Source organism: Streptomyces sp. NPDC037203 (genome assembly GCF_055605065.1).
In genome coordinates this window covers 56,349-167,358 of record NZ_JBVJUC010000010.1, presented here as the reverse complement: position 1 = coordinate 167,358, position 111,010 = coordinate 56,349, and the positions used below count along the sequence as shown (strand labels likewise).

The following is a 111,010-nucleotide window of genomic DNA, read 5'->3' as shown; positions in this document are numbered from 1 at the left end:
GAGCGCGTCGCCCTGGATGCCGAGGGCCTCCTGGAGCTCGTCCTCCCGCTGGGCCATGTTGTCGCGGACGTCGAGCGCGAAGCCGACCGCGCGGTCCTTCAGGCGCTGCCCGGTCTCCAGGGCCCTGTTGGCCGCGGTGGCGGCCAGGCTCTCGGGAGTCAGCTGCCTCAGCTTGCGGTTGACCTTGGTGGTGGCCCAGACGCCGGCGGCGACACCGGTGGTGAACCAGAAGGTACGGCGGAACATGGCTCGCTCTCAGTCCCTCTTCCCGCGGAGGTTGCGCTTGCGTCGTGCGGCGGGGACCGTGCGGCCCACGATCACGGTACGCCGGTCCGATGTAGCGGGCACGTCCCCCTCCTTGCGGCCGCCGAGCGCCCTGCGGACGCCGTAGCCGAAGGCCGCGACCTTGACCAGCGGGCCGCCGAAGGTGGAGGCGACGGTGGTGGACAGGGCGGAGGCGTTGGAGGTGACCTCCTGGACGTCGCTCGCGATCGCGTCGACCCGGTCGATCTGGGTCTGCGCGGAGCGCACCGCCTGGGAGGCGTCCGCGAGCAGCGGGACGGCCTGGTCGGTCACGTCCGCCACGAGCTTGGTGGTCGCCTTGAGCGTCTGGGCCACCCTCGCGAGAGCCACCGCGAGGAAGGAGACCAGGATCGCCCAGAAGACGGCCACCAGGATTCCGGCCACCTCGCCACCGGACACTGTGCGCACCCGCTCCCTGAAACGTGCCTGAGCATCGGAAAAGTCGTGCCCCGAGCCTATCGCGCCGGGGCGGACGCTCCGTACCGGATTACCGGCGGGAACGGTGGAGTCACGGGAAGCGATTGTACGGACTGAACACGGTTCAGTACGCTCCGTGTCCCATGCGAGGTCCTCAGTGCCCAGAACCTTTCGCCGATGGCGAGCCACCCCTTGAACTGACCGGATTCGTCGGACGGACGGCGCAGGCGGCGGCTCTCGCCGCGGCGCTGCGCTCGGCCCGCCTGGTGACGGTGACCGGGGCCGGCGGAGTGGGCAAGTCCCGGCTGGCTGCGCGCGTCGTCGCCGGCTGGGACACGGCGCACGGCTGGGTGGAGCTGGCGTCCGTGCACGACGGGGAGTTCGTGGAGTACGCGGTGGCCGAGGCCCTCGGGCTGACCGATCACACCACCCGGCCGCCGCGCGAGACGCTGCCGGAGCAACTGGCCGCGCGCCCGGTGCTGCTGGTCCTCGACGGGTTCGAGCATCTGGTGGCGGCCACCGCCGAGCTGGTCGCGCAACTGCTGCGCGGACTGCCGGAGTTGCGGGTGCTGGCGGTGGGCCGGCGCCCGCTGGGCCTCGCGGGCGAGCGGCTGTTCCCGCTGGCGCCGCTCGGCGCGGACGAGGCGGTCGAGCTGCTCGTCGAGCGGGCCGGGGAGCAGGGGATCACGGTGGCCGACGGCCCCGAGGTGCGCGAGCTGTGCCGCCGGCTGGACGGCATCCCGCTGGCGCTGGAGCTGGCGGCGGCGCGGCTGCGGGCCTTGTCCCCCGCGCAGTTGCTGGACCGCCTCGACGACCGGTTCCGGCTGCTGACCGGCGGCGGGCGCGGCGCGCCGCCCCGGCACCAGACGCTGCGCACGGCGATCGGCTGGAGCCATGAACTGTGCACCGGCCCCGAGCGGCTGCTGTGGGCGCGGCTGACGGTGTTCGCGGGGAGCTTCGACCTGGAGGCGGTCGAATACGTGTGCAGCGGGGACGGGCTGCCCGAGGCGGACATCCTGGACGTGCTCTCGGAGCTGCTGGCCCAGTCGGTGATCGCCCGCGAGGAGACCGAGGCGGGGGTGCGCTACCGGATGCTGGACACCGTGCGGGCCTACGGCGCCGGCTGGCTGGAGGCGACCGGGGACGCGGCGCGGCTGCGGCGGCGGCACCGGGACTGGTACCTGGGCCTGGCGACCTGGTGCGAGCTGGAGTGGTTCTCGCCCCGGCAGCGGGAGGTGGCCGCGCGGGTGGCGGTGGAGCTGCCCAGCCTGCGGGCCGCGCTGGAGTTCTGCCTCACCGAGCCCGCGGGGGCGCATCTGGGGCAGTACCTGGCGGGGTCGCTGTGGTTCTGCTGGGTGGGCTGCGGGCGACTGGCGGAGGGGCGGCGCTGGCTGGAGCGGAGCGTGGCGCTGGAGTCGGGTTACGAGCGGTCCCGGCTGAAGGCGCTGTGGGTGCTCGGCTATGTGGCGGTGCTCCAGGGCGACAGCGGGCCGGCGCTCCGGGTGCTGCGCGGGTGCCGGGAGCGGGCGCGGCGGTCGGGGGAGGCGCTGGCGCTGGCGTACGCGGAGCACCGCACCGGATGTCTGGCGCTGGTCACGGACGATCTGCCGCGTGCAGAAACGCTGCTGCGCTCGGCGCTGACGCGCTACCGGGAGCTCGGCGAGCTGAACAGCAATGTGCTGATGGGGCGCGTCGAGCTGGCGATGGCGCGCGCCTTCCAGGGGGACCTGCCGGAGGCCGTCGGACTGTGCGAGGACGTGCGCCGGGTCTGCGAGGAGCGCGGGGAGCGCTGGGCGCGGTCGTACGCGCTGTACGTCCTGGCGTACGCGGCCTGCCGGGAGGACGCCCCGGAGCGGGCGCGGGAGCTGCTGGCCGAGTGCCTGCGCCACGCCCACGCCTTCGACGATCTGCTCGGCTCGGTCCTGGCCCTGGAACTGCTCGCGCTGGTGACGGCGACCGAGGGCGAGCACGCCGAGGCGGCCGTCCTCCAGGGCGCCGCCGCCCGGCTGTGGCCCTCGGTGGGGCTGCCCCTGTTCGGTTCGGCGCACTACAACGCGCCGCACGCGCAGTGCGAGTCGGCCGCCCGCGGCGCGCTGGGCGATGCCCGTTACGAGGAGTGCGTACGGCGCGGGGGGCGCCTGGACCGGGAGGCGGCGGTGCGCCGGGCGCTGGGCGGGCCGGGGGTCCGGGCCGCGGCCGCGGTGCCGGCGCCACGCGGGGCGGGGCGGCGGGCCGCTGTGCGGGCAGGCGGGGGCCACGAGGCGGGAAAGGGCAGGTAGGTCCGGCAGGTCCGGCGGGAGGGGTGCGCGGCGCGGCCTGGACGCGGCGCGCGCCCGGAAAACGCGGACCCGCCGCCCCCTGCCCTCGCGGGCGGGAGACGGCGGGCCGGAGTGCGGTGCTGCGCCGGGGCTGGGGTCAGCGGGCGTAGTACTCGACGACGAGCTGCTCGTCGCAGATCACCGGGATCTCCTTGCGGTTCGGCTCGCGGTCCAGGCGGAACGCCAGGGCCTTGAGGTTCACCTGGAGGTAGCGCGGGGTCTCGCCGTCCGCGGCGAAGCCACCCTCACGGGCGATCTGGAACAGCGTCTTGTCCTTGGAGCGGTCGCGGACCTGCACGACGTCGTCCGGACGGACACGGAAGGACGGCTTGTCGACCTTCTGGCCGTTGACCTGGATGTGGCCGTGGACGACCATCTGGCGGGCCTGGTAGATCGTGCGGGCGAGGCCCGAACGCAGGACCAGCGCGTCGAGGCGGCGCTCCAGCTCGATGATCAGGGCCTCACCGGTCTTGCCCTGAACCTTGGAGGCACGCTCGTAGGCGCGGACGAGCTGGCGCTCGGACACGTCGTACTGCGCGCGCAGGCGCTGCTTCTCCAGCAGACGGACCTTGTAGTCCGAGTTCTGCTTGCGGCCGCGGCCGTGCTCGCCCGGCGGGTAGGGGCGGGCCTCGAAGTACTTGACGGCCTTCGGGGTCAGCGCGATACCGAGGGCACGCGACTTCTTGACCTTGGGGCGGGACTGGTTCGCCACTGTCTCAATCTCGTTTCGTAGTGTTCGGCTTGCCAGATGTTTCGGGAGGTCGCATCCGCAGCCGGGAAGACCCGCCGGTCCGCTGGGGACCCGCTGGGCAGCCGCTTCCCTGGTCTGGGCACATACGTGCAGCACGCGAGTGGCCCACCGACCGCTCCGGGGGTCCGGGTGGTGGTGGGCTGCCCGCGACACCGTTCGACGGTGCGCGACGCTCCTGGAGTCCGTCCCGGAGGACGGGGTCTCCGGCCCGCTGTCCCGCTCTGACGGCACGGGACTGGGCACTTCGCAGCAGTCTACAGGCTGCTCAGGACCGTCTGCGACCGAGGTGCTTGCGGGTCCAGTCGACCGCGTCCGCGTAGCGCGCCTCGGCGCCGTGCCGGGTCGGCGCGTAGTACTCGCGGTCCTTGATCGCGTCCGGGGCGTACTGCTGCTCGGCGATGCCCTCGGGCAGGTCGTGCGGGTACACATAGCCCTGCGCGTGGCCGAGTTTGGCGGCGCCCTTGTAGTGGCCGTCGCGCAGATGCGGCGGGACGGCGCCGGCCAGGCCCTTGCGGACGTCGGCCAGGGCGGCGCCTATCGCGGTCGTCGCGGAGTTGGACTTGGGGGCCAGCGCGAGGGCGATGGTGGCGTGGCTGAGGGTGAGGGCCGCCTCGGGGAAGCCGATCATGGCGACGGCCTGGGCGGCGGCGACCGCGATGGGCAGCGCGTTCGGGTCGGCCAGGCCGATGTCCTCGCTGGCGGAGATCATCAGCCGCCGGGCGATGAACCGGGGGTCCTCGCCGGCCTCGATCATGCGGGCGAGGTAGTGGAGGGCGGCGTCCACGTCGGAGCCGCGGATGGACTTGATGAGGGCGCTGGCGACGTCGTAGTGCTGGTCGCCGTCGCGGTCGTACTTCACCGCCGCCCGGTCCACGGTCTGCTCCAGGGTGGCCAGGGAGATCTCGCTCTCGCCTTGGTCGAGGGCGGCCCCGGCGGCGGCCTCCAGGGCGGTCAGGGCGCGCCGGGCGTCGCCGCCCGCGATGCGCAGCAGGTGCTCCTCGGTGTCCTCGGGGAGGGTGACCGCGCCCTTCAGGCCGCGCTCGGCGGTCAGGGCGCGGCGGAGCAGGCCGCGGATGTCGTCGTCGGTGAGGGGTTCGAGGGTGAGCAGCAGGGAGCGGGACAGCAGCGGGGAGATCACCGAGAAGTAGGGGTTCTCGGTGGTGGCCGCGATCAGGGTCACCCAGCGGTTCTCGACCGCGGGGAGCAGGGAGTCCTGCTGGGCCTTGCTGAAGCGGTGGATCTCGTCCAGGAAGAGGACGGTCTCGGTGCCGAAGCCGCCGGTGGCGCGGCGGGCGCCGTCGATGACCGCGCGCACCTCCTTGACGCCCGCGGTGATCGCGGAGAGTTCCACGAAGCGCTTGTTGGTGGCCTTGGAGACCACGTACGCAAGGGTGGTCTTGCCGGTGCCGGGAGGGCCCCACAGGATCACAGAGGACGGTCCGGCGGGACCGCCGGAGCCCTCGCCGACCAGGCGGCGCAGCGGCGAGCCGGGCTTGAGCAGGTGCTGCTGGCCCACGACCTCGTCGAGGGTGCGCGGGCGCATGCGCACCGCCAGGGGACTGGCCGCCGGGTCCTTCTCCTGGCGTTCTTCGGCTGCGGCGGTGAAGAGGTCGGGTTCCACGCTGAAACCCTAAGACACGGCACTGACAATGCGGCCCGACCCCTTGCCGGGACCGGGCCGAAGGCAGGGGTGCGGGCGGGTCAGGCCCAGAGGGCGCTGCCCCAGCGGGTCAGGATCAGCATGGCGATGATGCCGCAGTGGGTGACCGGCAGCACCCAGGTGAACTCGCCGAAGAAGGACCGCAGCCAGCGCGGGGCGGGCAGGAAGGCGTTGCGGACGTTGAACGAGGTGACGTACCAGAACATGGTGATCGTGGCGACCCAGGCCAGCGAGCACCACAGGCACAGGGCGTTGATCCGGTACAGGGACTGGAACTGGAGCCAGGTGACGAAGCAGACGCCGAAGAGGGTGCCGAAGTTGAAGGTCAGCCAGTACCAGCGCGGGAAGCGGGCGTGGGCCAGCAGGCTCATGCCGACACAGATCACGATGCCGTAGCAGACGAGTCCGAGCATCGGGTTGGGGAAGCCGAAGGCGGCGGCCTGCTTGCTCTCCATCACGCTGCCGCAGGAGACCACCGGGTTCATGCTGCAACCGGGGGTGTAGCTCTTGCCCGCGACCTTGTATTCGAGGATCTTGAACTTGTCGAGCGTGATCACCCAGGCGGCCAGCAGTCCGGCCGCGCCGGTGATGACCAGAAGCAGGGCGAAGGCGCGGCTGCCGCCCACCGTGCGGCCGTCGGCGGCGCGGTCGGGGCCGGACACCGCGGAGACGTCGTTGACTGTCGTCTTGCTCATCACGCCGATTCCGTCACTTGAGAGTTGGACCATCTTCGGGCACCGGCCATTGTGCCGCACCCCCGTATGTGTCCACCGTTCGATGGACATAAGAAAGTCCGCCCGGCGATCACGGACCGCACGGTTTTGGCCGGAACATCAAGGCCATGACAGCACACGCGAACGAATTCGCGGTGAACGTACGGGGCCGCGCGAGCGGTGCGGGGGCGTGAGCACGGCGGGCGGCCTGGACCTCGGCCTCCGGCACGACATCCGGCGCGGCGAGGTGTTCGGCCTGCTCGGACCCGATGGCGCGGGCAAGGGCACCGCGGTGGGGGTCCTCCAGGGCAACCGGCCACGGGGCGCGGGCGAGGCCCCCGGTGCCCGGCGCGGCCCCGGCGACCGGCGGCCCCGCCGGGCGGTCACGGGCCGGAATCGTCCGGCAGGACGAATCGGCACCCGCCGAGTTGACGGCCGCCGAGACCAGCGCGCCCGTGACCTCCGCCGTCCGGTCCGCCGATGTCCGCGGGACCAATGAGCGGGGCGCTGGAGAAGACCCCAGCGCCCCGCTCACCGACTGTCGGCGGCTAGCCGAGCCGCGACTCCAGTTCCGCCACGATCTCGTTGACGCCGATCGCGGTCTGCTCGCCGGACTCCATGTCCTTGAGCTGGACGACGCCCTCGGCGAGGTCGCGCTCGCCGGCGACGAGGGTGTAGCGCGCGCCCGAGCGGTTGGCGTTCTTCATCGCGCCCTTGAGCCCCTTGCCGCCGAACGCGAAGTCCGCCGCGATGCCCACCTTGCGCAACTCGGTGACCTTGGCGAACAGGAGGCGGCGGGCCTCCTCGCCGAGCGGGACGGCGTACACCGAGGTGGTGGACGGGAGGTCCAGCCGCACGCCCTCGGCCTCCAGCGCGAGGACCGTGCGGTCGACGCCGAGGGCCCAGCCGACGGAGGGCAGCGCGGGGCCGCCGATCATCTCGGACAGGCCGTCGTACCGGCCGCCGCCGCCCACCGCGGACTGCGAGCCGAGGCCGTCGTGCACGAACTCGAAGGTGGTGCGGGTGTAGTAGTCCAGGCCGCGGACCAGCTTCGGGTCGTCCTCGAAGGCCACGCCCGCCGCCGTGATCAGCTCGCGCACCTCCTCGTGGTACGCCTTGCAGGCGTCGCACAGGTAGTCGCGCAGCAGCGGGGCGCCGGTGAGCTGCTTCTGGACCGACTCGCGCTTGTCGTCCAGGACGCGCAGCGGGTTGATCTCGGCGCGCCGCAGCGTGTCCTCGTCGAGGTCGAGGCCGCGCAGGAAGTCCTGGAGCGCGGTCCGGTACACCGGCCTGCACTCCTTGTCGCCCAGGCTGTTGAGCAGGATGCGGAAATCGCGCAGGCCCAGCGAGCGGTACGCCTGGTCGGCCAGGATGATCAGCTCGGCGTCCAGCGCCGGGTCCTCCGCGCCGATCGCCTCGGCGCCGACCTGGGAGAAGTGGCGGTAACGGCCCTTCTGCGGGCGCTCGTAGCGGTAGTACGAGCCGGAGTACCAGAGCTTGACCGGGAGGTTGCCGGTCTTGTGCAGGTTGGCCTCCAGGGCCGCGCGCAGCACGGAGGCCGTGCCCTCGGGGCGCAGGGCGAGCTTGTCGCCGCCCTTGGTCTCGAAGGCGTACATCTCCTTGGTGACGATGTCGGTGGACTCGCCCACACCGCGCGCGAACAGCTCGACGTTCTCGAAGCCGGGGGTCTCGATGTAGCCGTAGCCGGAGCTGCGCAGTGGGGCGGCGATCGCCTCGCGGACCGCCAGGTACGTCGCGGAGTCCGGCGGGATCAGGTCGTAGGTGCCCTTGGGGGCCTGGAAGGTGCTCACGGAAAGCTCTCGTCACATTCCTCGTCGGGGAGCCGCGGGGGCTCCCTGGCCGGCGGCCACTTCCCGCAGATAGGGGTTGGTGGCGCGCTCGTGGCCGATGGTCGTCTGGGGGCCGTGGCCGGACAGGACCACGGTGGAGTCGTCGAGCGGCAGGCACACCCGTGCCAGCGACCCGAGCATGTCCGCCATGGAGCCGCCCGGCAGGTCGGTGCGTCCGATGGAGCCGGCGAACAGCAGATCCCCGGAGAAGAACACCGACGGGACGTCGGCGCTCTCGGGCATCCGGAAGGTCACCGACCCCTTGGTATGGCCCGGCGCGTGCGCGACGGAGAACTCCAGGCCGGCCAGGTCCAGCTTCGCCCCGTCGGCCAGCTCCCGGACGTCGTCGGGCTCGCCCACGGTCAGCTCGCCCATGAGGGGCATGCCGATGGAGCGGCCGAGCGCCTTCTCCGGGTCGCTCATCATGTAGCGGTCCTCGGGGTGGATCCAGGCGGGCACGTCATGGGCGCCGCACACGGGGACGACCGAGGCCACATGGTCGATGTGGCCATGGGTGAGGACGACGGCGACGGGCTTGAGCCGATGCTTCTTCAGCGCTTCCTCGACTCCCTCGGCGGCCTGATGGCCGGGGTCGATGATCACGCACTCCTCACCGGCGGCGGGGGCGACGAGGTAGCAGTTCGTCCCCCAGGCCCCCGCGGGGAACCCGGCAATCAGCACGATCGTCCTTCGTTTCATCGGTGGGCAGGCGGTGACAAGGCGGCCGTGGCCGCACTCAGAGCCTACCGGCGCTGCCGTTTCCTCAGCGAACCCATATACGGTACGGGGCTACACGCAGTGGTCGGCCCACGAGGACGCACGCGTACCGCTCGACACACGACACGCATGAGGAGAGAACCCGGTGGTCAGCCAGGAGCAGCGGCGGCGTCAGCTCGCCCGGGAGAAGTTCTTGCGGCAGCAGCAGCGACGCACCGAGTCGCGGCGCAAGGCCCGCGTGCGCAACTCCGCGATCGCGTCGGTAGTGGGCGTGGTCGTGATCGGCAGTGTGGTGCTCTACACGACCCATGCGCTGGGCGGCGACGGCAAGAAGACCGACGCCGGTGCCAAGACGACGCCGAGCGCGTCCGCCAAGCCGAGCAAGGCGCCGGACCCGTGCCGCAAGCCGGCGGCGGGCTCGGTGAAGAAGCTCAGCTGGAAGAAGGAGCCGGCGATGACGATCGACACGTCGGCGAAGTACACGATGAACCTCGCCACGACGTGCGGCGACATCCCGATCACGCTGAAGACGTCGGCCGCCCCGCACACCGTCAACTCCTTCGACTTCCTCGCGGGCAAGGGCTTCTTCGACCACACCAAGTGCCACCGCCTGACCACGCAGGGCATCTACGTGCTCCAGTGCGGCGACCCGCAGGGCACCGGCATGGGCGGTCCCGGCTACACGCTGCCGGACGAGAACCTGAAGGACGCCGACCTGAAGAAGAACACCTACCCGGCGGGCACGGTGGCGATGGCCAACACCGGCCAGAAGCACACCGGCGGCAGCCAGTTCTTCCTGGTCTACAAGGACAGCCCGCTGCCGCCCCAGTACACGCCGTTCGGCACGATCTCCGCGTCCGGCATGAAGGTGCTGAACAAGATCGCGGCGGCGGGCGAGAGCACCGGCCAGGGCGACGGGGCCCCGAACGCGACCGTGGTGATCGACAAGGCGACGGTCACCAAGTCCTGAGGCCGGCCAGGGCCGTCGGGCGGAATTTCGGTCGCGCTGGATGCGGACAGGGAACCCGCTGGTCGCCTATGTTGGCCGTGACGAAACTGTGGTGGATGTCCGGGGGCGCTGAGGCACCCCGCAGGCATCATGTGGAGGAGGCGCTGTGAGCAGCGACCCGTGGGGCCGCGTCGACGAGACGGGGACCGTGTACGTGCGTACGGCCGACGGCGAGCAGGTCGTCGGATCCTGGGCGGCAGGCTCCCCTGAGGAGGCGCTGGCCTACTTCGAGCGCAAGTACGAGGGCCTGGTTGTCGAGATCGGCCTCCTCGAGAAGCGAGTGCGGACCACCGACCTGTCGGCGAAGGACGCCCAGGCCGCCATCGACCACCTGCGCGAGCAGGTGGACGCGCACCACGCGGTCGGCGATCTGGACGCGCTGCGCGGCCGGCTGGACAAGCTCGTGGAGACGGTCGAAGCGCGCCGCGAGGAGCGCAAGGTCCAGCGGGCCAAGCAGTCCGACGAGGCCCGCAAGGCCAAGGAGGACCTGGTCGCCGAGGCGGAGCGGCTGGCGCAGTCCGACCAGTGGCGGGCCGCGGGTGAGCGGCTGCGGGCGCTGGTGGACACCTGGAAGGGCCTGCCGCGGCTGGACCGCAAGTCCGACGACGAGCTGTGGCACCGCTTCTCGCACGCCCGGTCGGCGTTCTCCAAGCGCCGCAAGGCGCACTTCGCGCAGCTGGACGCGCAGCGCGAGGACGCCCGCCGGATCAAGGAGCGGCTGGTCGCCGAGGCCGAGTCGCTGTCCGGCTCCACGGACTGGGGTCCGACGGCGGCCCGCTACCGCGATCTGATGGCGGAGTGGAAGGCCGCGGGGCGCGCCCAGCGCGAGCACGAGGACGACCTGTGGAACCGCTTCCGCGGCGCCCAGGACGTGTTCTTCGCGGCCCGCAGCTCGGTGTTCGCCGAGCGGGACGCGGAGCAGGCGGAGAACCTGAAGCTCAAGGAGGAGCTGGCCGAGGAGGCCGAGAAGCTGCTGCCGATCGGCGAGCTGAAGGCCACCCGTGCCGCCTTCCGTTCGATCAACGAGCGCTGGGAGGCCATCGGCCACGTCCCGCGGGACGCGCGGCCGAAGGTCGAGGGCCGGATGCACGCGGTCGAGCGGGCGATCCAGGAGGCCGAGGAGGCCGAGTGGCGCCGGACGAACCCGGAGGCGCGGGCGCGCGCCGAGGGTCTGACCGGCCAGCTCCAGGCCGCCGTGGACAAGCTCCGGGCGCAGATCGAGCAGGCCCGCTCCCAGGGCAACAACGCGAAGGCCGACAAGCTCCAGAAGGAACTGGAGGGCCGCCAGGCGCTCCTGGACCAGGCCCTGAAGGGCCTCCAGGAATTCGGCGGCTGATTCCCCGCAGCCAGTCGCAAAGGGCCCCGTACACGCGTACGGGGCCCTTTGCGGTGCTTACGGCACGGTGGCCGCGATGCTTACGACCGGGTGCGTCCCGAGGTCACCCGGTACACGTCGTACACGCCCTCCACGCCGCGCACGGCCTTCAGGACGTGGCCGAGGTGCTTGGGGTCGCCCATCTCGAAGGTGAACCGGGAGGTGGCGACGCGGTCGCGAGAGGTCTGGACGGCGGCCGACAGGATGTTGACGTGCTGGTCGGACAGCACGCGGGTGACGTCCGACAGCAGCCGGGAGCGGTCCAGGGCCTCGACCTGGATGGCGACCAGGAAGACCGAGGACTGGGTGGGCGCCCACTCCACGTCGAGGATGCGCTCGGGCTCGCGGGAGAGCGACTCCACGTTGAGGCAGTCGCTGCGGTGCACGGAGACGCCGCTGCCGCGGGTGACGAAGCCGATGATCGGGTCGCCGGGCACGGGCGTGCAGCAGCGGGCCAGCTTGACCCACACGTCGTCGACGCCCTTGACCACGACGCCGGGGTCGGCGCTGGAGCGGCGCTTGCGCCGGCCGCGGGACGGCGGGACCGACTCGTCGATCTCCTCGGTGGCGGCCTCCTCGCCACCGAGGGCCTGCACCAGCTTCTGCACGATGTTCTGCGCGGAGACATGGCCCTCGCCTATCGCCGCGTAAAGGGCGGAGATGTCCGAGTAGCGCATCTCGTGTGCGAGCGTGATCAGCGAGTCGCCGTTGAGGATGCGCTGGATCGGCAGATTCTGCTTGCGCATGGCCCGCACGATGGCGTCCTTGCCCTGCTCGATCGCCTCGTCCCGGCGCTCCTTGGAGAACCAGGCGCGGATCTTGTTGCGCGCCCGTGGCGACTTGACGAACCCGAGCCAGTCGCGGGAGGGCGCGGCGCCGGGCGCCTTGGAGGTGAACACCTCGACCAGGTCGCCGTTGTCCAGGGTGGACTCCAGCGGTACGAGGCGGCCGTTGACCCGCGCTCCTATGGTGCGGTGGCCCACCTCGGTGTGCACCGCGTACGCGAAGTCCACCGGGGTGGCGCCGGCCGGGAGCGCTATGACGTCGCCCTTGGGCGTGAAGACGAAGACCTCGTTGCGCGACAGGTCGAAGCGCAGGGACTCCAGGAACTCGCCGGGGTCCTCGGTCTCCTTCTGCCAGTCGAGCAACTGCCGCAGCCACGCCATGTCGTTGATGGCGTCCTTGTCCTTGCCGGCCGTCCTGGGCGCGTCGGTGCGCACCTTGGAGGCGCCGGCGACGGCCTCCTGCTTGTACTTCCAGTGCGCGGCGATGCCGTACTCGGCCCGGCGGTGCATGTCGAAGGTGCGGATCTGGAGCTCGACGGGCTTGCCGTTGGGACCGATCACCGTGGTGTGCAGCGACTGGTACATGTTGAACTTGGGCATCGCGATGTAGTCCTTGAACCGGCCGGGGACCGGGTTCCATCGCGCGTGCACGGTGCCGAGGGCGGCGTAGCAGTCGCGGACCGTGTCGACCAGGACGCGGATGCCCACCAGGTCGTAGATCTCCGCGAAGTCGCGGCCGCGGACGATCATCTTCTGGTAGACGCTGTAGTAGTGCTTCGGGCGGCCGGTGACGGTCGCCTTGATGCGGGCGGCACGCAGGTCGGCCTGGACCTCGTCGGTCACTATGGCGAGGTACTCGTCGCGCTTGGGCGCCCGTTCGGCCACCAGCCGGACGATCTCGTCGTACATCTTGGGGTAGAGGATCGCGAAGGCGAGGTCCTCCAGTTCCCACTTGATGGTGTTCATGCCCAGGCGGTGGGCGAGCGGCGCGTAGATCTCCAGGGTCTCGCGCGCCTTCTTCTCCTGCTTCTCGCGCTTGAGATAGCGCATGGTGCGCATGTTGTGCAGGCGGTCGGCGAGCTTGATGACCAGGACGCGGGGGTCCTTGGCCATGGCGACGACCATCTTGCGCACGGTCTCGGCCTGCGCGGCCTCGCCGAACTTGACCTTGTCGAGCTTGGTGACGCCGTCGACGAGGAGGGCGACGACGTCGCCGAAGTCGCGGCGCAGATCCTCCAGGCCGTACTCGGTGTCCTCGACCGTGTCGTGCAGCAGGCCCGCCATCAGCGTGGCCGGGTCCATGCCCAGCTCGGCGAGGATGGTGGTGACCGCGAGCGGGTGCGTGATGTACGGGTCGCCGCTCTTGCGCTTCTGGCCGCGGTGCCAGCGCTCGGCGACCTGGTAGGCGCGCTCGATCTGGCGGAGGGTGGAGTTCTCGATCTTCGGATCGTTGCTGCGCACTATCCGCAGCAGCGGCTCCAGGACCGGGTTGTACGGGTTCGCGCGCTGGACGCCGAGACGGGCGAGGCGGGCGCGGACGCGGTTGGAGGAGCCGGAGCGGGCGGGCTGCACGGCGGGCGGGCGCACCACGGGGGGCTGGGCGGGGCGCTCGGCGGGGGTCGCCGGTTTGGGACGCGCGGACTCCGCGGACTTCTCGACGGGCGCGGACGGGGCGTGCTCGACCGCCCCGCGGGTGTCGTTCTTGGCGGACGACACGTTCGGCGCGGGCTTGGCCGCGGACGCCGAGGCGGGCTCGGGCTTCGCGGCGGTCAGTGGCTGGGCCTCGTCTGGCAAGAGGGCTCCTCGTGCGCGTTCCGGGTCCCCCGGTCAGGCTCCGGAGACCCCATGGTAGCGATCCCGCCGCCGCGGATCGCCCGCAGGCGGAACGCAGGGACCGACTACCCCTTTAACGCCAGGAGTGCACAGGGGATTCCGGGAGGTGTCCGGGCGGTGATGTCCGGGGGCGGGGCCGGCTTCCGGGAAGGGCGGGAGAACGCCGTACGGCCGCCCCGGCGGGGTGCCGGGGCGGCCGTACGGCGTCTGCGGGCGGGGACTCGCTCAGACCTGGAGGAGGGCCTCCAGGGGGGCTCCGGCGAGAGTCGGCTCCAGGCGGGTGCGGGCGCCGAGGAAGCCCAGCTCCATCAGGACCGCGAGGCCCGCGATCTCCGCGCCGGCGCGCTGGATGAGGTGGATCGCCGCCTCGGCGGTGCCACCGGTGGCCAGCACGTCGTCGACGATCAGGACGCGGTCACCGCTGGTGAGGTCCTCGGCGTGCACCTCGATCTCGGCCGAGCCGTACTCCAGGTCGTAGGCCTGGCGCAGGGTGGCGCCGGGCAGCTTGCCGGCCTTGCGGACCGGGATGAAGCCCAGGCCCGCGCGGACGGCGACCGGGGCGCCGAGGATGAAGCCGCGGGCCTCCAGGCCGACGATCTTGGTGGCGCCGGTGCTCGTGGCGATGCCGGCGAGCGTGTCGGTGAGGGCGGTGAACGCGGCGGGGTCCGCGAGCAGCGGGGTGATGTCCTTGAACATCACGCCCGGCTCCGGGTAGTCCGCGACGTCGCGGATGCGGCTGAGCAGCAGCTCCTGGATGTCGGTCATCGGCGCTTGCCCGTCTGCCGGCCGCGGCCCCGGCCGCGGGAGGAGGGCTGGCTGCGCGGGCCGACCACGGCGGGTGCCGCGTCGTCGGCGTCGCCGCCCGCCGTGGCGGGGCCGGCCTCCGAAGCGGCCTGGGCGCGCTTGGCCATGATCCGCTTGGTGAGCGCCTTCATCGCGGGCTCGCGCTCCTTGAGGTCGGCGACGAGCGGGGTGGCGATGAAGATCGAGGAGTACGCACCGGCCGCGAGGCCGACGAACAGCGACAGGGAGATGTCGTTGAGGTCTCCGGCGCCGAGGAAGCCGCCGCCGATGAACAGCAGGCCGGCGACCGGCAACAGGGCGACGACCGTGGTGTTGATGGAGCGGACCAGGGTGCCGTTGATCGACCGGTTGGCAATCTCGCTGTAGGTGAAGCGGGTCTGCTTGGTGATGTCCTTCGTCTGCTCCTTGAGGCTGTCGAAGACGACGACCGTGTCGTAGAGCGAGTAACCGAGGATGGTCAGCAGACCGATGATGGTGCCGGGCGAGACCTCGAAGCCGACCAGGGCGTAGATACCGGTCGTGATGGTGATGTCGTGGATCAGGGCGACCAGGGCCGCGACGGCCATGCGCCATTCGAAGGCGATGGCCAGGTAGATCACGACGAGCACCATGAAGATCGCCAGGCCCTCCCAGGCCTTGTCGGCGATCTCCTGGCCCCAGCTCGGGCCGACCAGGTCGGCTGCGAGCTTCTCGGGGTCGAGCTTCAGGTCCTTGGCCAGGCTCTGCTTGACCTGGTCGGACTTGGCGGTGTCCAGTCCGGCGACCTGGATGCGCAGGCTGCCGTTGCCGAGCTTCTGCACGACGGCCTCGTGGCCCGAGGCGTCCTTGGCGTACGTCTCCGCCTGGGCGACCGAGACGTTCATGCTGGTCGGCGTGGTGAAGACGGCACCGCCCTGGAAGTCGATGCTCATGTTCAGGCCGCGCACCGCCAGGCCGAGGATGGCCGTGATGGTGATCAGGATGGAGACGCCGTACCAGATCTTGCGCTTGCCGATGAAGTCGTAGCTGATCTCGCCGCGGTGCAGCCGGGCGCCGATGTTGCCGAGTTTCGACATCGCTCACGCCTCCTTCGGGTCGACAGGGCCGGCCGGACCGGCGGGACGGCGGGTGCGGCGCAGCGGCGGATTGACGCCGAGACTCTCCGGGTCGAGTCCGGACCACTTGCTGCCGCCTGCGAAGAATGTGCGGCGGGCGAGCAGCGTCATCAGCGGCTTGGTGAACAGGAAGACCACGACCACGTCGAGCAGGGTGGTCAGGCCCAGCGTGAACGCGAAGCCCTGGACCTTGCCGACGGTCACGATGAACAGGACGGCGGCGGCGAGGAAGGACACGAAGTCGGAGACGAGGACGGTGCGCCGGGCACGCGGCCAGGCACGCTCGACGGCGGGGCGCAGCGAGCGGCCCTCGCGGATCTCGTCCCGGATGCGTTCGAAGTAGACGATGAACGAGTCGGCTGTGATGCCGATGGCGACGATGGCGCCGCAGACGGCCGGCAGGTTCAGCGCGAAGTGGATGGTCGGGCCCAGCAGCGACATGATCACGTAGGTGAGGATCGCGGAGACCATCAGGGACGCCACGGCGATGAGCGACAGCCCGCGGTAGTAGAACACCAGGTAGATGATCACGAGGGCGAGGCCGATCGCGCCGGCGAGCAGACCGGCGTGCAGCTGCTGGCCGCCGAGCGCGGCGGTCACCGTGGTGACGCTGGACTCCTTGAACGACAGCGGGAGCGCGCCGTACGACAGCATGTTGGCGAGGCTCTGGGCGTCCTGCTGGTTGAAGCTGCCCGAGATCTCGGCCTGGCCGCCGGTGATGGCGGTCTGGACGTACGGGTGGGAGACGACCTGGTCGTCGAGGACGATCGCGAACTCGTTCTGGGGGGTGGTCTTCTGCGTCAGCTGGCCGGTGATGTCGGCGAACTTCTTGGCACCCTTGGAGTCGAAGGTCATCTGGACCTGCCAGCCGCTCGCGCCCTGGGTGTCGAAGACGGCCTGCGCCTTCTTCACCTCCTGGCCGTCGACGGCGACGGGGCCGAGCAGGAACTTGCTCCAGATCTTGCCGTCCTTGCCGCAGGCGACGGTCGACTCACCGGGCTTGGCGCCCTGGCCCGCGCTGTTCTGCGCGGAGGGCTTGGTGCAGTCGAGGGCCGCGTAGCGCGCCTGAAGGTCGGAGGAGCCCTTGTTCCCGGAGGGGGACGGCGAGGGCGAGGTGCCGGGGGTCGCGGAACCGGTCGCGGACGGCGACGGGGAGGTCTTCTTCAGCGCGTCGGTGACGGCGCGGCCCTGAGTGGTCGCGGACGCCGAGGGGCTGCTTGACCCGGTGGCCTTCTGCGAGCCCTTGGACGCGCTCGGCGAGGGGCTGGTGGAGGCGCCCGGAGACGGGCTGCCGCCCTTGGTGGCGCTCGGGCTGGGCTGCCCGGTGGCGCCCTGGGCCTCCCGCTGAAGGACGGGGCGGAAGTACAGCTTGGCGGTGGTGCCGACCTGCTGCTGTGCTTCCTTGGAGTTCGTGCCCCGCGGAATGTTGACGATGATGTTGCGATCGCCCTGGGTCTGGACTTCCGCCTCCGACACGCCAAGACCGTTGACACGGCGGTTCATGATGTCGACCGCGGTGTCCATGTTGGTCTTGTTTATCGCGTTCGGCTGGCCCGGCTGGTTGACCGCCGTCAGCGTGATGCTGGTGCCGCCGGCAAGGTCGATACCGAGACGGGGGGTGGTGTGCCCTGAGGCGAACATTCCGCCGGTGAGCGCCACGATGGCGATCAGGATCAGGGCCAGTGAGCGCCCTGGTTTGCCCTGGGCGCTCGAGCTCCGGCCCTTCTTAGGTGCTGCCACCTTCTCGTACTCCCTCTCGGGCCGCCCCGCGCCCGGTCGGCGCTCGGCGGCCATGACATGGTGTCGGGCTCCCCGTGCGGGAAACAGACGCGCCCGGTGGTGCGCGGGGCGTGATTATGCCGTCTCGCGCGCCACCGGGGCGTGACTACTTCGCGTCGGAGTCGCCGCCGGTCTTCTTCGGCTGGTCCTCCGTCGTCGCCTCGGCGGCCCCGGACTCGCCGGCGGTGTCCTCGTCGGCGTCCTTCTTACCGAGGTCGATCTTGTCGTCGGAGGCGGCGGCAGCGGCGGCAGATCCGTCGGTCTCGTCGGTCTCGGTGAGGGAGGAGGCGTCGTCCGGGACGATGTCGGCGTCGGACTTCAGGTCGTGCTCGATGCCGTGCACGATGCGGTTGTACTCGTCGTCGGTGAGGACGGCGCCGATCGCGTTCTTCGCGAAGAGGAGGTCCACGCCGGGAGCGGCGTCGAGGAGGACGGTGTCCTCGTTGATCTCCTTGACCGTCGCGTACATTCCCCCGATCGTGCGGACACCGGATCCGGGCTGCATCTCATTGCGCATCTGCGCGGCCTGCTGCTGCTTCTTCTTGGCAGAGCGCGTCATCAGGAACATGGCCGCGATGAGCACGATGAACGGGAGAAGGGTATACGGGTTCACGGGACGGGATTTCCTTCGCGCGACCGCGACGGAGGGCGGCCTTTTCGGGGATGGGGGTGTGTCGGCGCCGCCCACAAGGGCGGCATCGGCGGAGTCTAAGCGAGTCCGCGCACATGGAACAACGCCCAGCATGGCACCTGGGTTCCGCACCGGGCCACTGCCTGGGCGCGGGGGCGCCCGGCGCCGGTGGCGTCACGTCCCGAACAGGTCCTGTTGTCCGTTTCCCGGCGCGGCGGAGCCGGGCGGGGTGAGACCGAGGTGTGTCCAGGCGGCGGGCGTGGCGACGCGGCCGCGCGGGGTGCGGGCCAGCAGTCCCTCGCGGACCAGGAAGGGTTCCGCGACCTCCTCGACGGTCTCGCGCTCCTCCCCCACCGCGACGGCCAGGGTGGACAGGCCGACGGGTCCGCCGGCGAAAAGCTTCAGCAAAGCCTCCAGGACGGCGCGGTCCAGCCGGTCCAGGCCCCGCGCGTCCACCTCGTAGACGGCGAGGGCAGCCGCGGCGATCTCCCTGGTGATCACGCCGTCCGCCTTGACCTGCGCGTAGTCGCGGACGCGGCGCAGCAGGCGGTTGGCGATGCGGGGGGTGCCGCGGGAGCGGCCCGCGATCTCGGCGGCGCCCTCGGTGTCGATGCCGACGTCCAGGAGCTGCGCGGAGCGGTGTACGACGCGCTCCAGTTCGCGGGGCTCGTAGAACTCCATGTGCGCGGTGAAGCCGAAGCGGTCGCGCAGCGGGGGCGGCAGCAGGCCGGCGCGGGTGGTGGCGCCGACCAGGGTGAAGGGGGGCAGTTCGAGGGGGATGGCGGTGGCGCCGGGGCCCTTGCCGACGATGACGTCGACGCGGAAGTCCTCCATCGCCATGTAGAGCATCTCCTCGGCGGGCCGGGACATGCGGTGGATCTCGTCCAGGAAGAGGACCTCGCCCTCCTGGAGGGAGGAGAGGATCGCGGCGAGGTCGCCGGCGTGCTGGATGGCGGGGCCGGAGGTGATGCGGATGGGGGCGCCCATCTCGGCCGCGATGATCATCGACAGGGTGGTCTTGCCGAGGCCGGGCGCGCCGGAGAGCAGTACGTGGTCGGCGGTGGCGCCGCGCGCGCGGGCCGCCCGCAGCACCAGGTCGAGCTGTTCGCGGACCTTCTCCTGGCCGATGAACTCGCCGAGGTCCTTGGGGCGCAGGGCGGCCTCGACGGCTTGGTCCTCGCGGTCGGCGGCGGAGCCCACCAGCCGCTCGGCGTCGGGTGTGTCGGCCGTGTCGTCCCAGTTCATGTGGTGTGCCTCAACAGGGGTGGGGGTCAGCGAGCGCGATTCAGGGTCTGCAGGGCGGCCTTCAGGAGGGGGCCGACCTGCGGGGTGCCGCCCGCCGCCTCGGCCTGCGGGGCCACTGCGGTCACGGCTTCGTCGGCCTCGCGGGTGGCGTAGCCGAGGCCGATGAGGGCCGCGTGCAGCTGATCGCGCCAGCCCTGGGTGACCGGGGCGCCGACGGCGGGGGCGGTGCCGGAGGGAGCGCCGAGGCGGTCCTTGAGTTCGAGGAGCAGTTTCTGGGCGCCCCTCTTGCCGATGCCGGGGACCGCGGTGAGCGCCTTCTCGTCCGCGCCGGCGACGGCGCGGCGCAGGGCGTCCGGGGTGTGCACGGCGAGCATGGCCTGGGCGAGCCGGGGGCCGACGCCGCTGGCCGTCTGGAGCAGTTCGAAGACCTGGCGCGTGTCGTCGTCGGCGAAGCCGTACAGGGTCAGCGAGTCCTCGCGGACGACCAGCGAGGTGTGCAGCCGGGCGGGCTGTCCGACGCGGAGCGTGGCCAGGGTGTCCGGGGTGCACCGGACGGCCATGCCGACGCCGCCGACCTCCACCACCGCGGTGTCGGGGGTGAGCGCGGTGACCGTGCCGCTGACGGAGGCGATCATGCCGTACGGCCTTTCGTCGTGTGGGTGGTGTTGCCGGGCCAGGTTATGCGGTGGCACTGACAGCCCGAGTGGTACGCCCCGATGATCACGGGAACGGGTGGGCGGTCATGGTCGATCACGTACGGCTTTCGCTGCTCGGGCGCGGCCCTCTTCTCGCGTTCACCGGCCCTTTGGCGGGTGTGCGGTGTGCAGGGCGACGGCCTGCTGGAGCCGGTTCTGGGCGGGGGCGCGCCAGATGTGGCAGATGGCGAGCGCGAGGGCGTCGGCGGCGTCGGCTGGCCTGGGGGGCGCGGCGAGCCGGAGCAGCCGGGTGACCATGGCGCCGACCTGCGCCTTGTCGGCGCGGCCCGAGCCGGTGACGGCGGCCTTGACCTCGCTGGGGGTGTGCAGCGCGACGGGGATCCCGCGGCGGGCGGCACACAGCATGGCGACGGCGCTGGCCTGGGCGGTGCCCATCACGGTGCGCACATTGTGCTGGCTGAAGACGCGCTCCACGGCGACGAACTCGGGCCGGTGTTCGTCCAGCCACTGCTCGATGCCCCGCTCGACGGCGAGCAGCCGGTGGCTGAGCTCGGCGTCGGCGGGGGTGCGCACGACACCGACGCCGACCATGGTGAGCGGGCGCCCGGCGACCCCCTCCACCACTCCGACCCCGCACCGGGTCAGCCCCGGATCCACCCCCAGTACCCGCACCGGGTCCCCCCTCGCTACGACTGTTCGATCACCTGTTTGTGCAGGCTATCGGGTGCCCGTGGCAACGCGACGGGCCGGCGGGGTGTGTCCCGCCGGCCCGTTCGCGATGCTCCACGCCTCAGGCGTCGACCTTCTCCATGACCTCGTCGCTCACGTCGAAGTTGGCGAAGACGTTCTGCACGTCGTCGCTGTCCTCCAGGGCGTCGATCAGCTTGAAGATCTTCTTGGCGCCCTCTTCGTCCAGCTCGACCTGCATGGTCGGGACGAAGTTGGCCTCGGCGGAGTCGTAGTCGATACCGGCCTCCTGGAGGGCGGTGCGGACCGCGACCAGGTCGGTGGCCTCGCTGAGCACCTCGAAGGACTCGCCGAGGTCGTTGACCTCCTCGGCACCGGCGTCCAGGACCGCGGCGAGCACGTCGTCCTCGGTCAGTTCGCCCTTGGGGACGATGATGACGCCCTTGCGGTTGAAGAGGTACGACACGGAGCCCGGATCGGCCATGTTGCCGCCGTTGCGGGTCATGGCCACGCGCACGTCGGAGGCGGCGCGGTTGCGGTTGTCGGTGAGGCACTCGATGAGCACCGCGACACCGTTCGGACCGTAACCCTCGTACATGATCGTCTCGTAGTCGGCGCCACCGGCTTCGAGACCGCCACCGCGCTTGATCGCGGAGTCGATGTTCTTGTTCGGAACCGACTGCTTCTTGGCCTTCTGGACGGCGTCGTAGAGCGTCGGGTTACCGTCGAGGTCCACGCCGCCCATGCGCGCGGCGACCTCGATGTTCTTGATCAGCTTCGCGAAGAGCTTGCCGCGCTTGGCGTCGATCACGGCCTTCTTGTGCTTCGTCGTAGCCCATTTAGAGTGGCCGGACATCTGCCTGTCTCCTTCGCGTTACCCATCTATGAACGAACGCCTGAGATCCTACAAGGACTCCGTGGTGGCGTTGGCGCGCACCATGTCCACGAACAGGGCGTGCACACGGTGGTCGCCCGTCAGCTCCGGGTGGAAGGACGTGGCGAGCGCGTTGCCCTGGCGGACGGCGACGATGTGACCGCCGTGCTCGGCGAGCACCTCGGCTCCCGCGCCCACGGACTCCACCCAGGGGGCGCGGATGAAGACGCCCTCCACAGGATCGCCCGCGACGCCGCGCACGTCGACCGCGGCCTCGAAGGACTCGTTCTGGCGTCCGAAGGCGTTACGGCGCACGATCATGTCGATGCCGCCGATGGTCTCCTGGCCCGAGCGCGGGTCGAGGATCTTGTCGGCCAGCATGATCATGCCCGCGCAGGTGCCGTAGACGGGCATGCCGGCGCGCACCCGCGCGCGCAGGGGCTCCATCACGCCGAACAGCACGGCCAGCTTGGAGATGGTGGTGGACTCGCCGCCGGGCAGGACGAGCGCGTCGACCTCGGCGAGTTCCTCGGGGCGCCGCACCGGCCTGGCCACGGCGTCCGCCGCGGCCAGGGCGATGAGGTGCTCCCGTACGTCGCCCTGGAGCGCCAGGACACCGATGACAGGAATGTTCATGGGATTCGGATACCTGTGGTCCCGTGCTTACCAGCCGCGGTTCGCGTAGCGCTCGGTCTCGGGGAGGGTGTCGCAGTTGATGCCGACCATGGCCTCGCCGAGGTTGCGCGACGCGTCCGCGATGATCTTCGGGTCGTCGTAGAAGGTGGTGGCCTTCACGATGGCGGCGGCGCGCTTGGCCGGGTCGCCGGACTTGAAGATGCCGGAGCCGACGAACACGCCCTCGGCACCGAGCTGGCGCATCAGGGCCGCGTCGGCCGGGGTGGCCACGCCGCCGGCGGAGAACAGCACCACGGGCAGCTTGCCCAGCTCGGCGACCTCCTTGACCAGCTCGTAGGGGGCGCGCAGCTCCTTGGCGGCGGCGTACAGCTCGTTGTTGTCGCAGCCGCGCAGCTTGGCGATCTCGCCCTTGATCTGGCGCAGGTGGCGCACGGCCTCCACGACGTTGCCGGTGCCGGCCTCGCCCTTGGAGCGGATCATCGCGGCACCCTCGGCGATGCGGCGCAGGGCCTCGCCCAGGTTGGTGGCGCCGCACACGAACGGGGTGGTGAACGCCCACTTGTCGGAGTGGTTGACCTCGTCGGCCGGGGTGAGGACCTCGGACTCGTCGATGTAGTCCACGCCGAGGGACTGGAGGACCTGGGCCTCGACGAAGTGGCCGATGCGGGACTTGGCCATGACCGGGATGGAGACGGCGTCGATGATGCCCTCGATCATGTCCGGGTCGGACATCCGGGCCACCCCGCCGTCCTTGCGGATGTCGGCCGGGACCCGCTCCAGGGCCATGACGGCGACGGCGCCCGCGTCCTCGGCGATCTTCGCCTGCTCCGGGGTGACGACGTCCATGATGACGCCGCCCTTGAGCTGCTCGGCCATGCCGCGCTTCACGCGGGCGGTACCGGTCTCGGGAGCCTGGTTCTCGGTGGTGGACACGGGCGACCTCACTGAAGTGAAAGAGGGTTCTCTGCTGCACCGAGGAAACGCGAGCGGACCAGGCCACAGCAAGGGCCAATGGAAAGCCGGTGGCTCGTTTTCGCTGGGAATGCCAGGTGAGGAGCGGTCAGGCGACCCGTTCCACCAGGGCGGCGGGCGGCTCGTCGTCCATCTCGAAGGCCAGCGGGAAGGGGGCGTGGCCGGCCAGCCGGAACCAGCGGACCTTGCGGTGCCCGCGCAGCCGGCGGGCGGCGCCCACGGCGTCGTTGTGGAAGCGGCGGGCCATCGGGACCCGGCGCACGGCCTCGGCCAGCTCATGGGCCGCGTCCTCGCCGCCGGGCGCCTCGCGCAGCGCCTCCACCTGGGCCGGTTCCCCGAACACCGCGCGCAGCGCCTGGCTCAGCTCGCTCTCGGCCACCTCCCGCTGCTCCTCCTCGGCCTGCCGGGCGGCGTGCGCGGCCTCGTACAGCACGATCGAGGCGGCCGGGTCGAGCACGCCGGAGGTGGCGAGTTCCTGGGCGACGGAGGCGCGGCGCAGCAGCTGGGCGTCGAGTGCGGCGCGGGCCGCGTCCATCCGTACGTGCAGCCGGTCCAGGCGGCCTGCGGTCCAGCTCAAGTAGACGCCGATCGCGAGGAGGGCGACGAGGATCCAGATGAGGGTTGCGGTCACGCGGGAAGGCTATCGGCAGCCCGCCGGCCCCCGGACGCGCGCCCGGAAGGCGCCTGCTTCACCCGCGCGCTTCACCCGCGCACAAGGCTTCGGCCCCGGACGGGGTCCGAGCCGGGGTCCGGGACCCTCAGTCCCGCGCCAGTCCGAACCGCGCCCGCAGCCCCGTCGACCGCTCGTCCGCCGCGACCGCCGTGGTGCCGTCCGTGACCGTCTCGTAGACGGAGAGGATGTCCGCGCCGACCGTGGACCAGTCGAAGCGCCGCACATGGGCGCTGCCGCGGGCGCGCAGCGCGGCCCGGCGCTCCTCGTCGGCGAGCAGCCGTACGGCGGCGTCGGCGAGCGCGTCGGCGTCCTCGTTGGCGAAGATCTCGCCCGCCCGGCCCTCGTCGAGGACCTGCACGAAGGCGTCGAGGTCGGAGGCGAGCACGGGGGCGCCCGCCGACATGGCCTCGACCAGGATGATGCCGAAGCTCTCGCCGCCGGTGTTGGGCGCCACGTACACGTCCACGCTGCGCAGCAGGCGGGCCTTGTCCTCGTCGCTGACCATGCCGAGGAACTCCACCCGCGAACGCAGCGGCGCCGGCAGTTCCTCGACGGCCGCCTCCTCGTCGCCGCGGCCCGCGACCAGCAGCCGTGCGCCGGGGCGGGCGGCCAGGATCTTCGGCAGGGCCCGCATCAGCACGGGCAGACCCTTGCGGGGCTCGTCGATACGGCCGATGAAGCCGATCGTCTCCCCCTGCCACTCGGGTTTCGGCTCGGCCTTCGCGAAGAAGTCGACGTCGACCCCGTTGGGGATCACCACCGCGTCCCCGCCCAGGTGCTCCACCAGGGTGCGCCGGGCGTACTCGCTCACCGCGATCCGGGCGCTGATCTTCTCCAGGGCGGCCTGGAGGATGGAGTACGCGGCGATCATCGCCCGCGAGCGCGGGTTGGAGGTGTGGAAGGTGGCCACGATCGGGCCCTGCGCCGCCCAGCAGGTGAGCAGGCCCAGCGAGGGCGAGGTCGGCTCGTGGATGTGCACCACGTCGAAGGCGCCGTCGTGCAGCCAGCGCCTGACCCGCGCGGCCGACAGGAAGCCGAAGTTCAGCCGGGCCACCGAGCCGTTGTACGGCACCGGGACCGCGCGGCCCGCCGAGACGACGTACGGCGGCAGCGGGGTGTCGTCGTCGGCCGGGGCCAGCACCGAGACCTCATGGCCGAGGCGGATGAAGTACTCGGCGAGGTCGCGGATGTGGAACTGGACGCCACCGGGCACGTCCCAGGAGTACGGGCAGACGATCCCGATTCTCACGCGGGTCCCTTCGCGGGGTCGAGGTCGGCGAGCCACAGCCGCTGGAGCATGTGCCAGTCCTCCGGGTGCTCGGCGATCCCGGTGGCGAAGGCGTCGGCCAGGGCCTGGGTCATGACGGACGTCTTCTCGGCACGGGTGCCCGACGCGGGCACCCCGAGCGGGGGATGGACCCGGCCCCGCATGACCGGCGAGTCGTCGTACCAGAGGGTGACCGGCAGCAGCAGGGCGCCGGTGTGCTGGGCGAGCAGGGCGGGGCCGGCGGGCATCCGGGCCTGCTCGCCGAAGAAGTCGACCTCGACACCGGAGGCGGACAGGTCCCGGTCCGCGACCAGGCAGACCAGGCCGCCGTCGCGCAGCCTGCGGGCCAGGGTGCCGAAGGCGGAGCCGCCGCTGTGCGGCAGCACCTCCATGCCGAGGCCCTCGCGGTAGGCGACGAAGCGGTCGTAGAGCGTCTCGGGCTTGAGGCGTTCGGCGACCGTGGTGAACGGGGTGCCCAGCGCCGTGGTCACCCAGGCGCCGGCCAGGTCCCAGTTGGCCAGGTGCGGCAGGGCGAGGATCACGCCCTTGCCGGAGTCGAGGCCCTCGGTCAGGTGGTGGACGTCCTTGGGATCGAAGCCCGCCTTGATCCGCTCCGGGCTCCAGGCGGGCAACCGGAAGGACTCCATCCAGTAGCGCAGGTAGGAGCGCATGCCCTGGCGGGAGAGCTCCGCGAGCCGCTCGGGGGTGGCACCGGGCACCACGCGCGCGTAGTTCGCCTCCAGGCGCAGCACACCCTTGCCGCGCTTCTTCCAGGCGAGGTCGGCGACGGAGCGCCCGAGGCGGGCGGCGACGGGCTCCGGGAGCTTCTTGACGGTGCTCCAGCCCGCGCCGTACAGCCCGTCGCTGAGCCGGTCGGCGAGGCTCACTGCGCCGCTCCGCTCGCGTCCTGCCGCGCGGCCGCCTCGGCCTCCGCGGACTCCCGGCGCACGGTGACGACCCGCTGGACCAGGGTGACCAGGCTGCCCGCGGCCACGATCCACAGGGCGATGGGCAGCAGCCACTGGATGCCCGGCACGCCGAACTTGTGCAGACCCGCGAAACCGGCCGCGACCAGCGAGATCACCAGCCGCTCGGCGCGCTCGACCAGCCCGTTGACGGCGACCGGCAGCCCGATCGACTCGCCGCGCGCCTTGGTGTACGACACCACCTGGCCGCTGGCCAGGCAGAAGATCGAGACCGCGCACATCATGTTGTCGTCGCCCCGCCCCGCGTACCAGAGCGCGAAGCCGCCGAAGATCGCGCCGTCGGCGACCCGGTCCAGAGTGGAGTCCAGGAAGGCGCCCCAGCGGCTGGAACGGCCCAGCTGGCGGGCCATGTTGCCGTCGACCAGGTCGGAGAAGACGAACAGGGTGATCACGACCGTGCCCCAGAAGAACTCGCCTCGGGGGTAGAAGACCAGCGCGCCCGCGACCACGCCCGCCGTGCCGAGCAGCGTGACCGTGTCGGGGCTCACCCCCCGCCGGATGAGAAACGCGGCGAACGGTGTGAGGACACGCGTGAAGAATGCACGCGCGTACTTGTTCAGCATGGCCTTCCCGACGGTCGGTGTCGCCGCGGCCCTGATGGCCGTCGGCTGGCCCATCGTAGCCACGCGCGCGTGCGCGTGGCGGGCGGGCACCCGCGGCCCGTGCGCCGAGGTGGTGCGCCGGGCTCGCGCGCAGCGGCCCGGAAGCGGTCCGTACCACCCCGCGCGGGGCGCCGACCTCAGCGGAACGCGGGCCCGGCGGTCAGAGCGGCCCGTACCACCCCGCGCGGGGCGTCGGCCGGGAGAATCGCCGGGCCCCCGCGCGGGAAACGGGCGGCGGCCACCGCGGGACCGCGTGGCCGGCGGGATCGGAGCCGTCGTATGGACGCGGCGTGACGGGAGTGGAAAGCTCGAATAACCGCGGGCGTCGCCGAAGCCGCCGCAGCACGCGGTTCGCGTGTCCGCGCCCCGATGACCTCACCGTGCACGGGAGGCAGGATCATGGGCGACAAGACTCATGCACACCCCGGAGCCGCCGGCAGGGCTCTGACGGCCGACCAACCCGCGTCCATACGGAACGTGATGCTGGTCGGCCCCTCCGGATCCGGCAAGACGACCCTGGTGGAGGCCCTCGCGCTGACCGCCGGGGCGGTGAACCGGGCGGGCCGCGTGGAAGACGGCGGCTCCGTCTCCGACTACGACGAGATCGAGCACCGCCAGCAGCGCTCCGTCCAGCTCTCCCTGGTGCCGGTCGCCTGGGACGGCATCAAGATCAACATCCTGGATACCCCCGGCTACGCCGACTTCGTCGGGGAACTGCGGGCCGGTCTGCGCGCCGCGGACGCGGCCCTCTTCGTCGTCTCGGCCGCGGACGGCGTGGACGGCTCCACCCGCATGGTGTGGGAGGAGTGCGCGGCCGTCGGGATGCCCCGCGCGATCGTGATCACCCACCTGGAGGCGGCCCGCGCCGACTTCGAGGAGACGACCCGGCTCTGCGCCGAGGCCTTCGGCGGCGACGACCCCGACGCCGTACTCCCCCTGTACCTGCCGCTGCGCGGCCCCGAGGGGCCCGACGGACATGCGCCCGTCACCGGCCTGGTGGGACTGCTCACCCGCAAGCTGTTCGACTACTCGACCGGTGAGCGCAAGGAGTCCGAACCCGGCCCCGAGCAGCTGCCGGACCTGGACGAGGCCCGCGGCCGGCTCATCGAGGGGATCATCGCCGAGAGCGAGGACGAGACCCTCATGGACCGCTACCTCGGCGGCGAGCAGGTCGAGCTGAAGACCCTCGTCCAGGACCTGGAACGGGCCGTGGCCCGCGGCAGCTTCTTCCCGGTGCTGGCCGCCGCCCCCGCCGCCGACGGCGCCCGCCAGGGCCTCGGCACCGTGGAACTGCTCGACCTGGTCACCGGCGGCTTCCCGACGCCCTTCGAGCACCCCGTGCCCGGCGTGACCACCATCGACGGCGAACCCCGCGAACTCAAACCGTGCGACACCGACGGACCACTGGCCGCCGAGGTCGTCAAGACCGCCTCCGACCCCTACGTCGGCCGCCTCTCCCTGGTCCGCGTCTTCTCCGGCACCCTGCGCCCCGACCAGCCGGTGCACGTCTCCGGACACGGCCTGACCGACCGGGGCCACGAGGACCACGACGTCGACGAGAAGGTCGGCGCCCTGTCCATGCCCTTCGGCAAGCAGCAGCGGCCGGTCGACCGGGCCGTCGCCGGCGACCTGGTGTGCGTCGCCAAACTCGCCCGCGCCGAGACCGGGGACACCCTCTCCGCCAAGGACGACCCGCTGCTGATGGAGCCCTGGCGGATGCCGGACCCGCTGCTCCCCGTCGCCATCCAGGCGCACAGCAAGGCCGACGAGGACAAGCTCTCGCAAGGGCTGTCCCGGCTGGTCGCCGAGGACCCGACGATGCGCCTGGAGCAGAACCAGGACACCCACCAGGTGGTGCTGTGGTGCCTGGGCGAGGCGCACGCGGACGTCGCGCTGGAACGGCTGCGCAGCCGCTACGGCGTCCAGGTCGACGTCGTACCGCACAAGGTCTCCCTCCGCGAGACGTTCGCCGGCAAGGCCACCGGACGCGGCCGGCACGTCAAGCAGTCCGGTGGCCACGGCCAGTACGCCATCTGCGAGATCGAGGTCGAACCGCTGCCCGGCGGCTCGGGCATCGAGTTCGTGGACAAGGTGGTCGGCGGGGCGGTGCCGCGCCAGTTCATCCCCTCCGTGGAGAAGGGCGTGCGCGCCCAGGCCGCCAAGGGCGTCGCCGCCGGCCACCCGCTCGTCGATATACGGGTCACCCTGCTCGACGGCAAGGCGCACTCGGTGGACTCCTCCGACGCCGCCTTCCAGACCGCGGGCGCGCTCGCCCTGCGCGAGGCCGCCGCCGACGCGAGGATCCATCTGCTGGAGCCCGTCGCCGAGGTCGGCGTCCTGGTCCCCGACGACTACGTGGGCGCCGTGATGAGCGACCTCTCCGGCCGCCGCGGCCGGCTGCTCGGCACCGAACAGGTGGGCGCCGGCCGCACCCTGATCCGGGCCGAAGTCCCCGAGTTCGAGATCGGCCGCTACGCCGTCGACCTCCGCTCGCTCTCCCACGGCACGGCCCGCTTCGACCGGACGTACGCGCGGCACGAGCCGATGCCCGCGCAGATCGCCGAACGCATCCGCGAACAGGGCGGGGACGACGGGTAGTTCACCGATTCGGGACGGACGGCTTCCGCCGTCCGCCCCCCGTCCGCCGGGCCCGGCGGATACGCTGATCACCCAGGGCACGTCCCGCGCCGGCCGTCCGGTTCCGGTACGACGACGGGCCCGACAGGTGTGCGGGGCAGGGAAGTCGGGAAGGCCGCAGAAGCGACACCGGCGGCGATGGGGGCGGGAATGTCGTTTGGAACGGAGTGGGACGGGCCCCAGGTGCCCGTCTCCGGCGACGGTCAGCAGGCGGCGACGGCCGCGCTGGCCTCCGCGGCCTACCGGGACGGCCCGGTCGACAAGATCAAGGACGCCGACAACGAATGGCACCAGTCCACCGTCAAGGGCGGCAGGATCCGGCTGTTCCGGCCCAATCTCGGTGAGGCGTTCTCCCGCGCCGTCGTGGACCGCATGCTCGGGCCCGGCCGCAAGCCGCTCATCCAGTCCTTCGGCTCCGAACCCCAGTTCGTGGTCGAGCACTGCCTGGCGGCCAACAACATCCGCCGCGAGCGCGACAACCGGCTGACCCTCGTGACGGTCCTGTGCGGTCTGATCTTCCTGCCGGGACTGATCGGCTGGCTGCTCGTCTTCCAGCTGCGCGCCTTCGTCGCCAGACGGGACGACAAACGGGCCGGCACCCTGGCCACCACCCTGCTCCTCGGCGTGGGCCTGCTGGCCGCGCTGTTCCTGTGGAAGATGCCGTTCGGCGGCTTCTGGGGATGGTATGCACGGGCGGCCGTGGTGCTGCCCGTCATCGGCTGGTACCTGGCCAAGCGGATCTGCGAGCGCACCGCCCACGACCTGCGCGCCCGCTGGGACGGCCTGCTGTCGGGCAGCAGCGTCGGCATCAAGGTGCCCGAGGCGGTGCCGCGCGGCCCGAACCAGAGCGCCGCCGACGCGCTGCGCGAATCCCTGGCCCGGCTCAGCGCCGAGCAGCAGTCCAACTCGGTCTTCTACGCGGGCCCCAAGGGCATACTCGGCATGGGCACCCGCTGGGGCTCCTGGCAGCTCGCCGAGGAACTGGTCTCCGCCGACCCCGGCCGCGAGATCCACCCGTTCCGCAGCTGGGACGTCATCCGCGCGATCCACGACCAGCTGGCGCTGCTGGAGCGCGGCCCGCTGAACACCGGGGGCTTCCCCAAGCCGTCGGTCAAGCACTGGATCGTCACCCCGATCCCCGAGGGCGCGGCGGCGGTCTCCCGCCCCGAGGGCACCGACGTGGAGGCATTCCAGGTCAAGCCGCACGCCATACAGGAGATCTGCAACAAGCAGCAGTTCGGCAAGGGCGACCGGCACTACCTGGGCGTGCAGTGGACGCTGTGGGACGGCCAGCTGGTGATCACCATGATGATCACGGTCACCGTGCTGCACGAAACGCTGCGCATCGAGGTCACCGGCCACGCCCTCGGCCCGGTCAACGGGCTGTTCTGGGGCAAGCCGGAGGCCCCGACCAAGGAAGTCGCCAAGACCCTCAAGCCCTGGGAGACCCGCAAGATCAACCTGCCGTTGATGACCACCGACGAGGTCGTACGGCTCGCCGTGCGCGCCCCGCTGACCTGGTACCCGCCGCTGCTCAACTGGCTCGGCGGCTCCCTGGGCCTGCCCGAGCCGTTCGGACTGCGGCACGCCTGGGCGGACCAGCCGTGGAAGCACCGCTTCATGGCCGACGACGCGCTGCGCGCGGCCACCCCGGTACTGCGGGTCGTGCACGCGGCCGCGATCAAGGTCCTCAAGGAACACGGCGTCGACACGGAGAAGTTCGGCAACCGCTCCTCGGTGCTCAGCGGACTGGTCCAGGACCCGTCCCCGCGCAAGGCCGACCTGTACGACGCGTAACGCGTCCGACACCCGAGGAGGGCGCCCCCCTGAGCAAGGGGGGCGCCCTCTTGTACGCGGCGTCCCGGTCTACGCGGGCCAGGCGTCCGCCAGCATCTTGCGGGTGTCGGCGAGGAGCTGCGGGAGGACCTTGGTGTGGCCCACCACCGGCATGAAATTGGTGTCGCCACCCCAGCGGGGCACCACGTGCTGGTGCAGATGGGCGGCGATGCCGGCGCCCGCCACCGCGCCCTGGTTCATGCCGATGTTGAAGCCGTGCGCCCCGGAGGCGGTGCGCAGGGCGGTCATCGCCTGCTTGGTCAGCTCCGCCAGCTCTGCGGTCTCCGGACCGGTGAGGTCCGTGTAGTCGGCCACGTGCCGGTAGGGCACGGTCATCAGGTGGCCGCCGTTGTACGGGTACAGGTTCAGGACGGCGTAGACGTGCTCGCCACGGCGGATGATCAGGCCGTCCTCGTCGGACTTGGCCGGGATCGAGCAGAAGGGACAGCCGTCTCCGGCATCCGGGCCGCTCGGCTTGTTCTCGCCCTGGATGTAGGCCATCCGATGAGGCGTCCACAGGCGCTGGAACGCGTCCTGCGTCCCCACGCCGATCTGCTGCTCCGGCTCACTGGTCATGCCATGCAGCATATGGCGTAAGGCATCGGGACAGGCCAGGGCCCCCGGAGACGGACGTCCGCCGGGGGCCCTTCCCGGCCAGGGTCAGACCTGGGCCCGCTCCGACACGATCTTGGCGATCTTGGCGATGGCCTCGTCGACCGGGATGCCGTTCTCCTGGGAACCGTCGCGGTAGCGGAAGGACACCGAGCCGTTCGACATGTCCTCGTCGCCCGCGATGACCATGAAGGGCACCTTCTGCTTCTGCGCGTTGCGGATCTTCTTCTGCATCCGGTCCGAGGAGGAGTCCACCTCGACGCGCAGACCCTGCTTGCGGGCCGCCGCGGCGAACTTCTCCAGGTACTCGACGTGGGCGTCGCCGATCGGGATGCCCAGCGCCTGCACCGGCGCCAGCCACGCCGGGAAGGCGCCCGCGTAGTGCTCCAGGAGGACCGCGAAGAAGCGCTCGATGGAGCCGAACAGCGCGCGGTGGATCATGACCGGGCGCTGCTTGGAGCCGTCGGAGCCGGTGAACTCCAGGTTGAACCGCTCGGGCAGGTTGAAGTCGAGCTGGATGGTCGACATCTGCCAGGTGCGGCCGATGGCGTCCTTGGCCTGCACGGAGATCTTCGGGCCGTAGAACGCGGCGCCGCCCGGATCCGGTACCAGGGGCAGGCCCTGCTTCTCGGCGACCTGCCGCAGGGTCTCCGTGGCCTCCTCCCACGCCTCGTCCGAACCGACGAACTTCGTCTCGTCCTTGGTCGACAGCTCCAGGTAGAAGTCGGTCAGACCGTAGTCCCGCAGCAGACCGAGGACGAAGGTGAGGGTCTTGTCCAGCTCCTCGGACATCTGCTCACGGGTGCAGTAGATGTGCGCGTCGTCCTGCGTGAAGCCGCGGGCGCGGGTGAGGCCGTGCACGACGCCCGACTTCTCGTACCGGTACACGGTCCCGAACTCGAAGAGGCGCAGCGGCAGCTCACGGTACGACCGGCCGCGCGCGTCGAAGATCAGGTTGTGCATCGGGCAGTTCATGGGCTTGAGGTAGTAGTCCACGCCCTCGTCGAGCTGCATGGGCGGGTACATGCCGTCGGCGTACCAGTCCAGGTGGCCCGAGGTCTCGAAGAGTTTCCCCTTCGTCGCGTGCGGGGTGTAGACGAACTCGTAGCCCTCTTCCTCGTGGCGGCGCCGCGAGTAGTCCTCCATGGTGCGGCGGATGATGCCGCCCTTGGGATGGAAGACGGCGAGGCCGGAGCCGATCTGCTCGGGGATGGAGAAGAGGTCCAGCTCGGCGCCGAGCTTGCGGTGGTCGCGCTTCTCGGCTTCGGCGAGGAACTCCAGGTACGCCTTCAGCTCGTCCTTGGACGGCCAGGCGGTGCCGTAGATGCGCTGGAGCATGGGGTTCTTCTCGCTGCCGCGCCAGTAGGCGGCCGCGTTGCGCATCAGCTTGAACGCCGGGATGAGGCGGGTGGAGGGCAGGTGGGGACCGCGGCAGAGGTCCTTCCAGCACAGCTCGCCGGTCTTGGCGTCCAGGTTGTCGTAGATCGTCAGCTCGCCGGCGCCGACCTCGACGTCCGCGCCGTCGTCGTGCGACGCGGAGCCCTTGAGGCCGATCAGCTCCAGCTTGTACGGCTCGTCGACCAGCTCCGCACGGGCGGCCTCGTCGGTGACGACGCGGCGGGCGAACTTCTGCCCGCGCTTCTGGATCTCCTGCATCTTCTTCTCGATGGCCTTGAGATCCTCGGGCGTGAACGGCTTCTCGACATCGAAGTCGTAGTAGAAACCGTCCTTGACCGGCGGGCCGATGCCCAGCTTGGCCTCGGGGAACAGCTCCTGCACGGCCTGCGCCATGACGTGCGCGGTGGAGTGGCGCAGGATGTTCAGGCCGTCCTCGGAGGTGATCTCGACGGCCTCGACCTCGTCGCCGTCGGACAGTTCGTGCGCGAGGTCCTTCAGCTCGCCGCCCACACGCGCGGCGATGATCGAGCGCTCGCCCGCGAAGAGGTCGGCGGCCGTAGTGCCCGTCGTCACCACGCGTTCTTCCCGCTCGGAATCGCGTTGGATGATCACACGGACGTCTGACACCGGTCTCTCCTGACTGAAGGTGGGTGCGGCGCCATACCAGGAGCGCGCGCACAGGCGATCGTACCGACCCGAGGGCACCGACCGCGAAACGGTCACGGTCGGTCCCCGCGCCCTCACGCCTCCCCGCAGGCCTCCTCGAAGAAGTCCAGGTTCTCCTGGAGGGACTTCATCAGCCGGTCCCGCTCGGCGTCGTCCACCTGCACGGGCACGACCCCGGAGGCGCCGGTGAGCCTGCGGAAGCCGCCGCGCCGCTCCAGCCGGCCGTGCACCCGCACCGGGAGGCCGACGAGGTGGGCGTGGCCCGCGATGCGGTAGTCCTCCTCGTCCAGGGTGACGCGGACGTGCGGCACCTCGGCGCCGGCGAGGACGCGCAGCCGTACGGTGCCCTCGCCGCGCGGGCCCGAGCGGCGCAGGCGCACCACCGCGCCGGTGATCCGCACGGGCACGGAGGGCTCGGCGTGCAGATAGCGGGCCGCGGCCTCGCGCAGCACGGGCAGGTCGCCGGGGGAGAACTCGACGGGTTCGGCACCGGGGGCGCAGCCCTCGGGGACTCCGGCGGCGGGTGCCCAGGCGACGGCGACCCCGGCCCCCTCGGTGCCCCGGACCAGCGTCCCGATCGCCTCGGTGAGTTCGCGGCTGACGCCGGCCTCGACGGCGCCGTCGAAGGCGTCCATGCCGCCGGTGGCGCGCCGGTAGTCGATGGCCTCGCGGGCGGCGTACAGCGCCTGGTGGAGGCGGACGGCGAGGGGGCGGGCGACGGCCACGGGGGCGAAGGCGGTCAGCCGGCCGTCGTCCGCGGTGGGGCCGACGAGGACGTCGTCGAGGAGGGCGGTGGCGACGCGGCGGTGGCGGGCGCCGTGGTAGCCGGCGCGGGCGTGGGTGGCGAGCGCGGCGGCGAGCAGCAACCGGCGTCCGGCGTCGCGCAGTTGTTCGTCGTGGCCCCAGGAGGCGGCGCCGGCCGGGCTGTCCGGGGCGTCGCGCCACCAGCGGATCTCGTCGCTGGGCACGGCGAGGCAGATCAGCACCTCGCGGGCGGCGGGGGTGTCGCTGCGGGCAAGGGCGTCCAGGGCTTCGGCGAGGAGGTCGTCGCTGTCGGGGAAGTCGCGGCTCTCGGGGACCAGGAGGCTGGTGCCGGTGCCCGGTCCCGGCGGGGTCCAGCGGCCGTAGCGTCCGGTGGCGCCGCCGCGCCGCTGCCAGCCGTGCCGGTGCAGCAGGGCGGCGAGCACGGTGGGGTCGACGTCGGCGGGGCGGGGTGTGCGGTGCCAGGGGAGGGCGCCGGGGTCCGGTCGCGGCACCGGCTCCTCGTGGGGACGGATCCTCATGGTCTGCCTCCCGTCCCGACGCGGGTCATGATCTCGCACAGCGCCCGGTCGTCGAAGATGCGTGTGGTCGGTATGCGCACGGTGGTCCGGTGCCGGCCGGTGAGGGGGTGGCCGGCCAGGTTGACCCAGTAGCAGCAGTGCCGCAGGTCGAGGCGGTCGTGGCCGGCGCGCAGCCAGTCCTCCTGGGCGCGCGGGACCAGCATCACGACGAGGATCTTGTGCACCGAGACGGGGGTGCGGGCGAGCTTGCGCAGATGGTCGTTGTCGAGGGTGAAGGAGAAGGTGCGGCCCGGCGGGTGGGGCGGTATCTGGTACGTGGCCTTCAGCTGGACCTTGATGGTGACCTCGTCGTCGACGGTGTGGCCGGGCGCGCTGTGGCTGACGTGCCAGTCGATGCCGTTGTCCGGGAAGGGCTGGGACAGCGAGCAGCCGGCCGCGGCGGCGACCGCGTGCAGATAGCCGACCTGCAGTGTCTCCATGCAGGCGGTGGTGGCGAGCGAGCCGCGGACGGTGCCCGTGCGCTCGGGCAGCAGCCCGCTCCGCTCGGGCTGCACAGTGACCATGGCGAACAGCCTTCCAAGCCAAGAGTTTCCCCGCTGCGGGCTGCTGAACTGCAAAGACCCGTACTCCTGTTGTCTCCTGCCGGCGTACGGCGCAAACGGCGCGGGTATCACCAAACGGGCAGAAGACGGGACGTCATCTGCCGTGGGTGAACGAGGAGTTGGGTTGGGATGACGTACTGGTACGAAGGGCCGTTGGCCGCCTTCGACACGGAGACCACGGGTGTGGACGTCGAGACCGACCGGATCGTGTCGGCCGCGGTCGTGGTCCAGGACGCGCCGGAGACCCTGCCCCGCGTCGCGCGCTGGCTGGTGAATCCGGGGGTGCCGGTGCCGGCGGAGGCGACGGCGGTGCACGGACTGACGGAGGAGCACCTCCAGCGCAACGGGCGCTGGCCGGCGCCGGTGGTGTTCGAGATAGCCGAGCAGCTGGCGGAGCACGCGGCACGGGGGCGTCCGCTGGTGGTGATGAACGCGCCGTTCGATCTGACGCTGCTGGACCGGGAGTTGCGCCGGCACCGGGCGTCCTCGCTGGAGCGCTGGTTCCCTTCGGTGCCGCTGCGGGTGCTGGACCCGCGGGTGCTGGACAAGCATCTGGACCGCTACCGCAAGGGGCGCCGCACGCTGACGGACCTGTGCGCGCAGTACGGGGTGGAGCTGGCGGGGGCGCACGACGCGGCGGCGGACGCGCTGGCCGCGCTGGAGGTGGTCCGGGCGCTGGGCCGCCGCTTCGCCACCCGCCTCGAACGCCTCTCCCCCGCCGAGCTGCACGCCCTCCAGGCCGACTGGCATGCCGCCCAGGCCCGCGGCCTCCAGTCCTGGTTCGCCCGCAACGGCTCGGACGAGACGGTCAGCACGGAGTGGCCACTGCGACCGGAACTGCCGGCCGCGGCGTAGGGGGCGGGGCGCAGGGACGGCTGGAGATATGGCTCTCTCGATGCGCGAGCGGTCGGCCCGCCGGCCGGAGCGTGTGCTGGTCGCGGGAGCGGTGCACCCCCGTGGCGGCCCGGTCGGGGCCGCCGATCTCGCTGCGGGTGGCGTCGTCCCGCTCGCCGTCCGGCTGCAGGCGTTCGCCGCCCACGGCCATATTCCGGGGGACGCGGTGGCCGTCCAGGGTGGCGGTGACGCGGGCCGGACTCTCGCCATGACGCCCCCCGACCATCAAAAGAGCCGGTCCGCTGTTGCGGACCGGCTCTTTCCCGGTGGGCGATACTGGGTTCGAACCAGTGACCTCTTCGGTGTGAACGAAGCGCTCTCCCACTGAGCTAATCGCCCGGGAACGCACTGAACAATACAGGTCCCGACGCCGATCCTTCAAACCGCTCCCAGGCGGCGCAGCAGTCCGCGCCGGCCGGCCCGCATCATCAGGCGGTGGTTGGCGCGGAAGACCGGGCGGCAGGGCACGGCGAGACGCCGGAGCAGGGGCTTGCGGACGTCGACTTCCTGCTCGTAGACGGCGAGCGTCCCGGTGTCCCCGGCGGTGACCGTCCAGCGCGCCCAGCCCTCGATGTCGCCGCTCATGGCGATCTCCAGGACCCCCGCGGCCGGATCACGGCGCCGCTCGTGCGCGGTGAAGGTCATGGCGTACGGCAGGGCCGAGCGGATGGTGAGGATGCCGGTGGTGTCGTCGAGCCGGGTCACCGAGCGCACCTGGGGCCACCAGTGGGGGTAGTCCTCGGGCCGTTCCAGCACGGCGTAGACGGCGGCCGGCGCTGCGGGCAGCCGCCACGGGCTGTGGAAGCGGTAGTGGTTCCAGTCCATGCGCCGAGTCTGCCCGCAGCCGGGCGGCCATCCGTGCCGCGGGCTGATCCGGACTCAGATTTGGTACCGCAGGCGGGCGTTGACGCAGGCGGAATTTCCCGCTCCCGGCGCGGTGGCCGGGAAAATCCCCGGCATTCCGGAAAACCCAGGGTACTTTCGGCCGGTTGCGTGGGAGCGGAACTTCTCCCGCCGGGTGACGGTTCGTCATGGATCGCGAATACGACGACGGCCCATCCGCACTTTCGCGGATGGGCCGTCGGTCCGGGGTGGGCGATACTGGGTTCGAACCAGTGACCTCTTCGGTGTGAACGAAGCGCTCTCCCACTGAGCTAATCGCCCGGGCGCAGGAAGAACATTACCCCATGTCAGCCGGTGCCTTCGACCAGCACCGGGCCGGCGGGCGGGCGGCGCGGCGCCGGCGGCTCACCGGCCCTTGATCTTCCAGGGCGGCACGAGGCCGAACCGCCAGAGATAGATCGTGCCCAGCACCACGATGATCACGGCTCCGGTCACGGTCAGCGCGATGTTGCGGCGGCGCACCTCGGGTTCGAGGGCACGCTGTGCGGCCTCGGTGACCTTGCGTTTGGTCCAGCGGAGCACGACCTGCGCCCAGACGAACTCGGTCGCCCAGATCGCCATGCCGGCGAAGATCACCACCCAGCCGGGTCCGGGCAGCGGGAGCATGGCGACGCCGGCGGCCACGACCGCGAGGCCGATCACGAAGACGCCGGCCTGCCAGCCGCGGTGCAGCAGCCTGCGCGCCTTGACGAATTCCGGCGCGCGGGACCCGAGGCCGGGTTCGTCACTCCCCGTATTCATAGCGACAACGCTACCCGAGTGATTCGGCTCACCGGAATGGTCGTAGATCCGGTACGAGTTCTCCGCCGTAAGAGTGTCGTAAACACACGCAAAACCCTCAGAGGGGTTTACAACGGCACCGTAGGTGGCATGTCGATTTCGCCGACGTGCGAATCCCCGAGCGCACACTGAGCGAAAGGCCCTGGCGCTTATGAACACCACGGTCAGCTGCGAGCTGCACCTGCGCCTCGTTGTGTCGAGCGAGTCCTCCCTGCCTGTCCCCGCAGGCCTGCGGTACGACACGGCCGACCCCTACGCCGTGCACGCCACCTTCCACACCGGAGCCGAGGAGACCGTCGAGTGGGTGTTCGCCCGCGACCTCCTCGCCGAGGGGCTGCACCGGCCCACCGGAACCGGAGACGTCCGCGTCTGGCCGTCCCGCAGCCATGGTCAGGGCGTTGTCTGCATCGCCCTCAGCTCCCCTGAGGGGGAGGCCCTGCTCGAGGCGCCCGCGCGGGCCCTGGAGTCCTTCCTGAAGCGAACCGACGCCGCCGTGCCGCCCGGCACGGAGCACCGGCACTTCGATCTGGATCAAGAGCTCTCGCACATCCTGGCGGAAAGCTAGCCCGCCGCCCTTCCAAGCAGCCCGGCGCCGTCCACTCGGGGAGACGGCTCGGGCCAGGCCAACCGCATACGGCACGGGCCGGCGCCGTCACCGTGAGCGCTCACGGAACGGCGTCGGTCCGTCCCCGCGCGGCTCCACGTGCCGCTCCGGCGCGCCCGAGGCGGGTGTGCGGCGGATCGCGGGAACCCCTGGGCCCGCTGCGGCGTTCCACGGGCAGTCGGGGCCGGACAGGGCCCGTGCGGCGGGCGCGTTGTCGCTACCATCGGCCAGCATCGGCGGGCGCCTGCCCGACCCCCAGGCCAGGGAGAGCGATTACGTGCTGATCACCCATGACACCCGGTGCGCCCTCGACACCGTGGTGGATCTGGTGAACACCGCGCCGGAGGACGAGACGGCGCCGGACGGGCTGCCCGATGTCCCCGCCCTCGCGGAGTTCGTACGGAACCACGAGATCAGCGATGTCGGCGTGGTCTCGTCGGCCGACCTCTCGGCCGTGCGGGCGGTCCGGGCGCGGTTCGCGGCGATCTTCGAGGCCCCGGACGCCGGGAGCGCCGCCGGGCTGATCAACGAGTTGGTCGCGGCCGCGAGCACCACCCCGCGGCTGACCGACCACGACGGCTACGACTGGCATGTCCACTACTTCGCTCCCGGCGCGTCCGTGGCCGACCACCTCGCCGCCGACTGCGGCATGGCCCTGGCCTTCTTCGTGGTGGCCGGCGAGGAGGAGCGGCTGCGCCGCTGCGAGGCCCCGGACTGCCGCCGCGCCTTCGTGGACCTGTCCCGCAACCGGTCCCGCCGCTACTGCGACAGCCGCACCTGCGGCAACCGCCTGCATGTGGCCGCGTACCGGGCGCGCCGCAAGGAAGCGACCGGCTGAGCCGTCCACCCGAGCAGGCGGGGCCGGGCCGGATCGGTGCCCGCTGCCCGGAGCGCGGGAGCGGCGGCGGTCCTCGGGCGACGTCGGTCCCGGCGGGTGGCGCCGGGACGGACGTGTACGGCTCACAGCAACAGCAGATCGTGCAGCGCAGCCATGAGGATCAGACACCCGATCACCGCAAGGAAGATCATCAGCGGTGGCTGGGAGAGGGCGAAGAGGCACCCGCGCGGCTCGTCCTTCGGCGGCGCGGCCTCGCTCTGTGTCGTGTCCAGCATCTCGCGGCCGATGATGGCGTACGCAGCGGCCGGTAAGCGATCAGGACTCACGATCTTGCGGGAGTTCGCCGAATCCCGTGATCTTGCTTCCGGCTCGCTTCGGCTGGTGAACGATTCCGGACGTCCTCGGACCCACTGTGACGCTCCGGCGAGTTATGTGACTGTCATATGCCGTGCTTCTTGAGGATCGCCTCGATGTCGCTGAAGTCGTCCCCGGACGCCGGGGTGGTGCCCTGTCCCTGCCCCTGCCTGCGCGAGGTGCCCTGCCCCTGGCGCAGGGCCGGCGTGGAGGACGTGGGTGCCGCGGTGCCCGTGCGTATCGACTCGGCGTCGGCCGCCGCCCCGCCTCGCGCTCCCGCCCTGCGGCGCTCGACCGCGCGGGTGCCGGCGAACAGCAGCCAGGCCGCCGCCAGCGCGCCGAAGCCCGCCCAGGCGGTGGGGCTGAAGGCGGTGTGCGCGAGCCAGCCCACGGCGCCCGTCAGCACGAGGCCGACCGGCACCAGGGCGTAGGCCGCGATGCGGGCCGCCGACAGGAAGCGTCTGCGGTAGGCCGTGACCACCGCGATACCCAGGCCCGCCGCGGACACGGCGGAGCAGACGGTCTCGGCAATCATCCGGTCCTCCAGGCGGGCTCGGTCGGGTGGCGGGTCGGTGTGCGGCGGAAGCGGACACGCGGGCATGGCCGACGTGCGGTGCTTCGTCCCTTCCATCCTGCACCGCCCGGCCCGTGCGGGGCCACGGTCCGGGGCACAGATCAGGGTGATCTCCGGGTCGCCTCCTCCTTCGGTGCCGGTGGCCTTTGGCCCCGCTGGCCTTCGGTGCCGGTGGCGGGCCGCCGCGGGGTCGGCCGTGCCGAGGTCCGGATTGGGGCGGGGGTGGGCGGCCTGGAAGACTGGGGGTATGAGCGACTCCTCCCCTGTGCGCACCGACGCCGTCGTCCTCGACGTCTGGTGCGAACTCCAGTGCCCCGACTGCCGTACCGCCCTCGACGACGTGCGCGCTCTGCGGGCCCGTTACGGCGACCGGCTGGACGTGCGGCTGCGGCACTTCCCGCTGGAGCGGCACAAGCACGCCTTCGCCGCCGCACAGGCCGCCGAGGAGGCGCTGGCGCAGGGTGCCGGCTGGCCGTACGTGGAGGCCGTCCTGGAGCGGGTCGGGAGGCTGGACCGCGAGGGAGAGCCCCTCCTGGTCGAGGTGGCCCGTGAACTCGGCCTGGACGCCGAGGAGTTCGACACCGCGCTGATCGACGGACGGCACATCCTGATCGTCGACGCCGACCAGGCCGAGGGCAAGGCGATCGGCGTGACCGGCACCCCGACGTACGTCATCGGCGGCGAGCGGCTGGACGGCGGCAAGAGCCAGGAGGGGCTGCGCGAGCGGATCGAGGAGATCGCGGACCGGCTGCTGGCCGAGCAGGACGCCTGACGACACCGCCGAGCCGCGAACCCGCGGGGCGGTGAGGCCGCCGAGCGTGAGGCCCCGAGCCCCGAGCAGCCGCCCCGCGGCGGGTGCCGTTCCTCGTCAGCCTCTCGGGGGCCGGTGCCTTTGGGAGCCGTCGGTTGCGATCGGGAGGCTGCGCAGGGTCAGTCCAGCCGGCGGGGGCAGCGGTCTGCCGGCCGTCTCGGTGCGGAACGACTGGAGCAGGTAGGCCACCAGGCGCCGGGACGCCGCACCGTCATCCGGTAGGGCGGTCACCAGACCGCAGTGTGCCAGCAGGAGCACGGCGAAGTCGGACGGGTGGAAATCGGCCCGCAGCGCGCCCGACGCCTGAGCCCTGCGTACCAGGGTCGTGAAGTCCCGCTCGGCTCGTTGCCGGGACTGCGCGTGTTCCGACGCGGTCTCCGGGAAGGCCGCGGCGAACGCGGCCGGGAACCCGCGCTCCTCCCGTTGCAGAGCGCAGACCGTCTCGATCAGATGCTGGAAGCCTTGCCACGGGTCAGAGGCGGCCAGAGCCTCGGTGAGCGCCCGCGCGCAAGTCTCCATCTGCTGCGCGAACGCGCCTCTCACCAGGGCGTCTCGGGTCGGGAAATGCCGGTACAGCGTCGCCACGCCGACCCCGGCCCGTCGGGCCACGGTCGCCATCGGGGCGTCGATTCCGTGCTCCGCGAAGATCGCACGGGCGGCGACGAGGAGGCGCTCCCGGTTGCGCCGGGCGTCCGCCCGCACCTCGCCCCGAGGTGTGATCCGAGAGGATTCCGCCGTCACTGTCTCTCGCTTCCGGTCCAAACGGACGATTGCGTCCGCTTACGAGTCTACGGTCGACGCCAGATCCCGGTACGGCTCCCGGCGGCGAAGGCAGAACGATGAAGGACCGCATGATGAAGGCAGTGCTCTACGACCGCTATGGCGGCCCCGATGTGCTCTACACGGGCCGCGTGCCACGGCCCGAGCCGGCCCCCGGCGAGGTCCTTGTGCGGGTGCGCGCGTTCAGCGTCAACGGCGGCGAACTGGCAGCCCGTGCCGGCCGTCTCCGCCTGCTGAGCGGCCGGGCATTCCCCAAGCGCGTCGGCTTGGACTTCACCGGCGAGATCGCCGCACCGGGTGCCGGAGTCACACGGTTCGCGGCCGGCGACCGCGTATGGGGGGTCTTGGGCCGCACCGCCGGGTTCGGCAGCGCCGCCGAGTACGTGACCGTGCCCGCCGAGCGGGTCGGCCGACTCCCCGACGGCCTTGACCTGGTGGACGCCGCCGCGCTGCCGGTGGCGACCACGGCCATCACCGCGCTGCGGGACAAAGCGGGGCTGCGTCCCGGTGAACGACTCCTCGTGCGGGGCGCGGCGGGCGGTGTCGGCAACGCCGCCGTCCAGCTCGGACGGGCGTACGGCGCCGAGGTCACGGCCCTGGCCCGTGCGGCCAACCTCGACTTCGTCCGTGGGCTCGGCGCGCACAAGGCCGTCGACCACCGGACCGTGCAGCCGGCGGAACTGGGCCGCTTCGACGTGGTCCTGGACACCGCGGGGACCGATCTGCGGGCCTTCCGGCGCCTGCTGAATCCGGGCGGGCGCATGGTCACCATCGCCTTCGACCTGAAACGGCCTGCGGCGTCGCTCGGCTACCTCGCGGCCAGCACGGTCCACGGACGGGGCCGGGTGCGCTTCTTCAGCGGCAATCCCACGCGGGCGGACTTCGACGACCTCGCCCGCCATGTGGTCGAGGGCAAGCTGCGCCCTGCGGTGGACACGGTCTTCCCCCTGGAGGAGACAGCAGCGGCACACCGGGCGCTGGAGGCGGGCGGCGTCCAGGGCAAGTACGTCGTCAGGGTCGCGTAGGACGTCCGTGGAGATGCGGCCGTCACGCCGCCCCGGCCCCGCCTACAGCAGCGGCTTCGCCAAGGAGTAGGTCACCGTTTCGTAGCCGAGTGACGCGTACAGCCGTTCCGCCGGGGTGTTGCCCGTGAACACGTTGAGGCCGAGGAGTGGCCGGCCGGCGGCCAGGGCCTGGTGTTCCGCGAGGAGCATCAGGGCCCGGCCGTACCCCCGGCCCCGCTCGGACGTCTCGGTCTCGACGTCGTACACGAACGCGGTGTCCTCCCGCAGGGCCAGCCACAGCGTGCCGACCGGGATTCCCGCGCGCTCCAGGACGCTGAAGACCATGTCCCCGGTCACGAACCCATGCGGCAGCAGCCGGGCCCGGTCGGCGCGGGCCTTGGCGCGGGCGGTCTCCTCGGCGACGCCCCGCTCGGCCCAGGTACGCACGTACCGCTCGTGTTCGCGGGCCTGCCATGCCGCGAACTCCGCCTCGGTCATGGGACGTTCGCAAAGGTCCGGCGGCAGCGCGGGCGGGGCGGCGGCGAGGCGTTTCTCCATGCCCCGGTTGCGCACCGTGTAGCCGAGGGCGTCGAACAGCCGCAGCGCGGCGTCCGCCGCGGCCGCCGGTACGACCGTCTCGATCTGCCGGCAGCCCCAGCCGCGCGCCACCTCCTCCGCGGCGAGCGCGGCGATCGTGCCCCGGCCGCGGCGGCGGTCGGCCTCGGCGATCCGCAGCTCGTCGATGCGGGCCACCGTGTCGCCGAGGGCCGGCGAGGTGCCGATGCGGATCTCGCCGGCGGGACGGCTGTTGACACACACCTGGTAGCGGCGCGAGCGCGTACCGTCGGGGTGCTCCTGAAGCGGCTCGGCCGGCCGCAGGGTCGTGGTCATCACGAGTGTTCTACCCGCCCCGCGGCACCGCCATCGCCGTGCTCACCGCAGTGCGGGCGTCACCGCGGGTCGGGGTCCCCGGCCGCCCGCTCCTCGAAGATCCGCATCGCCTTGGCGGTCTCCGGCCCCGGCACGGCGGCGAGTTCGCGGTCGTCCACCCGGTGCACCGCCTGGATGTCGCGCAGGGTGGAGGTCAGGAAGATCTCGTCGGCGCGGTCCAGCACGTCGAGCGGCAGGTCGGTCTCCTGGGCGCCGGTCCATTCGACGGCCAGGGCGCGGGTGATGCCGGGGAGGCAGCCGGAGGCGACCGGCGGGGTGTGGATCTCGCCGTTGAGGACGACGAAGACGTTCGAGCCGGTGCCCTCGCACAGGTGGCCGGAGGTGTTGGCGAACAGGGCCTCGGAGGCACCCTGTTCGTGGGCGCGGGCGAGGGCGACGACGTTCTCGGCGTACGAGGTGGTCTTCAGACCGGTGAGCGCGCCGCGCTCGTTGCGGGTCCAGGGGACGGTGATCACGGCCGTGCTGTCGGGGCGGCGGGTGGTCTCGCCGAGGGCGACCACGAGGGTCGGGCCGTGCGCGCCGCGGTCGGAGCCGAGGGGGCCGTGCCCGCCGGTGTAGGTGATCCGCAGCCGGCCGAGCGGCATCGGGTTGGCCGCGAGCACGGCGGCGCACGCCTCGCGGATCTCGTCCTGGTCGGGGTCGGGCAGCCCGAGGCCCCGCGCCGAGCGGGTCAGCCGGTCGAGGTGCCGGGTGAGCGCGAACGTGCGCCCGTCGGTCGCCTTCACCGTCTCGAAGACGCCGTCGCCGACGGTCAGCCCGTGGTCGAAGACGGAGACGCGGGCGGCATCCGCGTCCCGGAGCCCGCCGTCCAGCCAGATCTTCATGCGCATGCCTCTCCACTCGCCTCGTACGACCCCGACGCTACCGCGAGCAGCCGGGACGCCTTCAGTTCGGTCTCCCGCCACTCCCCCTCCGGGTCCGACCCCCAGGTGATGCCGGCGCCGGAACCGAAGCGCAGGACGCCCTCGGCGCGGTCGATCCAGAAGGTACGGATACCCACGGCCAGCTCGGCTGTGCCCCGGTCGGCGTCCACCCAGCCGATGCCCCCGCAGTAGGGGCCGCGCTCCACCGGTTCCAGGGCCTCGATGATCCGCAGGGCACTGGACTTGGGCGCGCCGGTGACGGAGCCGGGCGGGAAGGCGGCGCCGAGCAGCTCGGGCCAGCCGGCACCGGTGCGCAGTTCGCCGCGGACGGTGGAGACGAGGTGGACGAGACCGGGGTGCTTCTCCACCACGCACAGGTCGGGGACGGTGACGGTGCCGGTGGCGCAGACACGCCCGATGTCGTTGCGGACCAGGTCCACGATCATCACGTTCTCGGCGTAGTCCTTCTCCAGCAGGTCCGCCTCGGTGCGGCCGGTGCCCTTGATGGGCCCGGACTCCACGGTGCGCCCGGCGCGGCGCAGGAACAGCTCCGGGGAGGCGGTGGCGATCTCCACGCCGTGCGCGGGCAGCCGAATCGTTCCTGCGTACGGCGCCGGGTTGCCGCGGGCCAGCAGGGCGGTCAGGGCGTCCACGTCGGCGTCGGGGGCGATCGGCGCGCTGAGCACCCGGCAGAGGTTGGCCTGGTAGACCTCGCCGGCCGCTATGTGGGCGCGGATGCGGCGGACGGCCGCGGTGTAGGCGGCGCGGTCCAGGGAGCTGGTCCAGTCCCCCACCGCGGGGCCGTGCCAGGCGCCGGGCGCCGGGGCGGGCACCGGGGCGTGCCGTACGTCCGCGAAGCGTGCGCAGGTCAGCCGGCCCTCGAAGTCCGCGCAGACGGCCCAGAAGCCGGTGGAGTCCAGGGCGGCGGGATCGCTGGTGACGTCGAGGAGGCCGGTGGCGAGACGGTCGCCGAAGCGGGCCAGCGGGGAGAGGCCGGGAGCATGGTGGAGCACGTGCCCGAGTCTAGGTGGGTGTCGGGGAGGTGGCTCCGGGATGTCCCGGAGGGGGCCCTGACCACCGGGTCCGCCGGGTGCACCGCAGCACGCTGCGCAAACGCGTTTTTGTACTGGCCCGGTAATCCGCTAGAGTTCAACACGTCGCCGGGACGCGGAAGCGGACCGAAACGACAAGCGGACGTAGCTCAGTTGGTAGAGCGCAACCTTGCCAAGGTTGAGGTCGCGAGTTCGAGCCTCGTCGTCCGCTCGAAGGAAGAAGGGGTCGTCCCGATCCCCTACACTCCTGGTGGAGTGGCCGAGAGGCGAGGCAACGGCCTGCAAAGCCGTCTACACGGGTTCAAATCCCGTCTCCACCTCCAAGGACGATTAGCTCAGCGGGAGAGCGCTTCCCTGACACGGAAGAGGTCACTGGTTCAATCCCAGTATCGTCCACTGGATCCCCGGTCCGTCCGGAGATCCCTCGGGTCTCTCGAAGATCCACCCCGCGCGATTAGCTCAGCGGGAGAGCGCTTCCCTGACACGGAAGAGGTCACTGGTTCAATCCCAGTATCGCGCACTGACCGTGGTCCCCGGATCACCGTCCGCGGACGATTAGCTCAGCGGGAGAGCGCTTCCCTGACACGGAAGAGGTCACTGGTTCAATCCCAGTATCGTCCACACACCGAGAAGCCCCCGGCCGTTTCCACGGCCGGGGGCTTCTGCGTGTCCTCAGCTGGAGAACAGCATGTGCGTGAAGCTCCGGTGGTGGCGATCGTGGTGGCCGTGATGACCGTGGTGCCCGTGCTCGTGGTGACCGCCGCCGTGGCCGCCGTACGGGGCGCCCCAGGCGGGCGCGGACGGGGCCGGGTATCCCTGCGGGGCGGCGGGCGGAACCGGCGGGGCGGGCTTGGACCACTGGGACTCCAGCTGGGTCAGCGCCTCCAGCTCGCCGTAGTCGAGGAAGATGCCGCGGCACCCGACGCACTGCTCGATCTGGACGCCGCTGCGGTTGTACGTCTGCATGGGTGCGTGGCACTTCGGACACTGCATCGTCGGCTCAACTCCTCGCCGGTCGGTACTGCTTGGTGTTTCCCCTGCACAGACTCCGTTTCACCGCGCGTGGTTGCACCGTCTTCCACCAAAATCGCCGAGGTCACCGGGCGGGCATGCGGGCGCAGGCGTCGGCGACCGCCTGTTCGATCTCGTCCAGCGGGCGGTCCGCCGCGAGCGCCTTGGTGAGCGCCAGGGCGGCCGTCTGCACGGTGAGGGCGCGGGCCGGGACGTCCAGGGCGGGCCAGGGGTCGCCGGTCACGGGGACGGCCGGCCCCCCGGCGTGCCGGTAGGCGGCGAGGAAGCGGGTCCACTCCTCGGGCGGGAGGAGCCCGCAGGCGAACCAGGCGGCGGGGCGGGCGAGGTCCCAGGCGGGGACGCCGGGTCCCAGGTCGTCCACGTCGATCAGCCGCCAGGGGCCGTCGGGGGCGGGGTGCCGGACGAGCTGGCCGAGGTGGAGGTCGCCGTGGCAGAGGACGGCGGGCCCTGGCATCGGGGCCTCGGCACGGGCCCAGGCGGGGAGAGCGGCCCAGGCGGCGAGGACGGGGCGGGCGGCGGGGTGGGGGCGGGCGGCCAGGGCGGCGCGGAGCCGGGTGACGGCGCGGGCGGCCTTGGCGGGGCCGCGCATCGGGGGGAGCGCCGGGTGGGGGGTGCTGTGGTGCAGCCGGGCGAGGAGGGTGGCGACGGCTTCCCAGGGGGCGGCGGTGGGGGCGGTGGGGTCCACGGGGGTGCCGTACGGCCAGGTGGTGACCAGGCGGTCGCGCAGTTCCTCCGCGGTGGGGGTGAGCGGGGGCAGCAGGATGCCGGGGAGCCCGGCGGCCGTTTCGAGACGGCGGGCCAGGTGGCCGGGATCGGTGCCGGGGGCGTGGGCCTTGACGACGGTGTCCCCGAGACGCAGGACGGTGGCGTCGGGGCGGTCGGCGAGGGTGGTGGGGGCGCCGGTGCCGGTGGCGCGGACGTGTGCCGTGAGCACGGGGAGGATGGTCACGGGGCCTCGGGGGGTCGGGGGCGGGGTGAGGGATACGACGGCGGGGTGGGGGGTGCTGGTTGCGGTGCGGGGTGCCGGGCTGGGCGGGGCCGGGAATCGCTCACCGTTAGCGGCCGGGTGCCGCCCCCGAACGAGGCAGCCGCAGGAAACGGCGATGCCGGCGCAGCTCCCCAGCTGCGCCGGCATATGTGCCGTCCGCCGCACCCCCGTCCCCACGGGGTTTCATGGGTGGATGTCCCGCCCGAACCGCTCTTTCGGGCCCGGAGCGCCGCTCAGCGCCCCAGCATCGCACCCACGGACGACGCCTGTGTGGCCACCGTCTCCCAGCCGTCGAAGACGAGCAGGAGCAGGGCCGCCAGGGGAAGGGCCATGAGCGTCGCCACCAAGGGGTGGCGGCGGCCCGCGCGGCGGGGTGCGAACGCGGGGCGTCGCGGTGCCGGGTGGGCCATGGTCCCTCTCCTGACCGTCTCGTGTTGTCCTACAGCGGCGGGTGTCCGACCTCGGGGGACGAGCGCTGCACCCGCCGCTTGACCTCAAATCTAGGCGCGGGGCGCGAACCGGGCGTCATGCCCTCGTACCGATTGCCGGGCCTCCCGGAGGATGAGCCCCCGGCCGCGGTCTACTCCCCTGGGTGGAGAGCCGGTCCCGGCTCTCGGGGTCATCCCTGAGGGGTCGCCCGCCGTGTCGGGCATGTCGGACGCGCGCAGCGTCCCCGAACGCGTGACTTCGATCACTCGGGACGGTCGGGGGGCGGGGGCCGGGCGCGGTGCGGGCAGCGGTCGGCGACGGGCGGAGCGGGGCGCGGGCGGCGGGTCGCCGAGCGGGAGGGGAGGGAGGTGGCCGCTGGTCACGGCGGGAGCAACGTCCTTGCGGACACGCTCGGTTGATGCTGACGGCCGATCAAGAGCGCCCCGAACGCCGGGGTGCTGACCGGGTCTCACCTCACCAGCGTGGCGCGCACAATCCGTCGTGCCGAGAGGGCGCGGCCTCTGCGCGCACGCGGCTCGGGAAACGTAAGCTGTGCCACGTCAGAGGGACCGGGCAGCGGGGATGAACATGGCGATGATGCGCCTGAGGCGCGAGGACCCGCGCGTCGTCGGCTCGTTCAGGCTTCACCGACGGCTCGGCGCGGGCGGGATGGGCGTGGTCTACCTCGGCTCCGACAAGAAGGGCCAGCGGGTCGCCCTGAAGGTGATCCGGCCCGATCTCGCCGAGGACCAGGAGTTCCGCTCGCGTTTCGCGCGCGAGGTCTCCGCGGCCCGTCGTATCCGGGGTGGTTGCACGGCCCGGCTGGTGGCCGCCGACCTGGAGGCCGAGCGCCCCTGGTTCGCCACCCAGTACGTTCCCGGACCCTCGCTGCACGACCGGGTCGCCGACGAGGGCGCGCTGCTCGCGGCCGACGCGGCGGCGATCGGCGCGGCGCTGTCCGAGGGCCTGGTCGCGGTGCACGAGGCCGGGGTGGTCCACCGGGACCTGAAGCCCTCCAACATCCTGCTGTCCCCCAAGGGGCCGCGGATCATCGACTTCGGCATCGCCTGGTCAACCGGCGCCTCCACGCTCACCCATGTGGGCACCGCGGTGGGCTCCCCCGGCTTCCTCGCCCCCGAACAGGTGCGCGGCGCGGCCGTCACCCCGGCCACCGACGTCTTCTCGCTGGGCGCGACCCTCGCCTACGCCTCCACCGGCGACTCCCCCTTCGGGCACGGCAGTTCGGAGGTGATGCTGTACCGGGTGGTGCACGAGGAGCCGCATCTTCAGGGCGTGCCCGACGCGCTCGCCCCGCTGATCCGGGCCTGCCTCGCCAAGGACCCCGAGGACCGGCCCAGCACGCTCCAACTGTCGCTGCGGCTCAAGGAGATCGCGGCCCGCGAGGCCCAGGGCCTGACCGAGGTACGGCCGCCCTCCCCGCGTGCGGCGGAGGCGGACCGGCCCACCGGGCGGCTCGTCGACACCTACCCGGAACCGCAGCGCGCCGCGCGCCGCCCGGCCCCCGGTACTCCGCCGCGCGGTGCCGCGCCCCGCAGCGGGGTGCCCGCGCGGGGCGGCGCACGCGGTGCCGGCACCGCCGCGCGGCCGGGTTCGCCGCGCCCCCCGGAGCAGCGGGGCGGCGGCCCCCGTGCCACCGGCGGAGCCCGGCCCGGCACCCGTGGTGGTGCCCGGCGCCCGGCCCCGCGCACCACGAAGACCGGGCTGCGTCCCGCCAACCCCCGGCTGCTGCGTCAGCGCCTCACCGTCTTCTTCGTGGTCACCCTGCTCGTGGCCCTCGGCATCGCCCTGGCCCAGGGTTGCCAGGGCCCGGCTCGGGGCCTGGGCGGCGGGTCCGGGGGCGTGTCCGGCCCGAGTGGCGTGACGGACGTACGGCGGTCGTGGCCGGTGCCGGCCGAGCGCGCGGGGGCGGCCGAGGCGGCACGGTCGTACGACGCCCCGTACGGGTCCTCCCCGACGCGGCCCGGCGCCGGAGCGTAGGAGCGTCCCGCTCAGGCGTGCGGTCGTCCCGTCGCCACCGCGTAGAAGGCGACCGCGGCCGCCGCGCCCACGTTGAGCGAGTCGACGCCGTGGGACATCGGGATGCGGACCCATTCGTCGGCGGCGACCAGCGCTTGCCTGGACAGGCCGCTGCCCTCGGCGCCCAGCATCAGCGCGACCCTGTCCATGGTGTGCGGGGCGGCCTCGTCCAGGCTGCGGGCCTTCTCGTCCGGGGTGAGGGCGAGCAGGGTGAAGCCGGCCTCGCGGACCTGTTCCAGGCCCTTCGGCCAGTCTTCCAGGCGGGCGTACGGCACCGAGAACACCGCGCCCATCGACACCTTGACGCTGCGCCGGTACAGCGGGTCGGCGCAGTCGGGCGAGAGCAGGACCGCGTCCATGCCGAGGGCGGCGGCGGAGCGGAAGATGGCGCCGATGTTGGTGTGGTCGTTGACCGACTCCATGACCACCACGCGGCGGGCCGAGCCGAGCAGCGCGGCGGCGGTCGGCAGCGGCTTGCGCCCCATGGAGGCAAGGGCGCCGCGGTGCACGTGGTAGCCGGTGACGCGCTCGGCGAGTTCCGGGCTCACGGCGTAGACGGGGACGGGCAGCTCGTCGATGACGTCGCGCATGACGTCGATCCACTTGGCCGAGAGCAGCATGGAGCGCATCGCGTAGCCGGCTTCCCTGGCCCGGCGGATGACCTTCTCGCCCTCGGCGATGAACAGTCCCTCGGCGGGCTCGCGCTTGCGGCGCAGCTCGACGTCGGTCAGGTCCGTGTAGTCCGACAGGCGCGGGTCGTCGGGGTCCTCGACGGTGATGAGATCGGCCACGGGGTGTTACTGCCTTGTCCTGGTGGGGTGCCAACGGCTGGGTAGGGGGTGCGTCACCCGAGGTTACGCGTGCTCGCGGGGGCCGGTCGGCGACCGAGGGGTGTCCGGTCAGCCGACCGGGGCGGGGCCCTGCGTCACGACCTCGCCGATCACGATGACCGCCGGGGGCTTCACATCCTCGGCGCGGACGGTCTCGGCGACCGTGGCGAGGGTCGCGTCGACCCGGCGCTGTGCGGCCGTCGTGCCCTCCTGCACCAGGGCGACGGGGGTCTTCGGGGACTTGCCGTGGGCGACGAGCGTCTCGGCGATCTTCCCGATCTTGTCGACGCCCATCAGGATCACCAGCGTGCCGGTGAGCCTGGCCAGGGCGGGCCAGTCGACCAGCGACCGCGCGTCGTCGGGGGCGACATGGCCGCTGACGACCGTGAACTCGTGGGCGACGCCCCGGTGGGTGACCGGGATGCCGGCCGCGCCCGGCACCGAGATGGAGCTGGAGATGCCCGGTACGACGGTGCACGGGATGCCGGCCTCGGCGAGCGCCTGGACCTCCTCCATGCCCCGGCCGAAGACGAAGGGGTCGCCGCCCTTGAGCCGTACGACCGACTTGCCCTGCCTGGCGTGTTCGATCAGCGCGTGGTTGATGGCCTCCTGGGCCATGTAGCGGCCGTACGGGATCTTCGCCGCGTCGATCACCTCGACGTGCGGCGGGAGTTCGGCGAGCAGGTCGCGCGGGCCGAGCCGGTCGGCGATCACGACGTCTGCCTCGGCGAGCAGCCGGCGCCCGCGGACCGTGATCAGGTCGGGGTCGCCGGGGCCGCCGCCGACCAGGGCGACGCCGGGGGCGCGGGTGCGGTGGTGGGGGGCGACGAGGGTGCCGTCGCGCAGACCCTCGACGACCGCGTCGCGGATGGCGGCGGTGTGCCGGGGGTCCCGGCCGCGGGCGTCCGTGGTGAGGACGGCGACGGTCACGCCCTCGCTGGTGCCGGTGGCGGGGGTCCAGGCGGTGGCCTGGTCGGCGTCGTCGGAGCGGACGCACCAGACGCGGTGCCGCTCGGCCTCGGCGGAGGCGGCGGCGTTGGCGGCGGGGTCGCTGGTGGCGATGAGGGCGTACCAGGCGTCGGCGAGGTCGCCGTCCTCGTACCGCCGCCGGTGCCAGGTCAACTCGCCGGCGTCCGCCATCGCCTCGACCGAGGGGGTCGCCTCGGGGGAGACGAGGACGATGTCCGCGCCGGCCGCGATCAGGGCGGGCAGGCGGCGCTGGGCGACCTGTCCGCCGCCGAGGACGACCACGCGGCGGCCGGACAGGCGCAGGCCTACGGGGTAGGCGGGGTGTTCGGCCATGGCTCCTCCGGGGGCGTTGTGTGGCCCTGACGTGCGGATTTTACGGTCCCGGAGGGCGCGGACGGGACGGGTGTCCGGGGGGTGGGCAGGCAGGGCCCGGTGGACGGGTGTCCGGGGGCGGGCGGGCGCGGCCCGGTGGGTGGGCACAGCCACCCGCCGGGCCGCGTTCCGGGACCGCGGTGCGGGGCGCCTACTTCTCGGTGACCCCCGCCGAGTCGAACGTGGCCACCTCGTGCATCGCTCTGGCCGCGCTCTGCACCAGCGGCAGGGCGAGCAGGGCGCCGGTGCCCTCGCCGAGCCGGAGGTCGAGGTCGATCAGGGGGCGCAGGCCGAGCTTGTTGAGGGCCGCGACATGGCCCGGCTCGGCGCTGCGGTGGCCGGCGATGCAGGCCGCGAGGACCTCGGGGGCGATGGCGCGGGCCACCAGGGCCGCGGCGCCCGCGCTCACGCCGTCCAGGACGACCGGCGTCCGCAGGGACGCGCCGCCGAGCAGCAGACCGACCATCGCCGCGTGCTCGAAGCCGCCGAGGGCCGCGAGGACGCCGATGGGGTCGGCCGGGTCCGGCTGGTGGAGTTCCAGGGCGCGCCGGACCACCTCGGTCTTGCGGGCCAGCGTCTCGTCGTTGATGCCGGTGCCGCGGCCGGTGACCTCGGCCGGGTCGGTGGCGGTGAAGACGGAGATCAGCGCGGCGGAGGCGGTGGTGTTGGCGATGCCCATCTCACCGGTGAGCAGCGCCTTGTTGCCGGCCGCGACCAGATCGCGGGCGGTCTCGATGCCGACCTCGATGGCGGCCTTGGCCTCCTCGCGGGTCATCGCGGGCCCGGCGGTCATGTCGGAGGTGCCGCCGCGGATCTTGCGGGGCAGCAAGCCGGGGGTGGCGGGCAGCTCGGCGGCGACACCGACGTCCACAACGCACACCTCGGCGCCGACCTGGGCCGCGAAGGCGTTGCAGACCGCGCCCCCGCCCAGGAAGTTGGCCACCATCTGGCCGGTGACCTCCTGGGGCCAGGGGGTGACGCCCTGGGCGTGCACGCCGTGGTCGCCCGCGAAGATGGCGACGGCGGCGGGCTCCGGGATCGGCGGCGGGCACTGCCGGGACAGGCCCGACAGCTGCGCGGAGATGATCTCCAGCATGCCGAGCGCTCCGGCCGGCTTGGTCATGCGCTTCTGGCGCTCCCAGGCCTCACCGAGGGCCTTGGCGTCGAGCGGTCGGATCTGGGCGACGGTCTCGGCAAGCAGGTCGTGGGGTTCCTCTCCGGGCAGCGCACGGCGGCCGTACGTCTCTTCGTGCACCACCCAGGACAGGGGGCGTCGCTTGGACCAGCCGGCCTGCATCAGCTCGGGCTCGTCCGGGAATTCGTCGACGTACCCGACGCACAGGTAGGCGATGACCTCCAGGTGCTCGGGCAGGCCGAGCGCGCGCACCATCTCGCGCTCGTCGAAGAAGCTGACCCAGCCTACGCCGAGGCCCTCGGCGCGCGCGGCGAGCCAGAGGTTCTCCACGGCGAGCGCGGCGGAGTACGGCGCCATCTGGGGCTGGGTGTAGCGGCCCAGGGTGTGCCGGCCGCCGCGGGTGGGGTCGGCGGTGACGACGATGTTCACCGGGGTGTCGAGGATGGCCTCGATCTTCAGTTCCTTGAACTGCTTCGCCCGGCCCTTGGGCAGCGACTTCGCGTACGCCTCCCGCTGGTGCATGGCCAGTTCGTGCATGGTGCGCCGGGTGTCGGCGGACCGGATGACGACGAAGTCCCAGGGCTGCGAGTGGCCGACGGAGGGCGCGGTGTGCGCGGCCTCCAGGACGCGGAGCAGCACCTCGTGCGGGATGGGGTCGGCCCGGAAGCCGTTGCGGATGTCGCGGCGCTCGCGCATCACCTTCAGGACGGCCTCGCGCTCGGCGTCGTCGTAGCCGGGGGCGGCGGGGCCGGGGGCCTGCGGCGCGGGCGCCGGTGCCGCCTCGGCCGGGGTCTCCCCCTGCTCGGCGGCGGGTTCCGGAGCCTCGGTGTGCGCTACGGCCTCGGCCTCGGCCTCGCGCGGCGCGGGCACGGTGGCCTGCGGCACGGCGCCCTGCGCGGGCAGGGTGAGGGGGTGCGGCGGGGTCGGCGCGGGCTGCGGCGCGCCCGGCGTCTGCTCCTCCACCGGCACGAACTCCCCGAGCGGCTGCTCGGGAGCGGGCTCCAGGGGAACGGCGGGCGCGGGCACGGTGGCGTCCACCGGCTCGGGGGCCTGCTGCGCCGGGGCTTCGGCGGGCGTCGGCGCCTCGGCCTGCGGCTGTGCGGGGTCGGCGGGGGCCTGCGGCGGTACGGGGGCTGCGGCAGGGGCCGGCTCGGCGGCCTGCGGCTGCACCGGGGCGACCGCGGGGGCCGGTTCGGCGGCCTGCGGCTGCGCGGCCTCCGCGGTGACGACGTCCGTCTGCGGGTCGGTGGCCACGGCGGCGACCGGCGCCGGGGTGGCGTCGGCGGGCTGCTGGGGTGCGGGTACGGCGGGGTCGCCCGCCGGGACGGGCTCGGCGAGCGGCAGCGCCTGAGCCGCCGGCTGCGCCTGTGCCTCGGCCGGGGGCGCCGACTGCGCGGGCTGCTGCGGCTGCGGGACGCCGGGCACGACCGGGACGGCCTGCGCCTCCTGGCCCACGGGCGCCACCGGCTGCGGGTCCTGGACCTGCTGCGCGTCCGGCGCGGGGGCGGCGGGAGCCTCGGCCACGTCGACCGGGACGGCCTGCTCGACCGGGACGGCCACGGGCTCGGCGGACTCGACCGGCTGGTCGGCCTCGGCGGCGACGGGCTGGACGGCGACGGGCTCGACCGTCTCGGCGGCCGGTGCGACCTCGACGGCCTCGACCGCGGCCGGCGCGGCCTGCTGGGCGGCCTCGACGACGGGGGCCACGGCGTCGATGGTCTGCTGAACGTCCGGCGCGGGGGCGGCGACGACGGCCTCGACCGGCTGGGGCGCCTGGGCGGCCTCCGCTACGGGCTCGGCGGCGACCGGCTCGGCGGCGACCGGCTCGGCGGCCGGTACGGCCTTGACGGCGACCGGTTCGGCCGGCTGAGCGGCCTCGGCGACCGGCATGTCGGCACCGGGAGCCTCGGCCTGCGCGGGCGCAGCGGCTGCCGGCATCCCTTCCAGGGGCGGCGCCGCCTCGACGGCCTGCGCCTGCTGCACCGGCTGGGCCTGCTGCACGGGCGCGAGCGCTTCCGCGGCCTCGGCGACCTGGACATCCGGTGCCGGCACAGGCTCCGCAGCGACCGGCACGGCCTCCTCGGCTGCCGCCACCGGCGCGCCTTCGGGCACCGTCTGCGGGGAAACCTCGGGGTCCTGCGCAGTCCCCGGCGCCTGCTCGGGGGCGGGCACCTGGACCGCGGTCTGCTGCGCGAGGCCGTCAGCGGCGGGCTCACCGGCGGCGGCTTCCGGGGTACCGGCGACCGCCGGACCAACCGTTTCCGCACCCGGCACCTGCTCCGCGACCGGCCCGGCATCCGGAGTCCCGGTGGCGACCGGCGCGCTCTCCGCCGTACCCGGCACCTGGACCGCGACCGGCGCACCCGGCGCGGTCTGCGGCGCCTCCGGTACCGGTCCGGCGGCCGGCGCCACCACGGCCGTACCCGCCGGGGCCGCGCCCCAGGGGGCCGCGCTCTGCGGGCCCATCTCCCTGAGCGGCTGGGCGTCGAGGTACTCGGGGCCGCGGTCGGCGAGGGAGCGGACCGGTCCCGCGGAGGCGCTGGGGATGGGCGGGCCGAGGTGCAGCGGGCGGCGCGGCGCCGGCGTCTCCTGCGCGGACGGCAGGCGTACGCCGTTGAGGTCCAGGGAGCCCGTGTCGCGGCCGGAGGCCTCGTGCACGGCCTCGACCACCGGCTCCGGGGCGGGCGGCGGCACTTCGTTGCCCCACGCGCCCTGCGCGCCCGGCAGCAGCAGGTCTTCGTCCTCGGCGGGGGCCTCGGAGAGGTAGGTGTACGCGCCGTGCGCGGTGACGCCCGGCTGCTCCACCATGCCTGCGCTCTCCGGCTGCCCCTCGTCCGGGACCTGGCCGGTGTCGGTCATGCGTACCCCTCGCCCAATCGGTTAGTGCTCCTACGACCAGCTCACCCGGAACGGCACACCGACCGCCCCGTAGTGAAGAACGAGCGTGCGTGCCCAGCGGCACGAACGACCCGCCGGAAAAGGCGACAAAGCCATTCAGTGGCATTGTCCCGGTCGTTGCGTCGTCGCGACAGCATGATCCGCGACAGGCCGCTGTGGACTACGCCACGTTGCGCGTCCACGGGTTCGCCGTACCACACCCACCCCAAAACGGGTGTGCGTTCCGGACATTGGCGAACGAATTTCCGGGCCACCGGTGGGGTACAACGATCGGCCAGCCTACCGCGCGCGGTACGACTACCGGATCACGGGGCGATCGGACAGTATGCCGCTGAGCAGGAACGCGACGTTCCGCTCGGTCTCCCGCCAGGCGCGGGTGTCGAGTTCGACGGACTGGAGCAGGGCGCACTCGACGCGGTATCCGTGCTCGGTCAGGTCGCGGCCGACGAGTTCGGCCGCGTCGCGGGTCGCGGCGTGGGTGACGATGCGCTGCGGGCGCCGGTCGGCGACCGCCGAGACCACGGCCGCTCCCCCGCCGCCGACCCGGACCACATCGGGTTCGGGCAGGTCCTCCAGGACGTGCGGGGCGCTGCCGTGCACCACCTGGAGCTGGACGCCGTAGCGGCGGGCGGCACCGTCGGTGCGGGCGCAGGCGGCCGGGTCGTGGTCGACGGCGATGACGGCGGCACCGGCGCGCGCGGCCTCGGTGGCGAACGCGCCAAAGCCGCAGCCGATGTCCCAGACGAGGTCGCCGGCCCGCGGCCCGAGGCGGGCGAGTTGGGCGGCGCGCAGCAGCTCGGTCTCGCCCTCGCCGAGGGGAGTGCCGTCGCCGTACGCCTCGTCGGGCTGGACCCAGCCGCGCGGGCCGGCGCCCGGATCGCGGCCGGCGATCCAGCCGCCGTCCTCCGCGGCGTTCGCGGGGCCCCCGATGACGATGACGACGTTGGGGTCGCGCCAGGTGTGGTCGGCGGCCTTGTCGGAGGTGACGATGGAGACCTGTTCGCGTTCGGTGCCCAGCTCCTCGCAGACCACGAAGGTGCGGTGGACGCCCGCGAGGAGGAGGCCGAGTTCGGCGGGGCCCGCGCCCGGCGAGGTGAGGACGGCCACCTTGGCGTGGGCGCGGCAGACGTTCACGGCCCGGCGCAGGGTGCGCGGGTGGGCGACGACGACCTGGGCGTCGTCCCAGGGCATGCCGGCCCGCGCGAAGGCGGCGGCGACGGAGGAGACGCCGGGGACGACCTCCACCTCCAGGCCGAACTCGGGTGCGCGCAGGGTGCGTACGACGCCGAAGAAGCCGGGGTCGCCGTCGGCGAGCACGACCGCGGTGCCGCGGTGGCCGGCGATGCGGCGGGCGGCGAGCGCGACGCTGCCGAGGCGGATGCGTTCGGCGGCGGGCGGGATCTCGGGCAGTGCCAGGTGGTGGGCCGCGCCTGCCACGAGGGTGGCGGCGCCGAGGGCGGAGCGTGCCGCGTCGGTCAGCGGCGAGCCGTCCCAGCCGATCACCGTGACCCGGTCGGCCATCGTCGTCCATCTCCAGGTTTTCGCAGGTCGTCAGGGGTGCGGGGCCCGTGGGCGGGCTCCGTGAGGGTATCCGGTCGCGCGGCGTCGCGGGGGACGGGCCGGCGGCGGGGTCAGTTCCAGTCCGCGTACGAGGTGAAGCCGCCGGTGTCGGCGAGCTGCTCGTCGGCGCCTTCCAGGTCCTCCGGGAGCAGGCTCCACACGATGAAGTCGGTGCGCAGATCGGCCCAGCCGCCGTCCTCGGTGCGCACATGGGCTATGCACGCGTTGCGCAGCACGCCCTCGCTGATGCAGCCGATCTTCTGGGCGACCTGCTGGGAGGCGGTGTTGTCGGCGGCGGTGCGCAGCTCGACGCGCTCGAAGCGCTGGTCGCCGAAGAGCCAGCGGGCGGTGGCGAGCGCCGCTTCGGAGGCGTACCCCTCGCCGCGGGCCCAGGGGGCGATGATGTACGACAACTCGGTGGCGCGGACGTGCCAGTTGGTCTTGGTCAGCTGGACGATGCCGACCAGGCGCTGGGTGAGGAACTCGGTGACGGCGAGGTCGAGTCCGCGGCCGGCGGCGCGTTCGGCGGGCGCGTACTCGGTGATCCAGCGCCGGGCGCCGGCCTCGGTGAACGGCTGGGGCACGTCGGTCCAGGCGGCGACCTGCTCGTCGTTCATCATCTCGGCCAGGGCGGGCACGTCGTCCTCGTCGAGGGGGCGCAGCACCAACCGCTCCGTGCTGATGGAGATGTTGGGGAAGGTGCTCGTCATGCGCCGCTCCGTAACCTTCGGGAAGAACTCGGGTGCCAGCAGCCGCCGTGGCACGGTCCTGCTGAACTGCCCAGCATGCAGCATGAAACCACTGAACCGCACGACGGGGTCCACACCCGGTGAGGGAGTGGACCCCGTGGGTCGCGACGCGGTGCGTGCCGGTGGCCGGGATCAGAAGGACGGGATGACCGAGCCCTGGTACTTGTCCTCGATGAACTTCTTGACCTGGGGCGAGGTGAGGAGCTTGGCGAGCTTCTTGACCCGCGGGTCGTTCTCGTTGCCCTTCTTCACCGCGAGGAAGTTGCCGTAGGGGTTGTTCTTCGCGGACTCCAGGACGAGGGCGTCCTTGGCGGGCTTGAGGCCCGCGGAGATGGCGTAGTTGCCGTTGACGACCGCCGCGTCCACGTCGTCCAGGGAGCGCGGGGTCTGGGCCGCCTCGACCTCCTTGAACTGGAGGTGCCTGGGGTTCTTGGCGATGTCCTCTGGGGTGGCCTCGTTGCCGGCGCCGGACTTGAGGGTGATGAGCCCGTTGTCCGCGAGCAGCTTCAGCGCGCGGCCCTCGTTGACGGCGTCGTTGGGGACGGCGACGGTCGCACCGCTCTTGAGGTCGCCCGCCTTCTTGACCTTGTGGGAGTACAGGCCGAGGGGCTCCAGGTGCACCGTGACGACGGGCACGATGTGGGTGCCGCGCTTCTTGTTGAAGTCGTCCAGGTAGGGCTGGTTCTGGAAGTAGTTGGCGTCCACCGAGCCGTCCTCGGTCGCCGTGTTCGGCGTGATGTAGTCGGTGAACTCCTTGACCTGGAGGTCGAGCCCGGCCTTCTTCGCGAGGTTCTTCTCGACGAAGTTCAGGATCTCGGCGTGCGGGACCGGGCTGGCGGCGACGACCAGCGGGCCGCTGTAGTCGTGGGAGGCGGAGGAGTTGCCGGAGCCGCAGGCGGTCAGCCCGAAGGTGAGGGCTCCGGCGGCGAGGACGGCGGTGGTGAGCTTGGCGGTGTTACGCACGAAAAGTGCCTTTCCTTATGGTGGTGCGACCCCGCATCAGGGGGTGCGGCGCGAAGCGCCTCGTTGAGGGGTGGTGGTCGGGTGACGGGTGGGCGGGGAGTCTGGGCGGCCGTCCGGGAGAAACGTTCCCTCGCGGCTTGACCGGTGCTTACGCGACCTGGCCGTGCCTACGCGGCCTTGGTGACCTCGGCCGTGTCCGGCTTCTTGTCGTCCTTGGCCTTCAGCAGCCGCAGCCGAGGCGCGGGGCCCGAGCGGCCGCCGCGGCGGTGCAGGGCGCGGGCCGCGAAGTCGCCGGCGAACTGGATCAGGGAGATGACGACGGCGAGGATCGCGACGGTGATCCACATCAGCTCGGTCTCGAAGCGCTGGTAGCCGTAGCGGACGGCGAGGTCGCCGAGGCCGCCGCCGCCGACCGTGCCGGCCATGGCGGAGTAGCCGATGAGGGCGATGACCGTGGTGGTGGTGCTGGCGATCAGGGAGGGCAGGGACTCGGGGACGAGCACCTTGCGGACGATGGTCCAGGTGTTGCCGCCCATGGACTGCACGGCTTCCACGAGCCCGCCGTCCACCTCGCGCACGGCCGTCTCGACGAGGCGGGCGAAGAACGGGATGCCGCCGATGGCGAGCGGCACGACCGCGGCGGCGGTGCCGATCGTGGTCCCGGTGACCCAGCGGGTGAAGCTCATCAGGGCGACCATCAGGATGATGAACGGCAGCGAGCGGCCGACGTTCACGATCTGGCCGATCACCTTGTTGGCGACGACGTTCTGGAGCAGGCCCCCGCGGTCCGTGAGGACGAGGAGGAGGCCGAGCGGGAGGCCCACGACGACGGCGATCAGGGTGGACCAGAGCACCATGTCGAACGTCTGGGAACACGCGTCCGACAACAGCGGCTGCATCTCGGACCAGGTCACTTGGCACCTTCCTTGACCAGTACGGGCTCCTGGCCCACGACGTCGATCTGCAGTCCCTGCTCGCGCAGGAAGCCGATGGGCACCACGTTGTCCTCGTAGCGGCCGGGCAGCTCGATGCGCATCCGGCCGATCTGGAGGCCGCCGACGGTGTCGATCGCGGCACCGAGGATCGAGATGTCGATGTTGTAGGTGCGGGAGAGCTGGGAGATGACCGGCTGGGTCGCGGCCTCGCCGTGGAAGGTGACGTCGAGGACGGTGCGCTCCGTGCCGGTGCGCTCGCCGCTCACCGGGAACAGTGCGGCGGCCAGCTGGGAGCCGGGGGTCGCCAGCAGCTCGCTGACCGTGCCGGACTCCACGATCCGGCCCCGCTCCATCAGGGCGGCCGAGTCGCAGATCGACTTGACCACGTCCATCTCATGGGTGATGAGCAGGACGGTGAGGCCGAGCTGCCGGTTCAGGTCGCGCAGCAGCTGGAGGATGGAGCGGGTGGTCTCCGGGTCCAGGGCGCTGGTGGCCTCGTCGGAGAGCAGCACCTTGGGGTCGCCGGCCAGGGCGCGGGCGATGCCGACGCGCTGCTTCTGGCCGCCGGAGAGCTGGGCGGGGTAGCTCCTGGCCTTGTCGGCGAGGCCGACCAGGTCGAGCAGTTCGAGCGCCTTGCGGGAGCGTTCCTTCCCGGACGTGCCGAGGATCTCCAGCGGCAGCTCGACGTTGTCCTGCACGGTCCGCGAGGACAGCAGGTTGAAGTGCTGGAAGACCATGCCGATCCGGCTGCGGGCCTGGCGCAGTTCCCGGCCCGCGCGCGGTCCGCGTCCGGCCAGGGCGGTGAGGTCCTGTCCGGCCACGGTCACGGTGCCGGAGGTGGGACGCTCCAGCAGGTTGACGCAGCGGATGAGCGAGGACTTGCCGGCGCCGGACTGGCCGATGACGCCGTAGACCTCGCCTTCGCGGACGTGGAGATCGACGCCGTCGAGGGCGGTGACCTCGCGGCCGCGGGAGCGGTAGACCTTGGTGAGGCCCGATGTGGTGATCACAGGATTTCCGTCACTGTCGAGTGCGCGGGCGCGGGTGTGCCCGGACACGGGTGCGTTGCGTGCGTTCATGGGGTACGCGGCACGGTTCTCGGGGTGGCGGTGCGGCGGGGAGAACGTCGTGTGCGCGCGGCGGCCCTCGGTCACACGCGCCCCGGACGGGGCGCGGGACGGGTCGCGGCTCTCGCTTCGGGGCGCGAGGCTCAGGTGGTGCGGGGGCCCTCTAGAAGGCGCACATTCGACACGGACACAGACAAACAGCACCGGGCGTCATGGGCGCCCCGGTCGCAGGGATGCGGCTGCTCGTCGTGGTCATGCGGCCCAGTAAAGCAGAAGCTCGCCGGGGATCGGTGGCCGCTGTCCGCATAATGGACAGCGGCGGACACCTCGGGGCGGGTCCGGCCGCCGCCGGGGGCCTCCGCTCCCCCGCCGGTGACCAGTGCGCGCAAGGCCGCGCGGCCGTCCCCGACGAGACCGGCGTCCCCTCCTTCGCCCCCGCGGGCTGTGGCCAACGCCACGGTCCGCGTGCCGGACCCCGCGGCGTACGGCGGGGTCGGGGGCGTTGGTCCGATTCCGCCGTAATAAGGTCACCGCATGCTCACTGTCCTGACGCTGGTGACCGGGGTCGCCGCGCTGCTGCTCGCCGCGTGGTGCGGCTGGGCCGCCTACCGTGACCAGCCGACGAAGGACTGGCACCTCATCGGCATGGCCGTGGTGTCGCTGCTGGCCGCGATCCAGCTGGTGATCGGGATCGTGCAGCTGGCGCGGGGCGAGAAGCCGGCGCAGGGGACCACGATCTTCGTGGCGTATCTGCTGGGCGCGTTCGCGTGCGTGCCGGCCGCGGGGTTCATGTCGCTGGCCGAGCGGACCCGGTGGGGTTCGGTGACGGCCGCGGCGGGCGGAGTGGTGCTGGCCGTGCTTCAGGTCCGGCTCTTTGACATCTGGGGAGGCTGAGGATGACGACCGTCGAGGAGAAGCCGGCCCGGTTGATCAGCGGGCCGGGCATGCTGCTGGTGTGGTTCTACGGCGTGATGGTCGTCGGGGCGGTGTCGCGTTCCGCGTTCCAGATCGCGACGGACTTCGGGCGGGCGCCGCTCGCCTATTCGCTCTCCGCGGTGGCGGGACTGGTGTACGCGTTCATCACGTACACGCTCGTGCGGGGCGGGGAGACGGCGCGGCGGGCGGCATTGGTCTGCTGCGGGGTCGAGTTGGCGGGTGTGCTGCTCGTCGGCACGTGGACGGTGGTCGACAGCTCCGCGTTCCCCGACGCCACGGTGTGGTCCGACTACGGGATGGGGTACGTGTTCATTCCCGTGCTGCTTCCTCTGTCCGCGCTGTACTGGTTGCGGAAGGCGCGGTCGCAGGGAGCTGGTTGAGGCGCGGCGGAGCCGCACCCCGGTACGGCGCCCCTTCGGGGTGCGCTGGTCACGCCGTGGCCACATACGTGGCCGCCTGCTTCTCCAGCACGATCAGCTCGACCCCGTCCGTGCCCCGCACCCGGCCCACCGGCTCGTAACCGACGCGGCGGTAGAGGCGGAGGTTGCCCTCGCTGCGGTGGCCGGTCTGGAGGCGGAAGCGGGTGGCACCGCGCTGCCCGGCCAGCTCGGCCTCGGCGGCGCGCAGCAGGCGGGCGCCGATGCCGTGGCCCTGGAGGCGGGGGTGCACGCACAGGCGGGTGATGGCGGCGGAGCCGTCCTCCGCGATCCTGCCGCGTACGGCGCCCACCACCTCGTCGCCGAGCCGGGCGACGAAGACGCACTCGACGCCGATCTCCCGGCGGATGGCGTCGAGGCTCTCGACGAGCGGGTCGATGCGGTAGTTGCCGTACAGCTGCGCCTCGCTCTGGAAGCACAGGTACTGGAGGCGGAAGACATCCTCCGCGTCCTCGTCGGTCGCCACCGAGATGGTCACGCTCATGCCCATGTGCGCATGCCTCCCGCTCACCTGATCACTGACATCCCCACACTCCTATCCCCGCGTCCGGCGGGAGGCAACCTTCGTCGTGCGGGGACGCCCTGTGACATAGCCAACTCCCCGCGGTCCGTCGGCGTACCGGGGCGTTCCGGGAGATCGCGGGGAGGCTCGGGGCGGCGGGAGGCGCGGGTCAGCGCAGGAAGTCGGCGCGGGCGAGGACGCCGGTGTCGGCGTTGTCGGTGAAGACGCCGTCGATGCCGGTCGCGAAGTACGCCTTGAAGGCGCCGAACGGGTCGCCGTAGCCGTCGGCCGCGCTGCCCTTGCGGAACTCGGCGGGCAGGAAGGGGTTTTCGTTGCGCATCGTGTAGGGGTGCAGGATCAGGCCGACCCGGTGCGCGTCGGAGACCAGGGTGGAGGGCCTGCCGAGGGAGCCGTCCGCCTTCCTGGGGATGACGAGGTCCAGGGTGGGGCCGATGCCCTGGGCGTAACCGGCGATCTCCCGCAGGCCCTTGGGGGTGATCAGGTCGGCGACGGTGCGGGGGTCGCCCGCCGCCACGAAGTCCCAGGGGCGGCTGTCGGCCGTGGACAGCAGCACCACGAGCGGGTTGTCGACGAGCTGGTTCAGCCGCTGGATGCTGGTGGGCTCGAACGACTGGAGGATCACCGGGGAGTTGCGGGTGTCCTTGCCGTACTTGTGCAGCAGCTTGGCCACCCGCTCCTCCAGGGAGAGGCCCCGTTCGCGGAAGTAGGTGGGGTGCTTGGTCTCGGGGTAGATCCAGACCTGCTTGCCGCGCTTGCGGGTCTGCTCGTCCTGCCACTTCAGGACTTCCTCGAAGGTGGGGATCTCCCAGCGGCCGTTGTAGAGCGTGTTGTGCGGCCGGTTGTCCGGGATGCGCTCGATCGCACGCAGCGTCTTCAGCTCGGCGAGGGTGAAGTCCTCGGTGAACCAGCCGGTGGTGGGGACGCCGTCGAGCACTTTGGTGGTTTTGCGGCCGGCGAACTCGGGGTGGTCCGCGACATCGGTGGTGCCGCCGATCTCCGGTTCGTGCCGGCAGACCAGATGGCCGTCCTTGGTGGGGCACAGGTCGCCGGCCTCCACGATGTCGGCGCCGAGGTCGAGGGCCAGCTCGTAGGAGCCGAAGGTGTGCTCGGGGCGGTAGCCGCTGGCGCCGCGGTGGCCGACGATGGTCGGCACCGGCAGGCCCTTGAGCCCGCGCGCGGTGCGCTTGGCCGCCGGGGCCTCGGCGGCCCTGGCGGTGCCGGCCAGTCCGAGGACGGCGCCGCCCGCGCCCAGCATCGCGGCGCCGAGGAGCGCCCGCCGTCCCGTGACCTGCGGCTGCGTCTCGTCCGTACGCTCGGTTCCCATGGCGGCCTCCTGCCGTCGTCTGTCTTCTTCGCTCATCAGTCCGATGCTCATCAGTCCGGGAGGATCGTAGGGGCGCGCATATGACAGGGAGGCGGCTTCGCGTCGAACTCGCGGGTGCCTGTGTATGGCCCGTGCGTGCGGGCAGGTGACGGGGTGTCGCCCAGGGGGACGAAGCGAGCGATGTCCGTCACATCGGCACCGGCGCACCACCCGCCGTCCGCCGGGCGTCACCGCAGGTAAACCCGCGTCAACACTTCGTAAGACCTCGGTGAACCGCTCGTTCCCGATGTGCGTTCGCCGCGAGGCCGCGAGTAATGTCCTCACCTGCACAGACTCATATCGCTCCCCTGACATCGGAGGACCCGTTGTCCCGCTTCCGCCTCATCAAGGCAGTGCTCGGACCGATCATGCGCCTGATGTTCCGCCCACAGGTGGAGGGCGCGGAGCACATTCCGGGGGACGGCCCGGTGATTCTGGCCGGAAACCACCTCACCTTCATCGACTCGATCGTGCTGCCGGTCGTCACGAAGCGTCAGGTGCTGTTCATCGGCAAGGACGAGTACGTCACCGGCAAGGGCGTCAAGGGCCGGCTCATGGCGTGGTTCTTCACCGGGGTCGGCATGATCCCGGTGGACCGGGACGGCGCGAACGGCGGAGTCGCGGCGCTCATGACGGGGCGGCGGGTCCTGGAGGAGGGGAAGGTCTTCGGGATCTACCCGGAGGGCACCCGCTCCCCCGACGGCCGTCTGTACCGGGGGCGCACGGGCATCGCCCGGCTGACCCTGATGACCGGCGCGCCGGTGGTGCCGTTCGCCATGATCGGCACCGACAAGCTCCAGCCCGGCGGCAAGGGCATGCCGCGGCCCGGCAAGGTCACCGTCCGGTTCGGCCCGGCGATGGAGTTCTCCCGCTACGACGGCATGGACCGCGACCGCTATGTGCTGCGCGCCGTCACCGACTCCGTGATGACCGAGGTCATGCGGCTGTCGGGGCAGGAGTACGTCGACATGTACGCCACCAAGGCGAAGGCCGCCTGAGCCTGAGGCGGCAGATGGACGCGGGCCGTTCCGGTTGCACTGGGGCGGCCCGCGTTCGTCCGTCTGCCGGTGTGAATCTGCCCCGGCGACAGCGGCATTCGGCCTACGCCCCCGAGCGCGTGATCCACCGGACATGTCTGATGCAGACATGGATACACCTTCGCGGCGAACCCTCCTCCGTGTCCCGATCGCAGCCGTCGGCGCGGGTTTCCTGGCGGCTTGCGGCTCCGGTTCAGGACCCGAGAGCCGCTCCGGCCCGCACCACGCGGACACCGGTCCCCTCGGGGCGGGCGTCGTGGGGAACTTCGTACCGGCGGGGCCCAAGGGGTACGTCAACCCGTCGGACCCGGAGGTCCTCGCCACCGAGCGCAAGCGGGGGGCGGGGCGGGTGCGCACGTACCGGTTCACCGCAGCGGAGGCCGAACTGGACCTGGGCGGGCGCTCGGTGCGCACCTGGGCGTACAACGACACGGTGCCGGGGCCGCTGGTCCGGGTGACCGCGGGCGACATCCTGGACCTGACGCTCGCCAACCGGCTGCCGACCACCACCACCCTGCACTCCCACGGGGTGCGGCTGCGCTGCGACATGGACGGCGTCCCCGATCTGACGCAGCGGCCGATCCCGGCCGGTACGGACTTCCGCTACCGCTTCAGCGTGAAGCACCCCGGCACGTATCTGCTCCACTCCCACGTCGGGATGCAGCCCGACCGCGCGCTGTACGCGCCGCTGGTCGTGGACGACCCCAAGGAGACGCTCGGCTACGACAAGGAGTGGATCGTCGTCCTGGACGACTGGCTCGACGGCGTGGACGGCTCCACCCCCGACAGCGTGCTCGAACAGCTCAAGCCGGGCGGCTCCGGGATGGCCGGCATGGGCATGGGCCCGGAGCACCCGCACGCGAACGGGAGCGCCTCCCCCGGTGCGAGCAGGTCGGCCAAGGCGAAGTCGGCGCCGTCCGCGAGGGCCGGCGGCGGCCCCGACCGGGTGCTGCGCGACTCGCACAGCCGGATGCTGGACGGCGATGGCGGCAGCGTCGACTATCCGTACTACCTCGCCAACGGGCGCCTGCCGCACCAGCCCCAGGAGTTCCGCTGCCGTCCCGGCGACCGCATCCGGGTCCGCTTCGTCAACGCCGGTTCGGAGACGGCCTTCCGGGTCTCGCTCGGCGGCCACACCATGACGGTCACGCACACCGACGGCTACCCCGTGCGGCACAAGGACACCGACGCCCTGCTCATCGGCATGTCCGAGCGGTACGACGTGCTGGTGACCGCCAAGGACGGCTGCTTCCCGCTGGTCGCGCTGGCCGAGGGCAAGAAGGGCAACGCGCTCGCCGTCCTGCGCACCGACAAGGGCAGAAACCTTCCGGCACCGGATGTCCGCCCCAGGGAGCTGGACGGCGAGTGCGTGCCCGCGCGGCGGCTGGTGCCGGCCGACTCGGTGGCCCTTCCGGAGCGGGAACCGGACCGCCAGATGCGTATCAAGATCACCGGCAGCATGGCGAAGTTCGACTGGGGCTTCGACCACAAGCCGTACGACGTCCGGCAGCGGCACGAGATCCACGCCGGGGAGCGGGTGCGGCTCACGCTCATCAACGCGACGGACATGTGGCACCCGATGCACCTGCACGGCCACACCTTCGCCATGACGGGGCTGGACGCGGTGGGGGCGCGCAAGGACACCGCGCTGGTGCTGCCGCACCGCAAACTGGTGGTGGAATTCGACGCGGACAACCCCGGTCTGTGGATGGTGCACTGCCACAACCAGTACCACTCGGAGAGCGGGATGATGACGATCCTCGGCTACAAGCGGTGAGGGGGCGCCGAGCGAGCCGGGCTCACTCGGCGTTCTCCAGCTTCTGCCCCTTCAGCAGGAACCACGCCGCGACCGCCGTGCCCAGCAGGACCGCCGCGCCCGCGCCCGAGGCCAGGTGGAGGCCGTGGACGAAGGCGTCGCGGGCCGCGTCCAGCATGGGGCCGGCCGTCCGGGAGGGCAGGTGGTCCGCGGCCTCCACCGCCGCGCCCAGCGAGTCGTGGGCGCCCGGCGGGGTGCCGGCCGGGCCCTGGAAGCCGCCGTAGACGGCGGTCACGATGGAGCCGAGGAGGGCGATGCCCAGGGCGGCGCCCAGCTCGTAGGCCGTCTCGGAGACCGCGGAGGCGGCGCCCGCCTGGTCCCTGGGGACGCTGGAGAGGATGACGTCGGCGGTGACCGTGAAGGACAGGCCCGCGCCGACGCCCACCACCAGCAGGGCGGCGCCGAGCACCGGGTAGCCCGTGTTCTGGCCGAGCGAGGTCAGCGCGGCCAGGGACAGGCCGACCGCGGCAAGGCCGGCCGAGACCGCCGAGCGGACCGAGAAGCGCCGGGCGGCGCTGCCCGCGAGCAGTCCGGCCACCACCGCGCCGACGGCGGCGGGCAGTTCGGCGAGGCCCGCCTCGAACGGGCGCCTGGACTGGACGAGTTGGAGGTACTGAGAGAGGAAGAAGACCAGGCCGGACATGCCGAGCACGGTCAGCAGGTCGGCGAGGACCGCGCCGCTGAAGCCGCGGTGCCGGAACAGCCGCATGTCCAGCAGCGGGATCGGCATGGTCAGCTGGCGGCGCACGAAGCCGTACAGCGCGCCCGCGCCCAGCAGACCGGCGGCGAGCGTGGGCCAGGAGAAGCCGTGGGTGGCCGCCTCCTTGACGGCGTAGACGACGCCGATCATGCCGACGAGCGACAGCAGCACACTGGCGAGGTCCCAGGGGCCCGGCTCGGGGTTGCGGGACTCGGGCAGGGTGCGGATGCCGACCAGGACGAGGACCGCCATCACCGGCAGGTTGATCAGGAAGACCGAGCCCCACCAGAAGTGCTCCAGCAGGAAGCCGCCGGCGATGGGACCGACCGCCGTACCCGCCGAGGCCGTCGCGCCCCAGATGCCGACGGCGAGGCTGCGCTCGCGCGGGTCGTGGAAGAGGTTGCGGATCAGGGCGAGGGTGGCCGGCATCAGGGTCGCGCCCGCGACGCCGAGCAGCGCCCGCGCCAGGATCATCAACTCCGGTGTCGTGGCGTAGGCGTTGAGCACGGAGACCGCGCCGAACGCGGTGGCGCCGCAGAGCAGGATCCGCTTGCGGCCGATCCGGTCGCCGAGGCTGCCCATGGAGACCAGCAGGCCCGCGATGACGAAGGAGTAGACGTCACCGATCCACAGCAGCTGGGTGCCCGAGGGGTGCAGGTCCTCGCTGATGTAGGGGGTGGCCAGGCCGAGGACGGTGGCGTCGACGGCCACCAGCAGCACGGCCAGGACGAGGACGCAGAGCGCGAGCCAGCGGCCCGGACGCTTCTCCACCTCCGCCACGCTTGCCGGCTGCACGGTGCTGGTCATGGTTCCTCTCTCCGTAGCGCGCCGCCGAGCAGCAGCTCGGCGACCATGGTCGGGAAGTCACGGGCGGCCACGCGGCCGTCCAGGGTGGCCCAGGCGCAGGAGGCGGTCAGGCCGTACAGCGCCTCGGTGAGCCAGACGGGGCTGAGATCGATGCGGAACTCGCCGGCCTGCTGCCCGCGCTGGAACAGCGCGCCGATCCGGCCGTCGAGGCGCTGCCAGCCGTCGTTCTGCCGGTCGCCCTCCCACAGCTGGCTCTCGCCGTACAAGAAGGCGAGCAGTCCCGCGGCCGGCTGGATCTCGCGGACCAGCCTGCGTACGGCGTCGGTCGCGGACCCCCCCTCCGGGCGGGCCCGGTCCAGCGCCGCCTCGCACTCCGCGATGCCGAGCGCCTCCAGCGCCCGTACGAGCGCGTCGCGTCCGGCGAAGTGCCGGTGCAGGGTGGCCCGGCTGATCCCGGCGGCCCTGGCGACCTCGTCCATGGTCGCGGTGGACTTACGGGTCAGCAGGGCGGCTGCGGCGCGCAGCACATGGTCTCGATCCAGGGCCATGAGACAAGGATAACCCAAGTGAGACATGAATGTCTCACTGCAGGCGAGCGTGACTCATCGCCGCTGGTCAGCGGTGCCAGCGGGGGTCCTCAGCGAGGCGTTCCGGTCAGTGCCAGGGCAGCTCTCCGCGCCGCTCCCAGTAGGCGGCCGGCTCCTCCGTGAGCGTGGCGAGGCGGGTCATCCGGTCCGCGTCCAGTTCGACGGCGGGGGCGTGCAGGTTGGAGGCGAGCTGGGCGAGGGTCGCGGCGCCGGAGAGGACGACGCCCACCCAGGGCCGGCGCAGGATCCAGGCGAGGGCGACGGCGTCGCAGCCCAGCCCTTCCTCGGCGGCGATCGCCTTGAGGATCTCGGGGGCGTTCGGGCCGGCGAGGCGCCCGTTGGCCATGCCCTCCTTGACGATCACGGTCAGCCCGGCGTCATGGGCCTCGGCGAGGGCGGGGGCGGCGGAGTGCTCCAGGATGTTGTACGTCGACTGGACGGTACGGAACAGGGGCGCGCCGTCGACCGTCACCTCCAGGGCGGCACGGACGGTGTCCGCCTGCCGGGGGCCGCTGGTGGAGAAGCCGATGGTCACTCCCTGGGCGGCGGCCTCCGCGAGCCTCGCGTGGAGTTCCTTGTCGGTGAGGGCCGGACTGTCCGGGGTGAGCGAGTGGATCTGGTAGAGGTCGAGCCGGTCGCCGAGCAGCGCCTCGGTCTCGGCGCGCTGGCGCTCGTAGGTCGCCAGGGTGTGGTCCTTGACCTCGTGCCGCTCGGCGTCGGTGGACCAGTCGGCGGTGTAGGTGTAGCCCCACTTGCTGCCGATGACGACGTCGTCGACGCCGGGGCGCTCCGCCAGCCACTCGGCGAGGAACTCCTCCGAACGGCCGTAGGAGCGGGCGGCGTCGAAGTAGCGGACGCCCTGGGCGTAGGCGGCGTCGAGGAGTTCGTGGGTGCGGGTGCGCAGGGCGTCGACGCTGCGGTCGGCACCGAGGTCCTCGTCGCGGCCGAGGTTGATGTAGCCGGGGCGGCCGACGGCGGCGAGACCGAGGCCGATGTGGCAGGTCGGGGTGGTGGCGGTCGCCAGGCGGGCGAAGGGCATCGCGGGCTCCGTTGGGTCGGCTCCGGTTCGGCTCCGGTTCACGACCAACGTATCCCGCGAGGCCCGTCGGTTCGGCCGGGTACGCGGGTGGCGCGGCTGTCGCGCGGCGGGTGGGGCGTGGTCGCTCGCGCGGTTCCCCGCGCCCCTAACGGGGCTTTTTCTCCTCCGCCCACTGGTGCTGCCGGGCCACGTCCGCCTTGACCTCGGCGAGCTGGACCGCGACCGCGCTGGGAGCCGTGCCGCCGCGGGCGTTGCGGGAGGCGAGGGCGCCGGGGACGTTCAGGACGGTGCGGACCTCGGGGGTGAGGTGGGCGGAGATCTTGGCGAACTGCTCGTCCGTCAGCTCGTCCAGCTCCTTGCCCTCGGCCTCGGCGGCCTTGACGCACTCCCCCGCGACCTCGTGCGCCACCCGGAAGGGGACGCCCTGGCGGACCAGCCACTCGGCGATGTCCGTGGCGAGGGAGAAACCGGCCGGGGCCAGCTCCTCCATCCGCTCGCGGTGGACGGTGAGGGTGGCCATCATCCCGGTGAACGCGGGCAGCAGGATCTCCAGTTGGTCGCAGGAGTCGAAGACCGGCTCCTTGTCCTCCTGGAGGTCGCGGTTGTAGGCGAGGGGCAGGGCCTTGAGCGTGGCGAGCAGACCGGTCAGATTGCCGATCAGGCGGCCGGACTTGCCGCGGGCCAGCTCCGCGATGTCCGGGTTCTTCTTCTGCGGCATGATCGAGGAACCGGTGGAGAACGCGTCGTGGAGGGTGACGAAGGAGAACTCCTTCGTGTTCCAGATGATGATCTCCTCGGCGATCCGGGAGAGATTCACGCCGATCATCGCGGTGATGAAGGCGAACTCCGCGACGAAGTCCCGCGAGGCCGTGCCGTCGATGGAGTTGGCGGCGCTGCCGTGCTCGAAGCCGAGGTCCGCGGCCACCGCCTCCGGGTCCAAGCCCAGCGAGGAGCCGGCGAGGGCGCCCGAGCCGTACGGCGACACGGCCGTGCGCTCGTCCCACTGGCGCAGCCGCTCGGCGTCACGGGACAGGGACTGGACGTGGGCGAGGACATGGTGGGCGAACAGCACCGGCTGGGCGTGCTGGAGGTGAGTGCGGCCGGGCATCGCCACGTCCGGGTGGGCCTCGGCCAGGCCGATCAGGGCGTCCTGGAGGTCGGCGATCAGGCCGCCGATGATCCGGGCGTGGTCCCGCAGGTACATCCGGAAGAGGGTGGCCACCTGGTCGTTCCGGGAGCGGCCGGCGCGGAGTTTGCCGCCGAGGTCCGGACCGAGGCGCTCCAGCAGGCCGCGCTCCAGAGCGGTGTGCACGTCCTCGTCGGCGATGGTGCCGGTGAAGGAGCCGTCGGCGACGTCCGCCTCCAGCCGGTCGAGACCGGCGATCATGCGCGTCAGCTCGTCCTCGGTGAGGAGTCCCGCCTGGTGCAGCACGCGGGCGTGGGCGCGCGAGCCGGCGATGTCGTAGGGCGCGAGCCGCCAGTCGAAGTGGACGGAAGCGGACAGCTTCGCCAGGGCCTCGGCGGGACCGTCGGCGAAACGGCCGCCCCAGAGCCGTACGTCACCGCTGTTGCTGCTCACTGCGTTGCTCCTCGGGAGATGTCTCTGTGCCACCGCCTCCCCGCCCTTGCGGGTGGGGAGGCGGCCGTCAGTGTGATGCGTGTGCGAGGCGGACCCGCGAGGGGCCGCGGGGTTACGCCAGATCCCGCTTGGCGGCGATCTTCGACGACAGGCTGTAGATGTCGATGAAGCCCTTGGCCGCCGCCTGGTCGAAGGTGTCGCCGGTGTCGTACGTGGCGAGGTTGAAGTCGTACAGGGACGACTCGGAGCGCCGGCCGGTGACGACCGCGCGGCCGCCGTGCAGGGTCATCCGGATGTCGCCGTTCACCTGCTGGTTCGCCTCGTCGATGAAGCCGTCCAGGGCGCGCTTGAGCGGGGAGAACCACTGGCCGTCGTAGACCAGCTCGCCCCAGCGCTGCTCGACCTGGCGCTTGTAGCGGGCCAGCTCGCGCTCGACCGTGACGTTCTCCAGCTCCTGGTGGGCGGTGATCAGGGCGATGGCGCCGGGGGCCTCGTAGACCTCGCGGGACTTGATGCCGACCAGGCGGTCCTCGACCATGTCGATCCGGCCGATGCCCTGGCCGCCCGCGCGCTCGTTGAGCTGCTGGATGGCCTGGAGGACGGTGACGGGCTTGCCGTCGATCGCGACCGGGACGCCCTGCTTGAAGCTGATGACGACCTCGTCGGCCTCGCGCGGGGTGGCGGGGTTGGAGGTGTACTCGTAGATGTCCTCGATCGGGGCGTTCCAGATGTCCTCCAGGAAGCCCGTCTCGACGGCGCGTCCGAAGACGTTCTGGTCGATGGAGTACGGGGACTTCTTCGTGGTGGCGATCGGGAGCTGCTTGGCCTCGCAGAAGGCGATCGCCTTGTCGCGGGTCATCGCGTAGTCGCGGACCGGGGCGATGCACTTCAGGTCGGGGGCGAGGGCCACGATGCCGGCCTCGAAGCGGACCTGGTCGTTGCCCTTGCCGGTGCAGCCGTGGGCGACCGTGGTGGCGCCGTGCTTCTTGGCGGCGGCGACGAGGTGCTTGACGATCGTCGGCCGGGAGAGGGCGGAGACCAGCGGGTAGCGGTCCATGTACAGGGCGTTGGCCTTGATCGCCGGGAGGCAGTACTCGTCGGCGAACTCGTCCTTGGCGTCGGCGACCTCGGCCTCGACCGCGCCGCACGCGAGGGCGCGCTTGCGGATGACGTCCAGGTCCTCGCCGCCCTGGCCGACGTCGACCGCAACGGCGATGACCTCGGCGCCCGTCTCCTCGGCGATCCAGCCGATGGCGACGGAGGTGTCCAGACCGCCTGAGTAGGCGAGTACGACGCGCTCGGTCACGGGTTTCTCCTCACAGTGCATTCGCTGACATGCATGAGTATGCAGAACTCCGCATGATTCGTCAATCACCCCTCCGGGTGACATGGCCGGAGGGGTGATCCCGGACGGACTGTCCGGGCTGCCGCCGCCGCTGCGCCCGTCTAGCGTCTGAGCATGCGCCCCGGTGTCGTCGCCAGCCTCGTGTCCGCCTCCGTGCTCGGCCTGCTCGGGGCCGCGCCCGCTCCGGCACCGCGCGCACCGGGACCGGTGCCGCTGCCCGCGCGCCTCGCGGACACCGGCGGCAGCACCCAGCTGATCGTGGCGCAGGCGCCGGACACGTCGTCCACGACGGGCACGGTCACCTGGTGGGACCTGCGCGGCGGCACCTGGACGCAGGCCGGCTCCGCGCCCGCGCGGTTCGGGGCGAAGGGGCTGGTCGAGGGGGACGCGCGCACCCAGGGGACGGAGACGACGCCGACCGGGTTGTACGACCTTCCGTTCGCGTTCGGCATCAAGGCGGCGCCGGCCGGCACGCGGATCTCCTACCGGGCGGTGACGGAGAGTTCCTGGTGGTGCGAGGACAACGCGTCGGCGTCGTACAACCGCTGGACCGACCCGCTGCCAAGGGACTGCCGTGCCGCGGAGTCGGAGCGGCTGGGCGCGTATCGCGGGCCGTACGCGTACGGGCTCGTCGTGGGGTTCAACTACCACCGGCCGGTGCGGGGGCGCGGGGCCGGGATCTTCCTGCACGTCGACGGGGCGGGGGCGACGGCCGGCTGTGTGTCGGTGCCGGAGGATGCCATGCGGCGGATTCTGCGGTGGGTGGTGCCGGCGGCGGGGCCGCGTATCGCCATCGGCACCGAGGGCGGCGTCACAGCGGTTAGCCGGTACTGATCTCGCCGGTGCGCCCGTTTCGGCGGGACCGGGGGGCGGCGCGGCGCCGCGGCCCTCAGGCGGGCAGGCCGACCAGGAACGTCGTGCAGCCTGGTGCGCTCTCCACGTCCACCGTGCCGCCGTGCGCCTCCACCACCGCGGCCACGATGGAGAGGCCGAGGCCCGCGCCCGCGGCGGAGGTGTCGCCGTGGCGGCGGTGGTCGGCGCGGGTGAAGCGTTCGAAGACGGCGGAGCGGAGGCCCTCGGGGATGCCGGGGCCGTCGTCGTGGACGCGGAGCAGCACGGCGTCGGGGCCGGGGTCCAGGGTCAGGGTGACCTTGGTGCCGGCGGGCGTGTGCAGACGCGCGTTGGCCAGCAGGTTGGCCACCACTTGGTGGAGCCGGTGGGCGTCACCGGTGACCGTGACCGGGTCCTCCGGGAGGTCCAGGGCCCAGCCGTGGCCGGGGCCCGCGGCGCGGGCGTCGGTGACCGCGTCCAGGACCAGCCGGGTCAGGTCGACCGGGCCGCGCTCCAGCGGGCGGCCCGCGTCGAGGCGGGCGAGCAGCAGCAGGTCGTCCACCATCAGGCCCATCCGCGAGGACTCGGCGGCGATGCGCTCCAGGGCGCGGGTGACCTCCGGCGGAACCGGTCCGGGATGCAGCAGGCCCAGCTCGGCGTGGCCGCGTACCGAGGCGACCGGGGTGCGCAGCTCATGGCTGGCGTCGGCGGCGAACCGCCGCAGCCGCTCCTCGCTGGCGTGCCGTTTGGTGAGCGCGTCCTCGACATGGCCGAGCATGCCGTTGAGGGCCGCGGCGACCTGCCCGACCTCGCTGTGCGGCTCGGCGACGGGGGCCCGCGGGGGCAGCGCGACCACACCGCTGGCGAGCGGGAGTTCGCTGACCCGTGCGGCGGTGGCGGTGACCCGGCCGAGGGGGCGCAGGGACCAGCGGACCCAGAGGGCGCCGGTCACTCCGGCGGTCACCAGGGCGAGGCCGAAGACGACCCCGGCGACCAGCTCCAGGCGGTGCACGGCCGCCTCGACGGGCTTCAGCGGGAGCCCCGCCATCAGCACCTCGCCGTCGCGGCCGGGGGTGGCGACGACCCGGTAGTGGCCCAGGGCGGAGAGTTCGACGGTGTGCGGGCGGCCGTCGGCCGGGATCCGGGCGAGCCGTTGGGCGTCCCGCGCGGTCAGGGTGATGTTCAGGTCGACATTGAGATCGCCGGACCGGATGAGGCCCTTGTCCGTGACGGTGCGCCGCCGCAGGCAGGCGCCGAAGGTGCCGGTGGCCATCCGGCGGGTGTCGGCGGTCTCGTCGCCGTCGTGGTCGTCGGGCAGCTTGCCGTGGTGCTCCAGGCTCTCCGGGAACCGGGTGCCGACCTGGGCGAGCTGTTCGTCCAGGCGCTGGGTGAGAAAGCCGTTCAGCTCGACCACGGCGGCCACCCCGACCGCGGCGCAGCTCACCGCGAGCAGCACCACCAGGCCGAAGGTGATCCGGGCACGCAGGGTGCGGAAGCGGGGCAGCCGGCCGAAGAACCCCCCGGTCACCGGCCTCACCCGGTCACCGGCTTCAGTACGTACCCCGCCCCGCGCACGGTGTGGATCATGGGCTCGCGGCCGGCGTCGATCTTCTTGCGGAGGTAGGAGATGTACAGCTCGACCACATGGGCGCGGCCGCCGAAGTCGTAGGACCAGACCCGGTCGAGGATCTGCGCCTTGCTGAGGACGCGGCGCGGGTTGCGCATCAGGAAGCGCAGCAGCTCGAACTCGGTCGGCGAGAGCTCGATCAGCTCGCCGGACCGGGTCACCTCGCGGGCGTCCTCGTCCATCACCAGGTCGCCGACGACGAGTCCGGGGTCCTCCTCCGGCTCCGGGCGGCGGGCCATCCCGGCGCGGCGCAGCAGCCCGCGCAGCCGGGCCACGACCTCCTCCAGGCTGAAGGGCTTGGTGACGTAGTCGTCGCCGCCCGCGGTGAGCCCGGCGATCCGGTCCTCGACCGCGTCCCGCGCGGTGAGGAAGAGGACGCACACCTCGGGCTGGGTCTCGTGCAGCCGGCGCAGCACCGTGAAGCCGTCCATGTCGGGGAGCATCACGTCCAGCACGACCGCGTCGGGCGTCAGCTCGCGCGCGGCGGCGAGGGCGGCGGCACCGTCGCCGGCGGCGCGCACCTGCCAGCCCTCGTAGCGCAGGGCGCCGGTGAGCACCTCGGCGAGGTCGGGGTCGTCGTCCACGACGAGGACGCGCAGCGCGGTGCCGTCGGGGCGGGTGAGGGCCGGTCGGCCGGAACGGGTCGTGTTCATCGCGCCTCCCAGCATCGCCGGTGCGCGCGGCGGACGGTCGCGGCTCTGGCTCTGAGTTTCCTCTGAGTCCGCTCGGCGGGAATCGTATCCGCTGGTCAGGGCGGTTTGTGAGAGGTCTCTGAGACCTCTGTGAGAAAGCGCTCAGAGAACCGGGCACGGGGCCCTTCTCAGAGGTGCCTCAGAGCTGGGTCCCGCACAGTGGCTGCGCCGGCCGGGGCCCGGTCGGCGGACGAAGGGAACGGCACTGATGACAGCCGTGGACATGAGACGGGCGGCACCGCCCCGGCGAGGGATCGCCCGGCGCTCCCCCGCGGGGCCGCTGCTGGCCGCGCTGTGGGCGGGGGCGGCGGCCGTGATCGCGCTGTGGTGGGCGGACACCGCCTCCGTGGTCGGCGCGGCGGGCTGGCTGACCGGTGCGGGCAGGCTCGCCGGGCTGCTGTGCGGGTACGCCTGCGCGGTGCTGGTCGGCCTGATGGCACGGGTGCCGGCGCTGGAGAACCGGGTGGGCTCGGACCGGGTGGCCCGCTGGCACGCGATGGCCGGGCGGTACACGGTGTGCCTGCTGGTGGCGCACATCGGGCTGATCCTCGCCGGGTACGCGGCGCAGGACCGGGCGTCGCTGTGGCACGAGACGGTCAGCGTGGTGCTGGACTACCCGGACATGCTGAAGGCCACCGCCGGCACGCTGATCCTGTTCGCGGTGGGCATCACCTCGGCGCGGGCGGCCCGGCGGCGGATCCGGCACGAGTTCTGGTACCACGTCCATCTGCTGACGTACGCGGCCGTGTTCCTGGCCTTCTTCCACCAGGTGTCGCTGGGCGAGCAGTTCAACGGCGATCCGGTGGCGACCGCCGCCTGGTACGCGCTCTACCTCGGGGTCGCGGCGCTCGTGGGGTGGTTCCGGGTGCTCGCGCCGATCCGGCTCAACCGGCGCCACCGGCTGCGGGTGGAGTCGGTGCGGCAGGAGGCGCCGGGGGTGTTCTCGGTCGAGGTGCGCGGCCGGGATCTCGACCGGCTGGGCGCGCGCTCCGGGCAGTTCTTCCGGTGGCGGTTCCTCGCCAAGGGCATGGCCTGGACGTCCACGCCGTACTCCCTGTCGGCACCGCCGCGCCCGGACCGGCTGCGGATCACGGTGAAGGCGCTGGGCGACCACAGCGCGGCGGTGTCCACACTCCGGCCCGGCACCCGCGTGTGGGCGGAGGGTCCCTACGGCGCGCTGACCGCCGACCGGGCCACCGGCGGGCGGTCCCTGCTGATCGCGGCCGGTGTCGGCATCACCCCGCTGCGGGCCCTGTTCGAGACGCTGCCCGGCGAGGTCACGCTGCTGTACCGGGCGCGTTCGGCCGAGGACCTGGCGCTGGGCGCCGAGCTGGAGGCGATAGCGCGGTGGCGCGGCGCCGAGGTGCTGTACGCGCTGAACGGGCCGCGCGGCGAGCGCCCCCGCATCACCGCGGAGTCGCTGCGCGCGCGGTTCCCCGATCTGCCGGCCCGCGACGTGTACATCTGCGGGCCCCACGGGTTCGCGCGGGATGTGTACGAAACCCTGCGCGCGGCCGGTGCGCGGGACCACCGCATCCATCACGAGTCGTTCGAGCTGTGAGAGTTGTGAGGCCGAGGTCATGCACGCATTGAGGAAGAACCGCCCGCTGCGCCGCGTCGTGCTGGCGAGCGCCACGACGGTCTCCGCCGTGGTGCTGCTGCTGTCCCTGAAGCCGCACACCAGTCCCGGTCTCGTCGGGGGCGTGTCGGCTCCCGCCCCGCCGAGCGGCGCGGGCGCGCCGTCGTCGTCCGGGAGTTCCCCTGCGCCCGGTGGCGCCCCGGCCGCCTCGGGTGCCGCGAAGACCGTCACCGGAGAGACCGCGCAGACCCGCTGGGGCCCGGTCCAGGTACGGGTGACCATCAAGGACGGCAAGCTCACCGACGTGACGGCCCTCCAGTACCCCACGGCCAACCCGCGCGACCACGAGATCGCCGGCTACGCCCTCCCCCAGCTGCGGCGCGAGGCGCTGGCCGCGCAGAGCGCGCAGATCGACATGGTCTCGGGCGCGACCTACACCAGCACCGGCTACCGGCAGTCCCTCCAGTCCGCGCTGGACCAGGCCCGTGGGTGAGGCGGTGCGGCACGCGGAGGAGGTCATGGGGACCGTGTTCTCCTTCGAGGTGCGGGGCGGGGAGCCCGGTGCGGTGCGGGCGGTGCTCGGGGACGTCGTGGCCCGGCTGCACGACGTGGACGCGGTGTTCAGCACCTACCGGGAGGACAGCGAGGTCTCGCGGCTGGCCCGCGGTGAGACGGACGTGGAGCGGTGCGCGCCCGAGGTCGCGCAGGTGCTGGAGCTGGCGGCGCACGCGGAGCGGGTGAGCGGGGGGTGGTTCAGTGCGTGGTACCGGGGGGTGCTGGATCCCACCGGGATCGTGAAGGGCTGGTCGGCGGAGCGGGCGGCGCGGCGGCTGGCCGGGGTGGCGGGGGTGTCCGGGGTCAGCGTCAACGGCGGCGGGGACGTGCAGTCGCTGGGCGCGCCGGAGCCGGGGCGGCCCTGGCGGGTGGGGATCGCGGACCCGCTGCGGCCGGGCGGGCTGGCCGCGGTGGTGTCGGGGGCGGGCGAGCTGGCGGTGGCCACGTCGGGCACGGCCGAGCGGGGTGCGCACATCGTGGACCCGCGCACGAGGGAGCCCGCGGTGACGGACCTGGTGTCGGTGACCGTGGTGGCACCCCGCCTGACCTGGGCCGACTGCTGGGCCACGGCCGCGTTCGCGCGGGGCTCGCGGTCGGGGCTCGGCTGGCTGGAGTCGCTGCCCGGTGCCGAGGGACTGCTGCTGACGGCAGACGGCGAGGTGCTGCACACCACGGGGCTGGCCGCGTACATAGAGTGAAAATGGGTTGAAAGGGAAATTTTTTCTCCCAGGAGCCATCCCAGTCCCGTCCTCGGACGTACCCCCGGTGAACGAAATTTCCGGGAGGAACGTTATGTCCATCTTCAGCAGTCTGCTTCCCCGAGACGGCGGCCACGGCGGCCACGGACACGGCCGGGACCACAACGACGACCGGTTCGACGCCTTCGACCGGCACGACGACCACGGCGACCGGCACGGCGACCGGCACGGCGGCGACCACGGTCACGGCGGCCACGGTCATGGCGGCCACGGCGGCCACGGCGGCTACTGACCACCCCGCACAGGCTGAGCGGACCGGGACCCGGAGGACCCGGTCCGCCAGGCCGCTGTCCGAGGAACGGATCCCATGACGCGAGTCCTGCGGCGTCTGCTGTCCTGGGGAGACCCCGAGGACCCGTCCTCCGGGACCCCCGAAGCCTCCGGCGATGTCGTCGCCGCCGCGCCCCTCCTCTCGCCGCGCGCGGTCTTCCGCCGGTTCTGGCCCTACACCCGCGGCAACCGGCGCTGGCTGGTCCCGCTGCTGCTGCTCAGCCTGACCGGACCGGTCGTCGACGCCGGTGAGCTGTGGCTGTTCAAGAGCGTCGTGGACCAGGTGCTGGTCCCCCGGAACCTGGGCCCCTTCCTGTGGATCGCCCCGGCCTACCTGGGGCTGATCCTGTGCTCCGGCATCCTCGGGTTCGCCGACGAGATGACCTCCACCTGGGTCGGCGAACGGTTCCTGCTCTCCCTGCGCTGCGACGTCTTCCGGCATGTGCAGGGCCTGTCCCTCGGCTTCTTCGAGCGCCGCCGGCTCGGCGATGTGCTCTCCCGTGTCACGGGTGACGTGGACGCGGTCGAGACCTTCCTGCTGTCGGGCGTGGCGGACGCCCTGTACTACATGCTCCAACTGGCCGTATTCGCCGGCCTGTTGTTCTATCTGAGCTGGGACCTCACGCTGCTCGCGCTGGTCATCGTGCCGCTGTTCTGGGGCGCCGCCCGGCACTTCTCGCGGCTGATCAAGGACGCCTCGCGGGAGCGCAGACGGCGCACCGGATCGCTCAGCGCGATCGCCGAGGAAGTGCTCGGCAACGTCGCGCTCGTGCAGGCGTACAACCGGCAGGGCTGGGAGGCGCGCCGGTTCGAGCGGGAGAACGTGGGCCGGTTCCGGGCGGTGATGGCCTCGACGCGGATCAGGTCCCTGTACGCCCCCCTGGTGGAGATCATCGAGGTGGCGGGCGGGCTCGCGGTGCTGGGCCTCGGCACCTGGAAGCTCTCCCAGGGCCAGCTCACCCTGGGCGGCCTGCTGGTCTTCCTCGCCCTGATCGGCAAGATGTACAGCCCCGTGCACGGCCTGTCCGGGCTCGGCACCACCTTCTACACCGCCGCCGCCTCGGCCGAGCGGATCATCGAACTGCTGGACCAGCGGCCCCAGGTCACCGAGCGGGCCGGCGCCCGTCCCGTCGGCCGGGCGCGCGGGGCGGTGGAGTTCGACGGGGTCTGGTTCCGCTACCCCGGCACCACCCCCTGGGCCCTCTCCGGCGTGTCGTTCCGGGTGGCGCCCGGCGAAACGCTGGCGCTGGTCGGGGCGAGCGGCGCGGGCAAGTCCACGGCCGCGCGGCTCCAGCTGCGGTTCTACGACCCCGACCGGGGCGCGATCCGGCTCGACGGCACCGATCTGCGCGAGCTGCGCCTGGCCGATGTGCGCGAGAACGTCGCGGTGGTGCTCCAGGAGACCCTGGTCTTCCACGGCACCGTGCGGGAGAACATCGCCTACGGCCGCCCGGAGGCGTCCGAGGCGGAGATCGTCGCGGCGGCGCGGGCGGCGGACGCGCACGAGTTCATCGAACGGCTCCCGGACGGCTACGACACCCTCGTCGGCCAGCGCGGCCGCACCCTGTCCGGCGGCCAGAGCCAGCGCCTCGCGATCGCCCGCGCGATGGTCAGGGACGCGCCCGTCCTGCTGCTGGACGAGCCGACCACCGGGCTCGACGCGGATTCGGGCCGCCGGATCATGGAACCGCTGCGCCGGCTGATGGCCGGGCGGACGACCATCGTCATCTCGCACAACCTGCTCACCGTGCGCGACGCCACCCGGATCGTGGTGCTCGACCGGGGCCGGGTCGTGGAGGACGGCGCCCACGGCGATCTGCTGGTGCGCGACGGGACGTACGCCCGGCTGCACCGGCTGAGCACCGGCACCGTGCTCTCGTAGCCCGGCCGGCCGTCACGTCAGCTGGGACGGCACATGGGGCTCCCGTGTCAGCACATGCCCGGTCTGGAGGTGGGCGCGGGCGAGGACCGTGCCGTCGGCGGAGGTCAGCCGGGCACCGTTGACCGCGTCCGCGTCGACGGGCACCTGCGCTCCCCAGTGGCCCTGCCCGTCGCGCACGGTGAAGTCGCCCACCCGCACGGTCGTGCCGTCGGAACGCTCCAGCACACAGCTGACCCGGCCGGTGTACGCGCTGCCGTGCCCGGCCAGGTCGACGGAGACGAAGATCCAGCCGGGGCTGCCGGGATGGGCGTAGACCTCGCCGATGGACGACCCGCCGGCCGAGTTCGCGGTCATGTCCCCGACCAGCATGGGCTCGGACTCCATGGTGTGCGGGGGCGAGGCGGTGACCGTCTCCACGGCGGTGCCGATGCCCCAGCCGGCGAACCCGGCGACCACCGCGAGACCGGCCGCGGCCGCCCCGAGCCGGATCCGGGAGCGGCGCGCCCGCCCGCGCAGGACCGTGAGGACCGGGGGGCGTGTGGCGTGCCCGCCCGCGGCCGCCTGCTGGGCGAGGCTGCGCGCCACCCGCGTCTCGAAGCCCAGCGGCGGCTCCTGGCAGGGCAGCAGTCCGATCAGCCGGTCGCCGACCAGGGTCAGCTGGCGGACGAACTCCCGGCAGTCCGCGCAGGTGTCCAGATGGGCGATCGCCTCCGCGCGCTCGCGTCCGGGCAGCACGCCCAGCGCCAGCTCGGCGCCGATCTCGCGCGTCTTCTCGCAGTTCGCGTCACTGGACATGGCCGCCTCGCTCCGGAGCCGACAGGGTGGTGCGCAGTTTGCCCATCGCCGCCCTGATGCGCGTCTTGGCGGTGCCCAGCGGGATCTGTTCCGTGTCGGCGACCTGCTGGGCGGTCATTCCGTAGACGCCGGCCATCATCAGGGCCCGCGCCTGCTCGCGGGGCAGCCGGGAGACGGCGGCCCGCAGCCGGGCGGATGCCTCGTCGGCCAGCGCCCACCGCTCGGGGGTCTCGGTGACGGTGCCGAGCAGGGCGTCGAGGTCCTCGGGGGCCACCGGCTCGGTGCGCCGGGCGCGTACGGCGTCGATGGCCAGGTTGTGCGCGATCGTGGTCAGCCAGGTGGTGACCGAGCCACGGCGCGAGTCGTAGATCTGCGCGTGCCGCCACGCGCGTTCGAACGTCTGCTGGGCGACGTCCTCGGCGAGCTGGCGGTCCCCGGTGACGGCCATGGCGACGCCGAAGACCCGGTGCTGGAAACGCCGTACGAAGACGACGGCCAGCTCCTGGTCTCCGGTGGCCAGCCCGGACAGCAGAGCCTCGTCCGGGAGGCGCCCCACGGGGAACCGCAAACCCGACACACCTCTTCATACGGCCGACGGCCACGGGGAGATTGCCGCTTCCATTCTCCGCCGGCTGGCCGGGCCCCGCATGCCGGTCGGGACCCGGCTCAGTGGCCGTTCTGCGCGAGCCTGAGCAGATGGTCCGCGAGCGCCTGGCCGCCGGTCGGGTCGCGGCTGATCAGCAGCAGGGTGTCGTCGCCCGCGATGGTGCCGAGGATGTCGTGCAGTTCGGCCTGGTCGATGGCCGAGGCGAGGAACTGGGCGGCGCCCGGCGGGGTGCGCAGCACGACCAGGTTGGCCGAGGCCTCCGCGGAGATCAGCAGCTCCTGGGACAGGCGCCGCATCCGCTCCTCCTTGGCGGACTCGCCGAGCGGTGCGCGCGGGGTGCGGAAGCCGCCCTCGCTGGGCACGGCGTAGATGAGGTCGCCGTCGTTGTTGCGGATCTTGACCGCGTTCAGCTCGTCGAGATCCCGGCTCAGCGTCGCCTGGGTGACGCTGAGCCCGTCGTCGGCGAGCAGCTTGGCGAGCTGGCTCTGCGAGCGGACCGGTTCCCGGTTGAGGATGTCCACGATCCGGCGGTGCCGTGCGGTGCGGGTCTGCGGCACGGCGGGCCCGGCACCTGTCTGCTGCTCGTGCTCCTGCGCCTGGCTCATCGTCGTCTCATTCTCCGGATCGTCCGTCCCCGCCTGCGTCGAGGATGCCGGGCAGCGCCTGGAGCAAGGCACCCGCCTCGTCGTCGCGCAGGTTCAGCGGAGGCATGAGCCGTACGACGTCGGGGGCGGGGGCGTTCACCAGGAACCCGGCCTCCTGGGCCGCCTGCTGCACCTGGTGCGCGCGCGGCCCGGTGAGCACGATACCCAGGAGCAGGCCCGCACCCCGGACATGGTCGACCAGGGGGTGGCCCAGCGCCTCGATGCCGTCGCGCAGCCGCTCGCCCTGCCGCTTCACGTTCTCCAGCAGTCCCTCGCCCTCGATGGTGTCGAGGACGGCGAGGCCGGCGGCGCAGGCGACGGGGTTGCCGCCGAAGGTCGTGCCGTGCTGGCCGGGCTGGAGCAGGTCGGCGGCGCGGCCGAAGGCGACGGTGGCGCCGAGCGGGAGGCCGCCGCCGAGCTGCTTGGCGAGGGTGACGACGTCGGGCAGCACGCCCTCGTGGGCCTGGTAGGCGAACCAGGTGCCGGTGCGGCCGACGCCGGTCTGCACCTCGTCCAGGACCAGCAGGGCACCGGTGGCGGCGGTGATGGCGCGGGCCGCCTTGAGATAGCCGGGCGGGGGCACCACGACGCCGTTCTCGCCCTGGATCGGCTCGATGATCACCAGGGCGGTGTCCGCGGTGACGGCCGCGGCCAGGGCCTGGGCGTCGCCGTAGGGGACGTGGGTGACCTCGCCCGGCAGCGGCCGGAAGGGGTCCTGCTTGGCGGGCTGCCCGGTGAGCGCGAGGGCGCCCATCGTACGGCCGTGGAAGCCGCCCTCGGTGGCGACGACATGGGTGCGCCCGGTGAGCCGGCCGATCTTGAAGGCGGCCTCGTTGGCCTCGGCGCCGGAGTTGCAGAAGAACACCCGGCCCTCGCGGCCGAACAGCTGGAGCAGCCGTTCGGCCAGCGCGATGGGCGGCTCGGCCATGAACAGGTTGGAGACATGGCCCAGGGAGGCGATCTGCCGGCTGACGGCGGCCACGATCGCGGGGTGGGCGTGGCCGAGCGCGTTGGTGGCGATGCCGCCGACGAAGTCGGTGTACGCGCGGCCCTCGGCGTCCCACACGGTGGCGCCCTCGCCGCGCACCAGCGGCAGACGGGGGGTGCCGTAGTTGTTCATGAGCGCGCCCTGCCAGCGCTGCGCCAGGTCCTGGTTACCCGTCTGATTCCCCGTCACGATGCGTCCTTTGCGGGCTCGTCGGGCACGACCATGGTGCCGATGCCCTCGTCGGTGAAGATCTCCAGCAGGATGGAGTGCTGCACCCGGCCGTCGATGACGCGGGCGGTGTGCACGCCGCCGCGCACGGCGTGCAGGCAGCCCTGCATCTTCGGGACCATGCCGGAGCTCAACTCCGGCAGCAGCTTTTCCAGTTGGGTCGCGGTGAGGCGGCTGATCACCTCGTCGGAGTGCGGCCAGTCCTCGTAGAGGCCCTCGACATCGGTGAGAACCATGAGGGTTTCGGCGCCAAGGGCCGCAGCGAGTGCCGCAGCCGCCGTATCAGCATTGACGTTGTAGACATGACCGTCGTCCTGGCTCCGGGCGATGGAGGAGACGACCGGGATGCGGCCGTCGGCGAGCAGGGCCTCGATGGCGCCGGTGTCGATCGCGGTGATCTCGCCGACGCGCCCGATGTCGACCAACTCTCCGTCGATCTCGGGCAGATGGCGGGTGGCGGTGATGGTGTGGGCGTCCTCGCCGGTGAGGCCGACGGCGAGCGGGCCGTGCTGGTTGAGCAGGCCGACCAGTTCGCGCTGCACCTGTCCGGCCAGCACCATCCGTACGACGTCCATGGCCTCGGCGGTGGTGACCCGCAGGCCGGCCTTGAACTCGCTGACGATGCCGTGCCGGTCGAGGGCGGCGCTGATCTGGGGGCCGCCGCCGTGCACCACGACCGGCTTGAGCCCGGCGTGCCGCAGGAAGACGACGTCCTGGGCGAAGGCGGCCTTCAGCTCCTCGTCCACCATGGCGTTGCCGCCGAACTTGATGACGACGATCTTTCCGTGGTGCCGGGTCAGCCAGGGCAGCGCCTCGACGAGGATCTGCGCCTTGGGCAGGGCCGTGTGCTTGCGGGTCGTGGTCATGAGGAGTAGGCGCTGTTCTCGTGGACGTAGTCGGCGGTCAGGTCGTTGGTCCAGATCGTCGCGGTCTCGGTGCCGGCGGACAGGTCGGCCACGATGTGGACCTCGCGGTAGCGCATGTCGACCAGGTCGCGGTCCTCGCCGACGGCGCCGTTCTTGCACACCCAGACGCCGTTGATGGCGACGTTGAGCTGGTCGGGCTCGAAGGCGGCGCTCGTGGTGCCGATCGCGGACAGGACGCGGCCCCAGTTGGGGTCCTCGCCGTGGATGGCGCACTTGAGGAGGTTGTTCCGGGCGATGGAACGGCCCACCTCGACGGCGTCCGCCTCACTGGCCGCGCCCACGACCTCGACCTTGATGTCCTTGCTGGCGCCCTCGGCGTCGCCGATGAGCTGGCGGCCGAGGTCGTCGCAGACCTGCCGTACGGCCTCGGCGAAGGCGTCCGGATCGGGGGTGACCCCGGAGGCGCCGGAGGAGAGCAGCAGCACGGTGTCGTTGGTGGACATGCAGCCGTCGGAGTCGACGCGGTCGAAGGTGACCCTGGAGGCGGCGCGCAGGACCTTGTCCAGGGTGGCACCGTCCACGTCGGCGTCGGTGGTGAGCACGACCAGCATGGTGGCGAGGCCGGGGGCGAGCATGCCGGCGCCCTTGGCCATGCCGCCGACGGTCCAGCCGTCCCCGGTCGCCACGGAGGTCTTGTGCACGGTGTCGGTGGTCTTGATGGCGATGGCGGCCTTCTCGCCGCCGTGCTCGGACAGCTGGGCGGCGGCGGTCTCGATGCCGGGGAGCAGCTTGTCCATGGGCAGCGGGACGCCGATGAGGCCGGTGGAGCAGACGGCGACCTCGATGGCGCCGCGCCCCAGCGCCTCGCCCGCCTTCTCGGCGGTGGCGTGGGTGTCCTGGAAGCCCTGGGGGCCCGTACAGGCGTTGGCCCCACCGGAGTTGAGGACGACGGCGGAGACCTGGCCGGCCTTCATGACCTGCTCGGACCACAGCACCGGCGCGGCCTTGACGCGGTTGGCGGTGAAGACGCCGGCGGCGGCCCGGCGGGGCCCGTCGTTGACCACGAGGGCCAGGTCGGGGTTGCCGTTTTGCTTGATCCCGGCGGCGATGCCCGCCGCCCGGAATCCCTTGGCTGCCGTGACGCTCACGGTGCGACTCCGATCGTGGAAAGCCCGGTGGTCTCGGCGAGACCGAGGGCGAGGTTCATGCTCTGGACGGCACCGCCGGCGGTGCCCTTGGTCAGGTTGTCGATGGCGCTGATGGCGATGATGCGGCCCGCGGCCTCGTCGTACGCGACCTGCACCTGAACGGCGTTCGAGCCGTGGACGGCGGCCGTCGCGGGCCACTGGCCCTCGGGCAGCAGGCGGACGAAGGGCTCCTCGGCGTACGCCTTCTCGTACGCGGCGCGCACCGCCTGCGCCCCCACTCCGTCGCGGGCCCTGGCGCTGCACGTGGCGAGGATGCCGCGGGGCATCGGGGCGAGGGTCGGGGTGAAGGAGACGGTGACCGGCTCCCCCGCGACCGCGCCGAGGTTCTGGATCATCTCGGGGGTGTGCCGGTGGCCGCCGCCGACGCCGTACGGCGACATGCTGCCCATGACCTCGCTGCCCAGCAGGTGCGGCTTGGGTGCCTTGCCCGCGCCCGAGGTGCCGGAGGCGGCGACGATCACGGCCTCGGGCTCGGCGATCCGCGCCGCGTACGCCGGGAAGAGGGCGAGGGTCGCGGCGGTGGGGTAGCAGCCGGGTACGGCGATCCGCCTGGTGCCGGTGAGGGCGGCGCGGGCGCCGGGGAGCTCGGGCAGGCCGTAGGGCCAGGTGCCGGCGTGCGGGGAGCCGTAGAACTTCTCCCAGTCGGCCGCGTCCGCCAGCCGGAAGTCGGCGCCCATGTCGATCACCAGCACGTCCGGGCCGAGCTGCTCGGCGACGGCGGCGGACTGTCCGTGCGGCAGCGCGAGGAAGACCACGTCGTGCCCGGCGAGGGCGTCGGCCGTGGTCGCGGCCAGCACCCGGTCGGCCAGCGGCCACAGATGCGGCTGGAGCGCCCCGAGCCGCTGCCCGGCGTTGGAGTTCCCGGTCAGGGTTCCGATCTCGACCTCGGGGTGCGCGAGGAGCAGCCGCAGGACCTCTCCGCCCGCGTACCCGCTCGCTCCGGCAACCGCCGCACGTACCGCCATGTCCGTCCTCCTCTGGATGGCATGACTATACGCATCTATGCACGTTTATGCAATGAGTATGCGGAGGGAATGGCCTCTCCACCGCGGGCTCCTTGGCGCCTGCGAGGGCGGCCGCTCACTTCTCGGCCGCCAGCCGCGGTGCGGTGCCCGGCAGCATGATCCAGCGGGAGACCACGAAGGTGACGGGGATCGCCGCCGCCGAGGCGAGCAGGGGGGCGAAGCGGCTTCCGGCGCGCAGCACGTCCACGATCACGTACACCCCCGCCGTGGTGATCACGAAATTCGCGGCGTTGGTCAGCGGGAACAGCAGGAATTTCCGCCAGGTCGGGCGGATGCGGTAGGTGAACCGCGCATTGAGGAAAAAAGAACCGACCATGCTCAGCGCGAAGGCGAGGACATGCGCGGCGAGATAGGGCAACCGGACGAGGAACAGCAGGTAAAGGCCGTAATACACGGCCGTGTTGAGCACGCCGACCACGGCGAAGGTGACGATCTGTCGCGCTATCAAGGAATGAGATCCTTCGTCCGTTCCACATTGGTCGCCTTCACCAGGAAGTGCGGGCGGCCCTTCACCTCGTAGTAGATGCGTCCGGTGTACTCCCCGATCACTCCCAGCATGACCATCTGTACACCGGCGAGGGCGGTGACCGCGGTGATGATGGTGACATAGCCGGGCGTCTGCACCCCGTGCAGCAGCGCGGCGACCACGATCCAGGCGGTGTAGAGCCCGGCGCACAGCAGCAGGCCGACGCCCAGCCAGAGGGCCGCGCGCAGCGGGCGGTTGTTGAAGGAGAGGACGCCGTCGAGGCCGTAGTCGAGCAGTCCGCGCAGGCTCCAGGAGCTGCTGCCGGCCTCGCGCACCGCGTTCTCGTACGCGAAGGTGGTGCTGGGGAAGCCGACCCAGGCGAACAGGCCCTTGGAGAAGCGGTTGTACTCGGTCAGGCCGAGCACCGCGTCCACCACCCGGCGGGACAGCAGCCGGAAATCGCCCACGCCGTCCACGAGTTCGACGTCGACCAGGCGGTTGACGAGACGGTAGTAGAGGCGGGCGGTGAGGGTGCGGGTGCGGCGGTCGCCGGTGCGGGTGCGGCGGGCGATGACCTGGTCGTAGCCCTGTTCGCGCAGCCGGACCATGCGGGCGATCAGCTCGGGCGGGTGCTGGAGGTCGGCGTCCATGACGACGACCGAGTCGCCGGAGGCGTGCCGCAGTCCGGCCAGCAGGGCCGCTTCCTTGCCGAAGTTGCGGCTGAAGGAGACGTAACGCACCCGCGGGTCGCGGCCTGCGAGGTCTTCCAGCAGGGCGAGGGTGCGGTCGCGGCTGCCGTCGTCGACGTACACGAACTCCATGTCGTGGCCGAGCGGCAGCAGGTCGTCGGCGGCCTTCTGGACGGCTTCGTGGAAGCGTTCCAGGACGGCTTCCTCGTTGTAGCAGGGCGCGACGATCGATATCAGCATGACGGATGTCCCCCAGGAGCGCGGTCAGGACGCGGCGGCCACGCGCTCGCGCGGTGCCGGTGGTGTGGTCGGGGCGGGCGGCGGGGTGCGTCGGCGGCGGACGGCGGTCGCGGCGGTGAGCAGCAGGAGCACAGCGAGCGAGGCGAGGCCGACGGCCGTGCCCAGCCGGTGGCCGGGCGGGCGGAAGGTGCAGGTCAGGGTGGTCTCGGTGCCGTCCAGGGGGACGGCGATCAGGCCGTGGTACTGCCGGGCGGGGCGGGCGGGGCCATGCCCGGCGGCGCAGCGCCAGCCGGCGATCCGGGGCGCGGCGAGGACGGCGAGCCCCTTGCTGTGGGCGGGGAGCCGGGCGCGTACGGTGCCGTCCGCGACGGTGACCGAGGTGGCGCCGGTGGCCTTGAGGCGGGCGGCGGCGGCGCCCAGCCGGGCGGTGTCCAGGCAGCCGACGGCTCCGGGCGGAATGCGGCCGGGCCGGTCGGGGACCAGGTCGATCCGTACCCGCCCGGAGTCGGGGGCGCGGCCCAGGGGCGCCATGGCGGCCAGGGCGCGCCCGCGGTCGGCGTGGAACCGGGCGGGAGCGTTCGTGTCCCCGTCCAGCCGCGCGGTGCCGGAGAAGTCCGGGGCGGCCAGGTAGATCTGGGTGCCGGCCGGGCAGCGGGCGGTGATCACCGGCCCGGTCAGCGCGTCCCCGGAGCCGACCCGGCGGCCGGGGACCGGCGTCCCGTCGTCGCCGCGCACGCTGCTGCGGGGCACGGTGTAGACGCGACTGCCGAGCAGCAACTCCTGGTTGCGGTACGGCGACGGGCCGAAGGGCGTGGCGTCGGGGGCGGTGCGCACGGTCACCAGGGGCGGCACGTCCCGCCGGGTGACGGTCGGCGCGGCGGTGTCACCGGGCAGCCGGGTCCGGTGCGGGTCGGGCGGGCTGTGCACCCGTGCGCCGACGGAGAAGATCACGTCCGTGACGGCGTTGTCGAGGCTCTGCACGGCCCGGCCGCCCGAGGTCCAGCCGCCGCCGAGGGCGGTGAGGGTGCGGGTCAGGACGTCGGAGGTGAGGCTGCTGTAGTAGGCGGCGCCCTGGCCGCCGACCGCCATCGGGTCGTTGGCGACGGTCTGTTCGCGGCCGGGGTCGGTGCGGTAGCGGGGCCAGCCGTCGGCGCGGGCGATCGCGGCGGCCTGGAGCCGCTGCCGCTCGCCCCAGGGCGCGTAGTCGTCCAGGTGTTTGAGGCGCAGCCCGCTCGCCACGGCGGCGCCGGCCGCGCTCTCCCCCGCCTGCGCGCCGAGCAGTACGAGCACGGCCAGCACGGCGAGCCGCCCCCGCTGCCCGCTGCGGCGCAGCAGGGTGAGCCCGGTGAGCGCGCCGCCGGTGCCGAGCAGCAGCACGGGCCAGGTGTGCGCGTGCACCAGGTCCGTGCGGCTCGCGGCGGCGGTGGCCACGGCGAGCAGGGCAGCGGCCGCGCCGAGGGCGGGCAAGGCCGGCGGGCCGTACGACAGTGTGTGCCAGGCGGCGATGACCAGCAGCCCGCACAGCACGAAGGCCTGCCGGTAGGAGCTGCCCTGGGGGATGGCGAAGGCGTGCCAGGCGAGGCTGGTGGGCGCCCATTGCAGGGAGAGGGCCACCGCGAGCGGCAGCGCGGTCCAGCAGGCGCGGACGCGGGCGGGGACGGCGCGGTGGAAGGGCAGAGCGAGGGCGAGGAGCAGGGCGGTGGTGCCGACGTAGAGCGCCGGGGAGCTGTAGTCGTACGTCGCGGGCAGCAGCCGGGCGAGCAGGTTCTCGGCCGGGACCGGGTGGAACCGCACGAGGCGGCCGGGGTAGGCGTGCCTGGTACCGAGGTAGACGACGGCGAGCAGGGGGGCGGCGAGGCCGATGCCGAGGACGGCGGTGAGCGCGGCGCGGCCGGCTCTGAGCAGCGCCTGCCCGAGCGGCGGGCGGGCGATCAGCAGCCGTGCCACCAGGACGAGTCCGGCGCCGAGGGTGGCCATGTAGGCGGTGTAGAAGTTGGCGCTCCAGGCGAGCGCGACGAGGAGCACGCCGAGGACCCGGCGCTGTCCGGCGAGGGCCCATTCGCCGGCCAGGCACAGCAGGGGCAGTGCGATCAGCCCGTCGAGCCACATCGGGTTGTAGTCCGCGGCGAGGGTCCAGCCGCACAGCGCGTACGACGCCCCGAGCAGCCCCGCCGCCCACCAGCGGCCGGGCCGCAGGCACAGCAGCAGCCAGGCCATGGCCGCCGCGGCGCACGCGATCTTCAGGACGGTGATCACGTAGACCGCGAGGTCGATCCGGTCGCGGGGGAAGACCGCGACGAGCGGCGCGAACGGGCTGGAGAGATAGGTGCCGAGGTCGGGCAGGAAGCTGGAGCCGTACCCGGACTGCCAGTCGACCAGCAGCCCGCCGTCCGCCCTGCCGTGCAGCAGGTCCCAGAGGTGGGCGTGCAGGGGTACGTACTGGTTGCCCAGGTCGTTGACGCTGCGGGTGCGGGAGCCGAAGGGATAGCTGCCGGCCAGCAGATCTCCGGCGCACAGCCCCACACCCGCGAGGAGAGCGGCGAGAAGCGCGGCGGCCCGGCGCCCGGCGTGCGGCACGGTCGAACGGTCCATCGGTCGGCAGGCCCCCTGTGAATTCTCCTTGGATTTCGCCGACTTAGACGGGAGAGCATTCCGAACGGTTGTGCCCTCGACGGGAGTCGATGCGTTATCGGACGAACACCGGCCGGAAATCGAGGATGTGATGTCCGGCCGGGAAACACGGCCTTTCCCGCACGTTATTCAGAGGTGTTTCCAAGGTGCTGTGTTATTCCGGAGCGTGCCGCACCGGGCCCCTAAGACCGGGCCTCCCGCGCGGCCGGGCCCTCGAAGCGGAGGTTCCAGTGGCGCCCGCGGCCGGTGAGGGTGGTGGTCGACAGGGGGCGGACGTCGAGGTTCCAGTAGGTGGCGGGCGGGGCCTTCAGGGCGTAGACGAGGGCCGCGCGGATCACCGCGGGCTCGGCGACCGCGACGATCCGGGTGCCGTCGTCGGCGGGTCGGGTCTCCAGCCAGCCGCCGACGCGGGAGACGAAGTCGAGCAGGGATTCGCCGCCGTGCGAGGTCGCGCGCGGATCGGCGAGCCAGGCGTCCACCGCCGCCGGCTCCCGTGCCATCGCCTCGCCGAGCGTCAGCCCGCGCCAGCGCCCCATGTCGCAGTCGCGCAGCGCGAGCTGGGCCAGCGGGGCATAGCCCAGGGCGTCGCCGGTGGCGCGGCTGCGCCGGGTCGGCGAGCAGTAGCGCAGCTCGGCGGCGGCCAGCGGCAGCAGCTCGGCGGCGGCGCACCGCACCTCGTCCCAGCCGGCCTGGTCCAGCGGCCGGTCGTCGTCGAAGCGCTCGGCGAGCAGCGGGGCACTGCGTGCGGCGGCGACGAACGTCACCCTCAGTGGCATGCGGTGATGGTGGGGCCGCACGGCACGCCGGTCAAGGTTTCCCGCCGGTGCGGTACCAGCGGTGAGCGGCCGCTCACTCGAAGCGGTGGACCATCCAGGTGCCGGGGCGTTCCAGCGGTGTGAAGCCGACCGTCTCGTACACCCCGTGCGCGTCCTCGGTACAGAGCAGGATGCGGCGCACGCCGAACGCCGCCAGGTGGTCGCGGACGGCGGCGACGAAGGCGGTGCCCACGCCCTTGCCGCGCACCGAGCGGTCGACGTACACATCGGCGAGCCAGGCGAACAGCGCCCGATCGGTGACCCCGCGCGCGTAGGCGACCTGCGCGCCGGAGGCCGTGTCGTAGACCCCGAAGTTGATCGAGGACGCCATGGCCTCCTCGTGCTTCGCGCGGGTGCGGCCCTTCGCCCAGTAGGCGTCGGCCGACAGCCAGCGGTGGACCAGGTCCACATCGACGCGGTCGGTGTCGGCGGAGAACTCGTAGCCGTCGGGAAGCCGGAGGCGGGACGTGGCAGTCATCCTTTGATCGTCGCAGCTCCGGGGCGTGGAGGCGAGCCGTCGACTCCGGTACGGCACACCGGGGTTCGGCTACAGCACCTCGTCGCAGGCCGCCCGCAACCGCCGCATCCCCTCCGTGATCTCCCCGAGGCCCGCCACCGCCGCGAAGCTCAACCGCACGTAAGGCGCCGGGGGCTCGGCGCTGAAGTAGGGGCGGCCCGGAGTGAGGGCCACGCCCGCGCGCAGGGCCGCGGCGCCGAACGCGTCGTCGTCGGTGCCCTCCGGCAGCCGCGCCCACAGGTGGTAGCCGCCGGACGGGATGTGCGGCAGGGCGAGTTCGGGCAGGCGCAGCGCGAGCGCGCTCGTCATGGCGTCCCGGCGTTCCTTCAACTCACCTGACAGGGACCGCAGATGGCGGGGCCAGGCCGGTGAGCCGACCAGTTCGAGGGCGGCCTCCTGGAGCGGGCGGGGCACGAAGAAGGAGTCCACCACCTGGATCGCGCGCAGCCGTTCGAGAACCGGGCCGTGCGCGGCGAGCGCACTCACCCGGAAGCTGGGCGAGGTCGCCTTGGTCAGCGAGCCGACGTGCACCACCACGCCGTCGGGGTCGTCGGCGGCCAGCGGGTTGGGCAGCGGACCCGCGTCGGCGTGCACGAGGCGTCGTACGAAGTCGTCCTCCACCACGAAGGCACCGGCCGCGCGGGCGATGGCCAGCACCTCGGCGCGCCGGTCGGGGGCGAGGACCGCGCCGGTCGGGTTCTGGAAGAGGGGCTGGCAGACGAACAGCCGGGCGCCGGTGGCCCGGAAGGCGTCCGCGAGCAGCTCGGGCCGGACGCCGTCGCGGTCCACCGGCACCGGGACCGGGCGCAGTCCGCCCGCGCGGGCGAGGGCCAGCATGCCGGGGTAGGTGGGCGACTCGACCAGCACCGGGGCACCCGGCGGCGCGAGCGCGCGCAGCGCGGTGGCCAGTGCGGACTGCCCGCCGGCCGCGATCAGCACCCCGGCGGCGGTGACCGCGCCGCCGATCTCGCGGGCGAACCACTCGCGCAGCTCCGGCAGCCCCTCCAGCGGTGGCCGCCCCCAGGCGCCGGGCCGCCGCCCCGCGCGGGCGAGCGCCGCCGCCATGGCCCGCTCGGGCTGGAGCGAGGGGTGCGGATAGCCGCCGTTGAACTCCAGCACGCCGGGCGGCGGGGCGGCCAGCGAGACGGTGACCCCGGTGGCGTCCACGGTGCGCGGTACGAGGTCGGCGGCGCCGTCGGCGCTCAGCGCGACCTCCTGCCAGGAGGTGTCCCCGGCCGGCGCCTCGGGGGTGCGCGGCCGGGCCCGGAAGGCGCCCGCGCCGGGCCGGGTGACGACCAGTCCCTCGGCGGCCAGCCGGGCGAGCGCGCGCGAGACGGTCACCGGGCTCACCCGGAACCGCTCGACCAGCGCCCGGCTCGATGGCAGCTTTCCACCTGGTGAGTAGCGGTTCAGCTCTCGCCGCAGCTTTTCCGCCAGTTCTCCCACGCTGCTACGCTCTTGCATGAAGACACAGAGTAGCGCTATCGATTCCGGCCCGATAGCGGTCACCGCTCCCCCGGCGCAGCGCCAAGCGCTCGGCACCGCGCTCGCCGCGCTCGGCGTCGCCGCCTTCTCCCTCACCTTCCCGGCCACCGCCTGGGGCCTGGAGGGCTTCGGCCCCTGGACGCTGGTGACCGTGCGCAGCGTCCTTGCGGCCCTGGTCGCGGGCGGCGCCCTGCTGGCCCTGAAGGTACGGCCGCCCGAGCGGCGCCGGCTGCGCGGCCTCGCGGTCGTCGCGCTCGGCGTGGTGCTCGGCTTCCCGACGCTGACCACGCTCGCGCTGCGCACCTCCACCACCGCGCACGCGGCCGTCGTGGTCGGCCTGCTGCCGCTGACCACGGCCGTCTGCTCGGCGCTGCGCACCGGCCACCGCCCCTCCCGCCGGTTCTGGCTCGCGGCGGTGGCGGGTGCGGCGGCGGTGCTGGCGTTCACGGCTGTGCAGAGCGGGGGCGCGCTCACCGCGGCCGACGGCTGCCTCTTCGCTGCCCTGCTGGTGTGCGCGGCCGGATACACCGAGGGCGGGCTGCTGGCCCGCGAGATGCCGGGCTGGCAGGTCATCGGCTGGGCGCTGGTGCTGTGCCTGCCGCTCACCCTGCCGGCCGCCGCGCTGGCGTTGTGGTACGAGCCGTTCACCGTGACCGCGCACGGGATCGCCGGTCTGCTCTGGGTGGCGCTGGGTTCGCAGTTCCTCGGTCTGGTCGTCTGGTACCGGGGCATGGCGGCCATCGGGGTGCCCAGGGCGAGCCAGTTGCAGTTGGCCCAGCCCCTGCTCACACTGGTGTGGTCGGCGCTGCTGCTGGGCGAGCACTTCACGGCGGCCGCTCCCCTGACCGCTGTCGCCGTGCTCGTGTGCATCGCCGTCACCCAGCGGTCGTGATCGTTGAGAGGGGCCTGGAGATGCGCGCATCCAAGGGCGACCGGCTTGTCCAGCACGGCAGGGTGGTCGGCCAACACGACCAGGAGTCCGAAGTCGTCGAGGTGATGGGGCAGGAGGGCAGTCCGCCCTACCGGGTCCGTTTCGAGGACGGGCACGAGGCGATCATGTCGCCGGGACCCGACTGCCAGGTCAAGCACCACGAGGACCGGCAGAGGTAGGCACGGCGTCCGCCGGTTCGGCGGTCGAGCGGTCCGGCGGTTCAGCGGGGCGGGCTCGCCGGTCGGGTGTAGTGGTCCGCGACCACGCGGCGCATCGCCCCGATCGGATCGTTCGCCACGTCCCCGGCGGCGAAGAAGATGTGCCCGCCCACCTGCGGACGGCGGGCGGCGAGCGTGAGGTGCCGGGACAGCTCCGCCGGGTCCTGCCACGCCTCGGGCCGGCCGTCCGCGCCCGCGGCCCCGGCCCGGTACAGCGCCTCGCCGATGTACAGCCGCGTCCCGCTGCCCTCGGCGACCCGCGCCCACCAGTCCAGCAGCGTCCCGTAGTCCGCGCCGCTCGCGCCGATCTCCCAGTACAGCTGGGGCGCGATGTAGTCGATCCAGTTCTCGCGGACCCAGGTGCGGGTGTCGGCGTACAGGTCGTCGTACGTCTGCGCGCCCGCGTCCGTATCGGAGCCGCGCGGGTCGGTCGACGCGTTGCGCCACACCCCGAAGGGGCTGATCCCGAACCGGGTGCCGGGCCGCACCCGCTTGATGCCGGCCGCCATCTCCCTGACCAGCCGGTCGATGTTGTCCCTGCGCCAGTCGGCCCGGCTGGTGAAGGCGCCGCGGTAGCGCTCGTACGCCTCGTCGTCCGCGAAGGCCTCCCCGTCCTCGGGGTAGGGATAGAAGTAGTCGTCGAAGTGGACCGCGTCCACCGGGTAGCGGGCGACCGCGTCGAGCATCGCCCGCTGCACGAAGGCGCGCACGGCGGGCAGGCCGGGGTTGTAGTAGAGCTTTCCGCCGTACGGCACCGCCCAGTCGGGGTGGACGCGCGCCGGGTGGGCCGGCGTGAGGAGACCGGGATCGGTGTGGTTCGCGATCCGGTACGGGTTGAACCAGGCGTGCAGCTGGAGCCCCCGCGCGTGGGCCTCGCGCACGGCGGTGCCCAGCGGGTCCCAGCCGGGGTCGCGGCCCTGGGTGCCGGTGAGGAACTGCGACCAGGGCTCGTACGGCGAGGGCCACAGCGCGTCGGCGGTGGGCCGCACCTGGAGGATCACGGTGTTCAGCCGGTCGCGCACCGCCCGGTCGAGGTGGGCGGTCAGCTCCTTCTCCTGCGCGGCAGCGGTCAGACCGGGCCGCGAGGGCCAGTCCCGGTTCTCGACGGTCGCCATCCACACGCCCCGCATCTCGGTGACCGCGCGGGCACCGGGCGCGCCGGTGGCCCCCCGGGTCCCGGACGGCCCGCCCCCGGACCGCTCGCCCCCGCCCCGCCTGATCTCCGCGGTCCCGGTCGCCGCGGCACCGCACCCGGCCGTGGTCAGCGCGGACAGCGTCGCCAGGGCGAAATCCCGGCGTGAGAGGGGTCCCATTCGGCCACTTTTCCTTACGTTGCGGATCTGTACGGTCACGGAAGGTCTCCGTGGCCAAGAATGCCCGCACCCACACGATCGATCATCGATACTTCGCGGTAACGTGCACGATCGGAGCAGGCGCCGAAACCCGGAGGTCTGCCAGCCAAGCCGGAGAACAGCGAAGGGGACGATGTGACAGGCATCCCATCGGGCGATATCGCGCGCGTCGGAGTCGTGGGCTGCGGCCAGATGGGCGCGGGCATCGCCGAGGTGTGCGCCCGCGCGGGACTGGACGTGAAGGTCGCCGAGACCACCGGCGAGGCCCTGGAGATCGGCCGTACCCGGCTGTACAACTCCCTGTCCAAGGCGGCCGAGCGCGGCAAGATCTCCGAAGAGGAGCGGGACGCCACCCAGTCGCGGCTCGGCTTCACCACGGACCTCGGCGAGTTCGCCGACCGCGACCTGGTGATCGAGGCGGTCGTGGAGAGCGAGGCCGTGAAGACGGAGATCTTCCAGGTCCTCGACCAGGTGGTGACCCGGCCGGACGCGATCCTGGCCTCCAACACCTCCTCCATCCCGCTGGTGAAGCTCGCGGTCGCCACCTCGCGCCCGGACCACGTCGTCGGCATCCACTTCTTCAACCCGGCCCCGGTGCAGCAGCTGGTCGAGCTGATCCCCGCGCTCACCACCTCCGAGGGCACCCTCAGCCGGGCCCAGGTCTTCGCCGAGAAGACGCTCGGCAAGCACGCCATCCGCGCCCAGGACCGCTCCGGCTTCGTGGTGAACGCGCTGCTCGTGCCCTACCTGCTCTCCGCGATCCGGATGTTCGAGTCGGGCATCGCCAGCCGCGAGGACATCGACAACGGCATGGAGATGGGCTGCGCCCACCCGATGGGCCCGCTGAAGCTGTCCGACCTGATCGGCCTGGACACCATCGTCTCCATCGCCAACTCGATGTACGCGGAGTACAAGGAGCCGCTGTACGCCGCTCCTCCGCTGCTCCAGCGCATGGTCGAGGCCGGCCGGCTCGGCCGCAAGACCGGCTCGGGCTTCTACCCCTACGGCTGATCACCCTCAGCTACCGACAGACGTGCCCGGCACCGGAATCGGTGCCGGGCACATCCGTTTCACACACCGTGTGCGCGCCGGGCCCGCAGACGTCCACCACACACGCTCCCCACGCGACCACCAGGCGAGTTCACTCTTCATGCACATGCAAGGGGGTACGGAACCCCCCGTTCGACTACGGAAAGGAGTGGACCCGTGACCGGCGATCCGGAGCATCCCGCGGTCCATGGAGAACTCGCAGAGTTACGGCGCCGGCTGGACGTGGCCTACGCCCGCGTCGAGGGCGGTCTCGCCCTGCTCGGTCACCGTACCGAGGAGACCGCCAAGGAGCTGGACGAGCTGAACTCCCGCATGGTCTCGCTGGAACACGCGCGCTGGCCGCTGCCCTCGCTCGCCGCGCTGACCGCGCTCGGCGCGCTCGTGGTGACCATCTGGTCGGCCCTGCGCGTCCATTAGCCCTCGGCGAGCCTGAGGTGGTGCAGCAGCAGTAACGCGGCCGCCATGTTGGCGGCCGGGACCTCCCCACGGGCGATCAGGTCGGGGACGAGCTTGAGGGGCACCCACTCCCGGCGGTCCGACTCGAAGTCGTCCACGGGGTGCCCGAGGTACTCGCCCCGGTCGGACCAGTAGATGTGGTGCCGGGCGTCGGTGAGGCCGTTGGACGGCTCCACCGTCATCAGGTGGTGCAGGGGCCCCGGCCGCCAGCCGGTCTCCTCCTCCAGTTCCCTGGCGGCCGCGCGGGCGATGTCCTCGCCGTCCTCGACGACGCCCGCGGGCAGTTCCCAGCCCCAGCTGTCGGTGATGAAGCGGTGCCGCCACAGCAGCAGGACCTCGTTGGCCTCGTTGACGACCGTGGCCACGGCCACCGGCCGCATCCGGATGAGGAAGTGGTCCAGATGCCGGCCGTCGGGCAGCTCGACATCCGCGAGATTGACGCTGAACCAGCGGTTCTCATAGATCTTTTGTTCGTTCTGTTTCGTCCACTGCACGGTTCTGCCACCTTTCGGGAGGTAGGTGGCAATATCGCAGCAGCGGCGGCGCGCCCACAGGGCGCCTACAGGGGCACGCGCAGCACTCCGTCGATGAGTTCGGCGGCCTCGGTGGTGCCGGGCGACCCGCAGCGCGCCAGGTGTTCACGCACCACGCGCAGCCGGTCGCGCAGCCGCTGGGACTCCATGCCCCGCACCTGCTCGGCCATCCGCACGGCGGTGACCACGGCCTTCTCCGCGTTGCCCTGGCGCAGTTCGATGGTGCTGAGCATGGCCAGCCGGTGCACCCGCCCCCGGTCGTGCGCGGGGTTGTCCACGGCGGCCGCCGCGTGCTCCCGCGCGGCCGCGAGTTCACCCAGGCTGAGCAGCGCCTCGGCGACCTGCACATTGACCAGGCCGGGCTGCACATAGCCGGTCTCGTCGGGTTCGTGGCCGCGCCGGATGCGTTCGGCGGCGCTCTCCGCGCGCCGGATGCAGGCGAGCGCGCCGGCCGCGTCGCCCAGGTGCGCGTACGCCTTGGCCTGCATCGCGTACAGGTCGGAGGCGAGCGCGGGGGTGATGTGCCGGCCCGCGGTGCGCAACGCGGCCTCCGCGAAGGCGACCGCCTGTCGGAACTCCCGCATGAACAACGACTGGTTGACCAGCAGCGCTATGACGTAGGCACCGAGGCCCCGGTCCCCGCTGGCCTTGGCCAGCCGCAGCGCCTGGTGGAAGTAGCGCTGGGCGAGTCCGTGCGCGTCGGAGTCGTACGCGCAGATCCCGGCGACGGCGACCAGCCCGCCGGTGGCGCGGTGCAGTTGGCGGCCGGTGGCGTCGGTGTAGCTGCCGCGCAGCAGCGGTGCCGCCTCGGCGTTGAGGAAGCCGACGATGCGGGCGCGGGTCGCGATGCCGCCGGCCTTGCGGTACATCTGCTCGTAATGGGCGCGGGCCGCGCGCAGCGTCTCGATGTCGGCCGCCGTGACCAGGTGTCTGCCGCCGCGGGAGACATCGGTGTCCTCCGGCGGGTTCTCCCACTCCCATACGGGCATCACGGCGGGCGTGCCGGTGACGGCCGGGGCGCCCAGCACATGGGGGCGCTGCTGTTCGTCGGAGCGCCACAGGGCGGTGGCCCGCTCCACGAAGCCGGACAGCGTGCCGGCGGCCGTGCTGCCGGGCCGGCCGGGCACGCCGAGGCCGATGTCGTCCAGGGTGACCGGGCGGTGCAGCCGGGCGGCCAGCACCTCGCAGATCAGGTCGGGCACCTGGCCGCGCGGCCGCTGGCCCTTCAACCACCGGGCCACGGCGGTGTGTTCGTAGCGGAGCGCGAGGCCCCGGCGGCGCCCCGCCTGGTTCACATGGGCGGCGAGACCGGCGTGCGAGATCCCCGCCTCGTCCAGGATGGCGTCAAGGAGTGTGTTGGGCTGCATGGGATGACCCCCGAGTGCCTGATGCCGTCAGCGTAGTGGGTGCGCCTTCACACGGGGTGTGAACGGAATGCCCGTATCCGGGGCGCCCACGCGCTGTCGCGGAGCGTGGCCGGGCGGCTTCACTGGTGGTCCTCCTCGCGAGGCCCGCCAGGCCACCGGCTCCCCCTCCTACAGCGGTGGTCTGGCGGGAACCATCAGCCGTGCGTGGTGGTGGCCGGCCGGGCCGGTTCCCGCGCCATCGGTGCCGCTCCCCGCTCGTTGCGCAGCACCAGGAGGGCCACGTCGTCGGTGGGGGTGCCGCCGGTGTGCCGCAGCAGGGCGGTGAACAGGGTGCGCAACACCCGCTGGGGAGAGGCGGGTTGATCGCGTACGGCGGTGCGCAGCGCCTCGGGCAGGGCGAAGAAGCGGCCCCGTGCGTCCCGCGCGTCCTCGGCGCCGTCGGTGAACAGGACCAGCGACTCGGCGGGCCGCAACGGCGGGCAGTGGTGCGGGGCGAGGTCCGCCGGGAGCGGGAACGGGCCCAGCGGGGGCAGCGGTTCGGCTCGGGAGAGGGGCTCGACGGTGGTGCCGGTGAGCCGGTAGGGCCAGGGGTGCCCGCAGTTGAGAGCGCCCAGCGTGCCGTCCCGGCCGATCTCCAGCAGCAGGACGGTGACGAACTCCTCGGCGACGGGGTGGTCGGGGTCCGCCGGGCAACCGGTGGAAGGATGTTCGGCGCGGGCGCGTTCGCGCAGGTGCCGGGCGAGCGCCCGCTCCAGCCTGCGCAGCACCGCGTCGAGCCGCGCCTCGTCATGGGCGGCCTCACGGAAGCTGCCGAGGAGGGCGGCGACGGTGCCGAGGGCGGCCAGCCCGTGCCCGCGTACGTCCCCCATCACCACCCGCACCCCGTGCTCGGTGGCGATGGCCTCGTACAGATCGCCCCCGACGCTCGCACCCCGGTCCGCGGAGAGCTGGGCGGCGGCGACGCCGAGTCCGTCGAGCCGCGGGGGCGGCGGCCGCAGTACGACACCCTGCGCGACCCGAGCCACCCGCCGGGCGAGCCGTAACTCCCGCAGCAGGGAGCGCCGCACATGGGCCAGCAGCCCGATGCCCACGCCGAAGAACACGACGCTGGCGGCGATGCGGGCGCCGAGCCGCTCCTGCGTGGCAAGCGGGCAGCCGAACCTGTAGGCGACCGCGAGCGCGCCCCAGAGCGTGGGAAGCACGGCGCCGCGCGCGGTGGGTGCCCGTGCCTTGATGCGGATCATGCCTCTGTCCCCCATGGAGAGTCCCTGACAGAGCAGCCGGACCGACCCCGTAAGGCCGGTCCGATTCTGTCGACGGCATGGCCCGCGAGAACTGGTTCACCTCCGATGACCACTCGAACGAGTGAGAAGGCGCAGGTGGGGGTGCATTTATGCAGGAGGTGACGCAGCGTCAGAACGTTTCTGCGGCCAAGACGAAGGCGCGCCCGGCCACGGAGGTCCGTGACCGGGCGCGCCCTGTGCGCTACGGCCGTCAGCCGCGCAGCACGGCTCCGGTGCGCTCGCCCGCCAGGGCGACGGCCGCGTCACGGGCCGCCGACGCCTCGTCCACCGTCAGCGTCCGGTCGGGGGCGCGGAAGCGCAGCGCGTACGCCAGCGACTTGCGGCCCTCGCCCAGCTGCTCGGCGTTCTCGTAGACGTCGAACAGCCGGATGGACTCCAGCAGTTCACCGGCACCGGCGCGCAGCGCGGCCTCGACCTCGGCCGCCGGCACCGGCTTGTCGACCACGAGGGCGACGTCCTGCGTGGCGACCGGGAAGGTGGAGATGGCCGGCGCCATCGGGACGCCGTCGCCGGCCTCCTCCAGGGCGTCCAGGTCCAGCTCCATCGCGCAGGTGCGCTCGGGCAGGCCCAGTGCCTTGACGACGCGCGGGTGCAGCTCGCCCCCGTGGCCCACGACCCGCTCGGCGCCGTCCACGACGACGAGCAGCTCGGCGCAGCGGCCCGGATGCCAGGGGCCGTACTGGCCCTTGCGCACGACGAGTTCGGCACCCACCTCACGGGCCACGGTGCGCGCGGCCTCGATCGCGTCGGCCCAGTCGGCCGGGCGGCCCTTGCCCCACCAGCCGGCCTGCTCGCGGGCGCCCGCGAGGACGACCGCGGCGTGCCGCGGCTGCTCGGGCAGCGCCGCGTTCAGCCGGGCGATCTCCTCGTCGGTGGGACGGCGGTCCACCGGCAGGTGCCCCGCGACAACGCGCTCGGCGCGCGGGTGGAAGACCAGCCCGGTCTCGAACAGGGCCAGGTCGTGCGCGCCGCGGCCGGTGTTGCGCCGCAGCGCGCCCAGCAGGCCGGGCAGCAGCGTCGTACGAAGCGCGGGCTCCTCGTCGCTGAGCGGGTTGACCAGCCTCAGCACACGGCGGGCCGGGTCGTCCGCGTCCAGGCCGAGCTGGTCGAAGACCTGCTCGCCGAGGAAGGGGTAGTTCAGCGCCTCGACGTAACCGGCGCCGGCCAGCGCGCGGCCGATGCGGCGGTGCAGCCGCTGGCGGCCGGTCAGGCCGTGACCCGCCCGCGGCCGGGGCAGCCGGGACGGCAGGCCCTCGTAGCCCTCGAGGCGGATGACCTCTTCGGCCAGGTCGTTCGGGTCGGTCAGGTCGGGCCGCCAGGAGGGGACGGTGACGATCAGCTCGTCCTGCCCGTAGACGTCGCAGCCGACCTCCTGGAGGCGGCGTACGACGGTCTCGCGGCCGTAGGTGACGCCCGCGACCTTGTCCGGGTGGTCCGCCGGGATGGTGATGGTGTGCGGCGCGGAGGGCGCGATGACCTCGGTGACGCCGGCCTCGGCGGTGCCGCCCGCGAGCAGCACCAGCAGGTCCACGGTGCGCTGCGCGGCGGCGGCAGCGGCGGCCGGGTCGACCCCGCGCTCGAAGCGGCGGGAGGCCTCGGACAGCAGCTTGTGGCGGCGGGCCGTGCGCGCGATGGAGACCGCGTGGAAGTGGGCCGCCTCGATGACGACCTCGGTGGTCGCGTGCTCCGGGTCCTCGCCGTGGTCGGCGATCTCGGTGTTGGCACCGCCCATCACACCGGCCAGGCCGATCGGGCCGCGGTCGTCGGTGATGACCAGGTCCTCGGCGTGCAGCGTCCGCTCGACGCCGTCCAGGGTGACGAGTTTCTCGCCCTCCCGGGCGCGGCGAACGCCGATGGTGCCCTGGACCGAGGCGCGGTCGTAGGCGTGCAGCGGCTGGCCCAGCTCCATCATCACGTAGTTGGTGATGTCCACGGCCAGCGAGATCGGGCGCATGCCGACCTTCTGGAGCCGGCGCTGGAGCCAGATCGGGGAGCGGGCCTCGGGGCGCAGACCGGTGACGGTGCGCGCGGTGAAGCGGTCGCAGCCGAACGGGTCGGAGACCTTGACCGGGTAGCCGTACGCGTTCGGCGCGGGCACGTCGATCAGGGCCGGGTCGCGCAGCGGCAGGCCGTAGGCGATGGCGGTCTCGCGGGCGACACCGCGGATGGAGAGGCAGTCGCCGCGGTTGGCGGTGACGGCGATGTCCAGGACCTCGTCCACCAGCTCCAGGAGCTCGATGGCGTCCCGGCCGACCTCGGTCTCCGGCGGCAGCACGATGATGCCGTGGGTGGTGTCCTCGCCCATGCCCAGCTCGTCGCTGGAGCAGATCATGCCGTGCGAGACCTTGCCGTAGGTCTTGCGGGCGGCGATGGAGAAGCCGCCGGGCAGGGTGGCGCCGGGCAGCACCACGACGACCTTGTCGCCGACCGCGAAGTTGCGGGCGCCGCAGACGATCTCCTGGGGCTCACCGGTGCCGTTGGCCTGGCCGACGTCGACCGTGCAGAAGCGGATCGGCTTCTTGAAGCCCTCCAGCTCCTCGATGGTCAGCACCTGGCCGACGACCAGGGGCCCCTTGAGGTCGGCGCCGAGCTGTTCGACGGTCTCGACCTCCAGACCGGCCGAAATGAGCTTGGCCTGGACGTCACGGCCGGTCTCGGTGGCCGGCAGGTCGACGTACTCCCGCAGCCAAGAAAGCGGGACCCGCATCAGATCTCCATCCCGAAGGGCCGGGTGAACCGGACGTCACCCTCGACCATGTCTCGCATGTCTTCGACGTTGTGGCGGAACATCAGCATCCGCTCGATGCCGAACCCGAAGGCGAAGCCGCTGTACTTCTCCGGGTCGACGCCGCAGGCGGTGAGCACCCGCGGGTTGACCATGCCGCAGCCGCCCAGCTCGATCCAGCCCTCGCTGGAGCAGGTGCGGCAGGGGCGGTCGGGGTTGCCGACGGACTCGCCCTTGCACACGTAGCAGAGCATGTCCATCTCGGCGCTCGGCTCGGTGAAGGGGAAGAAGTTCGGGCGCAGCCGGGTCTTCATGCCCGCGCCGAACAGCGACTGGACCATGTGGTCCAGGGTGCCCTTGAGGTCGGCCATGGTCAGGCCCTCGTCCACGGCGAGCAGCTCGACCTGGTGGAAGACCGGCGTGTGCGTGGCGTCCAGCTCGTCGGTGCGGTAGACGCGGCCGGGGCAGATCACGTAGACCGGCAGGTCGCGGTCGAGCAGCGAGCGGATCTGCACGGGCGAGGTGTGCGTGCGCAGGACCACACCCGACTCGGCGCCGCCGTCCGGGCCCTCGACGAAGAACGTGTCGGCCTCACCGCGGGCCGGATGGTCCGGGCCGATGTTCAGGGCGTCGAAGTTGAACCACTCGGCCTCGACCTGGGGGCCCTCGGCGACCTCGTAGCCCATGGCCACGAAGATGTCCTCGATGCGCTCCGACAGCGTGGTCAGCGGGTGGCGGGCACCGGCCGGGACGCGGTCGTACGGCAGCGTGACGTCGACGTCCTCCTCGACCAGCACCCGCGCGTCCCGCTCGGCCTCCAGCTCGCTCTGGCGGGCGGCGAGGGCCTTGTTGACGGCGCCGCGGGCCATGCCGACGCGCTTGCCGGCCTCGGCCTTGGCGTGCGGGGGCAGGGCGCCGATCTCGCGGTTGGCGAGGGACAGTGGGGACGCCGGACCGGTGTGGGCGACCTTGGCCTCGTGCAGCGCGTCGAGGGAGTCCGCGGCGGCGAAGGCGGCGAGCGCCTCGTCCCGCATGCGCTCGATCTCTTCCGGTTTCAACGCCTCGACCTCGACAGGGTCGTACGACTTATTGGGTGCCGACATCTCTTCCCGTGCTTCCGATTGGCTGGCGGATGGTCCCCGTCACCGACTCGCGAGGGCCGCGTGAAGGACACAACGGTGCCAAAGGCCGAGTCTAACGGGGTGGAGGGGGGCGAAGGGCCCGTGGGCCGCTAGGCGAGATACGCCGGGGCGCTCACGGGCAACGTAAATCGGAACTCGGCGCCGCCGCCGCGGGCGCGGCCGACCGTGATCGTGCCGCCGTGGGCCTCCACGATGCCCTTGACGATGTACAGCCCGAGCCCGGTGCCGCCGCGCTTGCTGCCCCGCCAGAAGCGGGTGAAGACGCGGTTCATGGACTCCTCCGGGATGCCGGGCCCCTCGTCGCTCACCGTGACCGATGTGCCGGCCTCCTCGCCCTCGCGGGGGGACGCCGTGGGCGTGATGTCGATGGTGACGGTTCCCGCGCCGTGCCGCACGGCATTTTCCAGCAGGTTGCTGAGCACCTGGTCGATCTTGTCGGGGTCGGCCCACAGATCGGGCAGCGGCTGCTCGATGCGCAGCAGGAAGCGTCCGGCGCTCTGCCCGGCGGCGACGTACGCCTGGATGTGGCGGGAGACGGCGGCCCCTATGTCGACGGGCTGCCTGCGCACCTCCAGGCGCCCGGAGTCGATCCGGGAGATGTCCAGCAGCTCGGCGATGAGCCGGGTGACCCGGTCGGCGTCCGCGTCGACGGTCTCCAGCATCAGCCGCTTCTGGTCGTCGGTGAACCGCGCCCACTTGGCGAGCAGCGTCGCGGTGAACCCTTTGACGGAGGTCAGCGGGGAACGCAGCTCATGGGCGACGGTGGCGATCAGCTCGGCGTGGCTGCGCTCGGTGCGGCGGCGGGCCTCGGTGTCCCGCAGGGAGACGATCAGACGGTGCACGGGGCCGAGGGGCGCGGTGCGGACGTACCGGGCGGTGACGAGCACCTCCCGGCCGCCGGGAAGCAGCAGATTGCGCTCGGGCTGCCGGGTCCTGGTGGGCAGGCCCCCGTAGGGGTCGGTGAGCTGCCACCAGCGGCGCCCCTCCAGGTCCTCCAGCGGCAGCGCCTTCTCCAGCGGCTGCCCGAGGGCGTCGGCGGCGGGTACGGCGGTGATGCGCTCGGCGGCCGCGTTGAACCCGACGACACGCCCGCTCTCGTCGGCGACCACCAGTCCGTCGGGGAGCTGGTCGGGCTCGAGCCCGCCCGCACCATCCCAGGACGCGGGCGCGTCGCGCGCGTCCCGCCCCTCCGGCCCGGTGCTCGTGCCGGCCACACTCATCCCCGTACCCCACCTCTCATACGGCGCACGGCCCCGAGCTGGCCACCCTACTAGCTCTGGGTAAGGGAACGGCACCCTCCGCGGGCGCGCTGGGCGCGTGCCGAGGCGTACAGGCAGACGGCGGCGGCCGTGGCCAGGTTCAGGCTCTCGGCCCTGCCGTGGATGGGCACGCGCACCACGGCGTCGGCGAGGGCGCGGGTCTCCTCCGGCAGCCCCCAGGCCTCGTTGCCGAACACCCAGGCGGTGGGGCCGCCCATGGTGCCCTCGTCCAGTTCCTCGTCGAGGTCGTGGTCGCCGGCGCCGTCGGCGGCCAGGATGCGCACCCCGGCCCCCTTGAGCCGCTCGATGGCCTCCTCCACGGGGACGCCGACGGCGACCGGGAGGTGGAACAGGGAGCCGACGGAGGCGCGTACGGCCTTGGGGTTGTACAGGTCCACGGAGGCGTCGGTGAGGACGACGGCCTCGGCGCCGGCGGCGTCGGCGCAGCGCAGCACGGTGCCCGCGTTGCCGGGGTCGCGGACGTGCGCGAGCACGGCGACCAGCTTGGGGCGGGCGGCGAGGATGTCCTCGAACGGGGTGTCCAGGAACCGGCACACGCCGACCAGCCCCTGCGGGGTGACGGTGGTCGAGATGTCGGCGATGACGTCCTCGGCGGCGAGGTGCACCCGAGCACCGGCGGCACGGGCCTCGCCGACGATGTCGGCGTACCGCTCCGCGGCCTCGACCGTGGCGAACAGCTCGACGAGCCCGCCCCCCTGGTGCGCCGCCGCCTCCCGCACGGCCTGCGGTCCCTCCGCGAGGAACAGCCGCTCCTTCCCCCGGACATTCCGCTTGGCGAGCCGCCGCGCGGCGGCGACGCGTGCGGAACGGGGAGAGATCAGCTCGGGGCTGACGGGGACCATGCTCGTCTTCGCTTTCCGGAGAGTCTTTTGGTGTCGGGCCCGAAGGGGCGTGGGGAACTGCGCGAGCGACCACAGCGCTCCGCGGCCGAACGCGCACCGAGGGACCTCAACAACAGGACCCGCAAGCCATACAGCCTGCGGGTCCCGGTATTACGACGGCTGAAGCCAGCGCAGCGTCACGCGGCCTTCGGCGCGTTGACGTCCGACGGCAGCGCCTTCTGCGCGACCTCGACGAGCGCGGCGAACGCGTTCACGTCGTTGACGGCCAGCTCGGCCAGGATCTTGCGGTCGACCTCGACGTTCGCGGCCTTCAGACCCTGGATGAAGCGGTTGTAGGTCATGCCGTTGGCGCGGGCAGCGGCGTTGATGCGCTGGATCCACAGCTGACGGAAGTCGCCCTTGCGCTTCTTGCGGTCGTTGTAGTTGTAGACCAGCGAGTGGGTGACCTGCTCCTTGGCCTTGCGGTACAGGCGCGAACGCTGACCGCGGTAGCCGGAGGCCTGCTCCAGGATCGCCCGGCGCTTCTTGTGGGCGTTGACTGCCCGCTTGACGCGTGCCACTTTTTAACTCCTTGTAGCGGGGTCGTGGGTGTCCTCACACGACCCGGAAACGATTGGGTCCCGGTTCAGACGCGCGGCGCTCGACGAGCGCCGGGGCGTCACTTGCCGAGAAGCTTCTTGATCTTCGCGGCGTCGCCCGGGGCCATCTCGGCGTTGCCGGTGAGGCGACGCGTCACGCGGGACGACTTGTGCTCGAGCAGGTGGCGCTTGCCGGCGCGCTCGCGGAGCACCTTGCCGGAGCCGGTGACCTTGAAGCGCTTGCTGGCACCGCTGTGCGACTTGTTCTTCGGCATAGCGCCGTTCTCTCCTCGTCGGTGGCGCTCCGGTGCCCGGTCACGAAAACCGGGCACGGTGGAGCGTCGCTCTTGTTTCGGTTACATCCTCGGGAGCCGTACGGCTCCCCGGAATCACGCCTCGGCGCGTTCCTCGGACGACGCCTCGGCCTCGGCCGGTACCTCGGACGACGCCTCGGCCGGGTTCTGCGACTTGCCGGGGTTCGCCTTCGCGTCGGCCTTGCGGGCCTCCTGCGCCTGACGGGCCTCGGCCATCGCCTCGGTCTTCTTCTTGTGCGGACCGAGGACCATGATCATGTTTCGGCCGTCCTGCTTCGGGTTCGACTCGACGAACCCGAGGTCCTGGACATCCTCCGCGAGGCGCTGCAGCAGTCGGTAGCCCAGCTCGGGCCGGGACTGCTCGCGACCACGGAACATGATCGTGATCTTGACCTTGTCGCCCTGCTTGAGGAACCGGACGACGTGACCCTTCTTGGTGTCATAGTCGTGCGGGTCGATCTTCGGCCGGAGCTTCATCTCCTTGATGACCGTGTGCGCCTGGTTCTTGCGCGCCTCACGGGCCTTCATGGCCGACTCGTACTTGAACTTCCCGTAGTCCATGAGCTTGCACACGGGCGGACGGGCGGTCGCCGCCACCTCGACCAGGTCGAGGTCGTACTCCTGCGCAAGCTCCAGTGCCTTCGCGAGCGGCACGATGCCGACCTGCTCGCCACTGGGACCGACAAGTCGCACCTCGGGAACGCGAATCCGGTCGTTGATGCGGGGCTCGGCGCTGATGGATCCTCCTCGGTAGCACCACGCGACGGCCTGGCGGACTGCCGCGTAACGTCTGTGTTCATCAGACCAACCGCGCCGAAGCACAAAAAATGCCCCGGACGATCACAGGCGGGGCTCCTGACTACCGGAACACCGCCGCGCGAACGCGGGGCGTGAATCGGGCGGCTCCATCGTCCGTACGGAACGATGGCGGCCACCTGACCGGAGACCCGCCGTCCCGGAGGACGGAGCGGGTGGGAGATTGGAGCCTCCACTTGTGGGCCGAACTCGCACATGGCGGATCCGGCCGGTCGCGTACCAGGCTAGCAGGATGGCTTGACAAGAGCGAATCGGGATCCCGTCACCGTGAAGCCGTCGTCCCGCCTTAGGGTGTGGGTCATGAGTGAGACCCCTGCCGAGAACCCCGACTTCGACGCGATGACCCGCGATATCGCCGAGGTCCCCGCCGTCGAGGTGATCGTGACGGTCGCCGTCAACCTGATGAGCGCCGCGGCCGTGAAGCTCGGGCTCAGCGAGGAGGGGGACACGCACAAGGACCTGGACGAGGCCCGCAAGCTGATCACCGCACTG

104 protein-coding genes and 7 tRNA genes (2 of these 111 only partly in view) are annotated in these 111,010 nt (G+C 72.5%); 31 read left to right on the top strand and 80 right to left on the bottom strand.

The window, feature by feature from the left end; all coding sequences use genetic code 11:
- Positions 1–246 carry the 5' portion of a hypothetical protein gene (locus tag ACZ7EC_RS25535; protein WP_471066021.1) on the bottom strand. 111 nt of this gene lie to the left of the window's left edge, so the window shows 246 of its 357 coding nt (coding positions 1–246); its start codon is at positions 244–246; the stop codon falls past the left edge of the window.
- Positions 247–255: 9 nt separating this feature from the next.
- Entirely contained in the window at positions 256–702 is a 447-nt protein-coding gene (locus tag ACZ7EC_RS25530) for a DUF948 domain-containing protein (protein ID WP_471066203.1), read from the bottom strand.
- Positions 703–863: 161 nt separating this feature from the next.
- Here ACZ7EC_RS25530 and ACZ7EC_RS25525 point away from each other — a divergent pair, with 161 nt between their 5' ends.
- Complete coding sequence (locus tag ACZ7EC_RS25525) at positions 864–2,999, top strand: ATP-binding protein (protein ID WP_471066019.1); 2,136 nt, start codon at positions 864–866, stop codon at positions 2,997–2,999.
- Positions 3,000–3,135: 136 nt separating this feature from the next.
- Here ACZ7EC_RS25525 and rpsD read toward each other — a convergent pair whose 3' ends face one another.
- The 5 genes from rpsD to ACZ7EC_RS25500 all read right to left on the bottom strand — a co-directional run bounded on the left by rpsD (position 3,136) and on the right by ACZ7EC_RS25500 (position 8,693).
- A complete protein-coding gene (gene rpsD, locus ACZ7EC_RS25520) occupies positions 3,136–3,750 on the bottom strand; it encodes a 30S ribosomal protein S4 (protein WP_366668402.1) in 615 nt (204 codons plus the stop codon).
- A gap of 304 nt (positions 3,751–4,054) precedes the next feature.
- Positions 4,055–5,410 (bottom strand): replication-associated recombination protein A, encoded by a 1,356-nt coding sequence (locus ACZ7EC_RS25515; protein WP_471066016.1) that lies wholly within the window; start codon positions 5,408–5,410, stop codon positions 4,055–4,057.
- An 80-nt stretch (positions 5,411–5,490) separates the two neighbouring features.
- Entirely contained in the window at positions 5,491–6,144 is a 654-nt protein-coding gene (locus ACZ7EC_RS25510; protein ID WP_471066015.1) for a vitamin K epoxide reductase family protein, read from the bottom strand.
- 566 nt (positions 6,145–6,710) lie between these two features.
- Complete coding sequence (gene hisS / locus ACZ7EC_RS25505) at positions 6,711–7,973, bottom strand: histidine--tRNA ligase (RefSeq protein WP_471066013.1); 1,263 nt, start codon at positions 7,971–7,973, stop codon at positions 6,711–6,713.
- A 12-nt stretch (positions 7,974–7,985) separates the two neighbouring features.
- Positions 7,986–8,693 carry an MBL fold metallo-hydrolase gene (locus ACZ7EC_RS25500; protein ID WP_471066011.1) on the bottom strand — a complete coding sequence of 236 codons (708 nt, stop codon included), beginning with the start codon at positions 8,691–8,693 and terminating at the stop codon, positions 7,986–7,988.
- Positions 8,694–8,874: 181 nt separating this feature from the next.
- Between ACZ7EC_RS25500 and ACZ7EC_RS25495 the strand changes: the two genes are divergently transcribed.
- Positions 8,875–9,699 carry a peptidylprolyl isomerase gene (locus ACZ7EC_RS25495; protein WP_471066009.1) on the top strand — a complete coding sequence of 275 codons (825 nt, stop codon included), beginning with the start codon at positions 8,875–8,877 and terminating at the stop codon, positions 9,697–9,699.
- A 145-nt stretch (positions 9,700–9,844) separates the two neighbouring features.
- Positions 9,845–11,074, top strand: a complete 1,230-nt coding sequence (locus ACZ7EC_RS25490) for a DUF349 domain-containing protein (protein WP_471066007.1) — start codon at positions 9,845–9,847, stop codon at positions 11,072–11,074.
- Between the two features lie 80 nt (positions 11,075–11,154).
- Here ACZ7EC_RS25490 and relA read toward each other — a convergent pair whose 3' ends face one another.
- From relA to pgsA, 15 genes are all read right to left on the bottom strand, one after another.
- Positions 11,155–13,692 (bottom strand): GTP pyrophosphokinase, encoded by a 2,538-nt coding sequence (gene relA, locus ACZ7EC_RS25485; RefSeq protein ID WP_471066005.1) that lies wholly within the window; start codon positions 13,690–13,692, stop codon positions 11,155–11,157.
- 264 nt (positions 13,693–13,956) lie between these two features.
- Positions 13,957–14,496 (bottom strand): adenine phosphoribosyltransferase, encoded by a 540-nt coding sequence (locus tag ACZ7EC_RS25480; protein WP_471066003.1) that lies wholly within the window; start codon positions 14,494–14,496, stop codon positions 13,957–13,959.
- The gene (secF, locus tag ACZ7EC_RS25475) at positions 14,493–15,590 is read right to left on the bottom strand and encodes a protein translocase subunit SecF (RefSeq protein WP_471066001.1); all 1,098 of its coding nucleotides are present in this window, start codon (positions 15,588–15,590) and stop codon (positions 14,493–14,495) included. The genes ACZ7EC_RS25480 and secF overlap by 4 nt, the downstream gene beginning before the upstream one ends.
- A 3-nt stretch (positions 15,591–15,593) precedes the next feature.
- The gene (gene secD, locus ACZ7EC_RS25470; protein WP_471065999.1) at positions 15,594–17,369 is read right to left on the bottom strand and encodes a protein translocase subunit SecD; all 1,776 of its coding nucleotides are present in this window, start codon (positions 17,367–17,369) and stop codon (positions 15,594–15,596) included.
- A 145-nt stretch (positions 17,370–17,514) separates the two neighbouring features.
- Entirely contained in the window at positions 17,515–18,021 is a 507-nt protein-coding gene (gene yajC / locus ACZ7EC_RS25465; protein ID WP_471065997.1) for a preprotein translocase subunit YajC, read from the bottom strand.
- A gap of 192 nt (positions 18,022–18,213) precedes the next feature.
- Positions 18,214–19,284 (bottom strand): Holliday junction branch migration DNA helicase RuvB, encoded by a 1,071-nt coding sequence (gene ruvB / locus ACZ7EC_RS25460; protein ID WP_471065995.1) that lies wholly within the window; start codon positions 19,282–19,284, stop codon positions 18,214–18,216.
- Between the two features lie 26 nt (positions 19,285–19,310).
- On the bottom strand, positions 19,311–19,919 hold the full coding sequence (gene ruvA, locus ACZ7EC_RS25455; RefSeq protein ID WP_471065994.1) for a Holliday junction branch migration protein RuvA: 609 nt from the start codon (positions 19,917–19,919) through the stop codon (positions 19,311–19,313).
- Between the two features lie 159 nt (positions 19,920–20,078).
- Positions 20,079–20,612 carry a crossover junction endodeoxyribonuclease RuvC gene (gene ruvC / locus ACZ7EC_RS25450; RefSeq protein ID WP_471065992.1) on the bottom strand — a complete coding sequence of 178 codons (534 nt, stop codon included), beginning with the start codon at positions 20,610–20,612 and terminating at the stop codon, positions 20,079–20,081.
- Positions 20,613–20,730: 118 nt separating this feature from the next.
- Complete coding sequence (locus ACZ7EC_RS25445) at positions 20,731–21,483, bottom strand: YebC/PmpR family DNA-binding transcriptional regulator (RefSeq protein ID WP_397986890.1); 753 nt, start codon at positions 21,481–21,483, stop codon at positions 20,731–20,733.
- Between the two features lie 48 nt (positions 21,484–21,531).
- Positions 21,532–22,137: a pyridoxal 5'-phosphate synthase glutaminase subunit PdxT gene (gene pdxT, locus ACZ7EC_RS25440; RefSeq protein ID WP_471065990.1), complete on the bottom strand. Its 606-nt coding sequence runs from the start codon at positions 22,135–22,137 to the stop codon at positions 21,532–21,534.
- 27 nt (positions 22,138–22,164) lie between these two features.
- Entirely contained in the window at positions 22,165–23,070 is a 906-nt protein-coding gene (pdxS, locus tag ACZ7EC_RS25435) for a pyridoxal 5'-phosphate synthase lyase subunit PdxS (RefSeq protein WP_037651067.1), read from the bottom strand.
- Between the two features lie 127 nt (positions 23,071–23,197).
- Positions 23,198–23,740: a LemA family protein gene (locus ACZ7EC_RS25430; RefSeq protein ID WP_471065988.1), complete on the bottom strand. Its 543-nt coding sequence runs from the start codon at positions 23,738–23,740 to the stop codon at positions 23,198–23,200.
- Positions 23,741–23,867: 127 nt separating this feature from the next.
- Positions 23,868–25,031, bottom strand: coding sequence for a glycosyltransferase family 4 protein (locus ACZ7EC_RS25425; RefSeq protein ID WP_471065986.1), 1,164 nt, complete (start codon positions 25,029–25,031; stop codon positions 23,868–23,870).
- Positions 25,028–25,936, bottom strand: coding sequence for a phosphatidylinositol mannoside acyltransferase (locus tag ACZ7EC_RS25420; protein ID WP_471065984.1), 909 nt, complete (start codon positions 25,934–25,936; stop codon positions 25,028–25,030). Before ACZ7EC_RS25420 ends, ACZ7EC_RS25425 begins: the two co-directional genes overlap by 4 nt.
- Positions 25,933–26,652, bottom strand: coding sequence for a phosphatidylinositol phosphate synthase (gene pgsA / locus ACZ7EC_RS25415; RefSeq protein ID WP_397986886.1), 720 nt, complete (start codon positions 26,650–26,652; stop codon positions 25,933–25,935). Before pgsA ends, ACZ7EC_RS25420 begins: the two co-directional genes overlap by 4 nt.
- A gap of 384 nt (positions 26,653–27,036) precedes the next feature.
- Between pgsA and ACZ7EC_RS25410 the strand changes: the two genes are divergently transcribed.
- Both ACZ7EC_RS25410 and ACZ7EC_RS25405 read left to right on the top strand, forming a co-directional pair.
- Complete coding sequence (locus ACZ7EC_RS25410) at positions 27,037–29,235, top strand: elongation factor G-like protein EF-G2 (RefSeq protein ID WP_471065982.1); 2,199 nt, start codon at positions 27,037–27,039, stop codon at positions 29,233–29,235.
- Between the two features lie 189 nt (positions 29,236–29,424).
- Positions 29,425–31,071: a hypothetical protein gene (locus ACZ7EC_RS25405; RefSeq protein WP_471065980.1), complete on the top strand. Its 1,647-nt coding sequence runs from the start codon at positions 29,425–29,427 to the stop codon at positions 31,069–31,071.
- Positions 31,072–31,140: 69 nt separating this feature from the next.
- On the opposite strand, the gene ACZ7EC_RS25400 is transcribed toward ACZ7EC_RS25405, so the two are convergent.
- The 4 genes from ACZ7EC_RS25400 to ACZ7EC_RS25385 all read right to left on the bottom strand — a co-directional run bounded on the left by ACZ7EC_RS25400 (position 31,141) and on the right by ACZ7EC_RS25385 (position 35,632).
- Positions 31,141–31,698 carry an HIT family protein gene (locus ACZ7EC_RS25400; protein WP_471065978.1) on the bottom strand — a complete coding sequence of 186 codons (558 nt, stop codon included), beginning with the start codon at positions 31,696–31,698 and terminating at the stop codon, positions 31,141–31,143.
- Between the two features lie 72 nt (positions 31,699–31,770).
- Positions 31,771–33,747 (bottom strand): threonine--tRNA ligase, encoded by a 1,977-nt coding sequence (gene thrS, locus ACZ7EC_RS25395; protein WP_471065976.1) that lies wholly within the window; start codon positions 33,745–33,747, stop codon positions 31,771–31,773.
- A gap of 113 nt (positions 33,748–33,860) precedes the next feature.
- A complete protein-coding gene (locus ACZ7EC_RS25390; RefSeq protein ID WP_471065974.1) occupies positions 33,861–35,069 on the bottom strand; it encodes a hypothetical protein in 1,209 nt (402 codons plus the stop codon).
- Positions 35,066–35,632 carry a DUF4365 domain-containing protein gene (locus ACZ7EC_RS25385; protein ID WP_471065972.1) on the bottom strand — a complete coding sequence of 189 codons (567 nt, stop codon included), beginning with the start codon at positions 35,630–35,632 and terminating at the stop codon, positions 35,066–35,068. The genes ACZ7EC_RS25390 and ACZ7EC_RS25385 overlap by 4 nt, the downstream gene beginning before the upstream one ends.
- A gap of 168 nt (positions 35,633–35,800) precedes the next feature.
- On the opposite strand from ACZ7EC_RS25385, the gene ACZ7EC_RS25380 reads away from it, so the two are divergent.
- Positions 35,801–36,526 (top strand): exonuclease domain-containing protein, encoded by a 726-nt coding sequence (locus ACZ7EC_RS25380; protein WP_471065970.1) that lies wholly within the window; start codon positions 35,801–35,803, stop codon positions 36,524–36,526.
- 306 nt (positions 36,527–36,832) lie between these two features.
- Here ACZ7EC_RS25380 and ACZ7EC_RS25375 read toward each other — a convergent pair.
- The 4 genes from ACZ7EC_RS25375 to ACZ7EC_RS25360 all read right to left on the bottom strand — a co-directional run bounded on the left by ACZ7EC_RS25375 (position 36,833) and on the right by ACZ7EC_RS25360 (position 38,209).
- A tRNA-Val gene (locus ACZ7EC_RS25375) sits at positions 36,833–36,904 on the bottom strand.
- Positions 36,905–36,943: 39 nt separating this feature from the next.
- On the bottom strand, positions 36,944–37,390 hold the full coding sequence (locus ACZ7EC_RS25370; protein ID WP_471065968.1) for an SRPBCC family protein: 447 nt from the start codon (positions 37,388–37,390) through the stop codon (positions 36,944–36,946).
- Between the two features lie 267 nt (positions 37,391–37,657).
- A tRNA-Val gene (locus ACZ7EC_RS25365) sits at positions 37,658–37,729 on the bottom strand.
- 84 nt (positions 37,730–37,813) lie between these two features.
- Positions 37,814–38,209: a TIGR02611 family protein gene (locus ACZ7EC_RS25360; protein WP_471065967.1), complete on the bottom strand. Its 396-nt coding sequence runs from the start codon at positions 38,207–38,209 to the stop codon at positions 37,814–37,816.
- 190 nt (positions 38,210–38,399) lie between these two features.
- Between ACZ7EC_RS25360 and ACZ7EC_RS25355 the strand changes: the two genes are divergently transcribed.
- Entirely contained in the window at positions 38,400–38,813 is a 414-nt protein-coding gene (locus tag ACZ7EC_RS25355) for an SsgA family sporulation/cell division regulator (RefSeq protein WP_004002642.1), read from the top strand.
- Between the two features lie 316 nt (positions 38,814–39,129).
- Entirely contained in the window at positions 39,130–39,690 is a 561-nt protein-coding gene (locus ACZ7EC_RS25350) for a CGNR zinc finger domain-containing protein (RefSeq protein ID WP_471065965.1), read from the top strand.
- 122 nt (positions 39,691–39,812) lie between these two features.
- Here the strand turns inward: ACZ7EC_RS25350 and ACZ7EC_RS25345 are convergent, their stop codons facing one another.
- Entirely contained in the window at positions 39,813–39,965 is a 153-nt protein-coding gene (locus tag ACZ7EC_RS25345) for a hypothetical protein (protein ID WP_164932512.1), read from the bottom strand.
- Between the two features lie 164 nt (positions 39,966–40,129).
- Positions 40,130–40,579 (bottom strand): hypothetical protein, encoded by a 450-nt coding sequence (locus tag ACZ7EC_RS25340; RefSeq protein WP_471065963.1) that lies wholly within the window; start codon positions 40,577–40,579, stop codon positions 40,130–40,132.
- Positions 40,580–40,865: 286 nt separating this feature from the next.
- On the opposite strand from ACZ7EC_RS25340, the gene ACZ7EC_RS25335 reads away from it, so the two are divergent.
- A complete protein-coding gene (locus ACZ7EC_RS25335) occupies positions 40,866–41,390 on the top strand; it encodes a DsbA family protein (protein WP_471065961.1) in 525 nt (174 codons plus the stop codon).
- A 96-nt stretch (positions 41,391–41,486) separates the two neighbouring features.
- Here the strand turns inward: ACZ7EC_RS25335 and ACZ7EC_RS25330 are convergent, their stop codons facing one another.
- Positions 41,487–42,170 (bottom strand): TetR/AcrR family transcriptional regulator, encoded by a 684-nt coding sequence (locus ACZ7EC_RS25330; protein WP_471065960.1) that lies wholly within the window; start codon positions 42,168–42,170, stop codon positions 41,487–41,489.
- 98 nt (positions 42,171–42,268) lie between these two features.
- Between ACZ7EC_RS25330 and ACZ7EC_RS25325 the strand changes: the two genes are divergently transcribed.
- Complete coding sequence (locus ACZ7EC_RS25325; protein WP_471065958.1) at positions 42,269–43,234, top strand: NAD(P)-dependent alcohol dehydrogenase; 966 nt, start codon at positions 42,269–42,271, stop codon at positions 43,232–43,234.
- A gap of 42 nt (positions 43,235–43,276) precedes the next feature.
- Here ACZ7EC_RS25325 and ACZ7EC_RS25320 read toward each other — a convergent pair whose 3' ends face one another.
- Genes ACZ7EC_RS25320 through ACZ7EC_RS25310 form a run of 3 tightly spaced genes read right to left on the bottom strand, consistent with a single transcriptional unit; the run spans position 43,277 to position 46,040 of the window.
- Positions 43,277–44,104 carry a GNAT family N-acetyltransferase gene (locus tag ACZ7EC_RS25320; protein ID WP_471065956.1) on the bottom strand — a complete coding sequence of 276 codons (828 nt, stop codon included), beginning with the start codon at positions 44,102–44,104 and terminating at the stop codon, positions 43,277–43,279.
- A 59-nt stretch (positions 44,105–44,163) separates the two neighbouring features.
- A complete protein-coding gene (locus ACZ7EC_RS25315; RefSeq protein ID WP_471066201.1) occupies positions 44,164–44,988 on the bottom strand; it encodes an aminotransferase class IV in 825 nt (274 codons plus the stop codon).
- Positions 44,985–46,040 (bottom strand): chorismate-binding protein, encoded by a 1,056-nt coding sequence (locus ACZ7EC_RS25310; RefSeq protein WP_471065954.1) that lies wholly within the window; start codon positions 46,038–46,040, stop codon positions 44,985–44,987. The genes ACZ7EC_RS25315 and ACZ7EC_RS25310 overlap by 4 nt, the downstream gene beginning before the upstream one ends.
- Before the next feature lie 177 nt (positions 46,041–46,217).
- Between ACZ7EC_RS25310 and ACZ7EC_RS25305 the strand changes: the two genes are divergently transcribed.
- The 5 genes from ACZ7EC_RS25305 (at position 46,218) to ACZ7EC_RS25285 (ending at position 46,700) form a co-directional block, all read left to right on the top strand.
- A tRNA-Gly gene (locus ACZ7EC_RS25305) sits at positions 46,218–46,290 on the top strand.
- Between the two features lie 38 nt (positions 46,291–46,328).
- Positions 46,329–46,402 (top strand) — tRNA-Cys (locus ACZ7EC_RS25300).
- Between the two features lies 1 nt (position 46,403).
- Positions 46,404–46,475 (top strand) — tRNA-Val (locus tag ACZ7EC_RS25295).
- A gap of 52 nt (positions 46,476–46,527) precedes the next feature.
- Positions 46,528–46,599 (top strand) — tRNA-Val (locus ACZ7EC_RS25290).
- 29 nt (positions 46,600–46,628) lie between these two features.
- Positions 46,629–46,700 (top strand) — tRNA-Val (locus ACZ7EC_RS25285).
- Between the two features lie 51 nt (positions 46,701–46,751).
- On the opposite strand, the gene ACZ7EC_RS25280 is transcribed toward ACZ7EC_RS25285, so the two are convergent.
- The 3 genes from ACZ7EC_RS25280 to ACZ7EC_RS25270 form a co-directional block, all read right to left on the bottom strand.
- Entirely contained in the window at positions 46,752–47,072 is a 321-nt protein-coding gene (locus ACZ7EC_RS25280; RefSeq protein ID WP_471065953.1) for a TFIIB-type zinc ribbon-containing protein, read from the bottom strand.
- Positions 47,073–47,175: 103 nt separating this feature from the next.
- Complete coding sequence (locus tag ACZ7EC_RS25275; RefSeq protein WP_471065951.1) at positions 47,176–48,060, bottom strand: phosphotransferase family protein; 885 nt, start codon at positions 48,058–48,060, stop codon at positions 47,176–47,178.
- Positions 48,061–48,332: 272 nt separating this feature from the next.
- Entirely contained in the window at positions 48,333–48,509 is a 177-nt protein-coding gene (locus ACZ7EC_RS25270; RefSeq protein ID WP_397986869.1) for a hypothetical protein, read from the bottom strand.
- 601 nt (positions 48,510–49,110) lie between these two features.
- Between ACZ7EC_RS25270 and ACZ7EC_RS25265 the strand changes: the two genes are divergently transcribed.
- Positions 49,111–50,526 carry a serine/threonine-protein kinase gene (locus tag ACZ7EC_RS25265; RefSeq protein WP_471065948.1) on the top strand — a complete coding sequence of 472 codons (1,416 nt, stop codon included), beginning with the start codon at positions 49,111–49,113 and terminating at the stop codon, positions 50,524–50,526.
- Between the two features lie 11 nt (positions 50,527–50,537).
- Here ACZ7EC_RS25265 and ACZ7EC_RS25260 read toward each other — a convergent pair whose 3' ends face one another.
- From ACZ7EC_RS25260 to ACZ7EC_RS25225, 8 genes are all read right to left on the bottom strand, one after another.
- Positions 50,538–51,356, bottom strand: coding sequence for a TrmH family RNA methyltransferase (locus ACZ7EC_RS25260; protein WP_471065946.1), 819 nt, complete (start codon positions 51,354–51,356; stop codon positions 50,538–50,540).
- Positions 51,357–51,464: 108 nt separating this feature from the next.
- Positions 51,465–52,697, bottom strand: a complete 1,233-nt coding sequence (cobA, locus tag ACZ7EC_RS25255) for a uroporphyrinogen-III C-methyltransferase (RefSeq protein WP_471065944.1) — start codon at positions 52,695–52,697, stop codon at positions 51,465–51,467.
- A 190-nt stretch (positions 52,698–52,887) separates the two neighbouring features.
- Positions 52,888–56,730 carry a nicotinate-nucleotide--dimethylbenzimidazole phosphoribosyltransferase gene (gene cobT / locus ACZ7EC_RS25250; RefSeq protein WP_471065942.1) on the bottom strand — a complete coding sequence of 1,281 codons (3,843 nt, stop codon included), beginning with the start codon at positions 56,728–56,730 and terminating at the stop codon, positions 52,888–52,890.
- Positions 56,731–57,066: 336 nt separating this feature from the next.
- Positions 57,067–58,290 carry a precorrin-6y C5,15-methyltransferase (decarboxylating) subunit CbiE gene (cbiE, locus tag ACZ7EC_RS25245; protein ID WP_471065941.1) on the bottom strand — a complete coding sequence of 408 codons (1,224 nt, stop codon included), beginning with the start codon at positions 58,288–58,290 and terminating at the stop codon, positions 57,067–57,069.
- A 110-nt stretch (positions 58,291–58,400) separates the two neighbouring features.
- Positions 58,401–59,039: a GNAT family N-acetyltransferase gene (locus ACZ7EC_RS25240; protein WP_471065940.1), complete on the bottom strand. Its 639-nt coding sequence runs from the start codon at positions 59,037–59,039 to the stop codon at positions 58,401–58,403.
- Between the two features lie 171 nt (positions 59,040–59,210).
- Positions 59,211–60,041, bottom strand: coding sequence for a MetQ/NlpA family ABC transporter substrate-binding protein (locus ACZ7EC_RS25235; RefSeq protein ID WP_471065939.1), 831 nt, complete (start codon positions 60,039–60,041; stop codon positions 59,211–59,213).
- Between the two features lie 167 nt (positions 60,042–60,208).
- The gene (locus ACZ7EC_RS25230) at positions 60,209–60,955 is read right to left on the bottom strand and encodes a methionine ABC transporter permease (RefSeq protein WP_471065937.1); all 747 of its coding nucleotides are present in this window, start codon (positions 60,953–60,955) and stop codon (positions 60,209–60,211) included.
- The gene (locus ACZ7EC_RS25225; protein ID WP_471065935.1) at positions 60,952–61,986 is read right to left on the bottom strand and encodes a methionine ABC transporter ATP-binding protein; all 1,035 of its coding nucleotides are present in this window, start codon (positions 61,984–61,986) and stop codon (positions 60,952–60,954) included. Before ACZ7EC_RS25225 ends, ACZ7EC_RS25230 begins: the two co-directional genes overlap by 4 nt.
- 591 nt (positions 61,987–62,577) lie before the next feature.
- On the opposite strand from ACZ7EC_RS25225, the gene ACZ7EC_RS25220 reads away from it, so the two are divergent.
- Positions 62,578–62,937: a hypothetical protein gene (locus ACZ7EC_RS25220; RefSeq protein WP_471065933.1), complete on the top strand. Its 360-nt coding sequence runs from the start codon at positions 62,578–62,580 to the stop codon at positions 62,935–62,937.
- Positions 62,938–62,939: 2 nt separating this feature from the next.
- Entirely contained in the window at positions 62,940–63,359 is a 420-nt protein-coding gene (locus tag ACZ7EC_RS25215) for a hypothetical protein (protein ID WP_471065931.1), read from the top strand.
- A gap of 49 nt (positions 63,360–63,408) precedes the next feature.
- Here ACZ7EC_RS25215 and ACZ7EC_RS25210 read toward each other — a convergent pair whose 3' ends face one another.
- Both ACZ7EC_RS25210 and ACZ7EC_RS25205 read right to left on the bottom strand, forming a co-directional pair.
- The gene (locus tag ACZ7EC_RS25210) at positions 63,409–63,906 is read right to left on the bottom strand and encodes a GNAT family N-acetyltransferase (protein WP_471065930.1); all 498 of its coding nucleotides are present in this window, start codon (positions 63,904–63,906) and stop codon (positions 63,409–63,411) included.
- A gap of 181 nt (positions 63,907–64,087) precedes the next feature.
- Positions 64,088–65,263, bottom strand: a complete 1,176-nt coding sequence (locus tag ACZ7EC_RS25205) for a glycerophosphodiester phosphodiesterase (protein ID WP_471066199.1) — start codon at positions 65,261–65,263, stop codon at positions 64,088–64,090.
- Positions 65,264–65,628: 365 nt separating this feature from the next.
- On the opposite strand from ACZ7EC_RS25205, the gene ACZ7EC_RS25200 reads away from it, so the two are divergent.
- Both ACZ7EC_RS25200 and ACZ7EC_RS25195 read left to right on the top strand, forming a co-directional pair.
- Entirely contained in the window at positions 65,629–66,300 is a 672-nt protein-coding gene (locus tag ACZ7EC_RS25200) for a lysophospholipid acyltransferase family protein (RefSeq protein ID WP_471065928.1), read from the top strand.
- A 148-nt stretch (positions 66,301–66,448) separates the two neighbouring features.
- The gene (locus ACZ7EC_RS25195) at positions 66,449–68,116 is read left to right on the top strand and encodes a multicopper oxidase family protein (RefSeq protein WP_471065927.1); all 1,668 of its coding nucleotides are present in this window, start codon (positions 66,449–66,451) and stop codon (positions 68,114–68,116) included.
- Between the two features lie 22 nt (positions 68,117–68,138).
- Here the strand turns inward: ACZ7EC_RS25195 and ACZ7EC_RS25190 are convergent, their stop codons facing one another.
- The 5 genes from ACZ7EC_RS25190 to ACZ7EC_RS25170 form a co-directional block, all read right to left on the bottom strand.
- Positions 68,139–69,662, bottom strand: coding sequence for an MFS transporter (locus ACZ7EC_RS25190; RefSeq protein ID WP_471065925.1), 1,524 nt, complete (start codon positions 69,660–69,662; stop codon positions 68,139–68,141).
- On the bottom strand, positions 69,659–70,210 hold the full coding sequence (locus tag ACZ7EC_RS25185; protein ID WP_471065923.1) for a TetR/AcrR family transcriptional regulator: 552 nt from the start codon (positions 70,208–70,210) through the stop codon (positions 69,659–69,661). Before ACZ7EC_RS25185 ends, ACZ7EC_RS25190 begins: the two co-directional genes overlap by 4 nt.
- Before the next feature lie 106 nt (positions 70,211–70,316).
- Complete coding sequence (locus ACZ7EC_RS25180) at positions 70,317–71,288, bottom strand: aldo/keto reductase (protein WP_471065922.1); 972 nt, start codon at positions 71,286–71,288, stop codon at positions 70,317–70,319.
- A gap of 145 nt (positions 71,289–71,433) precedes the next feature.
- Entirely contained in the window at positions 71,434–72,867 is a 1,434-nt protein-coding gene (argH, locus tag ACZ7EC_RS25175; protein WP_471065920.1) for an argininosuccinate lyase, read from the bottom strand.
- A gap of 112 nt (positions 72,868–72,979) precedes the next feature.
- The gene (locus tag ACZ7EC_RS25170; protein ID WP_471065919.1) at positions 72,980–74,173 is read right to left on the bottom strand and encodes an argininosuccinate synthase; all 1,194 of its coding nucleotides are present in this window, start codon (positions 74,171–74,173) and stop codon (positions 72,980–72,982) included.
- Positions 74,174–74,326: 153 nt separating this feature from the next.
- Here ACZ7EC_RS25170 and ACZ7EC_RS25165 point away from each other — a divergent pair, with 153 nt between their 5' ends.
- Positions 74,327–75,046, top strand: a complete 720-nt coding sequence (locus tag ACZ7EC_RS25165; protein ID WP_471065917.1) for a L,D-transpeptidase family protein — start codon at positions 74,327–74,329, stop codon at positions 75,044–75,046.
- 55 nt (positions 75,047–75,101) lie between these two features.
- On the opposite strand, the gene ACZ7EC_RS25160 is transcribed toward ACZ7EC_RS25165, so the two are convergent.
- A complete protein-coding gene (locus ACZ7EC_RS25160) occupies positions 75,102–76,571 on the bottom strand; it encodes a sensor histidine kinase (RefSeq protein ID WP_471065915.1) in 1,470 nt (489 codons plus the stop codon).
- Positions 76,572–76,576: 5 nt separating this feature from the next.
- Positions 76,577–77,323, bottom strand: coding sequence for a response regulator transcription factor (locus tag ACZ7EC_RS25155; protein WP_471065913.1), 747 nt, complete (start codon positions 77,321–77,323; stop codon positions 76,577–76,579).
- A gap of 247 nt (positions 77,324–77,570) precedes the next feature.
- Between ACZ7EC_RS25155 and ACZ7EC_RS25150 the strand changes: the two genes are divergently transcribed.
- From ACZ7EC_RS25150 to ACZ7EC_RS25130, 5 genes are all read left to right on the top strand, one after another.
- Positions 77,571–78,923: a ferredoxin reductase family protein gene (locus ACZ7EC_RS25150; protein WP_471065911.1), complete on the top strand. Its 1,353-nt coding sequence runs from the start codon at positions 77,571–77,573 to the stop codon at positions 78,921–78,923.
- Between the two features lie 19 nt (positions 78,924–78,942).
- Complete coding sequence (locus ACZ7EC_RS25145; protein WP_471065909.1) at positions 78,943–79,434, top strand: FMN-binding protein; 492 nt, start codon at positions 78,943–78,945, stop codon at positions 79,432–79,434.
- Positions 79,435–79,459: 25 nt separating this feature from the next.
- On the top strand, positions 79,460–80,194 hold the full coding sequence (locus ACZ7EC_RS25140; RefSeq protein ID WP_471065908.1) for an FAD:protein FMN transferase: 735 nt from the start codon (positions 79,460–79,462) through the stop codon (positions 80,192–80,194).
- A 94-nt stretch (positions 80,195–80,288) separates the two neighbouring features.
- Positions 80,289–80,486, top strand: a complete 198-nt coding sequence (locus ACZ7EC_RS25135; RefSeq protein ID WP_471065906.1) for a hypothetical protein — start codon at positions 80,289–80,291, stop codon at positions 80,484–80,486.
- Between the two features lie 75 nt (positions 80,487–80,561).
- Positions 80,562–82,406: an ABC transporter ATP-binding protein gene (locus ACZ7EC_RS25130; protein WP_471065904.1), complete on the top strand. Its 1,845-nt coding sequence runs from the start codon at positions 80,562–80,564 to the stop codon at positions 82,404–82,406.
- A gap of 12 nt (positions 82,407–82,418) precedes the next feature.
- On the opposite strand, the gene ACZ7EC_RS25125 is transcribed toward ACZ7EC_RS25130, so the two are convergent.
- The 13 genes from ACZ7EC_RS25125 to ACZ7EC_RS25065 form a co-directional block, all read right to left on the bottom strand.
- Positions 82,419–83,201 (bottom strand): zf-HC2 domain-containing protein, encoded by a 783-nt coding sequence (locus ACZ7EC_RS25125; protein ID WP_471065902.1) that lies wholly within the window; start codon positions 83,199–83,201, stop codon positions 82,419–82,421.
- Positions 83,191–83,778, bottom strand: coding sequence for an RNA polymerase sigma factor (locus ACZ7EC_RS25120; RefSeq protein WP_471065901.1), 588 nt, complete (start codon positions 83,776–83,778; stop codon positions 83,191–83,193). Before ACZ7EC_RS25120 ends, ACZ7EC_RS25125 begins: the two co-directional genes overlap by 11 nt.
- Before the next feature lie 89 nt (positions 83,779–83,867).
- Positions 83,868–84,413 (bottom strand): arginine repressor, encoded by a 546-nt coding sequence (locus tag ACZ7EC_RS25115; RefSeq protein ID WP_471065900.1) that lies wholly within the window; start codon positions 84,411–84,413, stop codon positions 83,868–83,870.
- Positions 84,414–84,420: 7 nt separating this feature from the next.
- Positions 84,421–85,572 carry an acetylornithine transaminase gene (locus ACZ7EC_RS25110; protein ID WP_471066198.1) on the bottom strand — a complete coding sequence of 384 codons (1,152 nt, stop codon included), beginning with the start codon at positions 85,570–85,572 and terminating at the stop codon, positions 84,421–84,423.
- 53 nt (positions 85,573–85,625) lie between these two features.
- The gene (gene argB / locus ACZ7EC_RS25105; protein ID WP_471065898.1) at positions 85,626–86,534 is read right to left on the bottom strand and encodes an acetylglutamate kinase; all 909 of its coding nucleotides are present in this window, start codon (positions 86,532–86,534) and stop codon (positions 85,626–85,628) included.
- Positions 86,531–87,682, bottom strand: coding sequence for a bifunctional glutamate N-acetyltransferase/amino-acid acetyltransferase ArgJ (gene argJ / locus ACZ7EC_RS25100; protein WP_471065896.1), 1,152 nt, complete (start codon positions 87,680–87,682; stop codon positions 86,531–86,533). The genes argB and argJ overlap by 4 nt, the downstream gene beginning before the upstream one ends.
- Complete coding sequence (argC, locus tag ACZ7EC_RS25095; protein WP_471065894.1) at positions 87,679–88,707, bottom strand: N-acetyl-gamma-glutamyl-phosphate reductase; 1,029 nt, start codon at positions 88,705–88,707, stop codon at positions 87,679–87,681. Before argC ends, argJ begins: the two co-directional genes overlap by 4 nt.
- A gap of 115 nt (positions 88,708–88,822) precedes the next feature.
- Positions 88,823–89,215, bottom strand: coding sequence for a GtrA family protein (locus ACZ7EC_RS25090; RefSeq protein ID WP_471065892.1), 393 nt, complete (start codon positions 89,213–89,215; stop codon positions 88,823–88,825).
- Positions 89,212–90,162, bottom strand: coding sequence for a glycosyltransferase family 2 protein (locus tag ACZ7EC_RS25085; protein WP_471065890.1), 951 nt, complete (start codon positions 90,160–90,162; stop codon positions 89,212–89,214). The genes ACZ7EC_RS25090 and ACZ7EC_RS25085 overlap by 4 nt, the downstream gene beginning before the upstream one ends.
- Positions 90,163–90,186: 24 nt before the next feature.
- Positions 90,187–92,754: a YfhO family protein gene (locus ACZ7EC_RS25080; protein ID WP_471065888.1), complete on the bottom strand. Its 2,568-nt coding sequence runs from the start codon at positions 92,752–92,754 to the stop codon at positions 90,187–90,189.
- Positions 92,755–92,975: 221 nt separating this feature from the next.
- On the bottom strand, positions 92,976–93,569 hold the full coding sequence (locus ACZ7EC_RS25075) for a histidine phosphatase family protein (RefSeq protein ID WP_471065886.1): 594 nt from the start codon (positions 93,567–93,569) through the stop codon (positions 92,976–92,978).
- A gap of 73 nt (positions 93,570–93,642) precedes the next feature.
- A complete protein-coding gene (locus ACZ7EC_RS25070; protein ID WP_471065885.1) occupies positions 93,643–94,086 on the bottom strand; it encodes a GNAT family N-acetyltransferase in 444 nt (147 codons plus the stop codon).
- A gap of 69 nt (positions 94,087–94,155) precedes the next feature.
- Positions 94,156–95,589: an aminotransferase-like domain-containing protein gene (locus tag ACZ7EC_RS25065; protein ID WP_471065883.1), complete on the bottom strand. Its 1,434-nt coding sequence runs from the start codon at positions 95,587–95,589 to the stop codon at positions 94,156–94,158.
- On the opposite strand from ACZ7EC_RS25065, the gene ACZ7EC_RS25060 reads away from it, so the two are divergent.
- Together ACZ7EC_RS25060 and ACZ7EC_RS25055 are read left to right on the top strand one after the other, a co-directional pair.
- Positions 95,588–96,502, top strand: a complete 915-nt coding sequence (locus tag ACZ7EC_RS25060) for a DMT family transporter (RefSeq protein WP_471065881.1) — start codon at positions 95,588–95,590, stop codon at positions 96,500–96,502. The genes ACZ7EC_RS25065 and ACZ7EC_RS25060 overlap by 2 nt on opposite strands.
- 20 nt (positions 96,503–96,522) lie before the next feature.
- Positions 96,523–96,720: a DUF1918 domain-containing protein gene (locus tag ACZ7EC_RS25055; RefSeq protein WP_471066196.1), complete on the top strand. Its 198-nt coding sequence runs from the start codon at positions 96,523–96,525 to the stop codon at positions 96,718–96,720.
- Positions 96,721–96,761: 41 nt separating this feature from the next.
- Here ACZ7EC_RS25055 and ACZ7EC_RS25050 read toward each other — a convergent pair whose 3' ends face one another.
- Positions 96,762–98,072 carry a glycoside hydrolase family 10-like protein gene (locus ACZ7EC_RS25050; RefSeq protein WP_471065879.1) on the bottom strand — a complete coding sequence of 437 codons (1,311 nt, stop codon included), beginning with the start codon at positions 98,070–98,072 and terminating at the stop codon, positions 96,762–96,764.
- Positions 98,073–98,246: 174 nt separating this feature from the next.
- Here ACZ7EC_RS25050 and ACZ7EC_RS25045 point away from each other — a divergent pair, with 174 nt between their 5' ends.
- Positions 98,247–99,122 (top strand): 3-hydroxybutyryl-CoA dehydrogenase, encoded by an 876-nt coding sequence (locus ACZ7EC_RS25045; RefSeq protein WP_471065877.1) that lies wholly within the window; start codon positions 98,247–98,249, stop codon positions 99,120–99,122.
- Between the two features lie 195 nt (positions 99,123–99,317).
- The gene (locus ACZ7EC_RS25040; protein ID WP_471065875.1) at positions 99,318–99,578 is read left to right on the top strand and encodes a hypothetical protein; all 261 of its coding nucleotides are present in this window, start codon (positions 99,318–99,320) and stop codon (positions 99,576–99,578) included.
- Here ACZ7EC_RS25040 and ACZ7EC_RS25035 read toward each other — a convergent pair.
- The 10 genes from ACZ7EC_RS25035 to infC form a co-directional block, all read right to left on the bottom strand.
- Positions 99,575–100,111, bottom strand: a complete 537-nt coding sequence (locus ACZ7EC_RS25035; RefSeq protein WP_471065874.1) for an NUDIX hydrolase — start codon at positions 100,109–100,111, stop codon at positions 99,575–99,577. The two genes, ACZ7EC_RS25040 and ACZ7EC_RS25035, sit on opposite strands and share 4 nt — an antisense overlap.
- A gap of 65 nt (positions 100,112–100,176) precedes the next feature.
- A complete protein-coding gene (locus tag ACZ7EC_RS25030; RefSeq protein WP_471065873.1) occupies positions 100,177–101,517 on the bottom strand; it encodes a transcriptional regulator in 1,341 nt (446 codons plus the stop codon).
- Between the two features lie 194 nt (positions 101,518–101,711).
- Positions 101,712–102,761 carry a PP2C family protein-serine/threonine phosphatase gene (locus tag ACZ7EC_RS25025; protein ID WP_471065871.1) on the bottom strand — a complete coding sequence of 350 codons (1,050 nt, stop codon included), beginning with the start codon at positions 102,759–102,761 and terminating at the stop codon, positions 101,712–101,714.
- A gap of 250 nt (positions 102,762–103,011) precedes the next feature.
- Positions 103,012–105,528 carry a phenylalanine--tRNA ligase subunit beta gene (pheT, locus tag ACZ7EC_RS25020; protein WP_471065869.1) on the bottom strand — a complete coding sequence of 839 codons (2,517 nt, stop codon included), beginning with the start codon at positions 105,526–105,528 and terminating at the stop codon, positions 103,012–103,014.
- Positions 105,528–106,649, bottom strand: coding sequence for a phenylalanine--tRNA ligase subunit alpha (gene pheS, locus ACZ7EC_RS25015; protein ID WP_471065868.1), 1,122 nt, complete (start codon positions 106,647–106,649; stop codon positions 105,528–105,530). Before pheS ends, pheT begins: the two co-directional genes overlap by 1 nt.
- 128 nt (positions 106,650–106,777) lie before the next feature.
- On the bottom strand, positions 106,778–107,908 hold the full coding sequence (locus ACZ7EC_RS25010; protein WP_471065866.1) for a sensor histidine kinase: 1,131 nt from the start codon (positions 107,906–107,908) through the stop codon (positions 106,778–106,780).
- A gap of 50 nt (positions 107,909–107,958) precedes the next feature.
- A complete protein-coding gene (locus ACZ7EC_RS25005; protein ID WP_471065864.1) occupies positions 107,959–108,810 on the bottom strand; it encodes a TrmH family RNA methyltransferase in 852 nt (283 codons plus the stop codon).
- Between the two features lie 176 nt (positions 108,811–108,986).
- On the bottom strand, positions 108,987–109,370 hold the full coding sequence (rplT, locus tag ACZ7EC_RS25000; RefSeq protein ID WP_037651207.1) for a 50S ribosomal protein L20: 384 nt from the start codon (positions 109,368–109,370) through the stop codon (positions 108,987–108,989).
- 98 nt (positions 109,371–109,468) lie between these two features.
- Complete coding sequence (rpmI, locus tag ACZ7EC_RS24995; RefSeq protein ID WP_004933563.1) at positions 109,469–109,663, bottom strand: 50S ribosomal protein L35; 195 nt, start codon at positions 109,661–109,663, stop codon at positions 109,469–109,471.
- 114 nt (positions 109,664–109,777) lie between these two features.
- Positions 109,778–110,440: a translation initiation factor IF-3 gene (gene infC, locus ACZ7EC_RS24990; protein ID WP_397987339.1), complete on the bottom strand. Its 663-nt coding sequence runs from the start codon at positions 110,438–110,440 to the stop codon at positions 109,778–109,780.
- A gap of 378 nt (positions 110,441–110,818) precedes the next feature.
- Here infC and ACZ7EC_RS24985 point away from each other — a divergent pair, with 378 nt between their 5' ends.
- Positions 110,819–111,010 carry the 5' portion of a DUF1844 domain-containing protein gene (locus tag ACZ7EC_RS24985; RefSeq protein ID WP_471065862.1) on the top strand. It continues 165 nt past the right edge of the window, so only the first 192 of its 357 coding nucleotides appear in the window; the start codon lies at positions 110,819–110,821; its stop codon lies off the right edge, out of view.

Bases quoted from the DNA above. Each gene is read 5' to 3' on its own strand.
- ACZ7EC_RS25525 (WP_471066019.1), top strand. From the start codon at position 864: ATGCGAGGTCCTCAGTGCCCAGAACCTTTCGCCGATGGCGAGCCACCC.
- ACZ7EC_RS25510 (WP_471066015.1), bottom strand. From the start codon at position 6,144: ATGAGCAAGACGACAGTCAACGACGTCTCCGCGGTGTCCGGCCCCGAC.
- ACZ7EC_RS25480 (WP_471066003.1), bottom strand. From the start codon at position 14,496: ATGACCGACATCCAGGAGCTGCTGCTCAGCCGCATCCGCGACGTCGCG.
- secF (WP_471066001.1), bottom strand. From the start codon at position 15,590: ATGTCGAAACTCGGCAACATCGGCGCCCGGCTGCACCGCGGCGAGATC.
- ruvB (WP_471065995.1), bottom strand. From the start codon at position 19,284: ATGAACTGGGACGACACGGCCGACACACCCGACGCCGAGCGGCTGGTG.
- ruvA (WP_471065994.1), bottom strand. From the start codon at position 19,919: ATGATCGCCTCCGTCAGCGGCACGGTCACCGCGCTCACCCCCGACACC.
- ACZ7EC_RS25445 (WP_397986890.1), bottom strand. From the start codon at position 21,483: ATGTCCGGCCACTCTAAATGGGCTACGACGAAGCACAAGAAGGCCGTG.
- pdxT (WP_471065990.1), bottom strand. From the start codon at position 22,137: ATGAACATTCCTGTCATCGGTGTCCTGGCGCTCCAGGGCGACGTACGG.
- pgsA (WP_397986886.1), bottom strand. From the start codon at position 26,652: ATGGGCCAGCCGACGGCCATCAGGGCCGCGGCGACACCGACCGTCGGG.
- ACZ7EC_RS25410 (WP_471065982.1), top strand. From the start codon at position 27,037: ATGGGCGACAAGACTCATGCACACCCCGGAGCCGCCGGCAGGGCTCTG.
- ACZ7EC_RS25405 (WP_471065980.1), top strand. From the start codon at position 29,425: ATGTCGTTTGGAACGGAGTGGGACGGGCCCCAGGTGCCCGTCTCCGGC.
- ACZ7EC_RS25400 (WP_471065978.1), bottom strand. From the start codon at position 31,698: ATGCTGCATGGCATGACCAGTGAGCCGGAGCAGCAGATCGGCGTGGGG.
- ACZ7EC_RS25390 (WP_471065974.1), bottom strand. From the start codon at position 35,069: ATGAGGATCCGTCCCCACGAGGAGCCGGTGCCGCGACCGGACCCCGGC.
- ACZ7EC_RS25385 (WP_471065972.1), bottom strand. From the start codon at position 35,632: ATGGTCACTGTGCAGCCCGAGCGGAGCGGGCTGCTGCCCGAGCGCACG.
- ACZ7EC_RS25380 (WP_471065970.1), top strand. From the start codon at position 35,801: ATGACGTACTGGTACGAAGGGCCGTTGGCCGCCTTCGACACGGAGACC.
- ACZ7EC_RS25370 (WP_471065968.1), bottom strand. From the start codon at position 37,390: ATGGACTGGAACCACTACCGCTTCCACAGCCCGTGGCGGCTGCCCGCA.
- ACZ7EC_RS25360 (WP_471065967.1), bottom strand. From the start codon at position 38,209: ATGAATACGGGGAGTGACGAACCCGGCCTCGGGTCCCGCGCGCCGGAA.
- ACZ7EC_RS25355 (WP_004002642.1), top strand. From the start codon at position 38,400: ATGAACACCACGGTCAGCTGCGAGCTGCACCTGCGCCTCGTTGTGTCG.
- ACZ7EC_RS25345 (WP_164932512.1), bottom strand. From the start codon at position 39,965: ATGCTGGACACGACACAGAGCGAGGCCGCGCCGCCGAAGGACGAGCCG.
- ACZ7EC_RS25340 (WP_471065963.1), bottom strand. From the start codon at position 40,579: ATGATTGCCGAGACCGTCTGCTCCGCCGTGTCCGCGGCGGGCCTGGGT.
- ACZ7EC_RS25335 (WP_471065961.1), top strand. From the start codon at position 40,866: ATGAGCGACTCCTCCCCTGTGCGCACCGACGCCGTCGTCCTCGACGTC.
- ACZ7EC_RS25325 (WP_471065958.1), top strand. From the start codon at position 42,269: ATGAAGGACCGCATGATGAAGGCAGTGCTCTACGACCGCTATGGCGGC.
- ACZ7EC_RS25320 (WP_471065956.1), bottom strand. From the start codon at position 44,104: ATGACCACGACCCTGCGGCCGGCCGAGCCGCTTCAGGAGCACCCCGAC.
- ACZ7EC_RS25315 (WP_471066201.1), bottom strand. From the start codon at position 44,988: ATGAAGATCTGGCTGGACGGCGGGCTCCGGGACGCGGATGCCGCCCGC.
- ACZ7EC_RS25280 (WP_471065953.1), bottom strand. From the start codon at position 47,072: ATGCAGTGTCCGAAGTGCCACGCACCCATGCAGACGTACAACCGCAGC.
- ACZ7EC_RS25270 (WP_397986869.1), bottom strand. From the start codon at position 48,509: ATGGCCCACCCGGCACCGCGACGCCCCGCGTTCGCACCCCGCCGCGCG.
- ACZ7EC_RS25265 (WP_471065948.1), top strand. From the start codon at position 49,111: ATGAACATGGCGATGATGCGCCTGAGGCGCGAGGACCCGCGCGTCGTC.
- cobA (WP_471065944.1), bottom strand. From the start codon at position 52,697: ATGGCCGAACACCCCGCCTACCCCGTAGGCCTGCGCCTGTCCGGCCGC.
- cobT (WP_471065942.1), bottom strand. From the start codon at position 56,730: ATGACCGACACCGGCCAGGTCCCGGACGAGGGGCAGCCGGAGAGCGCA.
- cbiE (WP_471065941.1), bottom strand. From the start codon at position 58,290: ATGGCCGACCGGGTCACGGTGATCGGCTGGGACGGCTCGCCGCTGACC.
- ACZ7EC_RS25240 (WP_471065940.1), bottom strand. From the start codon at position 59,039: ATGACGAGCACCTTCCCCAACATCTCCATCAGCACGGAGCGGTTGGTG.
- ACZ7EC_RS25220 (WP_471065933.1), top strand. From the start codon at position 62,578: ATGCTCACTGTCCTGACGCTGGTGACCGGGGTCGCCGCGCTGCTGCTC.
- ACZ7EC_RS25215 (WP_471065931.1), top strand. From the start codon at position 62,940: ATGACGACCGTCGAGGAGAAGCCGGCCCGGTTGATCAGCGGGCCGGGC.
- ACZ7EC_RS25210 (WP_471065930.1), bottom strand. From the start codon at position 63,906: ATGGGCATGAGCGTGACCATCTCGGTGGCGACCGACGAGGACGCGGAG.
- ACZ7EC_RS25205 (WP_471066199.1), bottom strand. From the start codon at position 65,263: ATGGGAACCGAGCGTACGGACGAGACGCAGCCGCAGGTCACGGGACGG.
- ACZ7EC_RS25195 (WP_471065927.1), top strand. From the start codon at position 66,449: ATGGATACACCTTCGCGGCGAACCCTCCTCCGTGTCCCGATCGCAGCC.
- ACZ7EC_RS25190 (WP_471065925.1), bottom strand. From the start codon at position 69,662: ATGACCAGCACCGTGCAGCCGGCAAGCGTGGCGGAGGTGGAGAAGCGT.
- ACZ7EC_RS25185 (WP_471065923.1), bottom strand. From the start codon at position 70,210: ATGGCCCTGGATCGAGACCATGTGCTGCGCGCCGCAGCCGCCCTGCTG.
- ACZ7EC_RS25180 (WP_471065922.1), bottom strand. From the start codon at position 71,288: ATGCCCTTCGCCCGCCTGGCGACCGCCACCACCCCGACCTGCCACATC.
- ACZ7EC_RS25165 (WP_471065917.1), top strand. From the start codon at position 74,327: ATGCGCCCCGGTGTCGTCGCCAGCCTCGTGTCCGCCTCCGTGCTCGGC.
- ACZ7EC_RS25155 (WP_471065913.1), bottom strand. From the start codon at position 77,323: ATGAACACGACCCGTTCCGGCCGACCGGCCCTCACCCGCCCCGACGGC.
- ACZ7EC_RS25150 (WP_471065911.1), top strand. From the start codon at position 77,571: ATGACAGCCGTGGACATGAGACGGGCGGCACCGCCCCGGCGAGGGATC.
- ACZ7EC_RS25145 (WP_471065909.1), top strand. From the start codon at position 78,943: ATGCACGCATTGAGGAAGAACCGCCCGCTGCGCCGCGTCGTGCTGGCG.
- ACZ7EC_RS25140 (WP_471065908.1), top strand. From the start codon at position 79,460: ATGGGGACCGTGTTCTCCTTCGAGGTGCGGGGCGGGGAGCCCGGTGCG.
- ACZ7EC_RS25135 (WP_471065906.1), top strand. From the start codon at position 80,289: ATGTCCATCTTCAGCAGTCTGCTTCCCCGAGACGGCGGCCACGGCGGC.
- ACZ7EC_RS25130 (WP_471065904.1), top strand. From the start codon at position 80,562: ATGACGCGAGTCCTGCGGCGTCTGCTGTCCTGGGGAGACCCCGAGGAC.
- ACZ7EC_RS25125 (WP_471065902.1), bottom strand. From the start codon at position 83,201: ATGTCCAGTGACGCGAACTGCGAGAAGACGCGCGAGATCGGCGCCGAG.
- ACZ7EC_RS25115 (WP_471065900.1), bottom strand. From the start codon at position 84,413: ATGAGCCAGGCGCAGGAGCACGAGCAGCAGACAGGTGCCGGGCCCGCC.
- ACZ7EC_RS25110 (WP_471066198.1), bottom strand. From the start codon at position 85,572: ATGAACAACTACGGCACCCCCCGTCTGCCGCTGGTGCGCGGCGAGGGC.
- argB (WP_471065898.1), bottom strand. From the start codon at position 86,534: ATGACCACGACCCGCAAGCACACGGCCCTGCCCAAGGCGCAGATCCTC.
- argC (WP_471065894.1), bottom strand. From the start codon at position 88,707: ATGGCGGTACGTGCGGCGGTTGCCGGAGCGAGCGGGTACGCGGGCGGA.
- ACZ7EC_RS25085 (WP_471065890.1), bottom strand. From the start codon at position 90,162: ATGCTGATATCGATCGTCGCGCCCTGCTACAACGAGGAAGCCGTCCTG.
- ACZ7EC_RS25080 (WP_471065888.1), bottom strand. From the start codon at position 92,754: ATGGACCGTTCGACCGTGCCGCACGCCGGGCGCCGGGCCGCCGCGCTT.
- ACZ7EC_RS25075 (WP_471065886.1), bottom strand. From the start codon at position 93,569: ATGCCACTGAGGGTGACGTTCGTCGCCGCCGCACGCAGTGCCCCGCTG.
- ACZ7EC_RS25070 (WP_471065885.1), bottom strand. From the start codon at position 94,086: ATGACTGCCACGTCCCGCCTCCGGCTTCCCGACGGCTACGAGTTCTCC.
- ACZ7EC_RS25060 (WP_471065881.1), top strand. From the start codon at position 95,588: ATGAAGACACAGAGTAGCGCTATCGATTCCGGCCCGATAGCGGTCACC.
- ACZ7EC_RS25065 (WP_471065883.1), bottom strand. From the start codon at position 95,589: ATGCAAGAGCGTAGCAGCGTGGGAGAACTGGCGGAAAAGCTGCGGCGA.
- ACZ7EC_RS25055 (WP_471066196.1), top strand. From the start codon at position 96,523: ATGCGCGCATCCAAGGGCGACCGGCTTGTCCAGCACGGCAGGGTGGTC.
- ACZ7EC_RS25050 (WP_471065879.1), bottom strand. From the start codon at position 98,072: ATGGGACCCCTCTCACGCCGGGATTTCGCCCTGGCGACGCTGTCCGCG.
- ACZ7EC_RS25030 (WP_471065873.1), bottom strand. From the start codon at position 101,517: ATGCAGCCCAACACACTCCTTGACGCCATCCTGGACGAGGCGGGGATC.
- ACZ7EC_RS25025 (WP_471065871.1), bottom strand. From the start codon at position 102,761: ATGATCCGCATCAAGGCACGGGCACCCACCGCGCGCGGCGCCGTGCTT.
- pheT (WP_471065869.1), bottom strand. From the start codon at position 105,528: ATGCGGGTCCCGCTTTCTTGGCTGCGGGAGTACGTCGACCTGCCGGCC.
- pheS (WP_471065868.1), bottom strand. From the start codon at position 106,649: ATGTCGGCACCCAATAAGTCGTACGACCCTGTCGAGGTCGAGGCGTTG.
- ACZ7EC_RS25010 (WP_471065866.1), bottom strand. From the start codon at position 107,908: ATGAGTGTGGCCGGCACGAGCACCGGGCCGGAGGGGCGGGACGCGCGC.
- ACZ7EC_RS25005 (WP_471065864.1), bottom strand. From the start codon at position 108,810: ATGGTCCCCGTCAGCCCCGAGCTGATCTCTCCCCGTTCCGCACGCGTC.
- rpmI (WP_004933563.1), bottom strand. From the start codon at position 109,663: ATGCCGAAGAACAAGTCGCACAGCGGTGCCAGCAAGCGCTTCAAGGTC.